General features: G+C 43.2%; 101 protein-coding genes and 1 riboswitch (1 of these 102 running past the window's edge). Of the genes, 33 read left to right on the top strand and 68 right to left on the bottom strand.

The window, feature by feature from the left end:
* The 9 genes from FPZ42_RS14345 to FPZ42_RS14305 form a co-directional block, all read right to left on the bottom strand.
* Positions 1 to 87, bottom strand: the 5' end (the start) of a protein-coding gene (locus FPZ42_RS14345; protein ID WP_146272346.1) for a GH92 family glycosyl hydrolase. The gene continues 2,175 nt to the left of window position 1, outside the view; only the first 87 of its 2,262 coding nucleotides appear in the window; its start codon is at positions 85 to 87; the stop codon falls past the left edge of the window.
* Positions 88 to 117: 30 nt separating this feature from the next.
* Entirely contained in the window at positions 118 to 2,406 is a 2,289-nt protein-coding gene (locus FPZ42_RS14340) for a family 20 glycosylhydrolase (protein WP_146272345.1), read from the bottom strand.
* 19 nt (positions 2,407 to 2,425) lie between these two features.
* Complete coding sequence (locus tag FPZ42_RS14335) at positions 2,426 to 3,865, bottom strand: alpha-L-fucosidase (RefSeq protein WP_146272344.1); 1,440 nt, start codon at positions 3,863 to 3,865, stop codon at positions 2,426 to 2,428.
* 62 nt (positions 3,866 to 3,927) lie between these two features.
* A complete protein-coding gene (locus tag FPZ42_RS14330; RefSeq protein ID WP_146272343.1) occupies positions 3,928 to 5,268 on the bottom strand; it encodes a vanadium-dependent haloperoxidase in 1,341 nt (446 codons plus the stop codon).
* The gene (locus FPZ42_RS14325; protein ID WP_222431589.1) at positions 5,265 to 8,495 is read right to left on the bottom strand and encodes a VCBS repeat-containing protein; all 3,231 of its coding nucleotides are present in this window, start codon (positions 8,493 to 8,495) and stop codon (positions 5,265 to 5,267) included. Before FPZ42_RS14325 ends, FPZ42_RS14330 begins: the two co-directional genes overlap by 4 nt.
* Before the next feature lie 124 nt (positions 8,496 to 8,619).
* Positions 8,620 to 10,197 (bottom strand): SusD/RagB family nutrient-binding outer membrane lipoprotein, encoded by a 1,578-nt coding sequence (locus FPZ42_RS14320; RefSeq protein WP_146272342.1) that lies wholly within the window; start codon positions 10,195 to 10,197, stop codon positions 8,620 to 8,622.
* Between the two features lie 7 nt (positions 10,198 to 10,204).
* Positions 10,205 to 13,420: a SusC/RagA family TonB-linked outer membrane protein gene (locus tag FPZ42_RS14315; protein ID WP_222431588.1), complete on the bottom strand. Its 3,216-nt coding sequence runs from the start codon at positions 13,418 to 13,420 to the stop codon at positions 10,205 to 10,207.
* A 461-nt stretch (positions 13,421 to 13,881) separates the two neighbouring features.
* On the bottom strand, positions 13,882 to 14,325 hold the full coding sequence (locus FPZ42_RS14310; protein WP_146272341.1) for a hypothetical protein: 444 nt from the start codon (positions 14,323 to 14,325) through the stop codon (positions 13,882 to 13,884).
* A gap of 131 nt (positions 14,326 to 14,456) precedes the next feature.
* Positions 14,457 to 16,403, bottom strand: a complete 1,947-nt coding sequence (locus FPZ42_RS14305) for a LuxR C-terminal-related transcriptional regulator (protein ID WP_146272340.1) — start codon at positions 16,401 to 16,403, stop codon at positions 14,457 to 14,459.
* A 225-nt stretch (positions 16,404 to 16,628) separates the two neighbouring features.
* Between FPZ42_RS14305 and FPZ42_RS14300 the strand changes: the two genes are divergently transcribed.
* The 5 genes from FPZ42_RS14300 to FPZ42_RS14280 all read left to right on the top strand — a co-directional run bounded on the left by FPZ42_RS14300 (position 16,629) and on the right by FPZ42_RS14280 (position 20,607).
* The gene (locus tag FPZ42_RS14300) at positions 16,629 to 16,994 is read left to right on the top strand and encodes a DUF4870 domain-containing protein (RefSeq protein ID WP_146272339.1); all 366 of its coding nucleotides are present in this window, start codon (positions 16,629 to 16,631) and stop codon (positions 16,992 to 16,994) included.
* 94 nt (positions 16,995 to 17,088) lie between these two features.
* Entirely contained in the window at positions 17,089 to 17,595 is a 507-nt protein-coding gene (locus tag FPZ42_RS14295) for a hypothetical protein (protein ID WP_146272338.1), read from the top strand.
* Positions 17,592 to 19,028: an ankyrin repeat domain-containing protein gene (locus tag FPZ42_RS14290; RefSeq protein WP_146272337.1), complete on the top strand. Its 1,437-nt coding sequence runs from the start codon at positions 17,592 to 17,594 to the stop codon at positions 19,026 to 19,028. Before FPZ42_RS14295 ends, FPZ42_RS14290 begins: the two co-directional genes overlap by 4 nt.
* Positions 19,029 to 19,041: 13 nt before the next feature.
* Entirely contained in the window at positions 19,042 to 20,025 is a 984-nt protein-coding gene (locus tag FPZ42_RS14285; protein WP_146272336.1) for an ankyrin repeat domain-containing protein, read from the top strand.
* Between the two features lie 36 nt (positions 20,026 to 20,061).
* On the top strand, positions 20,062 to 20,607 hold the full coding sequence (locus FPZ42_RS14280; RefSeq protein WP_146272335.1) for a hypothetical protein: 546 nt from the start codon (positions 20,062 to 20,064) through the stop codon (positions 20,605 to 20,607).
* Positions 20,608 to 20,719: 112 nt separating this feature from the next.
* On the opposite strand, the gene FPZ42_RS14275 is transcribed toward FPZ42_RS14280, so the two are convergent.
* The 3 genes from FPZ42_RS14275 to dcd are packed head-to-tail and all read right to left on the bottom strand — an operon-like array spanning position 20,720 to position 24,287.
* Positions 20,720 to 21,001, bottom strand: a complete 282-nt coding sequence (locus FPZ42_RS14275; protein ID WP_146272334.1) for an ATP-dependent Clp protease adaptor ClpS — start codon at positions 20,999 to 21,001, stop codon at positions 20,720 to 20,722.
* Between the two features lie 59 nt (positions 21,002 to 21,060).
* On the bottom strand, positions 21,061 to 23,694 hold the full coding sequence (locus tag FPZ42_RS14270; RefSeq protein ID WP_186458780.1) for a TonB-dependent receptor plug domain-containing protein: 2,634 nt from the start codon (positions 23,692 to 23,694) through the stop codon (positions 21,061 to 21,063).
* 56 nt (positions 23,695 to 23,750) lie between these two features.
* Positions 23,751 to 24,287: a dCTP deaminase gene (gene dcd / locus FPZ42_RS14265; RefSeq protein WP_146272332.1), complete on the bottom strand. Its 537-nt coding sequence runs from the start codon at positions 24,285 to 24,287 to the stop codon at positions 23,751 to 23,753.
* Between the two features lie 376 nt (positions 24,288 to 24,663).
* Between dcd and FPZ42_RS14260 the strand changes: the two genes are divergently transcribed.
* Genes FPZ42_RS14260 through FPZ42_RS14245 form a run of 4 tightly spaced genes read left to right on the top strand, consistent with a single transcriptional unit; the run spans position 24,664 to position 27,420 of the window.
* On the top strand, positions 24,664 to 25,302 hold the full coding sequence (locus tag FPZ42_RS14260; protein WP_146272331.1) for a 4'-phosphopantetheinyl transferase family protein: 639 nt from the start codon (positions 24,664 to 24,666) through the stop codon (positions 25,300 to 25,302).
* 2 nt (positions 25,303 to 25,304) lie between these two features.
* Positions 25,305 to 26,036, top strand: coding sequence for a lipoyl(octanoyl) transferase LipB (gene lipB, locus FPZ42_RS14255; protein ID WP_146272330.1), 732 nt, complete (start codon positions 25,305 to 25,307; stop codon positions 26,034 to 26,036).
* Positions 26,033 to 26,749: an SGNH/GDSL hydrolase family protein gene (locus FPZ42_RS14250; protein ID WP_146272329.1), complete on the top strand. Its 717-nt coding sequence runs from the start codon at positions 26,033 to 26,035 to the stop codon at positions 26,747 to 26,749. The genes lipB and FPZ42_RS14250 overlap by 4 nt, the downstream gene beginning before the upstream one ends.
* Complete coding sequence (locus FPZ42_RS14245) at positions 26,746 to 27,420, top strand: SGNH/GDSL hydrolase family protein (RefSeq protein WP_261382298.1); 675 nt, start codon at positions 26,746 to 26,748, stop codon at positions 27,418 to 27,420. Before FPZ42_RS14250 ends, FPZ42_RS14245 begins: the two co-directional genes overlap by 4 nt.
* A 70-nt stretch (positions 27,421 to 27,490) precedes the next feature.
* Here the strand turns inward: FPZ42_RS14245 and FPZ42_RS14240 are convergent, their stop codons facing one another.
* Positions 27,491 to 28,774, bottom strand: coding sequence for an NHL repeat-containing protein (locus FPZ42_RS14240; protein ID WP_186458779.1), 1,284 nt, complete (start codon positions 28,772 to 28,774; stop codon positions 27,491 to 27,493).
* A gap of 353 nt (positions 28,775 to 29,127) precedes the next feature.
* On the opposite strand from FPZ42_RS14240, the gene FPZ42_RS14235 reads away from it, so the two are divergent.
* Positions 29,128 to 30,489, top strand: a complete 1,362-nt coding sequence (locus FPZ42_RS14235; protein WP_146272327.1) for an APC family permease — start codon at positions 29,128 to 29,130, stop codon at positions 30,487 to 30,489.
* Here FPZ42_RS14235 and FPZ42_RS14230 read toward each other — a convergent pair.
* The 23 genes from FPZ42_RS14230 to FPZ42_RS14120 all read right to left on the bottom strand — a co-directional run bounded on the left by FPZ42_RS14230 (position 30,461) and on the right by FPZ42_RS14120 (position 54,520).
* Positions 30,461 to 31,297, bottom strand: coding sequence for an amidohydrolase family protein (locus FPZ42_RS14230; protein WP_146272326.1), 837 nt, complete (start codon positions 31,295 to 31,297; stop codon positions 30,461 to 30,463). The genes FPZ42_RS14235 and FPZ42_RS14230 overlap by 29 nt on opposite strands.
* Positions 31,284 to 32,141, bottom strand: coding sequence for a fumarylacetoacetate hydrolase family protein (locus tag FPZ42_RS14225; RefSeq protein ID WP_146272325.1), 858 nt, complete (start codon positions 32,139 to 32,141; stop codon positions 31,284 to 31,286). Before FPZ42_RS14225 ends, FPZ42_RS14230 begins: the two co-directional genes overlap by 14 nt.
* Before the next feature lie 67 nt (positions 32,142 to 32,208).
* A complete protein-coding gene (locus FPZ42_RS14220) occupies positions 32,209 to 32,973 on the bottom strand; it encodes an SDR family NAD(P)-dependent oxidoreductase (protein ID WP_146272324.1) in 765 nt (254 codons plus the stop codon).
* 8 nt (positions 32,974 to 32,981) lie between these two features.
* Positions 32,982 to 34,646 carry a UxaA family hydrolase gene (locus FPZ42_RS14215; protein WP_146272323.1) on the bottom strand — a complete coding sequence of 555 codons (1,665 nt, stop codon included), beginning with the start codon at positions 34,644 to 34,646 and terminating at the stop codon, positions 32,982 to 32,984.
* Between the two features lie 86 nt (positions 34,647 to 34,732).
* Positions 34,733 to 35,542 (bottom strand): OmpA family protein, encoded by an 810-nt coding sequence (locus tag FPZ42_RS14210; protein WP_261382297.1) that lies wholly within the window; start codon positions 35,540 to 35,542, stop codon positions 34,733 to 34,735.
* Between the two features lie 19 nt (positions 35,543 to 35,561).
* The gene (locus FPZ42_RS14205) at positions 35,562 to 36,227 is read right to left on the bottom strand and encodes a DUF2461 domain-containing protein (protein WP_146272322.1); all 666 of its coding nucleotides are present in this window, start codon (positions 36,225 to 36,227) and stop codon (positions 35,562 to 35,564) included.
* A 23-nt stretch (positions 36,228 to 36,250) separates the two neighbouring features.
* A complete protein-coding gene (locus FPZ42_RS14200; RefSeq protein WP_146272321.1) occupies positions 36,251 to 36,532 on the bottom strand; it encodes a hypothetical protein in 282 nt (93 codons plus the stop codon).
* A gap of 10 nt (positions 36,533 to 36,542) precedes the next feature.
* Positions 36,543 to 37,118, bottom strand: a complete 576-nt coding sequence (locus FPZ42_RS14195; RefSeq protein WP_146272320.1) for a DUF420 domain-containing protein — start codon at positions 37,116 to 37,118, stop codon at positions 36,543 to 36,545.
* Between the two features lie 93 nt (positions 37,119 to 37,211).
* Positions 37,212 to 37,913 carry an SCO family protein gene (locus tag FPZ42_RS14190; RefSeq protein ID WP_146272319.1) on the bottom strand — a complete coding sequence of 234 codons (702 nt, stop codon included), beginning with the start codon at positions 37,911 to 37,913 and terminating at the stop codon, positions 37,212 to 37,214.
* Positions 37,913 to 38,260 (bottom strand): cytochrome C oxidase subunit IV family protein, encoded by a 348-nt coding sequence (locus FPZ42_RS14185; RefSeq protein ID WP_146272318.1) that lies wholly within the window; start codon positions 38,258 to 38,260, stop codon positions 37,913 to 37,915. The genes FPZ42_RS14190 and FPZ42_RS14185 overlap by 1 nt, the downstream gene beginning before the upstream one ends.
* 20 nt (positions 38,261 to 38,280) lie before the next feature.
* A complete protein-coding gene (locus FPZ42_RS14180; RefSeq protein WP_146272317.1) occupies positions 38,281 to 38,991 on the bottom strand; it encodes a cytochrome c oxidase subunit 3 in 711 nt (236 codons plus the stop codon).
* A gap of 7 nt (positions 38,992 to 38,998) precedes the next feature.
* Positions 38,999 to 39,580, bottom strand: coding sequence for a cytochrome c oxidase subunit 3 (locus FPZ42_RS14175; RefSeq protein ID WP_315898398.1), 582 nt, complete (start codon positions 39,578 to 39,580; stop codon positions 38,999 to 39,001).
* Positions 39,577 to 40,470 carry a protoheme IX farnesyltransferase gene (locus FPZ42_RS14170; RefSeq protein WP_146272316.1) on the bottom strand — a complete coding sequence of 298 codons (894 nt, stop codon included), beginning with the start codon at positions 40,468 to 40,470 and terminating at the stop codon, positions 39,577 to 39,579. The genes FPZ42_RS14175 and FPZ42_RS14170 overlap by 4 nt, the downstream gene beginning before the upstream one ends.
* Entirely contained in the window at positions 40,467 to 41,528 is a 1,062-nt protein-coding gene (locus FPZ42_RS14165; RefSeq protein ID WP_146272315.1) for a COX15/CtaA family protein, read from the bottom strand. Before FPZ42_RS14165 ends, FPZ42_RS14170 begins: the two co-directional genes overlap by 4 nt.
* A gap of 143 nt (positions 41,529 to 41,671) precedes the next feature.
* Complete coding sequence (locus tag FPZ42_RS14160) at positions 41,672 to 43,564, bottom strand: cytochrome c oxidase subunit I (RefSeq protein WP_186458778.1); 1,893 nt, start codon at positions 43,562 to 43,564, stop codon at positions 41,672 to 41,674.
* A gap of 18 nt (positions 43,565 to 43,582) precedes the next feature.
* The gene (locus FPZ42_RS14155; protein ID WP_146272314.1) at positions 43,583 to 44,785 is read right to left on the bottom strand and encodes a cytochrome c oxidase subunit II; all 1,203 of its coding nucleotides are present in this window, start codon (positions 44,783 to 44,785) and stop codon (positions 43,583 to 43,585) included.
* A 49-nt stretch (positions 44,786 to 44,834) separates the two neighbouring features.
* The gene (locus FPZ42_RS14150; RefSeq protein WP_146272313.1) at positions 44,835 to 46,094 is read right to left on the bottom strand and encodes a quinol:cytochrome C oxidoreductase; all 1,260 of its coding nucleotides are present in this window, start codon (positions 46,092 to 46,094) and stop codon (positions 44,835 to 44,837) included.
* Between the two features lie 12 nt (positions 46,095 to 46,106).
* The gene (locus tag FPZ42_RS14145) at positions 46,107 to 46,682 is read right to left on the bottom strand and encodes a c-type cytochrome (RefSeq protein WP_315898397.1); all 576 of its coding nucleotides are present in this window, start codon (positions 46,680 to 46,682) and stop codon (positions 46,107 to 46,109) included.
* Positions 46,675 to 47,211, bottom strand: a complete 537-nt coding sequence (locus tag FPZ42_RS14140) for a DUF3341 domain-containing protein (protein ID WP_146272311.1) — start codon at positions 47,209 to 47,211, stop codon at positions 46,675 to 46,677. The genes FPZ42_RS14145 and FPZ42_RS14140 overlap by 8 nt, the downstream gene beginning before the upstream one ends.
* 2 nt (positions 47,212 to 47,213) lie before the next feature.
* On the bottom strand, positions 47,214 to 48,686 hold the full coding sequence (gene nrfD, locus FPZ42_RS14135; protein WP_146272310.1) for an NrfD/PsrC family molybdoenzyme membrane anchor subunit: 1,473 nt from the start codon (positions 48,684 to 48,686) through the stop codon (positions 47,214 to 47,216).
* Between the two features lie 27 nt (positions 48,687 to 48,713).
* On the bottom strand, positions 48,714 to 51,812 hold the full coding sequence (locus tag FPZ42_RS14130) for a TAT-variant-translocated molybdopterin oxidoreductase (RefSeq protein ID WP_146272309.1): 3,099 nt from the start codon (positions 51,810 to 51,812) through the stop codon (positions 48,714 to 48,716).
* Positions 51,813 to 51,850: 38 nt separating this feature from the next.
* On the bottom strand, positions 51,851 to 53,122 hold the full coding sequence (locus FPZ42_RS14125) for a cytochrome c3 family protein (RefSeq protein WP_146272308.1): 1,272 nt from the start codon (positions 53,120 to 53,122) through the stop codon (positions 51,851 to 51,853).
* A 417-nt stretch (positions 53,123 to 53,539) separates the two neighbouring features.
* Entirely contained in the window at positions 53,540 to 54,520 is a 981-nt protein-coding gene (locus tag FPZ42_RS14120) for a deoxyhypusine synthase family protein (RefSeq protein WP_146272307.1), read from the bottom strand.
* A gap of 112 nt (positions 54,521 to 54,632) precedes the next feature.
* Here FPZ42_RS14120 and FPZ42_RS14115 point away from each other — a divergent pair, with 112 nt between their 5' ends.
* Positions 54,633 to 55,769, top strand: coding sequence for a polymerase (locus FPZ42_RS14115; protein WP_146272306.1), 1,137 nt, complete (start codon positions 54,633 to 54,635; stop codon positions 55,767 to 55,769).
* 191 nt (positions 55,770 to 55,960) lie between these two features.
* Here FPZ42_RS14115 and pgi read toward each other — a convergent pair whose 3' ends face one another.
* The gene (gene pgi / locus FPZ42_RS14110; protein ID WP_146272305.1) at positions 55,961 to 57,607 is read right to left on the bottom strand and encodes a glucose-6-phosphate isomerase; all 1,647 of its coding nucleotides are present in this window, start codon (positions 57,605 to 57,607) and stop codon (positions 55,961 to 55,963) included.
* Positions 57,608 to 57,858: 251 nt separating this feature from the next.
* Between pgi and FPZ42_RS14105 the strand changes: the two genes are divergently transcribed.
* From FPZ42_RS14105 to FPZ42_RS14090, 4 genes are all read left to right on the top strand, one after another.
* Entirely contained in the window at positions 57,859 to 58,296 is a 438-nt protein-coding gene (locus FPZ42_RS14105) for a hypothetical protein (RefSeq protein ID WP_146272304.1), read from the top strand.
* Between the two features lie 97 nt (positions 58,297 to 58,393).
* Positions 58,394 to 59,483, top strand: a protein-coding gene (gene prfB / locus FPZ42_RS14100; protein ID WP_146272303.1) for a peptide chain release factor 2 whose coding sequence is annotated in 2 segments (ribosomal slippage) — positions 58,394 to 58,453 and positions 58,455 to 59,483 — 1,089 coding nt in all. Because the reading frame shifts where the segments join, the coding sequence is not laid out codon by codon here.
* A gap of 216 nt (positions 59,484 to 59,699) precedes the next feature.
* A complete protein-coding gene (locus tag FPZ42_RS14095; protein ID WP_146272302.1) occupies positions 59,700 to 60,623 on the top strand; it encodes an alpha/beta hydrolase in 924 nt (307 codons plus the stop codon).
* 4 nt (positions 60,624 to 60,627) lie between these two features.
* A complete protein-coding gene (locus FPZ42_RS14090; RefSeq protein WP_146272301.1) occupies positions 60,628 to 61,185 on the top strand; it encodes a DapH/DapD/GlmU-related protein in 558 nt (185 codons plus the stop codon).
* Positions 61,186 to 61,195: 10 nt separating this feature from the next.
* Here FPZ42_RS14090 and FPZ42_RS14085 read toward each other — a convergent pair whose 3' ends face one another.
* Positions 61,196 to 62,626, bottom strand: a complete 1,431-nt coding sequence (locus FPZ42_RS14085) for an L-serine ammonia-lyase (RefSeq protein WP_146272300.1) — start codon at positions 62,624 to 62,626, stop codon at positions 61,196 to 61,198.
* 102 nt (positions 62,627 to 62,728) lie between these two features.
* Here FPZ42_RS14085 and FPZ42_RS14080 point away from each other — a divergent pair, with 102 nt between their 5' ends.
* Both FPZ42_RS14080 and FPZ42_RS14075 read left to right on the top strand, forming a co-directional pair.
* On the top strand, positions 62,729 to 63,193 hold the full coding sequence (locus FPZ42_RS14080; RefSeq protein ID WP_222431587.1) for a DUF5684 domain-containing protein: 465 nt from the start codon (positions 62,729 to 62,731) through the stop codon (positions 63,191 to 63,193).
* 1 nt (position 63,194) lies between these two features.
* Entirely contained in the window at positions 63,195 to 63,521 is a 327-nt protein-coding gene (locus FPZ42_RS14075; RefSeq protein WP_146272299.1) for a DUF2752 domain-containing protein, read from the top strand.
* Between the two features lie 5 nt (positions 63,522 to 63,526).
* Here FPZ42_RS14075 and FPZ42_RS14070 read toward each other — a convergent pair whose 3' ends face one another.
* Positions 63,527 to 64,276, bottom strand: coding sequence for an RDD family protein (locus tag FPZ42_RS14070; protein WP_146272298.1), 750 nt, complete (start codon positions 64,274 to 64,276; stop codon positions 63,527 to 63,529).
* A 91-nt stretch (positions 64,277 to 64,367) separates the two neighbouring features.
* Here FPZ42_RS14070 and FPZ42_RS14065 point away from each other — a divergent pair, with 91 nt between their 5' ends.
* The 6 genes from FPZ42_RS14065 (at position 64,368) to FPZ42_RS14040 (ending at position 70,452) form a co-directional block, all read left to right on the top strand.
* Positions 64,368 to 65,327 (top strand): stage II sporulation protein M, encoded by a 960-nt coding sequence (locus tag FPZ42_RS14065; protein WP_146272297.1) that lies wholly within the window; start codon positions 64,368 to 64,370, stop codon positions 65,325 to 65,327.
* Positions 65,311 to 66,210 (top strand): hypothetical protein, encoded by a 900-nt coding sequence (locus FPZ42_RS14060; protein WP_146272296.1) that lies wholly within the window; start codon positions 65,311 to 65,313, stop codon positions 66,208 to 66,210. The genes FPZ42_RS14065 and FPZ42_RS14060 overlap by 17 nt, the downstream gene beginning before the upstream one ends.
* The gene (locus FPZ42_RS14055) at positions 66,210 to 66,950 is read left to right on the top strand and encodes a DUF4129 domain-containing protein (protein ID WP_146272295.1); all 741 of its coding nucleotides are present in this window, start codon (positions 66,210 to 66,212) and stop codon (positions 66,948 to 66,950) included. Before FPZ42_RS14060 ends, FPZ42_RS14055 begins: the two co-directional genes overlap by 1 nt.
* Complete coding sequence (locus FPZ42_RS14050) at positions 66,947 to 68,134, top strand: DUF4350 domain-containing protein (protein WP_146272294.1); 1,188 nt, start codon at positions 66,947 to 66,949, stop codon at positions 68,132 to 68,134. The genes FPZ42_RS14055 and FPZ42_RS14050 overlap by 4 nt, the downstream gene beginning before the upstream one ends.
* Entirely contained in the window at positions 68,124 to 69,101 is a 978-nt protein-coding gene (locus FPZ42_RS14045) for an AAA family ATPase (RefSeq protein ID WP_146272293.1), read from the top strand. The genes FPZ42_RS14050 and FPZ42_RS14045 overlap by 11 nt, the downstream gene beginning before the upstream one ends.
* A gap of 94 nt (positions 69,102 to 69,195) precedes the next feature.
* A complete protein-coding gene (locus FPZ42_RS14040) occupies positions 69,196 to 70,452 on the top strand; it encodes a DUF58 domain-containing protein (RefSeq protein WP_315898396.1) in 1,257 nt (418 codons plus the stop codon).
* A gap of 123 nt (positions 70,453 to 70,575) precedes the next feature.
* On the opposite strand, the gene FPZ42_RS14035 is transcribed toward FPZ42_RS14040, so the two are convergent.
* The 6 genes from FPZ42_RS14035 to FPZ42_RS14010 all read right to left on the bottom strand — a co-directional run bounded on the left by FPZ42_RS14035 (position 70,576) and on the right by FPZ42_RS14010 (position 75,062).
* Positions 70,576 to 71,310, bottom strand: coding sequence for an acyl-CoA desaturase (locus FPZ42_RS14035; protein ID WP_146272291.1), 735 nt, complete (start codon positions 71,308 to 71,310; stop codon positions 70,576 to 70,578).
* Positions 71,311 to 71,449: 139 nt separating this feature from the next.
* Positions 71,450 to 71,911: a ferritin-like domain-containing protein gene (locus FPZ42_RS14030; protein WP_146272290.1), complete on the bottom strand. Its 462-nt coding sequence runs from the start codon at positions 71,909 to 71,911 to the stop codon at positions 71,450 to 71,452.
* 160 nt (positions 71,912 to 72,071) lie between these two features.
* Positions 72,072 to 72,755, bottom strand: coding sequence for a hypothetical protein (locus FPZ42_RS14025; protein ID WP_146272289.1), 684 nt, complete (start codon positions 72,753 to 72,755; stop codon positions 72,072 to 72,074).
* A gap of 52 nt (positions 72,756 to 72,807) precedes the next feature.
* Complete coding sequence (ku, locus tag FPZ42_RS14020; RefSeq protein WP_146272288.1) at positions 72,808 to 73,578, bottom strand: non-homologous end joining protein Ku; 771 nt, start codon at positions 73,576 to 73,578, stop codon at positions 72,808 to 72,810.
* A gap of 96 nt (positions 73,579 to 73,674) precedes the next feature.
* Positions 73,675 to 74,409 (bottom strand): SDR family oxidoreductase, encoded by a 735-nt coding sequence (locus FPZ42_RS14015; RefSeq protein ID WP_146272287.1) that lies wholly within the window; start codon positions 74,407 to 74,409, stop codon positions 73,675 to 73,677.
* 80 nt (positions 74,410 to 74,489) lie between these two features.
* Positions 74,490 to 75,062: a Crp/Fnr family transcriptional regulator gene (locus FPZ42_RS14010; RefSeq protein WP_146272286.1), complete on the bottom strand. Its 573-nt coding sequence runs from the start codon at positions 75,060 to 75,062 to the stop codon at positions 74,490 to 74,492.
* An 83-nt stretch (positions 75,063 to 75,145) separates the two neighbouring features.
* Here FPZ42_RS14010 and FPZ42_RS14005 point away from each other — a divergent pair, with 83 nt between their 5' ends.
* The 4 genes from FPZ42_RS14005 to FPZ42_RS13990 all read left to right on the top strand — a co-directional run bounded on the left by FPZ42_RS14005 (position 75,146) and on the right by FPZ42_RS13990 (position 78,604).
* Positions 75,146 to 75,724, top strand: coding sequence for a Crp/Fnr family transcriptional regulator (locus FPZ42_RS14005; protein ID WP_146272285.1), 579 nt, complete (start codon positions 75,146 to 75,148; stop codon positions 75,722 to 75,724).
* A gap of 89 nt (positions 75,725 to 75,813) precedes the next feature.
* Entirely contained in the window at positions 75,814 to 76,710 is an 897-nt protein-coding gene (locus FPZ42_RS14000; RefSeq protein ID WP_146272284.1) for an SDR family oxidoreductase, read from the top strand.
* Positions 76,711 to 76,929: 219 nt separating this feature from the next.
* Positions 76,930 to 78,243: an HAD-IB family phosphatase gene (locus FPZ42_RS13995; protein WP_146272283.1), complete on the top strand. Its 1,314-nt coding sequence runs from the start codon at positions 76,930 to 76,932 to the stop codon at positions 78,241 to 78,243.
* A 4-nt stretch (positions 78,244 to 78,247) separates the two neighbouring features.
* The gene (locus FPZ42_RS13990) at positions 78,248 to 78,604 is read left to right on the top strand and encodes a hypothetical protein (protein ID WP_186458777.1); all 357 of its coding nucleotides are present in this window, start codon (positions 78,248 to 78,250) and stop codon (positions 78,602 to 78,604) included.
* 157 nt (positions 78,605 to 78,761) lie between these two features.
* Here FPZ42_RS13990 and FPZ42_RS13985 read toward each other — a convergent pair whose 3' ends face one another.
* Complete coding sequence (locus FPZ42_RS13985; RefSeq protein ID WP_146272281.1) at positions 78,762 to 79,241, bottom strand: universal stress protein; 480 nt, start codon at positions 79,239 to 79,241, stop codon at positions 78,762 to 78,764.
* Between the two features lie 66 nt (positions 79,242 to 79,307).
* On the bottom strand, positions 79,308 to 80,624 hold the full coding sequence (locus FPZ42_RS13980) for a voltage-gated chloride channel family protein (RefSeq protein ID WP_146272280.1): 1,317 nt from the start codon (positions 80,622 to 80,624) through the stop codon (positions 79,308 to 79,310).
* 28 nt (positions 80,625 to 80,652) lie between these two features.
* Positions 80,653 to 80,717: riboswitch (Fluoride riboswitch) on the bottom strand.
* A 78-nt stretch (positions 80,718 to 80,795) separates the two neighbouring features.
* Between FPZ42_RS13980 and FPZ42_RS13975 the strand changes: the two genes are divergently transcribed.
* Both FPZ42_RS13975 and FPZ42_RS13970 read left to right on the top strand, forming a co-directional pair.
* On the top strand, positions 80,796 to 81,782 hold the full coding sequence (locus FPZ42_RS13975; RefSeq protein ID WP_261382296.1) for a tryptophan 2,3-dioxygenase family protein: 987 nt from the start codon (positions 80,796 to 80,798) through the stop codon (positions 81,780 to 81,782).
* A gap of 158 nt (positions 81,783 to 81,940) precedes the next feature.
* Positions 81,941 to 83,008, top strand: a complete 1,068-nt coding sequence (locus tag FPZ42_RS13970) for a branched-chain amino acid aminotransferase (protein WP_146272279.1) — start codon at positions 81,941 to 81,943, stop codon at positions 83,006 to 83,008.
* A 100-nt stretch (positions 83,009 to 83,108) separates the two neighbouring features.
* Here FPZ42_RS13970 and FPZ42_RS13965 read toward each other — a convergent pair whose 3' ends face one another.
* From FPZ42_RS13965 to FPZ42_RS13950, 4 genes are all read right to left on the bottom strand, one after another.
* Positions 83,109 to 83,471: a response regulator gene (locus FPZ42_RS13965; RefSeq protein ID WP_146272278.1), complete on the bottom strand. Its 363-nt coding sequence runs from the start codon at positions 83,469 to 83,471 to the stop codon at positions 83,109 to 83,111.
* Between the two features lie 286 nt (positions 83,472 to 83,757).
* The gene (locus tag FPZ42_RS13960) at positions 83,758 to 84,039 is read right to left on the bottom strand and encodes a YMGG-like glycine zipper-containing protein (protein WP_186458776.1); all 282 of its coding nucleotides are present in this window, start codon (positions 84,037 to 84,039) and stop codon (positions 83,758 to 83,760) included.
* 88 nt (positions 84,040 to 84,127) lie between these two features.
* Positions 84,128 to 84,928: an alpha/beta fold hydrolase gene (locus FPZ42_RS13955; RefSeq protein ID WP_146272276.1), complete on the bottom strand. Its 801-nt coding sequence runs from the start codon at positions 84,926 to 84,928 to the stop codon at positions 84,128 to 84,130.
* Positions 84,928 to 86,238 carry a gluconate:H+ symporter gene (locus FPZ42_RS13950; protein ID WP_146272275.1) on the bottom strand — a complete coding sequence of 437 codons (1,311 nt, stop codon included), beginning with the start codon at positions 86,236 to 86,238 and terminating at the stop codon, positions 84,928 to 84,930. The genes FPZ42_RS13955 and FPZ42_RS13950 overlap by 1 nt, the downstream gene beginning before the upstream one ends.
* 142 nt (positions 86,239 to 86,380) lie before the next feature.
* Between FPZ42_RS13950 and FPZ42_RS13945 the strand changes: the two genes are divergently transcribed.
* Positions 86,381 to 87,604, top strand: coding sequence for a multidrug effflux MFS transporter (locus FPZ42_RS13945; protein WP_146272274.1), 1,224 nt, complete (start codon positions 86,381 to 86,383; stop codon positions 87,602 to 87,604).
* 216 nt (positions 87,605 to 87,820) lie between these two features.
* Positions 87,821 to 90,004 carry an ATP-binding protein gene (locus FPZ42_RS13940; protein WP_146272273.1) on the top strand — a complete coding sequence of 728 codons (2,184 nt, stop codon included), beginning with the start codon at positions 87,821 to 87,823 and terminating at the stop codon, positions 90,002 to 90,004.
* 52 nt (positions 90,005 to 90,056) lie between these two features.
* Here FPZ42_RS13940 and FPZ42_RS19225 read toward each other — a convergent pair whose 3' ends face one another.
* The 17 genes from FPZ42_RS19225 to FPZ42_RS13860 form a co-directional block, all read right to left on the bottom strand.
* The gene (locus tag FPZ42_RS19225; protein WP_186458775.1) at positions 90,057 to 90,215 is read right to left on the bottom strand and encodes a hypothetical protein; all 159 of its coding nucleotides are present in this window, start codon (positions 90,213 to 90,215) and stop codon (positions 90,057 to 90,059) included.
* Positions 90,216 to 90,297: 82 nt separating this feature from the next.
* Complete coding sequence (locus FPZ42_RS13935; RefSeq protein ID WP_146272272.1) at positions 90,298 to 90,795, bottom strand: hypothetical protein; 498 nt, start codon at positions 90,793 to 90,795, stop codon at positions 90,298 to 90,300.
* A complete protein-coding gene (locus FPZ42_RS13930) occupies positions 90,792 to 91,271 on the bottom strand; it encodes a sigma-70 family RNA polymerase sigma factor (protein ID WP_146272271.1) in 480 nt (159 codons plus the stop codon). Before FPZ42_RS13930 ends, FPZ42_RS13935 begins: the two co-directional genes overlap by 4 nt.
* Before the next feature lie 408 nt (positions 91,272 to 91,679).
* Positions 91,680 to 92,147 (bottom strand): hypothetical protein, encoded by a 468-nt coding sequence (locus FPZ42_RS13925; RefSeq protein WP_146272270.1) that lies wholly within the window; start codon positions 92,145 to 92,147, stop codon positions 91,680 to 91,682.
* 67 nt (positions 92,148 to 92,214) lie between these two features.
* Positions 92,215 to 99,192: a T9SS outer membrane translocon Sov/SprA gene (gene sov / locus FPZ42_RS13920; protein WP_146272590.1), complete on the bottom strand. Its 6,978-nt coding sequence runs from the start codon at positions 99,190 to 99,192 to the stop codon at positions 92,215 to 92,217.
* A gap of 303 nt (positions 99,193 to 99,495) precedes the next feature.
* Positions 99,496 to 100,080 carry a Holliday junction branch migration protein RuvA gene (ruvA, locus tag FPZ42_RS13915; protein WP_146272269.1) on the bottom strand — a complete coding sequence of 195 codons (585 nt, stop codon included), beginning with the start codon at positions 100,078 to 100,080 and terminating at the stop codon, positions 99,496 to 99,498.
* 11 nt (positions 100,081 to 100,091) lie between these two features.
* Entirely contained in the window at positions 100,092 to 102,389 is a 2,298-nt protein-coding gene (locus FPZ42_RS13910; protein WP_146272268.1) for an NADP-dependent malic enzyme, read from the bottom strand.
* A gap of 108 nt (positions 102,390 to 102,497) precedes the next feature.
* On the bottom strand, positions 102,498 to 103,721 hold the full coding sequence (locus tag FPZ42_RS13905; RefSeq protein ID WP_146272267.1) for a lytic transglycosylase domain-containing protein: 1,224 nt from the start codon (positions 103,719 to 103,721) through the stop codon (positions 102,498 to 102,500).
* A gap of 56 nt (positions 103,722 to 103,777) precedes the next feature.
* Complete coding sequence (gene gatA, locus FPZ42_RS13900) at positions 103,778 to 105,205, bottom strand: Asp-tRNA(Asn)/Glu-tRNA(Gln) amidotransferase subunit GatA (protein ID WP_146272266.1); 1,428 nt, start codon at positions 105,203 to 105,205, stop codon at positions 103,778 to 103,780.
* Between the two features lie 100 nt (positions 105,206 to 105,305).
* Positions 105,306 to 105,494: a Sec-independent protein translocase subunit TatA/TatB gene (locus FPZ42_RS13895; protein WP_146272265.1), complete on the bottom strand. Its 189-nt coding sequence runs from the start codon at positions 105,492 to 105,494 to the stop codon at positions 105,306 to 105,308.
* Positions 105,495 to 105,529: 35 nt separating this feature from the next.
* Entirely contained in the window at positions 105,530 to 106,024 is a 495-nt protein-coding gene (locus FPZ42_RS13890) for a Sec-independent protein translocase subunit TatA/TatB (RefSeq protein WP_146272264.1), read from the bottom strand.
* 62 nt (positions 106,025 to 106,086) lie between these two features.
* Complete coding sequence (locus FPZ42_RS13885) at positions 106,087 to 107,382, bottom strand: murein hydrolase activator EnvC family protein (protein WP_146272263.1); 1,296 nt, start codon at positions 107,380 to 107,382, stop codon at positions 106,087 to 106,089.
* Between the two features lie 16 nt (positions 107,383 to 107,398).
* Positions 107,399 to 108,196 (bottom strand): DUF4292 domain-containing protein, encoded by a 798-nt coding sequence (locus tag FPZ42_RS13880; RefSeq protein ID WP_146272262.1) that lies wholly within the window; start codon positions 108,194 to 108,196, stop codon positions 107,399 to 107,401.
* The gene (locus tag FPZ42_RS13875; protein ID WP_146272261.1) at positions 108,174 to 109,889 is read right to left on the bottom strand and encodes a tetratricopeptide repeat protein; all 1,716 of its coding nucleotides are present in this window, start codon (positions 109,887 to 109,889) and stop codon (positions 108,174 to 108,176) included. Before FPZ42_RS13875 ends, FPZ42_RS13880 begins: the two co-directional genes overlap by 23 nt.
* Positions 109,890 to 109,905: 16 nt before the next feature.
* On the bottom strand, positions 109,906 to 111,390 hold the full coding sequence (locus FPZ42_RS13870; RefSeq protein ID WP_146272260.1) for a lipopolysaccharide biosynthesis protein: 1,485 nt from the start codon (positions 111,388 to 111,390) through the stop codon (positions 109,906 to 109,908).
* Between the two features lie 23 nt (positions 111,391 to 111,413).
* The gene (locus FPZ42_RS13865) at positions 111,414 to 111,686 is read right to left on the bottom strand and encodes an acylphosphatase (protein WP_146272259.1); all 273 of its coding nucleotides are present in this window, start codon (positions 111,684 to 111,686) and stop codon (positions 111,414 to 111,416) included.
* A gap of 145 nt (positions 111,687 to 111,831) precedes the next feature.
* Positions 111,832 to 113,001 (bottom strand): amidohydrolase family protein, encoded by a 1,170-nt coding sequence (locus FPZ42_RS13860; RefSeq protein ID WP_146272258.1) that lies wholly within the window; start codon positions 112,999 to 113,001, stop codon positions 111,832 to 111,834.
* A gap of 143 nt (positions 113,002 to 113,144) precedes the next feature.
* On the opposite strand from FPZ42_RS13860, the gene rlmN reads away from it, so the two are divergent.
* A complete protein-coding gene (gene rlmN, locus FPZ42_RS13855; RefSeq protein WP_146272257.1) occupies positions 113,145 to 114,221 on the top strand; it encodes a 23S rRNA (adenine(2503)-C(2))-methyltransferase RlmN in 1,077 nt (358 codons plus the stop codon).
* Positions 114,222 to 114,380: 159 nt separating this feature from the next.
* Positions 114,381 to 115,079: a ComF family protein gene (locus FPZ42_RS13850; protein WP_146272256.1), complete on the top strand. Its 699-nt coding sequence runs from the start codon at positions 114,381 to 114,383 to the stop codon at positions 115,077 to 115,079.
* The last annotated feature ends 264 nt before the right edge of the window (positions 115,080 to 115,343 follow it).

The following is a 115,343-nucleotide window of genomic DNA, read 5'->3' as shown; positions in this document are numbered from 1 at the left end:
GTTTTGCTTTGCTGCCCTATTTTGCGACTGCGCAACATTTGGAAGCGATAAAATGAATATAGCGAATAAGAAGAACTTGTTTTTCATCTTTTTAGATAACATCTTTCCCAGAGTATATTAGTTTTTAAACCATGTTGATGGCACCTCTGCCGGCGTGCTGCCATTGAAACTGTATTTCAGTTTAAGCGCAAAGCCGCCGCCGCCTTCTATAAACTTTAATAGGAAAGGCTGTAAACCCTTGCCCAAAGCTACCTGCCCGTTCTTTTCCTGTGCGGAGTGCAGACCATCATTATCTACCACCATGCGGTCGGCAATTTTTAAGATACCACCATCGTCGCAAGTTAAATAGAACGTATAGATACCACTTTCGGGTACATTAATATATCCTTTATAAACCAACGCGAAAGAAGGTGCATTCACAGAAGCCGGCACAACGATATTGTTAGCGGTAAAGCTACTGTCAGGTTTCTTAGACTCGATCAATGAGGTTTGCTTGAAAAACGCCTTGTAATAATCGCATTTTAAACCAGCAGTAATATTTGCCTTTACGGCGGGTGCCAATGATTGCTGTTTGTAAGTGATGTTATAAATATCGCCTCTGAGGCCGTTTGGCATAAAGGCGGCTAATTTGATATTGGTGCTTTTAGTGATGTTTAACGGGCCCGCCAAAACCATTGAATTTGTTTGTGGTAGCGTACCATCGGTTGTGTACCTGATAGTCATTTCAGCAAGTGGTTTTTTAAGGCTTAACACGGCATTGTTTGTAAAAACGTTCTCACTAACAATACCGGGAATATCAGGCAGGCGATAATGCACCTTTAAAGCATCCATCCTTTTGTATTGGTCTGTAAGTCTTTTCAGATAGCCATCGTAATTTTTAGCATCGCCGTTCCACAATCTTTCTGCAAGTGCAGTCATGCGTGGCATAAACATGTAATCAGCGCGATTTTCAGACGGAATTTTTTCTGTCCAGATGTTTGCTTGTGCACCTATAATAGCTTTCGCTTCTTCCTTATTCAGCTTCGCCGGGATCGGGTTAAAGTGATAAACTTTATAAATAGAATACTGGTCGGCAGGGTTATCAAAGTACAGCGGTTCGCCCGGCGTCATGATCACCGAGTTACCATTTTTGGCTGCCTTAACAGGTGCATCCGGTACCCAGGTTCGCCAATACATGATAGTAGCCGTCGGACTAATGCCACCTTCTATCACCTCGTCCCAACCTATCAGTCTTCTGCCTTTTGAATTGAAATATTTTTCCATCCGGTTGATGAAGTAACTGTGCAAGCCAGCCAGGTCTTTAATGCCTTCGCGTTGCATCATCGCTTTACATTCTGCAGATTTTGCCCAATCAGTACGGTCAACCTCATCGCCTCCAATATGAATGTATTGCGATGGGAATATCTGCATGATCTCATCAAACACATTCTGGGCAAATTCATAAGTTGTTTCATTACAAGGGCAAATAGGCTTAGAGAACAGCTCACCAAACTTATTCTCACCGTTACAGGTTAAGAACGGGTATGAGGTGATGGCTGCCATCATGTGGCCGGGCATATCAATCTCAGGGATGATCTCGATGTGCTTTGAGGCAGCATAAGCAACCAGTTCTTTCAGCTGCGCCTGTGTGTAATAACCACCATATAGGGTTTTACCATCGCGTTGAATAATATGTGATTTATCAATCTCAAAATCAGGGTTATCTTTTGCCATTTTCATGCAGGCAGAGTCCTGGTTGTTAAAAGTGCGCCATGCGCCTTGCCGGGTTAGCAGTGGATATTTTTTAATTTCTACGCGCCAGCCCTGGTCGTCGGTTAAGTGCAAATGAAACTTGTTCATTTTATACAAAGCCATCAGGTCGATGAATTTGTGCAGGTAGCCGATAGAGAAAAAGTGTCTTGAAACATCCAGGTGCATACCACGCCATGCGTACTCGGGCTGGTCGGCTATGCTTACGGCCGGCAAGCTCAAAGTTTTACCGTGATATGAGCCATTTTCTAAACCTATCGGCAACAACTGCCTGATGGTTTCTACCGCCCTGAACATCCCTGCCGGGGTGCGCGATTTAATTGTCACCGCGGCCGGCGTGATATCCATATGATAACCCTCGATAGGCAAAGTTTCATCATAAACCATGTTTATGGCTTTTGATCCTGCACCGGGTTTAAGGGTAACACCCAATCCGCGTTTAATTAACTGGTTAAGCTGCGCAACCTCGTTAGTAAATTTACCGGGGGCGGCATTTATTCGGGTTGTCGGCGTTATCGTAAACGCACCTGTGCCTGCGGTTAATGATGCAGGGTAAGGGATAATATCGTATCTATCGCCTTGTGCAAATACCGGTTTAACGGCAACGCCGGCAAGGCATAATAAAAAGAATATAATTCCTTTTCTTGAATTTTTCATGTATGTAGATGTAACTGTATTAGTAAGCGATCTTAAACGTTGCCGCTTGCTTTAATCCGTTATTAGCTTGCAAGGTTGATGGTATATCAATAACAATAGCATCTTCCTTTTTAGCCCATTTTACTTTTGATCTAAGCCCTAAAATTTTCACGCTTTTAACGCCTTTAGGATTCTCGACATGCATAGTGATACTGGCTGGTAATGTTACATTCTCTGATGCCGATGTTAAGAAACCATATACAGCCTTGCCATTTTCTGCCTTAGTATAGAAAACATTATTTTCTGAATATGGAGCAACCGGTACGGAATTGTAAATACCTTCCTGGTTAATAGCCATCCACTTACCTATATCTGCCAGGCGGTTATAAGCTGTAGGGTCCCAATCACCATCAGGGCCGGGGCCAATGTTCATCAATAGGTTTCCGCCTCTTGATACGATCTTTACTAAAAGATTAACGATCTCGTTTGCCGATTTGTATTTATCGCCGGGCACATAACTCCACGAATTACCCATGGTGATGCAGCTCTCCCAAGGATGATCGAGCGGCTTGTTTGGAACTGTTTGCTCAGGAGTAGTGTAGTTTTCATATTCGCCCGCTACCGTACGGTCTACCACTATGAGGCCGGGTTGTTTAGCCCTCGCCATTTTGGCAATACGTGGCATATCAATATCCTGGTTAAAGGTGATGGCTTTTTGCCAATCAACCGTGGTATCGATAGTGCTTTTTGGCCTTACCCATCCGCCATCTAACCACAGAATATCTACCTTGCCATAATCCGTCATCAACTCGCCTATCTGGTTATAAGTAAAATCCTTGAATTTCTGCCAGCGATCAGGGTGTTTGGCAGGGTCGTAATTAACGTTCCTGTCTTTTGGCGGGAAGTATGGCCACCAATAGTCTTCAGAATGCCAGTCGGGCTTTGAGAAATACGCCCCTATCATGAAGTTTTCCTTAGAAAAGGCGTTAAAGATCTCTTTGGTAACGTTTGCCCTTGGGTTTGACGAGAAGGGTGTTTTGCTCGATGAGATCTTATAATCTGTTTGTTTGGTATCAAACATACTGAAACCATCGTGGTGTTTGGTTGTAAAAACCACGTACTTCATCCCGGCAGCTTTGGCGGCTTTTACCCATTTCTCGGGAGCAAACTTTGTGGGATTAAAGGTAGTTTGCAGGTTCTCATATGCTGCTTTGTAACCATTGTACGTAGCGCTGTACGGGCCTTTGCGTTGCGTCCATCCTTCATCTTCAGGACAAATGCTCCAGCTTTCTACTACACCCCATTCGCTGTAGGTACCCCAATGCATAAACAGACCAAACTTTAATTTCTGCCATTTTTTAAGATTTGCCTGCACCGCTGGGTCTGATGGCGCTATGTAATTGGCGGACATGTTGTGTTCCTGCGCACGCAACAGAAACGGACAGATCAAAAGGAAAAGTAAAAAACGAATTGTTCTCATATTTTTAATTATCTATCGACAATAAGGTAGATGCAGCGCCTTATATTAAAGCCTGCCTGATATTATTTAGCAAAAGGCTGTAATCCTGCTGCCTTTAATTTGCTGATCACAATGTTACCCACTTCTTTACCCTGCACGTTGCCCTGCGTTACACTCTCCATGTAGTGTATGCCCCCGTAAAAGCGCGACATGGATGCTTCTGCGGCTGCCTGCCTAAACGACTTGAACGAACGCTGGCTGCTACCAAAAGGCACTTCAGTATTGTCTGTGAAGTTGAAGTTATCGCCAAGCAAATAAGTAAGTAGTTCTGCAGATGCATTTGATACTACAGCATGACCACTGGTAAACTCGGGGAATGGTGGTGTTTGCAGCACAGGCTGCCATTTTACATCAATATACCTGTTAATAAAAGTTTCAGGGCGTATGCGGTCGCTGTTGTATTTTTCATCCCAACAGCTTATAAAGGCATCCATTAAGGTAGCACCTTCTACAGTAAGTGCGGCTACAGTTTGATCGAAACTTAGCTTAGCCTGCCTGGCAACCTGCCCCGTCAAATGCATCCAATGGCCCCCCGGACTGATCTTTTTAAACCCGATAGCCATGTGGCCAGATGTGGTAATAGCAAACGGGTTGCAATCCCAGAACATGGCCTGGTTTATCTGCTCAACGCTCAGGTGTTTGGATTGATTGTAAACCTCCATTACCTGTTTATAGAATGCCGAAGTTGTATCCTTATTGAAAGGCACGAGTTTAGCGGCTTTACATTGCCTCGCCGAATCGAGCAACATCACTCTTATGGTACGCCAGTTTGGTTCTACCGCTTCAAAATATCCCGGCGGTGTTGGATACCATTTTCCGTCAGCTTTTGATGGTGTATAACGTTTTAGGGCACTTAACTTGTTGTAATTATCAGATTTAGAAAAAGCCAATACATCTTTTGAGGCTGCTAAAGCGGCTTTGATAGAATTGTCTATTACATCCTGTTTAACACCAGTTTTCTTTAACAGTGTCACAAATTGTGTCTGATCATCTTCTAAAAGCGCGCCTGATGGTAACAACTGCTTACCTATCTCCAGAATAGAGTAGTAAGAGGCAATTTTGTAATCGTACTTGCCTTTCAGCGTATCTAAAACGCCGGTAGGTTGGTATGCTTTAACGATGCTTTTTAAGGCCGGAATACTTTGGGTATTAGCCTCTACCAGGTTGTAAGCGCCCATCATACTATATGCATAATAACGCGCAGCCACCGGCGGACTAACCACATCATGTATCATTACCATGGTCAAAGCATTAACAGCATGATCGGGCTGCAGATAATCGGGGTATGTTTTGCTGCTTTGCGCAGATGCGGCACCCGAAATAAAAGCAGCTGCTATAAACAAGTATTGTTTAATACCTCTCATCGTTTAAAAAATTGAAGCGGGTTACCTGATGTACCGATGATCAAATAATCGGCATTAGCCCCCCTGGTTTCCATGGCTGATTTTACATCGCCGGTTATAGACAGACCGGATGATGGCTGCGGAACGTAAATAAATCTACCCGTGCCATCGCCCTTTAACAACACGCCGTAATTGGCATCTATGCTACCTATCTTTAAGCGATTATCGGATTTATTGCCTAATAATAATAAATCCTTTTTGCCGTCCTTATTAAAGTCGTTTACCAATATCTGCGTAACCGGCGCAAATTGGGCTTCGATTGGCAGGGCCATGGCGTTAAACTTACCACCCCTGTTGATGAACAAGGTTGTAGTTATTGTATTAGCAGTTAGCTTTTGTGCTTTGGCCATTTGCTCAGGTGAAAGGATGTCTTTCATCGTTGCGTCCGCATAAGCCTTGTATGAGTTGAACTTACGACGCATCGGATAGATCTGCTCGTTCAACTCGTCGCGGCTCACAAATGGATAGCTGGTGCCACCATTATAAAAATTGAGAAAAGGATCTATAGAGCCGTTTTCATCAAAATCAGCATAATAAAGATCAGCAGGTTCTTTATCCGTAGCATGTATCTGTGAGTTATCACCTAAGTTGCCTGCAATAAGGTCTGGCCTACCATCACCGTTTACATCTGCAATAGCCATTTTGAACCAAAATCCACTCTGTGAGGTATTGAAATAATCCGCAGTGCGATCTTCAAAACCTTTAGCTGTGTTAATGAATACTTTTATCGGCATCATCTCGCCGCAAAGTATAAGGTCTTTACGTTTATCGTTATCAAGGTCGACCCATTGCGCATCAGTTACCATACCTAATTTTGCAAACGGTACATCTGCAACGGTAAAATGGCCTTTGCCATCATTAATCAGCAGGTAGCTTTGCGGAGCAAGCGGATATTTACCAGGCACTACCCTACCGCCCACAAAAATGTCCATGTCACCATCGCCGTCAAAATCGCAAGGCGCTACGCAACTTTTGCTGTTAGCATTTATAACAGGTAAAGATGTTTTGGTAAGCACAAAACGGCCGTTCCCCTCATTCAGGTATAATTCATCCTGCAGATCGGGTGTATTTGGCTCATAATTCCCATAGCCACCTTTTGCGAGGTAAAGATCAGGCTTACCATCGCCATTTGCATCAAGGAAGGCTGCAGCAGCTATGTTGCCGATATTATCGGAATATCCCCGGATCAATTCAACCGGCTGATAAGAGCCATCAGGTTGCTGAATAAACAATTTGCCCGGACTACCCTTTTCGCCGCTCACAAAAATATCTTCCAACTTGTCACCATTAACATCGGCTTTAGCCATTACCGGAGTAGCTCTGGAATACATGAACGTCATCAGCAATTGGCGCTTAAAATCGTTGTCGGTTATCTCATCAGCCTTGTAATCGATGATTGGTTTAACTTCGTTTAATAGTTTTGGTGCGGGTGTTTCCAAAGCAGCCATGGCTGTTGGCTTATGGTCAACTATAAGTTGCTGGTCAGCTTTAACATCGCGGAGATATTGCACGGTTTGATCTGGCCAGATGATCTTTACCGAATCTATCCTGGTCTGATTCCCCAGTCCAAAATTCAAGGTGGTTGATACCGAAGACAAATAACCTCTTCCGGGGATCAGTTCCTGGTACTGCTCACCCAGCGGACTGTAAACATAAATTTTTGCGCCGATGGCCGCAGTGTTTTTGCCAGCTCCTTTTAACTTAAAGGCGATGTAATGGGTTTTAGAGTTATCTGCAGCAGTGTTCTGATAAATTGCAGCAGGCTGATTAATAGCGTTTACCACAAGGTCCAGGTCGCCGTCATTATCCAGGTCGGCATACACAGCACCACCAGAAATATTTTGCTGATTTAAACCCCATTCAACCTGCTTATTAGTGAAAGTAAGATCGTGGTTGTTACGGAAAATATAATCAGGCACCGGGGTTGATGGCATCGCTTTCACCAGATCCATCAACAGGAAAGGCTCCCCAGCCATGGCCTTTTTTATCTTATAATCGCCCCAATAGCGCAGAAAGTCTTTGTTAGTGTAATCTCTTAAATAGCCGTTAGATATAAAAAGGTCTTTATAACCATCATTATCAAAATCGGCAAGAAGCGGGCTCCAGCTCCAATCGGTATTTGAAATACCTGCAAGCTGTCCAATTTCACTGAACGTGCCGTCGCCGTTATTTAGCTGCAGCATATTACGCATGTATTGGTTGTATAATCCCTGGCTCTGCATTAAGGCAAAAGCCTCATAATTCTCCTCTAACTGAAGCGATTTTTGCCTGTGATTATCTGCAGGCAGCATATCAAGGGTTAAGATATCAGAGAAACCATCATTGTTGTAATCGGCGATATCAACACCCATAGAGAAATGTGACATGTGCCTTACCATCTCTTTTGAGCGCTCGGCAAATTTGCCATCGTGTGTGTTAATATAGATGTAATCGGGTTCGTTGTAGTCGTTAGTTACGTAGATATCAAGCCAGCCGTCTTTGTTAATGTCTGATACGGCTACCCCTAAACCAAACGTTAGCGGGTTTTGGATAATACCTGCATTTTTGGATACTTCTACAAATTTACCGTTATCGTTACGATAGAGTTTGTTACTTGCTAAAAGGTCCGTTTGTTCCTTAAAGCGTGCAAGCTCCATGTTATCTATTTTTTTTATGTTGTGATTTAGCAGGAACATATCCAGATCGCCGTCATTATCGTAATCGAAAAATACGGCCTGGGTGCTGTAGCCTGTGTCAGCAAGATCGTATGCCGCAGCCTGTTCCTCAAATTTGTTGTTTCCTTTATTGATGAATAATTGGTTTGCCCGGGTAGCATCGTCTTTTTTGCCCGAATAGCAAACGTAAATGTCCAGTAGCCCATCGCCGTTAACATCGGCCATGGTAACACCTGTTTTCCAACCATTACTACGGCCCGCTAAATCGGCACCGGCCTGGCTGGTAATATCTTTAAATTTTAAGCCACCAAGGTTAAGGTAAAGCTTATTGGGTTTCATGTTGCCTGTGAAGAAAAGGTCAGGCAAACCATCATTATTAATGTCGCCAACTGCAACGCCGGCACCATTATAAAAGTATTCATATGACAGTACGTTCAATGACTCAGTTTCTGAAATATCATTACTGAACTTAACGCCTGTTTGGGTTGGGGGTAATAGTTTAAAAAGTGTTTGCGCAGGCAGAGAACCAGGCAAGCAAGTAGCCGCAAAAAGAATTAAGCAGCTTAAATAATTAGGGATCTTCAACACTACATCAAACTTAAAAAAGTAATTCGTAAAGAGGCATCGCCTCTTTACGAATTAACTAAAATCGGGCTTATTATTTATCCCACCAAACACGGGTAGCAAAATTATCCGCACCCTGTCTTTGCACAGCTGCGTTATAATTAGCCCCGTTTTGTTGTAATTGACTGGTTGGATAAGGCATTCTACGCGGTACCTGACCAGTTATATATTGACCTGGGAAAACAACAGGTGTTAATACAGGGAACCCTGATCTTCTCCAGTTTGCAAACGTTTCGTTATAGTTGAAAGTAGCAGAAGTTGTTACCCAATACTCCAGGTTAATCTGTTGTAAAGCAGTAGCCGGGTTAAGTGGGTTTGCCGCTACGTAGGTTGCAATAGCTGCATCACTAACAGTAGCAATTGGAGTGGCATTGTAACCAGCCAAAGTTTTCATATCAGCGGTTAAAGCATTTGCAAAGTGAGTAGCTGCAACACCAGTATTCCAGCCTCTTGATGCTGCCTCCGCTAATAATAATTCAGACTCACCATAAGTGTAAATATAGTTTGCACTTCCTCTGTCAGCATAAACCTGGAAACGAGGACGAGAATATTTACCAAGAGGTGCAGGAGCGTCAGTTGCACTTGCGGCAGGTGTTGCGCCAGGATAACCGGGAGCATTAGCAATGCTGCTTATGGTGTATCCATTCGGCATACCTTGCTGCAGGCTTGCAGTGTTGTCACCAGCGGTTTGATTTTGGTTAGCGGCAAGGCCGTTACCAATAGCTATTTCTGCAATTGCTGGTATACGAGGATCGTTTTTCGATTTCATATAATCGATAAGCGTTTTGCCCCATCTAACCTCTCTGAAGTCGTCTGGTGTACGCATAACATCTGAGTTACTGCTTGTTGCGTTAGCCGGGTCAGCCATAACTTTCGCGTCATCTGCAATGCTGCTCATTGTACCACCCGCGAATGCCTTTTCAGCATAAGTTTTTGCGGTTGCCGGGTCAACTTTCACTAAACGCATACCCAATTTCAACATCATCGAGTAACCAAGGCGTTTCCATTTGCTAACATCACCTTTGTAAAATAAATCAGCAGTAGGGCCCACCTTTGAAGCATCAAGAGCCGCAGTTGCAGCATCCAATTGTGCCAGCATATCTGCGTAAATGGCTTGCTGTGCATCATATTTAGGTGTAAAGTTACCTGATTTAGCCAAACCTGCTTCTGAGTAAGGTACATCGCCATACAAATCGGTAAGACGCTGTACTTCCATTACCCGCAAAATTGTAGCACAAGCATTAAGATTAGTGTACTCAGGCTTGTCCTTGATAAGAGCTTGCATTTCAACAATCAGCGTTAATGCGCTATAAGTCCTGTTCCAGGGGTAGCTAAAGTAACCAGAACCAGCGCCGCCAAAAACGTACTTATCACCGTTGTAGTAGTAGCTAAAGGTTGAGGCCAAAGATTGCATCCACTCACTTTGGAAAAGCAGTTGGTCATAACCAGTTTGCGAAAATGTGATCTGCGACTGCGATAAGAAATAATTTGGGTTAATTAAATTACCGGTCGTTTTATTGGGGTCAGTGTTTATCGCCTCAAAATTCTTTGTACAGCTGGCCATAAATGTAGCACCCGCTACGAGGCAACTGAAAATATATCGTTTTTTCATTTTCTGTTTAGTTTTTGAATTTAAAGTTCACATTTAAACCATAAGTCCTGGCGAAAGGTAAACTGCCACCTTCGATACCTGCATATCTAACATCGTTTGAAAAACCTGACTCTGGATCGATATTCTTGGTATGTTTCATAATAGTCCAAAGGTTACGACCAACTGCTGATACGCCAATGCTGCTGAACGGTGTTCCTCTCAAGAAGGCAGCGTTAAAGGTATAGCCAAACGTAATTTGGCGTAGTTTAATAAAGCTACCGTCTAACACATCAACCGTGTAAACGTTACGCGCTAATGCCTGGTAATATGTTTGTGCTGGAACGCTGACAGTGTTTGGAGTACCGCTTTCTGTAACGCCTACACCAACAACACCGGTTTCACGACCATTTAACGTAAGTTTATTTAAACCTCTAAAAATACTGGCTTGCTCAGTAGCTGACAAAACCTTGTTACCAAAACGGTAATCAACCAGGAAACCTAAATTAAATTGTTTGTAGTTAAATGTGTTATTTAAACCGCCATAAATTTTAGGGATTGTAGAACCCATAGGAATTAAATTTCCGGTTTGTGGCAGACCATTACTGTCAAAAACGATGTTACCAGATGCATCACGTTTGTAATCTGCAGCAAGTATCTGCGGACCAGGTAAACCAGCAACAAGGGCTGTAATAGCTAAACCGTTGGCTGCAGAAGGACGGAACCTACCAAAGTTGATGTTATCGTTTGTTACACCATCTGTTTGCAATATCTTATTTTTAACATAGGTGAAGTTAAATGACGGGGTCCAGCTGAAGCCCGATGTTGATCTTACAGGTGTACCATGGATCTCAAACTCTATACCTTTATTTTGGGTAGAACCGGTGCCGATATACCTGTTTGTATAACCTGTAGACCAGTCTAAGTTTCCGTTAATGATCTCGTTGTTTGTTTTACGAGAGAACAACGTAAGGTCGAAACCTAATCTATCGCCCCAGAACTTCATTTCTAAACCGGCCTCAACCTCTTTTAAGGTAAATGGTTTTAAGAAAAGGTTTGGTAACTGGCTGCTAAAGCCCGCAGTAGGTACGCCATTGATCGCATTATTTAAATTGTAGTAAACGCTGTTTGAATAAGCAGCGGCATCATTACTTGTTTGTGCAAACGATAAACGCACTTTACCCAGGTCAACACCATCCATTTTATGCAACTCAGAGAATATGAAACTACCTGAAACAGAAGGTGAGAATATACCAGGACCTACAGATTTAGCAATGGTACTGTAATAATCATAACGACCGGTTGTGCTCAACACCAAGTAGTCTTTGATGGAAAAATCTGCTGAATAGTAAGCCGAGTTAACTTGCTTATTGGTAATTAGATCAGTGCTTGGGCCAGAGTTACGTGAACCGAAGTTTGTAAGGCTATAGAAGTAAGGTATGATGAAACCGCCCTGTCCTTCAATAAAAGTGCCATCAGCATTTGATTTGCGAATGTTACCACCAGCGGTAAAGTCAACGTTTAATAGGTCTTTAACAAGGCTGTGTTTTGCATTTAACAAAATGTCAGTGTTAAACTCTGTAATTTGTGCATTGGCTTGTCTCATTGTTCCGTTATCCCCGCGGTAACCGGTACCCGTAGGTTCAATATCAATACGCTTGTCATTACTTACATCGTACCCTACACGGCCTTGTAAGTAAAGCCAATTTGTAAAATCGTATTTGGCCGACAACGCAGATATTAACCTGCTTCTTTGAGTATTCTTTTGAAAATAATTTGCAGCAAAGTAAGGGTTGGTTACATAGCTATCATCGGTAAAGGTTAACTCCTTACCATCCGGAGTTACACCCGGAGCTAAAGTAGCCTGATCCTGGTTAGGCGCTAAAAACTGAACGTTATTAGGGTTTCCCGGACCGTCACTTAAGCCAGATCTGTTTTTAGAATTTTCTAAAACATAATTGGCAACAACGTTAACATTCAACTTGGAAGTTACTTGTTGGCTTCCGTTAAAGTTAAACGTTTTCCTGTCCAGATAGCTGTTGGGTACCATAGAATTGGCACGAAGATCTGACAAAGATAACCTGAAGGTACTTTCTTTACCACCGCCCGAAAAAACAGCAGTATTTGTAAACGAAGGAGCAGTGCGATAAAAATCAATGTAATTGCTAACCGGAGAGTATGGGTGGTCTTTGCCATCAATTTGCGGCACCATGCTGCCATCCATTTTTGTACCCCATGCCAAGCTGCCTGAGTTACGTGCTTCGTTAAGTGAAGTTGGCTTCGCAGCTACACCGGCAGCATTTAATATACCCTGGCCATATACTTGTTGAAAATCAGTATTATCTACAGGTTTATCAAATTGAATATTGGTGTTGAATTCAACACCAAAAGCCGAATTCTTTTTACCAGATTTTGTAGTGATCAAAATTACACCGTTAACAGCACGTGAACCATACAACGCTGACGCAGACTGACCTTTCAGTACTGTCATCGATTCAATATCGTCGGGGTTGATATTTGAGATACCATCACCGTAATCAGCTCCACCCCACTCACCAGAAGCGCCTCTTTGCGTATTATCCATAGGTACGCCGTTTATAACATATAAAGGGCTGCCGGCTGTAAAGCTGGTTAAACCACGCAATAACACGCGCGCAGATGAACCCGGACCACCGTTTGATGAACCAACGCTTAAGCCGGCCACGCGGCCTTGAAGTGATAAAGCAACGTTAGTTTCTTTAGCTTTATTAAGCGCATCACCATTTACTGTTGATACTGCGTAACCAAGCTTCTTTTGATCTTTAGATATACCGAGTGCCGTTACAACAACCTCATTTAAGCCTTTGGCCGATGGGTTCATTTTCACACTGATAGTAGTTCTGCCACCTACAGCTACTTCCTGAGATTGGTAACCTATGAAAGAGAAAACAAGTGTTGCGTTGTCTGGAGCGTTTAATGTGAAGTTACCGCTTGCATCAGTAACAGTACCACCAGAAGTGCCTTTAACGCTAATTGATACACCTGGTAGTGGTGCGCCGTTCTCATCTACAACTTTACCTTTAATTACGGCAAAGTTTACAAGCTTATCAACGTTTACGGTTGCTTTTGTAAGTGGAAATGCACTGGCTACCGAAGGTAACACAGCCGGAACGGTTAAAGCAAGTGTCAAATTCATTATAAATACAGACTTCTTGGAAGATAGCCCGCATTTATTAAGTACACCTTTTGGGTGTTTAATAAATTTCATACTATTTGTTGTTTAAGTTAATTAAGTTTTTCAGTCCAGTTTAAGCCATGCAAAATCGGGGCTTACCGATTTATCTAAAAAGAAATATTAGCATGGTATTGATGATCAGATAATTGATCTATCGTAAGGTGGTAAGTATGCGTTTTCACATAGGCGATAGATTAAGTTGGTTACTAAGTTGGTTTATAGGATTCATGTTGATATTAAGGTATTATTATCGCAAAGATAATTATCGAAGTTATACAATGGCTCACGCTAATTATTGACTATAATTTGCAATAGATTTAGCTTTTTTTGCAGAGCGCTGCAAACATAGGAAAACACATCTTAAGTAACTAATATGCTACAACTGAAATCTCGATTTTTGTTTTTGAAGCTTTCATTGAGTAAACATTACAGATTCCTTACTCAAAAAAAAGCCCCGCGTTGCGAGGCTCTATTTATTTTTGAAATATCCTGATCTAATTTATCACCAATTCTTCAGAAACGTTATACCCCATCGTTGTTTTGTGGATAGACCGGCTCTGGAAAAACACAGCCACTAAAGGTAACAGCGATAGTTCGGCCGCAAGTACTATCGCACTTACAGACGCCCATGAAAGCTCAAAAAAAGCAAATCTGAAAGCCGAGAATATAATGATAGTATGTATTAACCAAAGTGACGATAATAGCGTTAGACCGTATACCGTTAGCGATGGTTGCTGATTTACCCATTTTAATATGAATAGGTTTACAGCCTTCCCCATTAACCAGCTAACGCCACCAAATGCAAATCCAACAACTATTTGTGGCAACAATTGTAACGTAAAATACCATTTGAAAAAATCAACGCAACCTGCGTTAAAAGTGTAAAATATTCCGAACGTAAGCACTGTAACTGCTGCTATTTTAAGTAATCTTCCCATCACCTATCTTTTTTGATTGAAACGTAAATATCGTAACAATAGTAACATAGGCGTTACAAAATGTATTAGAATTTGCTTAGAATTCTTAAGCGGATGTGAAGCAGATCGAGACTGTTGATAAAAAGCAGAAATCAATCTGCCTTATGGTCTGTGTATTGAAAACCTAAAATTGACTGGTCAAGATTGTCATCTTTACCAAGCTTAAGTTTTTGCTTTAAACGGTAGCGAGCCATGCGGATACTTTTGGGTTCAACACCTAAGCGGCTTGCTATTTCTTTATTATCCAATCCCATTAAAATATATGCACAATACTTAAGATCCAACCGGGTAAGGGAATTATCTGCCCGTTGCTGCAGCGCTATAAAAAACGACGGATGGATATGGCTGATGCCCTGTTGCTCGTCAAGGCTTTTATCAGCACGTAAGTTTTGATTGATGATACGGCCTATTTGCCTGGCTACATGCTGCGCATCTCCCCCGCGCGATTTCTCTTTGAGCAATTCAAATATGGCGTTCTTCTCTTCTATTTTTAAAGTGCCGGCCAGCAGCTCTTTTTCCAACCATTCCGTTCTGTCTTGCAGTAGGGCTTGTTGCGCTTCGGCCCTGGCGCGCTCCTCTTCCCGCAAATGGGCCTGCAGTTCTGCCTCCTGTTTCTCCATCATCAATTGTTGCGCTTCGGCCTGTTTAAGTTTGGCAATCAATTGTATCTCTTCGTTCTGCTTATCGGCTATCTGCTTTTGTTGCTGAGATGCTTTTAGTTTATAATGGTAAGAACTCAGCAACAAACCCAAAACCAAAATGCTTACCGAGCCAATGGCTACATACAGCCAGTTAAGCCTTTTATTGTAATTGTCGCGTTCTTTTAATCGTTTTATCTCGTTATCTCGCTGGGCTGCGTGGTATTCCTCTTCAAGTTGCTGCACAATACTTAATTTTTGGGCGTCAAACACTTTACCATAATAGGTTACGTACTGCTTGTAGTAGTCCAGGGCCTTTTGTTTATCACCCTTTTGCTCCGCAACATTTGCAAGCCCCAGCATCAACCGCGATCGGGTTATATCTACCCCAGGCGCTGCACTTGCCAATTCACCAATGCCTGTTATCAGATATTGCTCCGCTTTAACATAATCTTTTTGCCTTAACGCGTATTCGCTAAGTATCCCATAACAGTTGGCGATAATTTCTTTTCCGTTGGTTTTGCGGCCTATTGCTAAGGCTATATTCACATACCGTTGTGCACTATCTTTAAAGCTTAAGGGATAATATTTAAAGTAGGCGTTGGCAATATTCAATGCAGTTAACGAGGCATTGCTTTGAATAAATATCCGCTCCTTATTCTTCTCATAAAAATTCATAGCCCTGCGATAGTAGCGCATGCTCGAATCTAAAAGTTCGCGCCGGGCCATGTTATGTTCAAAAGACGAAAAGAAACTATGAGCCAGCGTCATATAACCTATTTGGGTATCATCTGCAAAAACGCTCTTTTTTGATGCAGCTAAACAAGCCATGGCATAGCGGTGTTGCTTTACGGTATCGCTTCCGTAAGCGTAGATACTTGCGATATAATGGTTGATGAGCGTTTTATAACTGAAAGCCCTTTTATCAGTAGCATTTGCCAACAATTGATCTGCCCTTAACAGACCGGATATCGCTTTCTCATTATTGCCTCTAACCAACTCAAGCCAACCTTTGCGGAGCCATACAAAGGCCAGCATTTCCTTATCCGTAGTTTTAGCGGCACATCGGCTGGCGCTATCCAGGTAAATTACTGCTCTTCTTTCCTGGCCCTTTTGCATCAACAGGTAAGCCATGGTAGCATAGCAGAATGCCTTTGGTCCGGCTTCATCTAATTCTTTGGAAAGCTGCAAGGCCCGCCGGGCAGTTTTTAGAGCTTCGTCAGCATCTTTTTCTAATGTAGCCCTTGCCAATTCGGCTGTGGCAACAGGCCTTTCTTTATAAGACACACTATTGGCTACCCGCGTTAAAGAGTCAATGATCAAAGATTGAGAGAAGCCGGTATTTCCATATCCTAACAGATAGAAAAACACGAGAAAGACGAAGATCTTCTTTAAATACATAAGTGCTCGGGTAGTTAACTATAGCGAAACGGCTCTTTTCACATCTTCCTTATCTCGCCGTAATTAATACTGTAACACAACAACTTATAAAATTGTTGTAGATGATTTGTAGACGGTTTAAAATTAACTGGTAGACGCCTTGTAGCTACCGTTTTTTTGGCTCCGGACAGCTACCTAACTACTTTTGGGTCAACATCTTTATTGTTAACCTTAAAAGTAAAAACTATGTCAAACAAAACATTAGCTATTGTAAGCTACATCACCATTATCGGTTGGATAATTGCTTATTTAGAATTTAAAAAGCGCGAACAAAAAAGCGAATTAGTAAACTATCATTTGGGCCAATCCTTAGGGCTTATCATTCTATCGTTTGCTCTCGGTATTTTGATGTCTATTCTTATTGCTATAATCCCCGGCTTATACATTGTAAGCGGTATAGTTGGTTTAGCAACCTTTATACTCATGCTGTTGGGTATTGTGGCCGCTAACAATGAAGCCGTAAAACCACTACCAATAGTAGGTAAATTATTTGAAGGCCGCTTCAACTTCAGCGACCAGGCTGGCGCAAATTCTCAGCAAAAAAGCTTCTAAATAATTGAGCCTAACCTTTCTAAAAGCCCTGGTACCGTTGCTTTTAACATAGTAGCGGCTACCAGGTATTTTATTTACCTATTTAAAATAAATTATGCTGTTAGGTTCAAATACAACAAGCCCGGGTGTTAATCATGTACTGCGAACTGACTTCATTGTTCAGCTCATTAGTCAATCGAAGTATGCGGAGGCTTACCAGCTGCTAAAAGCCGAGCCGACAGATAAACCTACTACTCACTACAATCTTGCCCTGTGTTTTTATTGGACGGGCAACTACCGCGAAGCGCTTATTTATCTGGACAAGGCACAAATGTTCTTGCCGGCAGGTACAATAAGATCTAAGCAGTTGATTGATGAGTTTTATAAAAACCTGCGGGATAAACAGAATCAACTGAACGACCATCAAACTGCTATCACTGACCAATATTTACACGCCTTTCCGGAGATGGTAGCAGATGGGATAATCCGGCTAAAAACTGATTGCTGGTTGCAGCTTAAAGAATTTGCTATTGTAGTTGAAACAGCCACCCCCATAGCTTACAAACAGTACAGAAATATTACCGAAGCACTGACCACAGCTAAAGAAAAACTTAAAAAATGAGTACAGAATTTAATCTGATAAGAGATACTTATCATCGCAATATGTTTGCGGATGACGCTGCAAAGATTGATGTACTGGCGCTTTATCAATCGTTACCAGATCTGGCTATCACAGGTGATCAGGAAGAAAACCTTTATCATCTTGCAGCCAGATTCACACATCCCGAAGCGATAAAATTTTTACGGGAAAAAGGCGTAAAACCCGATACAGATAAGTACGGCAATACGCCGTTGCACGCACTTGCAACGGCTAAGTTTGATCTCAGCGATCTTAAGCTTGAACAAAAAGCGATAAGGATCAAAGAAACAACGCAAGCATTGCTTGAAGCCGGCGTTAATTCCAAAAAGAAAAATGACTCTGGTAAACTTGCTTATTATGAAGCCGGGCTGGTTTATATGTACCCCATGCTGGATGTTCTTGGAGACACTGGAACGAAATTGGACGCAACAGAAGCAGAAGGTAAAAATCTGCTGCATTCCATTTGCGATAAATTGGTCCACCGTAAAAGTATACCGGGCGCATTAGATGCTGCAACAAAAATTGTTAAAGTACTTATTGAAAAAAGCGGCATAGACCCTGACGATAAAGACATCTTTGGCAGCACTCCACTGGCATACGCCCAGCGCAGCGGTGTAAAAGAAATAGCCGCCATATTAACAGGCAACGATGAAAACACCACAACCGGGGGCATGACGATGCATGAGGCCGTGCTTAACCGTGATATGGCCGCGTTGGAGAGTATTGTAAAAACCGAGGTCGATTTGGATCAACTGTCAGACCAGCATAACCGTGCGGCACTCATGCTTGCTTGCGAGTATCCATCGCTGCCGATGGTAAAGATATTGACTGATGCAGGTGCAGATGTGAATTACCGCACCGGTATAGGCGAAACCGCTGCCTATTATTTGCTTGCAAAGGGCATAACAAACTTTGGCCGCGGATTAAGCCAAGACCTAAAAGACATCGTTAAAATTCTCCGCAATTTGATTGACAAAGGACTGGACGTGGATGCTGCTATCACCAATGATGGTGACACCGCACTAAACGTGATCTGCAAGGCCGGTTATCTTGCTGATCTGAATGCTGCATTAGTTGAAGAGTTGATTGATGCCGGTGCCGACGTCAACAAACCTGATCAATTCGGCCGAACACCGTTAATGTCATTTGCCATGCGAGGTAATGAGCCCAAGTATGCAATTGCCGAGCTACTGCTTGACAATGATGCCGACACGACATATGTAGATAACACAGGCAGTACGGCATTAATGTACGCAGCCTCAAACCCCGACCAGATGTCGGCGAAGAAACTTGTTTCGCTGATATTGGATAAGGATACCTCTACGATAGAAAATGTAAATAATGCCGGGCAAACCGTTATGGACGTGGCCATACAAAATGGCAACGAAGCCGTTGTAAAACAAATACTGGCGTAAGAATCATACAGATATGGATAACATGTTTTTAAATGCTTGCAAAAATGCTCAGAAAGGCATTGTGCAGGCTTTCCTTAAAAAGGGCGGCATTAATGTAGATAAACGCGACGCGCTTGGTAATACACCGCTTTATTATGTATGTATTAAAGGTGCAAAAGACATCGCTAAGATGTTGATAGATGCCGGGGCTGATGTAAACCTGCAGAACAACATCAGTGAAGCTCCTTTACATTGCGCAGCCCGGGCGGGGGCCAAAGAATTGATAAAGCTGCTTACAGATGCCGGGGCAGAATTAAATGCAGGTAACAATTTTGGCCAAACACCAATATTTTACGCTGTACTTGCCGGTAAAACTGAAACGGCTTTGTACCTGATATCATTAGGGGCCAACGTAAATATCAAAGACAATGGAGGATACAATATTCTGGACCATGCAACGGCCAACGGCATGCGCGAATTAGTTGTCCAATTATCACGTACAGAAGGAAGCGACACTGCCCAAAAAGATAATAATGGCAACACGCCCCTTCATCAGGCAGTTTACAATAACCAGAGCGAGGTAGTTGCATCACTGCTTAAAAGTGGCAGCCTCAATGTTAACGAGCTTAACAATAACGGCGTTAGTCCGCTTATCCTGGCAGTGAACAATTCAAACACTCACCTTACCGAACTATTGATAAATGCCGGTGCTGATGTAAATCAGCATGTGCTCAACGGCAATTCAGCCTTGCACTTTGCGGCTGGCATGGGCAATCATCATTTGGGTAAAAAGCTCATTAAAGGTGGCGCTGAGGTAAATTCAAGAAATAGCTTTAGCGAAACGCCGCTAATTGTTGCAGCCCAGTGCGAGTTTAATGATTTTACAGCAATGCTGCTTGAAAATGGCGCCGACCCTAACGCGGTGGATAATGAAAGCCGCAGTGCTATAAATTTCGCGAGCGAACGCGGTTATACCGAAATATTAGAACAATTGTTAATGGCAGGTGCAACGGAATAACTGCACTGCTTATTGCTAACTTTTAACACCACAATCATGAAAAAAATAATTTTCCTGACAATAGCTCTTGCTGTATCAACTTTTGCACGGCAAACTTTTGCACAAACCGAAGCATCTGCAGAAGAGAAAAAGAATAAAGTTGTAATGACCATTATGGATGGAGGGAAAGCCATCACTGCAGAGATAAACTCAGTAAATATTTCTATAAACCGCTACGAAGATAACATAGATGAAGAACAGGCTTCGGAAGTTAAATCTGCGGTTGCTGACACAAGTAATGTGAAATTGCCAAAGACCTTTTCAAAACGAGCTCCCGGGATTTCCTATCTCACAATAGAGGCAAAATCTTTAAGTAAAGAGATGATGCAGGTACTTGCAAAGATCAGGAACAGGTTTGATGGCACCATCACCATTACAGATGCTGCCACCAAAAAAGTAGTTAAAAGTTTAAAATTTAAAGGTGGGGCACTTTATACTTATTCCGATCAGTTAACATCACTTACAGAAAGTTACGGCTATAACAGCATAGGTTTATCCTTAAGTTGCAAAGGACTTTCAATTGATGGAGTGGACTTTAATTGATTTAGACAGTTTGCTCAACTTATCACAATGAGCAGTCCTGGAAAAGTTGATTGTTAAGTGGTCAACGTTTTTCAGGACTCGTATTAATTGGGCTGTAAAAGCTGTAATCGTATCAATCAACAGAAACGGTCAGGCCTTCCTGCTGTAATATCTTACGGTAAATTTCCATCTCGGTAAAAGAACCCTCCAAAACCGCACATTTGCCTTCATTATGAACTTTCCAGGCTATTTTTTCCGCCTGGCTTTCATTGTAATCGAGGTATTTTATCATGCAATAAATTACATGATCGAAAGTGTTATGGTCATCATTCCACAAAATAAGGCGGTGCATTTCCTTAAGGCCCGCCAGTATCTCTTCAAGCGTGAGGGTTTCTTCCTGTACTTCGGTTGGCATATCACGCAAATCTACTCAAAATTAAGCCTTAAGCATAATTAGGTTTAATTTTACAACGGTTACTGCACGGTATACCGCAACACCTGCCTGCCTATCCGCCCTTCAGAATCCACCCCTTCTACCACAACCCGGTAATTGCCGGGTGCACCGTTAAAATAACTTGAGCTGGTTTTGCCATCAACAGTTACCAGATCTGGTTTCCAAAAAATAGTTGAACGCAGGTCTGCTAACTTAACATCCCGCTTAACATTGTATTTTGGAGAGTAGAAAACCCTGGATTTGTATATGCCCTTAGGTGCATAAGGCTTTACACCGCCGCCAAAGTATCTCGGGTAATCAACAGGCTCGTCGCCACGTTTGGTGGTAATAACTAATACGCCACCGCCTGCCCTTGAGCCGTAGATAGCCGCGTTGCCGATATTTCGTAATACCTCGATTGATTGAACATCATTAACATTGATAGTGTTCATATAGTCCGAATCAGTGTACACCCCATCAACTACTATCAACATTGGGCCGCCACCGCGAGTTGAAAAGGCCGTACCATTTCTGAAGATAACCCCAAGCAAACGCCCCTGCAAGCAATCAGCTAATTGAATACAACCCGGATACAGATCTTTCGCTAACAGTATCTGGTCAGCTCTGCCCGGACCATTTAGGTTTGCAGAGTGTTTAAGTGCATTTCGTTTCTCGCGAACCTGAACTTCTCTGAGAGAAATCACATGGTTCCCTAATCCCAGTTTCATCTGCTCAAAATAAAATTGCCTGCTGTTTTGAGCGTATGCAGCTATGCTTTGGCCTGCATTAGTAACAAAATCAGGGAGGCTTTTAAATTGATTAGATGGTGCCGGGGGAACACTGTCAACAGTAATTACCACATTACGCTTGTTTTTAGCAGTACGGGCTTGTAGCAAAAACTTTATGCTATCGGGGTAAATTATATCGTTAAAAGCAAAGCGGCCATTTGCATCGGTCACGGTATCAACTTGTAAGATACCATCACCGAAATTTATCAATTCAACTTTACCCCCCTTTACCGGTTGCCCGGATGTTGTTGTTACCCGGCCCGAAATAGTGAATGTTCGTTCATCAGGAAACTTATCTTGAGTATCATTACCTGCCGCTATAGCCCGCCACTCAAAACGTTGGTAACCTTGCGTCATCATCAATACATCAAGATCTGCACGCGTTTTTTCTGTGATCTCGTTAAAGTAATACGCCGGTTGCTCTATATATCCTTTAAGATCAGAGCTAAGCAAAAGCGATGCAAAAATATTATTCTCGTTATTTTCATCGATAGGCGCCTTGCTTTCATTTACAACTGCTACTGATAAACTGCCAAGAGATGGCTTTCCATCAGCTGTTGTAGCTTCAACATTAAGCGTAACCGGTTTTTGAGCCTGTTGATAGTTTTTATCTGCAGCAACTTTTAAGTTTATTTTATCATTGCCATTTATAAATACCAATCGCTGATTAAGCGGCTCACCAGCTGAGGAGAAAAGCGTAAACTGCACAATACCCGATGGAAATTTACTTGCAGGGATTACGGCACTAAAGCTTGATTTTCCTATCTCGCTTTTAGCTGCATAATAAACCCTCCCGTTTGCCTGCGCCAATAAATTTAGCTGACCTGCGAGCGCCTTTGGGGTTGCTACATTTACCATAATATGGTTCGGATCAGTACTTGTTATATTGAGCACAGTACCATTATCAGTGGCTTTAGGCAAAGCCTTAATAGCTTTTGAGCCATCTGCATACGTTAGTTCCGCTTTGTATGTTTGGCCCGCTTGAGGTGTTAACGTAAATGCACCCATGCCCAGGTGAGTGGTACTTATAACGGCGATCTGTTTTCCGCTGTTATCCTTGATAACCCCCTTTGCATCAACGCCCAAGCCGTCGTTACCAATAATTTTAAATGCTATATGGGTGTTAATGCCATTAACCAGGTTGCCACCCTCCGGAAAAAACTGGACATCAGCAACACCGGCGGCAAAATGCACCGGGATTCTCTTTATAACTTTGTTTTCGCCAACGCCAGCAATGGTTGTAACAAAACGGACGTTCTCAAGGCTTGCTGCATCTGTTGCAGGAAAATTTATTTTGATATTTCCGTCTGCATCGGTGACGGCTTTGCCTTTCATATTAGCCACACCTGTGGATAGCATGGTGTAGCTTACCTGCTTATTTGAGTAAGCTGCGCCATTTGCGTCAGTGTACCTTATAGTCGCCGTAACTTGCTTTTGCTGATAGCTGAAAGATGCCCTGGTGAAAACCTTATTGGTGATAACATTGCCTATAACAATTGCCTTATCAAAAAAGTATTGCGTACCGGCGTTACGCATATATTCGGTATATGCACGCAGGCGATAGTTACCTTCCTCCATGGTATCAGGCAGCGGTATATCACCGTAACCTATCCCATTATGTAATTGGATCTTAAGGGCTTGTTTTATAGAATCCGCCTCGTTTATGAGTTCAACATTCAATATTCCGCTATCCGGTTGCAATTGCCTGTCTGGCCCTGTTAAAACGTAGGCCTTAAACCATATATCTTCTCCGGCGGTATAATAAGGTTTATCAAAATGAAGGTATGCCTTTTCAATAGGGTGCTTTTGGCTCCAGGCCGCAAGTCTGCGGGTAAGGTTAGCTATGATGTCATCATCCACGGTAAAACCTGCTATTCCAAGCAACATTATCGCTGGCAAAAAAATCCAGATAAGCTTTTTACAGGTCATAAGCGCATGGTTATTTAAAATTTATTCTTCCACATCATACTTTCAACAGGCCGGGTTGTAGGTTTGTTATATTTGGCGTTGCCTTTGGTATTGTACATGGTTTCAATATCGCCCTCAACAACAAAGTATATTAACTGCCCGATAGGCATGCCAGCATAGATCTTAACCGGTTGGGCGCATGATATCTCAAGCGTCCAGGTATTACAAAAACCAACATCACCCTTACCCGCAGTGGCATGTATGTCAATACCTAATCGGCCCGTGCTCGATTTTCCTTCTAAAAAGGGTACATGTTTATGCGTCTCTGTATATTCCATTGTAACGCCCAGGTAAAGTGTATTAGGCTGTAATACAAATCCCTCTTTAGGTATCTCAAAGTTGATGATCTCGTTATGTAGCTTGGCATCAAGCACCCTGTCTTTATAAGTAGCCAAGTGTTTACCAAGGTGCACGTCATAAGAGTTTGTACCCAGGTGATCGCGGTTAAAGGGTTCAATAATTATAGTACCTTTTTCTATTTCTTCGAGGATGCGTTTATCAGACAAGATCATACGCTAAATTACCATTAAAAAAGCTATTAGTTGCACCCGCCGTTTAAATAAAAACCGCCGCACATTACTGTAACGGCGGCACACTCAACCGCTGTAAAAGGCGGTCACCTTCACCCAGTTCCTGTTTTAATGTTTATTTGATATCCTTTGTGTTTGAGGCAACTTTTCGCTCATCCGTAATTTTACACAGCCTTCGGTTATGGCAACCGCAATTAAGATGATTGCTGCAATGTAGGTTCTTTTCATTTCATAGTAAATTGTGATAATTACCCGTATGACAATCATTGATTAAGTTATGTTACACCTGGCCGTTAATTGGCGCTAAATTTTAAAATAGTGTGATAGAAATTGCTCAGCTTTTTCGCAATTTTACCTTATGGCTATAGCGTACCGACAACAAATTGATGACGACACAGAGTTTGCGCTATGGAAAATAGAGGAAAGTGCCGAAGAGCTTTATCAGCAGCTAAAGCTGGATGACGAGGAAAAAGCCTACACCCGCAAATTGAGCAAAAGCAAGCGCTACCTGCATTGGTTAGGTACACGCGTTTTACTTCGCAAAATGCTTAAAACAGAAGAATATATAGATTGTAAGGTTGATGCTCACGGCAAGCCATATCTCGTTAGCCTTCCATACCATATTTCTCTAAGTCATTCTTTTGATTACGCCGCCGTAATGATAAGCCGTACCAGCCCTGTGGGGATAGATATTGAGCAGATCAAAGAAAAAGTGGAGCGAATTGCGGGTAAGTTTATGCGGCCCGAGGAACTGGCTTTTGTTAGTGATGAGAACAAAATAGCACAGCTTTATGTATGCTGGTGCGCGAAAGAGGCGGTCTACAAATGCTATGGCCAAAAGGAAGTATCTTTCGCAGATAATATCACGCTATACCCATTTACTTTTCAACATCATGATCTGCTGCATGCTAAACTGCATAAGGGTAATGTAAACCTTGATTACGAGGTAGGCTATATGCAATATGAAGATTACATGATCGGTTACGTTAAAAGATAGAAATGAAAAACAAAAAGGTGGTTTTTGAGGATTGGGGATTAACTGATTATAAACAAGCCTGGGACAGACAGGAAGATATCTTTGGTGCGACCGTTAAGCTAAAATCAGAGCTACGCAACAAAGCTTTAGCGGTAGCAGCGGGCGAGGCAGAAGAGGAATACATCCCTACGCCTAATTACCTGATATTTACACAGCATCCACACGTTTATACATTGGGTAAGAGCGGTAAGGCAGATCATTTGCTGCTTGATGAACAGGGTTTGAAAGAAAAAAACGCGGCCTACTATCCCATTAACCGCGGTGGCGACATTACTTATCACGGTCCGGGTCAGATAGTGAGTTATCCTATTCTCGATCTTGATAACTTTTTCACCGACATTCACTTATACCTGCGCACGCTTGAAGAAGCTGTAATTTTAACAATGGCCGACTTTGGGCTTAAAGGGGGACGCTATCCGGGCTACACAGGCGTTTGGCTGGATGCAGATAATGAGCATGCACGTAAAATTTGTGCCATGGGTGTGCGCTGCAGTAGATGGGTGACGATGCACGGCCTTGCTTTTAATGTAAATACCGATCTGGATTATTTCAAGAACATTGTGCCTTGCGGCATTGATGATAAGGCGGTAACATCCATGCAGTTAGAACTTGGCGGCCAGGTTGATATAAATGAGGTTAAACAAATCCTTAAACACCATATTTCCGTACTTTTTGGTATGGAGATAATTGGATGAGAGGATACCTTACACTTGTGTTATTATTTGCTACCGCTTGTACAAAGCAGGTTGTAACAGCTTATCCAACACCGGGCAATGCTTCCTCAATAGATAATAATATGCCACAGCCAAAAACGTTCACTTATCTTGCATTGGGAGATTCATATACCATTGGCGAAGCTGTGCCGCAAGAACAATCTTTCCCTTACCAGCTAACCAGAAAGTTTGAGAACAATATATCGCCAGAGATCATTGCCGTTACCGGCTGGACAACAGGCGAACTCAAACAAGGTATACAACAACGAAATTTACAAAAGCACGATTACGACCTGGTAACGCTACTGATCGGCGTTAACAATCAATATCGCCATTACAGCAAAGATGATTACCGCAAAGAATTTACGGAGTTATTGGCCACCGCGATAAGCTATGCCAGCGGTAATAAACAACACGTTATCGTGCTTTCCATTCCCGACTGGGGCGTAACGCCTTTTGGTAAAAACACCGGTAATTCGGCAGCTATTGCTACCGACATAAACCTTTTCAACGGCATAAACCGGGAAGAGACCGATAAAGCGGGCGTTGCCTATGTGAACATCACCCCAATATCAAGGCAAGCCAATTCTCAACCGGATCTGGTAGCAACCGATGGGCTGCATCCATCAGGTAGAATGTATGGCTTATGGGTAGACCAGTTGGTGCCTGTGGTAACAAAGCAATTAGCGTTATGAAAGCTTTTTTGTTAGTTGTGGCATTGATGATCTGTTCAAGTTTTGGCTTTGCTCAAAATCAAAAGCCTGATAGCCTTCACTATCTTGCGCTTGGCGATTCTTATACTGCTGGGCGTTATGTTGATCGATCGCAATCATTTCCCTATCAATTAGCAGCTAAATTAAACAGCAAACATATTGCTACGGCGCAACCGGTGCTCATAGCTCAAAACGGCTGGCGTACCGACGAGTTGATCAACGGTATAAAGCAACAAACAGATAATGCCAGGTACGATTTAGTGACTTTGCTGATCGGTGTTAACAACCAATATCAAAAAAAAGATATTGAAACCTACCGCAAAGAATTTGCAGAAATTCTTAATTCTGCCATTTTTCTTGCCAAAGGCAACCAAAAGCATGTATTTGTATTATCAATACCTGATTGGGGCGTAACCCCTTTTGCCAATGGACGTAACCGGGAAAATATTGCCGCAGAAATTGATGCTTACAATGCTATCAATAAAGAAGTTACCAAAGCTGCCGGAGCGAATTATATCAACATTACAGAATTATCGCGAGCCGCGAGCGACGATAAAGAATATGTAACAACTGACAATTTACATCCATCAGCAAAAATGTATAAATGGTGGGTGGATAGATTGTACTCACGTGTAGCCGCCTCATTAAAATAAGATACAGTTCTTTTCAAAAAAAGGGCAGCAAAATCAATTTGCTGCCCTTTGCGAAATTTCATAAACAAGGTTACTTCACCTTCCTGATCCGGCTATTATTAAAATCGTTTACGTAAACATTACCGCTGTTGTCGACAACTATACCGATAGGGTAATTAAAGGTTGCCGAACTTCCCGGGCCATCGGTGTTGCCGGTTGTTGCAGATTTTCCTGCTATAACCGTCAAGATATGGTCTTTAGTAATTTTAAGCACTCTGCCATTACCGTCAGCCACAAACATGTTGCTATTGGCATCAATAGAGATGGCTTGTGGTTTACCTAAAGGCATCGCCAATGAGTCTAAACCTCCGGCAAAAGTACTTACCACATTGTTCAAATCTATCTTTCTGATCGCATTGTTCGATGGCTCGGCAACGTAGATATTTCCGGCAGCGTCTACAGCTACACCAGCCGGGGTGTTAAAACTGGCATTGAGGCCTGTTGAATTTTTGTAGCCATTGGTACGATTACCTGCTATGGTTGTCACAACACCGGCAGATGTTATCTTACGCACAAGCCCGGTATTGGCGTCTGAAACATATAGCGAACCATCGGTACCGATAGCTAAACCGGTAGGCGCACTAAAACTTGCCGATGTTCCCGTTCCATCTGCATAGCCTGCTATCCCGCTGCCTGCAAATGTTGTTACAACACCCGCCGGGGTTATTTTACGGATCAGATTGTTACCCATATCAGCAACAAAAACATTCCCTGATGCGTCAACCGCTAATCCAGCGGGCGAATAAAATGAAGCAGACTTACTCGTGCCGTCGGCACTTCCTAAACTGCCGCTGCCTGCAATTGTTGTCACGTTTCCATCAGCGGTAATTTTGCGAATGGTGCAATTGTAAGAGTCGCTTATATATAAGTTGCCTGCGGCATCACGCGCATTGCCAAACGGATGGTTAAACAAAGCAGCAGTGCCATTACCATCTGTATTACCCTCGTATGAGCCTGCAAATGTTGATACTGTTCCGTAAGCGTTTGTCATATCGGTTGAAGTTTTAAGCTGTACAACACCGCCATATGCTGTTCCGGTTGAGTTAGTTGCATACGCTCTAATGTAATAGGTAGTATTTAGAGATAGATTTTTCAGGTTAGCAATAAAAGATGTGCTTTTTAATTTAACGGCGGTTTTATTGTCGGCAACTGTTGGCGTCTGGTTGCTGGTGCTATAACAAACGCCATATTCCGTAACAGAGGCTTCCTCACTTGTTAATACACCGCCTGCCCAGGCTTGCGTGGAAGTAGCATCAATGATTACATCATTCGTGACTATGCCCGCCAAAGGTAACGGCACTGTGTTACTCTTCATACATGAAGAAATTGCAAATGCGATTGATAACAGCAATAAACTAAAAAGGGTAATTTTTCGCTTCATTTTAATTTGTAGTGTGAGGTGATCTAATAGGTAGTAAATGTCAATCTAAACGCTAAAACACGATAATTTTGAATGTTAATTATTGTTAAAACAACAAGCTTGTTACATCCGTACGCATAAAAATGCTGCTACGATACAGTCCGTAGAGAAAATTAGGGATGAATGGTCAAAATGTATCGACGAATGAGTTTTACTGCCAGTGATTACAAACGCCTGACGAGATAATTTTTAAGCGATAAAGCTTTAAGTTATTTTTGCTGGTAAACTATTAGCACAGCTTAATTGCAATGGCCGAAAACACACTGATCCGTCGCCTTGGCCTAACGCAAGCCACTGCAATAAACATGACCGACATGGTTGGCATCGGGCCATTTATTACCCTGCCAATGGTGATACACATGATGAACGGTCCATGGTTCTTATATGCCTGGCTGGCCGGTGCGGTGTTATCGTTTATTGACGCCATGGTTTGGAGTGAGCTCGGTGCAGCATTCCCCATGGCCGGTGGATCTTACAACTTTTTGAAAGAGACTTACGGCAAAAACAAGGCGGGCCGGTTAATGAGCTTTTTGTTTGTATGGCAAACCATGATACAGGCGCCACTGGTAATAGCTTCTGCAGCTATTGGTTTTGCTTCGTACTTGTCATATCTGTTGCCGCTGGGCCAGTGGGAATTAAAGATGGTAAGCGGTGCAGTTGTAATTGCAATTGTTATTTTACTCTACCGTAAAATAGAATCTATAGGTAAGATAAGCACCGTATTATGGATAGGCGTTTTAATTACCATGCTTATCATTATTGGAGGCGGGCTGCTGCACGGAAATTTTCTTACGCCCATAAAGCATATTAATGATGGGCTTACCTTGAATTATGGATTTGTGGCCGCCATTGGCTTTGCCAGTGTGAAGAGTGTTTACAGCTATCTGGGTTATTATAATGTTTGCCATTTGGGTGGCGAGATCATTGATCCATCACGCAATATACCGCGCAGTATGTTCCTGTCCATCGCTGGTATTGCTGTGCTATATATGCTGATGAATGTGAGTGTTGTTAGCGTAATACCATGGCAACAGGCTAAAGACAGCCAGTTTGTGATAAGCGATTTTATGGAGCGACTTGCCGGAGATACGGCAGCTAAAATAATTACTTGCCTGGTGTTACTTGTAGCCTTTTCTTCAGTGTTTTCCGCTACGTTAGGTTATAGCCGAATACCTTATGCAGCTGCGGCAGATGGTGCATTTTTTAAAGTATTTGCCAAGCTACACCCTACAAAAAATTTCCCCTACATATCGTTGCTTGTTTTAGGGGCAATTGCCTTTGTTTTTAGCTTGCTGTTTAAGTTAAGTGATGTGATCAGCGCTATCTTGGCCATGCGGATACTGGTCCAGTTCATAGCTCAAGCATTGGGATTATACTTATTACGGCGGCGGAAAAGCGAAACACAATTTCCTTACAAAATGCCCTGGTTCCCGTTGCCTGTTTTTGCAGCGATCTTGATCTGGATAGGCATACTTGTATCAACCGGCTGGCACATGGTTTTGGGAGGAGTAAGCGCCATCGCAATAGGCACTATTGTATATTTTATTAAAGCCAGGTACAGGCGCGAGTGGCCTTACAATGCTAAACCTTTAAGCGATAAAAATGTATAGCATTTTTAGCCCAGAAAAGTTCCTGCTCGTTTTGAGAGAGCTGGTTAACGTAACCCTCGGCAAGTTTATAGGCTTTTTGGTAACCGCCTGCCACATTGCACACCGGCCAGTCGGAACCATACATTAACCTTTCTGCACCAAAGGCGTTGAAAACAATATCCAGATAAGGGGTAAAATCCTCATCCTTCCAGTTGTTCCAGTCGGCTTCAGTTACCATTCCGGATACCTTGCATGATACATTTTGATGCTGTGCAAGCACTTGTATATCTTTCTTCCACTGGTCGATATCGCCGGCCTTTATAAAAGGTTTGGCCAAATGATCTACAACAAAGCGCTGGTTAGGGAACGCAGCTACAAATTCGGCCGCTATTTTAAGATGTTTTGGAAAGATAAGTATATCGTAAGTGAAACCATATTTATCAAGCAGACCTATGCCCGTCATAAAATCCTCGCGCAGCATGTACCTATCATCGGCTTCGCCCTGTAACACATGGCGGAAGCCTTTCATCAATTCTATATCCCGGTATTGCTCCAATCGCTGTTCAACATCAGCAGCTTTTAGATCAATCCACCCTACAACGCCTTTAATAAAGCTATTTTGCTGAGCAAAATTCAGGATAAATTCGTTTTCAGTGATGGTCTGATCGGCCTGTACGGTAACACAGCCGGCAATACCATTCTGTTCAAGCAGTGGTTGAAGATCTGCCGGCACAAAATCGCGCCGGCATTGGTGCATATCCTCATTTATCCATTCGTGCCTGGCCTTATCGTACAGCCAAAAGTGCTGGTGGCTATCAATTTTTAGCATAAGCCTTAACCACTTGCTTAGCGGTGCCTAAACCATCAATACCCAGTTCGACAACATCACCGGCCTTTAAATAAACAGGTGGGTTAAACCCTAATCCAACACCAGCAGGTGTACCGGTTGAAATAATATCGCCCGGCAGCAAAGTCATGAACTGGCTAACGTATGATACAAGGAAGGGAATATTGAAAATAAGGTTTGCCGTGGTGCCGTTCTGCATCATTTTGTCGTTAACCTTAAGCCATAGTTTTAGATTATGCACTTCTTCAATTTCTTCTGTAGTGGCCATAAAAGGACCTATCGGCGCGAAGGTATCGCAGCCCTTACCTTTATCCCATGTACCGTTCCGCTCTAACTGAAACTCACGTTCAGAAACATCATTATGCAGCACATATCCCGCTACGTATTCCAGTGCTTCATTCTCCTCAACATAAGAGGCTTTCTTACCTACAACCACAGCAAGCTCAACTTCCCAATCCGTTTTTACTGAATTTTTAGGGATGATGATATCATCATCAGGCCCTACCAAAGCTGTTGTAGATTTAAAGAAAATGATAGGTTCCTTAGGCAGCGGCGCATTGGTTTCCTCTGCGTGGTCTTTATAATTAAGGCCGATGCAAATTATTTTAGACGGCCTTGCAATAGGGCTACCCAAACGCTCGTTTTCAGCTATCTCCTGCAAGCCCGATTTATTTTCTTCAACATATTTCTGCAGCCGGGCTAAGCCATCGGTTTCAAAAAACTGCTCGTTATAATCTTCACCAAAGCCAGATGTATCGTATTTTTTATCGTTAAGGATGATACCGGTTTTCTCTTTACCAGCCTCGCCGTATCGTATAAGTTTCATTTGTAATTCAGTAGTTATTGGTTCATTAGTTTATTAGTACCTGCTTTATCTGCGTCTCTGTACATTATCAATTGTTCAATTTTATAAAGCCGCCATCGATAGGATAATCGCAGCCGGTAATAAAGCCTGCCTCGTCTGAACATAGGTAAAGCGCCAGTGCCGCAACTTCTTCCGGTTTGCCCATACGGCCTATAGGTTGGCTTTTTGATAATTTTTCAAATATCTCTGTTTCTTTACCAGGATAATTCTTGGCAATAAAACCATCTACAAATGGCGTGTGTACCCTTGCCGGTGATATAGAATTACAGCGGATGTTATCGGCCATATAATCACGCGCCACAGACATGCTCATAGCGTAGATTGCGCCTTTGCTCATAGAATATGCAAACCTATCCGTTATACCCACTAATGATGCAATCGATGCCATGTTGAGTATAACACCGCCGCCGTGTGCTTTCATTACCGGCACAGCTGCATAAAGTGCATTGTAAGCACCTTTAACATTTACACTGTAAATACGGTCGATGTCGGCTTCGCTGGTACCCTCAAGATTACCCACATGGGCAATACCTGCATTGTTCACCAATATATTGATAACACCTATGCGCTCAAAAACCTGCAAAACTTCCGGTTGTTTACTTATATCTGCGGTATGTGCAAAGGCCTGCCCGCCATCTGCGTTGATCTCTTCAACGGTGTGCTGTGCAGCAGCAGCATTCAATTCTATAATATGAATGGTAGCACCCTGCTTCGCGAATAATTTAGAGATCGCTTTACCTATACCGCTGCCACCGCCGGTTATAACGGCAATTTTATTTTGTAAACTAAACATAACTAAGTTTATAATGATACGCCCCTTTTCCAGGGTATAAAATCGTCCTGTCCTAATTTAACTGCCTTTGGTTGCTTTAAACCGCTGGCAACCTCTATCACATAATCGAGCATGCGCGTAGCAGCCTGCTCAATTGTTTCTTCACCTTCTATAATGGTTCCGCAGTTGATGTCCAATATATCCGGCATGCGTTTAAATACTGCTGTGTTTGTTGCAATTTTAATAACCGGCGCTACGGGGTTACCGGTTGGCGTACCCAAACCGGTTGTAAACAATACAATATTAGCACCAGCGCCAACCTCTGCGGTAGTACTTTCAACATCACTACCCGGTGTACAAAGCAGATTTAAGCCGGGTTTGGTAACCTTTTCCGGATAATCTAAAACAGCTGTAACAGGCGATGAACCACCTTTTTTTGCAGCGCCTGCAGATTTAATAGCATCGGTAATTAAACCATCGCGAATATTACCCGGTGAAGGGTTTGCATAAAAGCCTGAGCCGTCGGCCTCGGCCCTTGCGTTATAACTGCGCATTAGCTCCATAAAGCGTTGTGCTTCGTCCTCTGTTACACAACGGTCGCTCATTTCCTGTTCAACACCGCAAAGCTCAGGGAATTCAGCTAATATTACGCTGCCACCCAAGCTCACTAAAATATCAGAAAGATAGCCCAGTGTGGGGTTAGCAGATATACCCGAAAAGCCATCAGAACCGCCGCACTCCAAACCTATGCAAAGTTTAGATAAGGGCGCCGGCTGGCGTGTTTGTTTATTTGCCTCCATCAAACCGGCAAAGGTTTGTTTCAAAGCCTCATGCAGTAAGTTGCTTTCGGTGCCTAACTTTTGCTGTTCAAGTATTATCAGCGGCTTGCCGAAATTGGCGTCGCGCTTTTTTATTTCATCCTGCAGGATAGAAGCCTGAGCATGCTGGCAACCTAAACTTAATACAGTAGCACCGGCAACGTTGGGGTGCGTAATATAACCTGCAAGCAGGCCACATAGTGCAACGCTATCCGTGCGCGTACCGCCGCAGCCCATATCATGATTGATGAATTTGATACCGTCGATATTTTCGAAAAGCTTGCCTGCGGTACTTTCTTCCGGCGACAGGTCAAGATTAGCCTGGATAATTTCCTGTGTAGTTTTTCCTGCCTTGTACATTTGCACCAGGCTATCCACTTCTGTCTCGTACCCACGTGGCTTTGCAAAGCCAAGTTTAGCAGATAGCGCATCTCTAAGGACATTGATATTTCTGTTCTCGCAAAAAACCAATGGGATAACCAGCCAGTAATTAGCAGTACCTACAGAGCCATCTGCACGATGAAAGCCCATAAATGTTTTGTCATGATACTTTTCGGCAACTTCCGGTGTATGCCATTGCGTTTTACGGCTTCCTAACTTAAAATCGTCTGCTGCATGCACTAAATTTTCAGTGGTAATAGCCTCCCCTTGTTTAACAGGTTTGCTTATTCGGCCGACCAATACGCCGTACATGTGCACATCCTCACCGGGCTGCATGGCAGTTACAGTGAACTTATGTTTAGCGGCAACGCGTGTTGTTAGCGGGAAACTATCGCCGTTAAAGTTAATGATGGTTCCTGCTTCCAGATCAGTTAGTGCCACAAGCACGTTATCTGCCGGGTGGATTTGCAAATATGTATGCTTACTTGCGGACATAAATTAAGTAACTTTATAAGTGTTAACGTAACGTTTAAATAGAAAAGCTAACATACAAAAAAAGTCCCCTTTAGGGACTTTTAATTTTATTTGCTGATGAGGTTGTACAACTCATCCAGTTTTGGTGATAATACAATTTCGATGCGGCGGTTTTTAGAAAGTGCCTCCGGTGTTTGAGCTGTATCTATAGGTTGGAACTCGCTTTTACCAGTAGCAGTTAAACGATGTGGATCAACATTCTCTGTTTCGGTAAGATACCTTGTTACAGATGTTGCCCTTAAAACACTCAGGTCCCAGTTGTCTTTGATCTGACCAAGGTTTTTTATCTTTTTATCATCCGTATGGCCTTCTACTGCTATGTTAATATCAGGCTCTTTGTTAAGCACCGCTGCTAATTGTTGTAACGCCAGCTTACCTTTTTCGTCAATTACAATACTTCCTGACGGGAAGAGCAATTTATCCGTTAACGATACATAGACTTTTCCATTACGTATATCAACCGTTAAGCCACTTTGCTGGAAACCTAACAATGCTTTCTGTAATTTTTCCTTAAGCGCATTGGTCGCCTCATCGCGTTTGCGTAAAATCTCTTCAACCTCTTTTAGGCGGGCTTCGCGTTTCTGCAGGTCTGATGATAACTGGGTTACCTTTGATGAACTCGCGTTATAATTACTATTTAAGGAAGTGTAATTAGCTTTAAGCGCCGCCAGTTCCTGGCGAATCTTTGTGGTGTCGGCCATAAGTTTTGCTACCTGGTCTTCCAGGGTGGTAGTACGGGCGGCTAAAGAATCGCGCTCGGCAAGCAAGGCCTTGTGCTTTTTGGGAGACATGACCACACATGATTGCATGGCTGCTGATAGTACGAAGAAGATAATGACCAGATGTCTGATTTTCATTTTAGAATAGATTAAAAGATCAGGCTAACGCGTTGCGAAGAAATACGTTCATTGGATAAAGCTTGGTTACTGCTTTTAATATTTGATCAACCGCTTTATTTGATGTTATTTCTTTATCGGTAAGCGGATGCCAGGCAATAAAACTTTTAAGTTTAAGCAGATCGATATTTTCATTATCTGCATCGTAACCCTTCGGTGTAGTTTTTAATTGATCCTGCTTGCGGAACTCGCCAAAAAGTTTGATAAACTCTTTGTCATCTATGACCTTTTTAAGATCATCGGCATTGTAATCGATCTCCTGGCGGATAGCTTTCAGATGTTCAGCTTCTGGCATCCAATAGCCACCGGCTATAAACGACTTGCCACCCGGCTGTATATGCAGGTAGTATTCTACCCCGCCATTTTTACTTCCCTGGGTTGGAAAACTTACGCCGAAATTATTTTTATAAGGAAGTTTATTTTTACTAAAGCGTATATCGCGATAAATCCGCATCACGCATTTTTTCGGGTCAAGATCGGCGCTTACGGCAGGATCAATTTTGTGCAGTCCTTCAAGTATTTTTGCAGTAAAAGCGATAACATTTTCACGGGCAGCTTCGTAACGCTCCTTGTTCTCCTGAAACCACTCACGATCATTATTTTCTACCAGTTCTTTTAAAAAGGTCAGCGTTTGGGTTTGTATCATTTCAAAAGCTGTTGGCAGGTTGCTTAGTTTAAGTTAAGTTTCTGGTTGGGCATGTTGGTTAGATCAACATTTTTACGGCGGTATTTTTTGTACCATATAAAGCCCAAAACACCTATAGCTAAATAGGGTGCGGCCAGCAGGTACATGATACCTTTGTTTAAGCCCTTGGCCTGTGCCCCACCGTTCTCAGAGTTTGTTTCAACCGTTGCCGTACACATAGCACATTGTGCTTTTACAGGAACAGTTGCAGTTATCATTAACCCAAAAACAAACAAAACGAATAAGAACTTCAATTTCTTTTTCATAACACACCAATTAAAAGTGGTAGTACGGTTTTATCATCAAATATACAACAACGCCTGATATTGTAACGAATAGCCATAATGGAAACGTCCAGCGGACCAATTTCTTATGTTTTTCTACCTGCATTTGTAATCCGCGGTAAAAGCTTAGCAATATTAGGGGTAATACACCCGCGGCTAACACAATATGCGGCACTAATATAGCCAGGTAAATGCTTCTTGAGGTACCCGCAGTTGCCTTCTCAGCAGCTGATAATACACCGTCTCCATTAGCGTCGCCATACAGGGTATCGTTACGCATTAGGTAGTGAAACAGAATATAAGACACCAGGAATAAAGATGACAAGCAGAATGTGAGGATATTTATACGCTTGTGTAAAGCAATATTACCCTGCTTTATAAAGTAAAGCGAAAGTAACAACAACAAGCTGCAGGTACCGTTCAACACAGCATTTATCAGAGGCAAATAAGGTGTGAAGGCCGGTGGCGTTGCCGGGCCGGGTATTAGATGCCTGTTCAAAACTACAACCACGGCAATTACAAAAATTGTTATACCGGCTACAAATCGAAATATAAATTTATCAGTCATTTTAGATGATATATCGAGAAAAGATGAAAGACAAAAGACACCCCTACTTGTTATCATAGTAATCTTTTCTCCTTTATCCAAATATCTTTTATCTTAATAAAGCGCTTTATCTACTTTTCGCAGTTCCTCTGCTATCTGTACTTTTATCTCATCGTTCAGCTTCGTGATATCGGTGTTGGTAGTGCCGGAGTAATATCCGCGAATTCGTTTCTCAGCATCTATCAAAATAAGCTTGTCGCTGTAGATAAACTCATCTTTACCGGGTACCTTCAGCGCGTCAACCAGGAAACCTTTACGGGCTAAGCCGTAAATTGATGTTGTATCGCCAGTTAGGAACAACCACTTATTGGTTACTTCAAACTGCCTGGCATAATCCTTTAACACCGCCGGCTTGTCTTTATCAGGATCAACCGTGATAGTCAGGAAGTACACCATAGGGTTTTTGCGGTAGGCATATACTAGTTCGCTTACATTCTTGTTCACCGTGTTGCAAACTGTTGGGCAGCCGGTATAAAAGAAATTGGCGATAAATATCTTTTTATCAAAGTTCTTAAAAGAAACTTCTTTACCGTTCTGGTCGGTAAGCTCAAAGTCAGCAAGCTTGTGATAAATAGTATCAGGTATGTATTTACCATGAAACTTGTGGCCGGTTTTCGCTACCTCCTTAGGGCCGTAAAATGGCAGCGGTTTATACCGGTTTTTGCCTTTTGCAGTTAGTAAATAATATAAAAATCCCGGTAACGCTAATATGGCTACCAGGATCAGTATCTTTTTCGTAAAAGAAGCTTTGCGCATTATCCCCTCAGGTCAATCCAGTAATGGCTTTCATTGGTAAGTACCAATATCAAACCGATGATGAACAAGATCGGAACAATAATGGCGATCATTAAGCCTATGCGCTCAAACTTTAAGTGCATAAAAAACGCAACGATGTAAAATGCTTTAAATAACGTTAACACAATGTATATTGGGTTAGCGATGTGCAAAGGCATAATATCGTGCGGTACAAGGTACAGCGCAATAAAGAATTCTACCGCAGTAATAGCTGATAATATACCGGCTACTTTGAGGATCCTGCCTTTGGTCATTCCTTCACCGTGGTGCTCGTCTTGGTGAAGTTCTTCTGTATGTTGTGATGACATGATATCTTGTAATTATAAAATTAAACTAAATAGAAGAAGGTAAATACGAATACCCAAACCAAATCTACAAAGTGCCAGTAAAGGCCTACTTTTTCTATCATTAAATAGCTGCCACGTTTCTCGTAGGTACCAGCTAAAACGTTGATGGTAATAATGATGTTGATGATAACCCCGCTAAAAACGTGGAAACCATGGAAACCTGTGATAGTGAAGAACAGGTTGGCAAACTGCTGGGTGCTAACTGCCGATATGTCTTTTTTAGCTTTAAAATATTCGCCTAATTCATGCGGAATGCTGCCCCACCAGAAACCTTCGTGATGTAAGTGACTCCACTCTAAGGCCTGACAACCCAGGAACATAAAACCACCGATAACGGTAGCAATCATCCACCCAACAACCTCTTTCTTTGCCATACGGTGACCGGCCTCTACAGCCAATACCATTGTTACAGAGCTAAGGATGAGGATAAATGTCATGATACCCACAAACACAAGCGGTGCACCATGATCTATCATGCCCGGTACAGACTGGAATATCAGGTCGGCCATTGGCCAGGTGTGTGCGCTGAAACGAAGGGCGCCGTATGCGATAAGCAATGATGAGAATGTGAATGCATCTGATAACAGGAAGAACCACATCATCATTTTGCCATACTCAACATTGAACGGTGATTTACCACCAGCCCACGGCGTAGTTTTTAATTCATCAATAGAAGATACTTGTGCACTCATTGTGTTTTTAATATTGGTTCAAAAGTAAAAAAACATACAGATAAATCCATATAATATCGACAAAATGCCAAAATATTGAGGACATCTGCATACTAAACAAATTTTTAACCTGCGCTACATTCTTGTAGCTGCGGATAAGTGTGTTGATTAAGAGTAATAAGCCTGCTAAAATGTGTAAAAGGTGCATCCATATAAATACATATACGAATGATTGTGATGCATTGGGATTGCTGAAATAGACACCCATTGAAGGTAACAGAATTAGCCATGCATAAACCTGTACTACCAAAAACGCTGTACCTAAACCAATAGTAAGCCAAAGGTACAGCCGCTGCTTTGCAAACTGCAGCCTTTTAGCTGCCTGCGATGCCATAAACATGGTAATACTGCTGGCAGCAATAATAATGGTGCTGTATAAAAAAATCGGCGGCATTTTAAAATTTAAGCTGTGTTTACCACCACCCGCGTAAACAATAAAACCACTTGTTAACGCCGCAAAAAACATGAAAGATGTGAATATGAATACCCACATGTTAAACTTTTTAGGCGCCAGGTTTAATTTATCTTCTTGCTGTATCTGAGCCATCATTTTGCTATAAAATCAAATAAAAACATTAACTGCACAATGGGCAGATAATAAAAAGAACCGAACATCAATGTACGCGCCGCTTTCACTTCAAGCGTGCGTAAAAGGTTAAACGCCTGATATAAAAATATCAAACTCATCAGCAGCGATACGCCACCTACATAGTAACCACCATAGCCATAAATAGTTGGCAATAAACTTACAGGCACCAACACCACTGCAAATACAAATGTGATCAACGCGCTGGTTTTATCACGTTTGGCTGTTGGCAGCAAACGGAAACCGGCTAATTTGTAATCGTCATCCAAAACCCATGCTATGGCCCAGAAGTGCACAAACTGCCACACAAACTGTATCATGAATAAAATAATAGCGATCTGATCTATCCTGCCGTGAGGCTGGCCGGCAACATACCCTATTAGTGCGGGTAATGCTCCGGGGATTGCACCTACAAAAACTGCGATGAAACCGTTCACTCTTTTTAACGGTGTATAGGCAAAGGCATATAAAACTATCGAGAATACCGATAACAACCCCGTTAACAAGTTAAGCGAACCTAACAAATAGGTACCCAGTATGCCCATGCCCATGCCTAAAACCAAACCTTGCCCGGTTGTCATGCGGCCTGCTGGCATTGGCCTGTCCATGGTGCGCTTCATTAACCTGTCAAACCGCACTTCGATAACTTCATTAAAACAGTTGGCCGCTGATGTTACCAAGAAGCCGCCAACAACAAGTTTAACCCAGTTCATCCACATGGTGGTACTGTAAAGCGCTCCCCATGTATTACCTCCATTGGCTTTTACGGCTATGATAAAAGATATCGACGCTGAAAACGTAACCATAAAGGTTAAGCGCGTTTTTATCAGTTTTGAAAAATCACTTCCCTTCATTGCCCTGCCCCCTGTACGTTTTCTGATCTGAACAAATTAAGCAACAAATAAAACTGTGAGCCAAACATTAAGCTGGCCAGTACAATATGCGTTGCCTGCGCAAATGGCGGTAAGGCAAAGTATGAAAGAAATATACCGGTGATTATTTGCAGCATTATCATTAAAAAAGTAAAGCTCATTAACTGCTGCTGTATAGCGTGCCTGTTAAAACTTCTGCGTATTAAAGCATATAAAACCACGTTCAATATCAACACAATAACTGCTACATCTCTGTGCTGGGTGAAAATATCACCAGCTTTGGCAACCCAACTGTCCCGATAACTGCCTTCGAGGTGAGTTGCCACAGCATCAACCTTTTCGCGTACTTCAGTACCAAAGGTTATCTGCAATATGCTTATCGCTAAAACAATCAGCGTAAGCACCGCAACCATTGGCTTAACGGTAACTTTATAACGGCCCTGTACTTTTGCCATGTGATAGGTACTGATGCTAATGGCTAATATTGCCAGTGCCAGCAACATGTGTACGGTAACTATCCAGGCTACTAAATTTGTTGATACCACTATAGAGCCTAACCAAGCTTGAAAACCAACCAGAAACACATTAAATATGCTCAGGAATATGATCAACTTTTGGGTTCTGCGATACTTAAAGGAGTAAACAGCACATAATAATAAAAACACTCCGGAGATAGCTCCAATTAACCGGTTGATATACTCCGTCCAGGTGCGGGCGGTGTTAAAGTCTTCTGGTATAAGTATCGATTTATCGTTGCGTATACGCATAGCTAATTGGCTATACCCAAACACATCAAGCATTTTGGCAAATCGCTGGTTCTTGGCCAGGCGCTTATCAACATAAGCCTGCTTGTAGTTGGCAGGTAATTCTGATATGCTGGTTGGCGGTATGTAACGACCAAAACATTTAGGCCAATCCGGGCAACCCATGCCTGATCCGGTGCTGCGCACCACACCACCTGCCAGTATCAGTACAAATAGCAGGATGATGGTTATCAGGTTTATTTTAATAAAGGTATTTCCGGATGCTTTTATGCCCATTTATATGTTCTAAAAAATTAGGGTATCTATTAAAGTCGCAAAGTTCAAAATTGAAAGTCAAAAGTCTGTTTAACAACTCAGGACTTAACACTTAAGACTTAGGACTTAAACAGATACCCTAAAAAGATCAGGCTGTGATATAATTACTTAACCTGTTCGTTGCTTTGCTGAGTATTTACCCACTTGCTATGCTCTTCTAAACCGGTAGGGTTATCTTCAAAGTCATGCGGCAAGTTAGAACTCATGGTTTGTGAAAGCGGTACAGTTTGCATAATGTAATCCTCTTCGGCACCAGGCTTACTGTAATCATATGGCCAACGGTAAACTGCAGGGATCTCGCCCGGCCAGTTACCATGGAAGTGCTCAACAGGTGCAGTCCACTCAAGCGTATTTGCTTCCCATGGGTTTTGTGTTGCTTTCTTACCAAAGAATATCGAATAAAAGAAGTTGAACAGGAATGCACATTGTGCCACAGCAGCCATAATAGCAGCCCAGGTGATAAATGTATTTACTGACAACCACTGCTTCATTGATTCAAACTCTGTGAACGCGTAGTAACGGCGCGGTACACCATCCAAGCCCATAAAGTGCATTGGGAAGAACACCAGGTAAGCGCCGATAAACGTAAACCAGAAGTGCAGGTAACCTAAACGCTCGTTCATCATACGACCAAACATTTTAGGGAACCAGTGGTAAACACCGGCAAGCATACCAAATATCGCCGCAGAACCCATTACCAGGTGGAAGTGAGCTACCACGAAGTAAGTATCATGCAGGTTAATATCCAATGCAGCATTACCTAAGAAGATACCGGTAATACCACCAGAAATAAAGAATGACACCATACCGATAGCGAACAGCATAGCTGCTGTAAATCGGATGTTACCTCTCCATAAGGTGGCCAACCAGTTAAAGGTTTTTACTGCTGATGGCACCGCGATGATCAGTGTGGTGATCATGAACACACCGCCCAGAAACGGATTCATACCCGTAACAAACATGTGGTGCCCCCATACGATGAATGAAAGTACGGTGATACCTATAAGTGAGTAAACCATCGCATGGTAACCAAATATTGGTTTACGTGAGTTTACAGACATTACTTCTGATGAAATACCCATTGCAGGCATAATTACAATATATACCTCAGGGTGACCAAGAAACCAGAACAAGTGCTGGAATAAAATTGGGCTACCACCTTCAAAAGGCTGTACCTGTGTACCGTTCAGCACGATCTCTGACAGATAGAAGCTGGTACCAAAGCTGCGGTCAAATATTAACAAAACCACACCCGCAACAAGTACAGGGAATGATAGGATACCTAATACTGCAGTAAGGAAAAACGCCCAGATGGTCAAAGGCATTTTCCAAAGGTCCATACCTTTGGTACGCATGTTTAATACTGTACTAACGTAGTTAATACCACCCATTAATGATGATGCGATAAAGAACACCATACTTGTTAACCACAAGGTCATACCCATACCTGAACCAGGCATTGCTTTAGGCAAAGCAGATAAAGGTGGATATATCGTCCAGCCACCGCTGGCAGGGCCTTTTTGAACAAGGAATGATGAAAGCATGATAGCGCTGGCTAAGAAGAAGAACCAGTATGATAACATGTTCATAAATGGTGATGCCATATCGCGGGCACCTAATTGCAGAGGGATAAGCAGGTTACTGAAAGTACCGCTCAAACCGGCAGTTAGTACAAAGAATACCATGATGGTACCGTGTATGGTAACCAGCGCCAGGTAAAAGTTTGAATCTAAACGGCCACCCGGAGCAAAACGGCCTAATAATGTTTCCATTAATGGGAATGCTTTATCCGGATAAGCTAACTGGATCCTGAAAAGGATCGAAAGTATCATCGCGATAACCGCCATAGTAATACCTGTGATCAGGAATTGCTTTGCGATCATCTTGTGGTCCATACTAAATATATATTTAGAGATGAACGTTTCTTTATGGTGGTGGTGTCCGTGATCGTCTTCGTGATGTGCTACGCTGTGATCGTGAACTGCTAATGTTGACATATTCGCTAATCTAATGTATTAATTGTTTAACGCTAATCTGTTTCCTTTTGCTTTAGTGCTATCTGCAGCAGGCGCATCAGCAAAATGTAATTGCTGCTTAAGCTTATCTGTAAGATATGGTTTTTGTTGTGCTAACCAGGCCTGGTACTCAGCCTCAGAAACAACACGTACAACCTTTTTCATGTTATAGTGGCTACCACCACATATCTTGTTACAAAGCACTTCATATTCAAACGTTGGTCTGTCTAATTTAGCGCGCATTTGAGCGGTAGTAAAGATAGGTTTGAATTTGAAGTAGGTTGGTAAGCCCGGCACAGCGTTCAGCTGCACGCGGAACTGTGGGATGTACACACTATGGATAACATCCTGAGCGTGGATATTTAACCTTACCGACTTGTTCACAGGAATGACCATGGTATCAGCCTGCAAATCATCATAAGCATATTTATCTTTAAAATCGATACCTAATTTGTTAGATCCATTAACCAATTTGTAGTCGGTTTTACCTAAGCGGCCATCTTTACCTGAGTAGCGAAGCTCCCATGCAAACTGGTGACCGGTGATATCGATGTTTATTGAAGCAGGCTGGCCTTTAGCATCAACACTGTTCATGATAGATTGCCAAGTGAAGAAACCGAAGATAACCAATACCGTTAACACGATGGCAGGTGCAATGGTCCAAACCTTTTCAATAGTATTATTGTGCGGCAGGAAGTGGCCACGACGTTTCGCATTGTAACGATACCTGAACAAGAAAGTGAACAGTAATATCTGGGTAATGATGAACACCGTCATGGTGATACCGGCTGTAGTCCAGAACATGGTATCTAAAACACCGCCGTGCTCTGATGCAGCGGCAGGCAGTATCATGCTACCTTGTACAGTGAAAGACCAGTAAACGCCGTACAAACCCGCTACGAGGAAAACAAGGCAAAATATCCCCATCACATTGTTCCAGTTGATAGGTTGTTTACCTCTTATCTGCTGAGTAAGGTCATACACACGGAATACTTTGCCAATAATGCCGATGAAGAAACATACCACAAGGAACATCAGGATATAATAACCTGCTGTTGCAAGGCCATTATCCTTAGGGGCATCAGTTGCGGTTGCACCTGCAGCCTCGGTACCCTGGGCAAAAAGCATGTCTGTGCCCGCAAGCATAAACACTGCTAAAAGCGAAAGTATCTTTTTAGAATTGAATAGATTTTTGAATCCCATTTTATTGGTTATTAGAAAATGCTTTATCCGGGTTGCAAATTTAACAATATTATCTGTGATGATGTAAGCTCTCTTGCAAGAACGGGTGCTTTTTAGGAACCAATGAAGGCGCCTTAGCAATTTGGGTTAATACTGTAAAGATGAATAAACCTGCAAATCCCGCAAAAATACCTATCTCTTCAACACCGAAACCTCTATTCGACTCTACGGTGCCAGGCATGATCATCAGATAATAATCTAACCAGTGACCGGCAATAAGTATGATACATACCCACGTTAAACGGGTTCTCATACGTTTTGCATCACGAGACATTAATGCTAAAACCGGCGTAACAAAGTTAATTACGATATTTAACCAGAACCACCATTTATACTCGGGCTCCCAACGTTTGTAGAAGTATACAGACTCCTCTGGCATGTTAGCATACCAGGTAAGGAAGAATTGCGCAAACCAAACGTATGTCCAGAAGATTGAGAAACCGAAGATCAGTTTACCCATATCATGCAGGTGGTTCTCGTTTAACCAGCTAAAGTTACCGCGTTTTTGAAGGTAGATGATCACTAAGGTGATAATCGCTAAACCGCTTACGTGCATAGCTGCTAAGTTGTACCAACCAAACATTGTAGAGAACCAGTGAGCCTCTAATGACATGATTACACCAAACGCAAAGATCGGGAAGGTGAAGCCGAATATGGTCAGGAAGATACATGCGTATTTAAAGATCTTATCATAGTTAGCCATACCGCCTTCAGTATCTTCAGCTTCAGAAAACTTAGCCATTTTAATACCAAGGAAACTGTATATACCCAAAAGAACGATCAATACCGCATAAAAAAACGGGATATTTAAGAATCCTTTTTTACCATAGATGATAGCATCAAAGTTTTCGCTTCCGGGAGTAGTTATACCGTGAGCGGCCCAGTGAGCGTATAGGTAAGGAACTGTTTCTGTTTTACCGTGCTCAGTCACTGTATGGGTATGCAATAAACCTGCAGTGATGATCAGGATAAGGATAACGCTTGCTATTGGTAATACTTTGGCAAAAGCCTGTGGTATGCGTATCAATGATGCAGACCAGCCTGCCTGCGCCACGTAGTTGTAAGCGCTAAAGAAAATGCCTGCGATACAAACACATACAAAGAAGTAGCCCATTAGTAACAGGTTACTATAAACACGCTGTATATGGTCGCCACCTAAGATGAAACCGAACGCAATGCCAATTACACCCAGCACAATGCCAACCAAACTTAAAGTTTTGGCATTGCCTGCAAATTCAAAACGTTCGTCAAAATTATTATGAGTCTTCATTAATTAATAATCTTATAAAGTTTGTAAATGGTGTACATACATCACAATTTTCCAGCGTTCTTCTGGTGCAACCTGAGATGCGTATGAACCCATTGCGTTTACACCATAAGTTATAGTATGATAAATTTTACCATCGGTAAGATCTTTCATAGCACCACCACGTGATGATTGTCCTTTAGAGTACGATGGCGGCGGCGGATAACCATGCTGCACTACCGTACCATCGCCCTGGCCATTAACACCATGGCAAGGTGAGCAAAATGTTGTAAACAGCTTTTTACCGTCCTCGATATTGTTTGAAGTAAGCGGCAGCGGGTTTTTCACCTCAAGGCTGGCTTTCTCGTAACCATCTTTATTATTCGGATAGTCAAAGCGCTTAAAACCTACCGGTATAGTACCAGCTGGCGGGGTTTGTGCGGTTTGGCCGTTCTTAAAATTATCGTTAGGTTGGTCGTACTCGTAAGCTTTGTGCTCGTACATATTGGGAGCATATTCCCAGCCGGTGCTGCGTTTATCTTTGCATGATGTAATTACGATCGATGCAGCAATAACGAAAGCCGTTGTGCCCAATATTTTAATTTTATTCATAGCTAACATATTTCCTTTCGTTATGCTTCACTTCTACAGCGCCTGCGTCTTTTAACAAATTAGTGATATCATCATGCGGGATGTTACCTTTTGCATCAACAGCAATTATAAAGCGGTCATCTGTTGCGCGCAGGTCCATAACACGTGGGGCACGGCCCGGGAACAAGTGTGTTGCCGCAAAAAAGGTGAACGTCATACCGAAAGCTGTGAAAAGGATGGTCCACTCAAACATGAACGGTATAAAATCCGGCATTGCAAAACTTGGTTTACCGCCAATGTTCTGAGGCCAGTCGCCTACCAGCGTGTAATAAACAATACTGGTGATAACCGTTAACCCAAGGCAGCCAAAGCAAAACGCTGCATAACCCAGGCGCGAATCTTTTACACCCATTTTGGCCTCAATACCGTGTATAGGCATTGGGGTATAAACATCATAAATAGGTATGCTATTCTTTTGTAAGTTGGTGATACCCTGCATCATATCATCAGGATCATCAAAACAGCCCAATATAATTTTAGTCTTGCTCATTTTTATACTTTTTCGTAGTCAGCCATATCTACGCTGTCATACTTGGTTAACGACTCTTTGTAGTACTGAACTTCTGCCGGCTCTAAATGACCTTCTTTAATTTGTTTCAACTTAGCTTGCTCACTTGCAGTTTTCAATAACAGTTTCACCTCTGCAATTGCTACTGAAGGCAATACTCGGATAAACAACAGGAACAAAGTGAAGAATACACCGATTGATCCGATGAACACGCCTACGTCAACCCAGGTTGGGTAGAACATAGCCCAGCTTGATGGGATGTAATCGCGGTGAAGTGATGTTACGATAATTACGAAACGCTCAAACCACATACCGATGTTCACCACAATTGAAAGTGCCCAAGAGAATGGAATGTTTCTGCGCAGTTTGCTTGACCAGAAAAGCTGCGGAGAAATTACGTTACAGCTCATCATGCTCCAGTATGCCCACCAGTATGGACCGGTTGCACGGTTGATGAAAGCATATTGCTCATATTCAACACCAGAGTACCATGCGATAAAGAACTCAGTGATATAAGCCACACCCACAATTGAACCGGTTAATAAGATGATCTTATTCATTGACTCAATGTGGAACATGGTGATATAGTTCTCTAAGCCTAACACCTTACGGGTTACTAATAACAGAGTTTGCACCATGGCGAAACCTGAGAAGATTGCACCCGCAACGAAGTATGGTGGGAAGATGGTAGTGTGCCATCCCGGTTCCAATGATGTAGCAAAGTCAAATGATACAATGGTGTGTACCGAAAGTACCAGTGGTGTTGAGATACCTGCCAGAATAAGTGACACGGTCTCAAAACGCTGCCATGTTTTTAATGAACCTGTCCAACCGAATGAAAGGATCGAGTAGATACGGCGGCGTAAACCTTTAGCACGATCGCGGATTGAAGCGATATCCGGCAATAAACCAGTGTACCAGAATAATAATGATACAGAGAAGTAAGTTGAGATCGCAAACACGTCCATCATCAGCGCCGAGTTCCAGTTTACCCAAAGTGAACCGTATTGGTTTGGAAGTGGTAATGTGAAGTATGCTAACCAAGGGCGGCCCATGTGTGCTACGATGTATGTAGCAGCACAAATTACCGCGAAGATTGTCATCGCCTCAGCCGAACGATTGATGGAGTTACGCCAGTTCTGGCTGAATACCAATAGTACCGCAGAGATAAGCGTACCGGCGTGACCGATACCTACCCACCATACGAAACCGGTGATGTCCCATGCCCAGCCTACCGTTTTATTTAAGCCCCACTCGCCCAAACCATACCAGAAGGTTAAGCTGATGGATACTACCCATAACATAGCGCCTAAAGCAGATACGATGAAGCCGATCCACCAGGCCTTGTTTGGTTTATTTTCTACAGGTAATAATATCTCGTTAGTGATACGGGCATAGGTCATGTCCTTGCCTGTCATTAACGGTTCCCTGATTATCGATTCATGATGATGAGCCATATGTTATGATATATCTCGTTGTAAAAATTAAGCCAATGATTCAGTTCCTGTGTTTCTAACTTTTACCTGGTATCCAATACCCGGCTGTACGTTAAGCTCTTCAAGTACGTAGTAAGTTCTTTCACTTTGTAGTGCTTTGTACACTTCAGAGTTTTTATCGTTACGGTTACCAAAGATGATCGCGTTAGCAGAGCAGGTTTGCTGACAAGCCATTTTAACTTCGCCGTCTTGCAGAGGGCGTTTTTCCATTTTAGCTTTCAGTTTACCGGCTTGTATACGTTGTACACACATTGAACATTTTTCCATTACACCACGGAAACGGGTAGTAACATCAGGGTTCAATACTAATTGAGTGTGTTCGTTGTTCAGGTAGTTATCAAAGCGAGAGTCGTTCCAGTAGTTGAACCAGTTAAAGCGACGTACTTTGTATGGGCAGTTGTTAGCACAGTAACGTGTACCCACGCAACGGTTGTAAGCCATCTGGTTTAAACCTTCTGATGAGTGTACAGTTGCTAATACCGGGCACACCGTTTCGCAAGGTGCATGGTCACAGTGCTGGCAAAGCATTGGCTGGTGAACAACAGTTACGTTACTGAAATCTTCCAGTTTTGCAATTTCTTTTTCTTTGGTAACCATACCGGTACGCTCGTCTGCCTTAGCAGTACCGTTCTCAGCGAAGCTGTAGTAACGGTCAATACGTATCCAGTGCATTTCGCGGCGGCGGCCAACTTCTTCTTTACCCACAACAGGTACGTTGTTCTCAGCGCTACAAGCTACCACACATGCACCACAACCGGTACAAGCGTTAAGGTCAATAGCCATTACCCAGTCATAAACAGGGCGTGCGTGGATCCGGTCGTTATTGGTATTTTCCCAAAGGTCGTATTTCTTATGTTCGCCTTCTTCCTCGCCTTTACCAGCCTCAGGGTTTTTCTTGTACTCAGCAAAAGTAGTTTCGCGAATTACAGTACGTCCCTCGTAAGAGTGGTGTGTTTGTGTTTGCGAAAGCGGGAAGGTATCGCCTGTTGTCTCTATAGTAGCTTGTGCAGTAGTTTGGAAAGTACCATTTAAGAAGCTATAGAAAGGGAAAGCGTTTTTACCTACGTTATCACCTACTTTACCTGCAGCTGTACGGCCATAACCAACAGCGATAGATATCGTATCAGGTGCCTGGCCAGGTTGAGATAATACAGGCAACTCAACGGTGTAACCGTTAGCAGTTACTTTAACTACTGCAAACTCATCCAAACCTAATTTCTTAACGTCTGATGGAGCCATGGCCACAAAGTTGTCCCAGGTAACTTTAGATACCGGATCAGGCAACTCTTGCAACCAAGGGTTGTTTGAGCGTTTACCATCGCGCATTGCATTGTTCTGGTAAACCTGTAGCTCAACTTTTTTACCTGCTAAACTTACGCCTTCACCTAATTTAGCGCTTTGGCTAAGTATAGTTTGCGCAACAGCGTTAAGATCAAGGTTGAAGTTGTAAGTACCTGCCGCTTTTGGTGCCGCTTTAACAAAACCAGTTTGCAACAAGGTTTCCCATCCAGGCTGGCCGGATAGGCCACCGATAGCTAATAAAGTAGTGTTCCAGTTGTTACGTACAAAGGTGTAGTAATCTTTAGCGGCATTGTCGCTCCATACCAAAAGGCTGGTTTCTGCCTGGCGGGTATTATATACCGGGTTAATGGCCGGCTGAACTACTGTGTAGTAACCTTCAATAGCACTATCATCACCCCATGATTCCAGGTAATGGTGGTTAGGAGCAACTACGTTACAAAGCGTAGCGGTTTCGTCGGCATGGTCAGAGAAAGATACTTTTAAACGTACTTTCTTCAATGCATCCTTAACGGCAGCTGTAGAATGGTAATCATAAGCAGGATTGGCATCTAAGAAGATGGCTGCACCTACATCACCGCGTTTTGCAGCAGCAATAAATTCAACAATAGCGCTATCGTTACCGGCGTACTGGCGAGATGGATTATCCAGATCGATAGTAGTGCCGTAGCTACCCAGTAATGAGTTGATAGCATTCACCAATACCTGTGTAGCAACATCGTTTGAACCGCAAACAACCAGCGCGCGGCCTTTAGCAGCAGCCAGTTCTTTTGCTACAAGCGCGATAGCTTTATCGGCATTAGCAGTTGTTAACTTTTTAGAGCCCGGTAAAGTAGTACCGCTGATAGCGTTGTACAGGTTTACCAAAGCAGGGCCTTCTTCTGAAGGTTTGATAGCCACACGCACGTCGGCGTTGGTACCGGTCATGCTCATACCGCTCTCGAACTGGATGTGACGCGACATCTTTTTCTCTTCAAGCGATTTTGCATTTCTGTTTGATACGTACTGGCGGGTAAATTCTTCGCCTGAGATCCAAGTACCAAGGAAATCAGCACCGAAGCTTACAATAACGTCAGCCTTATCAAAATTGTAGTGTGGTAATACGGCTTTACCAAAGCTGTTTTGGTTTGCTTTGATTATACCGGTATAAGATACCGCATCGTAAACAACGTGTTTTGCAGTAGGATATTTAGTAATAAACTCAGCGATTACGGCTTGTGTAGACGGGCTTGATTTTGTTGCCGATACAATGCTGATGGTTTTACCTGCTGCTGCAATGGCTGCAAGTTCGCTTTTTACAAAGGCATCAACTTGTGCCCAACCACTGGTAGAACCATTTAACATAGGGTCCTGAATGCGGTTGGTGTCATACAGGTCAAGTACTGATGCTTGTGCCTGTGCACTTAAACCACCTTTACCAAGCAGGTCGTTAGGGTTACCTTCTACTTTAATAGGGCGGCCTTCGCGGGTCTTAACCAAAATGGCATTACCTTCAAAGGTAGAGGTATAATAGTTAGCCACACCTGGTGTAACCTCTTCAGGTTTGATCAGGTAAGGGATCGATTTGTGTACAGGTACTTTCTGGCACGCTGCTAAAGTAACGGCACCCATACCAAAACCTAAAGCTTTTAAGAAATCGCGGCGAGGTGTTTTTGCTGATAAGCCACCACCACTAAGCACTTCCTCGATAGGAATAGGCTCAGCAAATTCGTGTTTATTTTTCTCAACAAATTCTGGGGTTCTGTTTAGTTCTTCTAAACCTTTCCAGTATTTTTTATTGCTATCCATTTAAGTTATATAAACTGTAATGTACGTTCTTGATAATATTAATAGTGACACTTAGCACACTCGATACCGCCCAATACTGCTGCAGTAACTTTCTCGCCTTTCTTGATCTTGTCATGAGCAGCAAGTATGCTATCGTAGTAAGCATTGCCTTTACCGTTAACCTCTGTACGTCTGTGGCACTGGATACACCATTTCATGGTTAGTGGAGAGTATTGATAAACCTCTTTCATCTCCTGAACCTGACCGTGACAAGTTTGGCATTTGATACCGCCAACCTTAACGTGCTGCGAGTGGTTAAAGTAAGCCAGATCCGGCAGGTTGTGGATACGAACCCATTGGATAGGTTTAGCTTTAGTGCTATCGTATTTAGCTGTGTTTGGATCGTAACCCAATGCGTCATAGATCTTGTGGATCTCTGGCGATTCGGTTTTAACCGATTTGTGACAGTTCATACAAATGTTCAATGAAGGGATCGAAGCATTTTTACCTTTAAATGCAGCTACGTGACAATATTGACACTCAATTTTCATTACACCTGCGTGCAACTCGTGCGAGTATTTAATTGGCTGTACCGGCTGATAACCTTGGTGAACGTTAGTATTCCAAAGTGTTACCCACTGCCAGCTACCTAAAGCAATAGTACCGCAAACCACTATAAAGAATACCAGTTTTTTGTTTTTGATCAGCTTTTTGAAAATTGCTGCACGGTCTGCTTTTACCTTTTCTTCTTCGGCATCTTCATCAACTAAAGCAACACCACCTTTATTAAGCAACAAGCGCTCAAGTGTGCCGATAACTTTATTTAAAACAAGGATAACGATGAATGCAATGGCAATCACACCAAGTAAACCCCAAACGATAACAGAGCTTGGGCCTTTATCTTCTGTTGTTTCGCCACCGGCTGGCTTCTTAGCAGTATCAGCCTGCATAGTTTTCCACGTAGTACGCACATAAGTCAGTACGTTACCTACATCAGCATCGCTAAGGTCTTCAAACGAGGTCATCGGAACCTGGTTAAATTCGTTGAAGATCTTAACAGCTTTAGGATTTTTAGCTGCAACAAGTGCCTGGCTGTTCTGTATCCATTTGGTTAAGTAAGCGTCGTCAGTTTCTTGCGTAAGCTGCGGACCTAAGGCCGGGCCGGTCATACGCACGTCTATTTTGTGACATGCCGTACACTTGGCTTTAAATATAGCTTCACCTTTTGCAGCATCTGCCTGCGCATGGGCATTAAAACCCGCGGCAACCAAACCGGTAACCAGTAAAACCGACCTTGTAAACTGTTTAAGAATCAATGAGATATTTCTCATAAAGTGTATTTATGCTAAATAATTTTTATTTTAAGTGTTAAACCGTAGTTGTGATGTATGTTTTAGCCACTTTTTCAGGCACAAAAGTATAACTTTATACACTATCGCTGACAATTTAATGACAGCAATATATAATTTATAATCGTTCTAAATTGGACTTAAAACCCCTTAAAATTTGCTAAAAAAGGTTTTTTGCTATGTAGTTGATTTATAATCAAAAAATTTAGTGTTAGCACCCGTTTTATTTAATGGGGAATAATTTTATTATCTGTAAAAGGATAGTCCGACGAATACAAATAACAACTCCTGTCAATTTGTTTTAAACACCAGGGAATGAAAATCTGATACTTTAAAACTTATTCAACAACAAAGCCCTCAAAAATTTAAGGGCTTTGTTGCATTTATATCATTTTTAAATTATTGCCCCAGTATCCAGGCAAAGATCAGCGGCGCTACAATAGTAGCATCACTTTCTACAATAAATTTAGGCGTATCTATATCCAGTTTACCCCATGTTATCTTCTCGTTGGGAACAGCGCCTGAGTATGAGCCGTAAGAGGTGGTTGAATCGGATATCTGGCAGAAATAGCTCCAGAATGGGATGTTTTCCATCTCCATATCCTGGTAAAGCATTGGCACCACGCAAATAGGGAAATCGCCGGCTATACCACCACCTATCTGGAAGAAACCTATACCTTTTCCCTCTGAATTTTTTACATACCAGTCAGCCAGCCAGGCCATGTATTCGATACCGCTTTTCATGGTGGTTGCTTTTATCTCGTTCTTAATAACGTATGATGCAAAAATGTTACCCATGGTTGAATCTTCCCATCCCGGCACCACAATCGGCAGGTTACGCTCTGCAGCGGCCAGCATCCATGAGTTTTTAGGATCTATTTCATAATATTGCTCCAGCTCGCCGCTTAGCAATATCTTATACATGTACTCATGCGGAAAATAACGCTCACCTGCGTTATCGGCATCTTTCCAAATTTTATGGATGTGTTTTTGCAAACGGCGGAACGCTTCTTCCTCTGGTATACAGGTATCGGTTACGCGGTTATAGTGGTTCTCTAACAGGTCCCACTCATCCTGCGGACTAAGATCACGGTAGTTTGGCACACGCTTGTAGTGCGAGTGTGCTACAAGGTTCATGATATCTTCTTCAAGGTTGGCACCTGTACAAGAGATAATATCAATCTTTCCCTGGCGTATCATTTCGGCAAGCGAAATACCTAACTCAGCGGTGCTCATGGCGCCGGCAAGTGTAACCATCATTTTTCCGCCTTCGGTAAGGTGGGTTTCGTAACCTTTGGCTGCATCCACCAAAGCTGCTGCGTTAAAATGCAGGTAGTTTTTCTCGATAAACTGAGAAATCGGGCCTTTTGCTATACTCATTTTATTCCTCTAAATTATTTTGCAAAAGTAGCTATTTTGGCCACACCTGAATTTTAAATTTAAAATCAGCCGAAACAATGCCTTAACATTTACCTTTACGGCATTATACTTCATGAAAAAACAGCTTACAACTATAGTTTTCGCCCTGCTTTTTGCCCCGGCTTTTGCGCAAACACACCTGCTGCCTAAATTTATCCGCCGCATGTATTTTGAGAAAGATACCACCAAACGGCCAAGCTTTGTATTACTGCCGGTGTTAAGCTCGGCCCCGGAGACCGGCTTGGAAGTCGGCGGCTCGGGCCTGTATTCTTTTTATACCGATACAACAAGCACTTACACACGCATTTCGAACATATTTGCCTACGCAACCATTACCACCAAGGGCCAAAGCCGGTTAAACCTGAGCAGCAGTTATTGGACACCCGGCAACCGCTACCACTTTACAGGCGCTATTAACTATATCAACTTTCCGTTCGATTTTTATGGTATTGGCAACAACACCCGCGACACAGATGCTGACCGCCTTGGACAGAAACGTTTGAGAATTACTTTCACAGCCGAGAAAAAGCTGACCAATCACATTTATGCGGGCCTTGTTGGTGGCGGCTATTATTATCGCTTTACTGATAAAGAGGCTGGCGGCATCTACAATACCGACCCAACAATTGAGGGCAAAGGCGGAGGCAACATCCTGTACGTTGGGCCAACTTTAATATTCGATAACAGGAACAACAACACCTACACTACAAAGGGAACGCTGTTTACCAGCTACTTCAATTACATGAATGGCATCGGGGCCAGCAGCGGCTACCACGGTGGTTTACTGAATATGGAGATAGCTCAGTTTTTCAGTCTGGGTAAAAAGCTGGTTTTAGGGTTTAACGTGCAGAGCCAAAACTTAACCGGCAGTTCTTCTCCGTTTTACCTGTTGCCTTCCATGGGTAGCGATGAAATGATGCGTGGTTATTACAACGGCCGTTTCCGCGATCGTAATTACCTTGCCGGACAAACCGAATTACGTTACCGCTTTACCGAACGTTTCGGTATCGTCGGCTTCGCGGGTACCGGCGAGGTTTTTCATCAGGACTTCGATATCAATCAACTTAAACCCAACTACGGTGGCGGCCTCCGCTATTTCTTTGATGTACAAAAAGGCTTAAGCGTACGCGTTGACTATGGCGTTGGCGAGAAACGCCCCGGCGAAAGCAGGCAAAGCGGCTTCTACGTTGGATTGGGAGAAGCGTTTTAGAAAAAACTTGTCATTGCGAGCGATAGCGTGGCAATGACGGGGCTGGTATAACAATGTCATTTCGAACGAGGTACGAGGAGAAATCTTCTACGCTGTAATTGTCGCTTTTAGAAGAGTTCTCCTCGCTGTCGCTCGTTCGAAATGACAACGTAATTCTTACTTCTACACCGCCTTCAGGGGGCTGAAGGGTTTTATCTCCAGCTCTTATAATGATTGATCAAGCCATTGGTTGATGAATCGTGGCTTGTAACCTCAGCATTGTCCTTAAGTTCAGGCAGGATCTTACCGGCTAATTGTTTGCCGAGCTCAACACCCCATTGGTCAAAGCTGTAAATATCCCAGATAATACCCTGGGTAAATATCTTATGCTCGTACATGGCGATCAGTGATCCCAATGTACGCGGTGTTATTTTCTTAACCAGGATAGAGTTTGTTGGGCGGTTACCTTCAAACACCTTGAACGGTGCTATCTTGGTTATTTCCTCTTCATTTTTACCGGCTTTCTTCAATTCATCTACAACCACTTCTTCGGTTTTACCGTTCATTAAAGCTTCGGTTTGTGCAAAGAAGTTAGATAACAGCATCTGGTGGTGTTCGCCGAGCGGGTTATGTGATTGTGCCGGTGCAATAAAATCACAAGGGATCAACTTTGTACCCTGGTGTATTAACTGGTAAAATGCGTGCTGGCCATTTGTACCGGGCTCGCCCCAGATGACAGGGCCGGTCTGATAATCTACATGGTTTCCGTTGCGGTCTACATGTTTACCGTTGCTCTCCATATCCCCTTGCTGGAAGTATGCTGCAAAGCGGTGCATGTATTGATCGTACGGAAGGATTGCTTGTGTTTCTGCCTCGAAAAAGTTATTATGCCATATACCTATTAAGGCCAATATTGCAGGCAGGTTTTGTTCTATCGGTGCGGTTTTAAAATGCTCGTCCATGGCGTGTGCGCCGGCAAGCAGTCCTTCAAAGTTCTCAAAGCCGATGCTTAACACAATTGATAAGCCAATGGCACTCCACAGTGAATAACGGCCACCAACCCAATCCCAAAACTCGAACATGTTGGCTGTATCGATACCAAATTCAGATACGCCTTTGCTATTGGTTGATAGCGCTGCAAAGTGCTTCGCCACATCCTCCTGTTTACCGCCTGCTTTAATAAACCAATCACGCGCGCTGTGTGCGTTAGCCATGGTCTCTTGCGTAGTGAAGGTTTTGGAAGCTATCAGGAACAACGTTGTTTCCGGGTTTAACGGTTTCAGCGTTTCTACTATATGTGTTGCGTCAACGTTTGATACAAAGTGCAGGTTAAGATGGTTCTTGTAAGGCTTTAAGGCTTCGGTCACCATTACGGGACCCAGGTCAGAGCCACCGATACCAATGTTTACCACATCAGTAATGGCTTTACCAGTGTAACCCTTCCAGGTGCCGGAGATGATCTTTTCGCTAAAGTCTTTCATCTGTTGCAGCACACGGTTCACGTCGGGCATTACGTCTTTGCCGTCAACCAAAATTGGTTTGTTGCTGCGGTTACGCAAGGCTATGTGTAAAACAGGCCTACCTTCAGTAACATTTATTTTTTCGCCACTAAACATGGCTTCAATTGCCTCATTTAGGCCACACTCTTTTGCCAACTGTATCAAAAGAGCTATAGTTTCATCGTCAACCCGGTTCTTGGAGTAATCAAGCAGGATGTCTTCAAATTGAAGTGAGAATTTTTCAAACCTTTCCGGGTCAGTATCAAAAAGTTCTTTCAGGCTTTTGGCCACAATGTCAATATAGTGGTCTGTAAGGTACTTGTAAGCCTTGGTAGATGTAAGATCAATGTTAGGCAGCATAATTGAAATGAGTTTAAACAAATGTAACAAGATAAACCAAGGCCGCTAATCAAAGTTTTAAGTTAGCCCTAAAGCTTACATAATTGTGGCAGTCTTAGTGTGATGTTAACACACTATGTGTTTGTCATTTTTATAAAATATTCCGCACCTGCTTGTCTCAAACCCTTGTGTATGGCAGCATTTTTGACCTATTTTTAATGAGATTAAGAAATTGTAATGATTTTATAAATCTCCTATTAACACACAAAGCCATGTTTGAAAAACTCTTTATGCTTGTAAAAAATAACGCCGGTACGGCTGTTATTAACAATCCTGAAATTCAGGAAAAAGACCGGGATGCTGTGATGAACGATGCCTCAAGCTCAATCATTGAAGTTTTGAAAAACCAATTGGATAGCGGTAAGCTAAAAGACCTGGTGAAATATTTTCAATATCCCGGTATTTATGAGAACCCACTTATTGATAGCGCAGTTAACCGCTTCACTAATAAGCTTAATCATTTTTATAACCTTACTGCTGAAAAGGCTGCAGAAATTGCACATAGCCTTATACCACCGGTAATGCAGGAAATGATAAAACAATCGAAACTGGAGGAGAATAATAACGACTTTAGCTTAAGTGCCATGGTTACCAAACTTAGTGGTAACATGAACATTGCGCCGCTGTTACAACAATTGCGCATGGCATAACCAAATTAAGTTAAAGAGTTTTTAAGAGGGCTTAAGTTGCTAATTGCGATTTAAGCCTTTTTATTTTTACCCCTATCATTTTCTTATATTTGCCTTTATGACTAAAGAAAACATCCAGGATTTAAGGGACAGAGTAACGTCCCTGAGGAGGCATCTTTGACATCGATACCAAACTCGATGCGATGCAGAAAGAACAGGATATAACCATAGGCCCAAACTTTTGGGACCATCCTAAAGAAGCAGAAAAAGTACTTGCTTCTATCAAAACCAAAAAGGTTTGGACCGATGCTTTTAAAAAGGTATCATCAATTGTTGAAGACACTAATGTACTGTTTGAGTTTTACCAGGCCGGCGATGCCAGCGAGGGTGAAATGAAAGAGCAGTTTGATAGCGCCGTTACCGCCGTTGAAGAGCTGGAATTCAAGAACATGCTCAGTGCCGAAGAAGACCAGTTAAATGCCGTACTACAGATAACAGCGGGTGCCGGTGGTACCGAAAGCTGCGACTGGGCCAGCATGCTGATGCGTATGTACATTATGTGGGGCGAAAAAAATGGCTACAAAGTTACCGAACAGGACTACCAGGAAGGTGACGTGGCCGGTGTTAAAACCGTTACCCTGCAGTTTGAGGGTGATTTTGCTTACGGATACTTAAAAGGCGAAAACGGTGTACACCGCCTGGTACGCGTTTCTCCGTTTGATGCCAACGCCAAGCGCCATACTTCGTTTGCATCAGTATATGTATACCCGTTAGTTGATGATACTATTGAAATAGAGATAAACCCGGCCGATATAGAGTTTGAAACCTTCCGTTCTGGTGGTGCCGGTGGACAAAACGTGAACAAGGTTGAAACTGCTGTTCGTCTTTACCACAAACCATCGGGTATCATTATCAAAAACCAGGAATCGCGCTCGCAATTGCAGAATAAGGATAACGCAATGCGTTTATTAAAATCTCAATTGTATGAGATAGAGATGCGTAAACGCCAGGAAACCACAAACGCAATAGAGGGTAACAAAAAGAAAATTGAGTGGGGCAGCCAGATCCGTAACTATGTGTTACATCCATACAAATTAGTGAAAGACCTGCGCACCGACCACGAAACATCAAACGCACAAGCCGTACTTGATGGCGAACTTGATGAATTTCTGAAAGCTTATTTGATGGAATTCGGCGGAAGTAAATAATCAGGCCTCTGAGAAATTGACTCACCCGTTTACCTCTCTGCTTCGCAAAGAGGTGTTCTTTTTACTACTTTTCTAACCCTCTTTTCGCATAGCTAAGAGAGGGTCGACAAGCGTAGCGCTGTCGGGGTGAGTAAAATATTTTTAAAACGATACTGCAAACCGTAGTATCGTTTTTCGTTAGCAGATGTGTATCTTGCTTTTGCCAATTATTTAGTAATGAAAAACTTTTTGACTGCTTTGCTTTTTACAGCATCCACGCTAACTGCATTTGCACAGCAACAAACTCCGCTGCCATTATATCCTAACGGCGTTCCTAATTCAAAGCCAACACCGGCAACGTACAAAGAAACTATCGACCAGCGGTCGTGGATAGCAAAAGTGAGCATACCAACCCTTACCCCTTACCTGCCGGCCAAAGGTACTGCCAATGGTACTGCTGTTGTGATATGCCCGGGTGGCGGTTATGCAGGCCTGGCTTCAGCGCACGAGGGATCAGCCGTTGCGCAGGAGTTTAACAAAATAGGTGTAACGGCATTCGTACTCAAATACCGACTGCCCAGCGACAGCATCATGACCGATAAAAGCATCGGTCCGTTGCAGGATGCCCAGCGAGCTATTCAAATAGTTAGACAAGGTGCTGCCAAATGGGGCATAAACCCGAACAGGATCGGAATTATGGGTTTTTCGGCCGGCGGGCACCTGACCTCAACTGAAGGTACACATTTTGACAAAGTAGTTATCAACAATAAAGATAACATCAGCGTTCGACCGGATTTTATGATGCTGATATACCCGGTTATCACTTTCGGTTCTAAAGCGCACGTAGGCTCGCGCGAAAATCTGATTGGAAAAGATGCAAGCCAGGATCAAATAGACCTGTACTCTAACGAGAAGCAAGTTACACCCAACACGCCACCAACGTTTATCGTTTTCGCGGAGGATGATGATGTGGTACCAGTGGAAAATGGTTTAATGATGTATCAGTCGCTCCTCCAAAACAAAGTACCGGCAGAAATGCACCTGTTCCCAAAAGGCGGCCATGGTTTTGGCCTAAATAATCCAAAAAGTAAAGCCAAATGGTTCGATTGGGCAAAAGTTTGGATGGATGACAATGGATGGTTGGTGAAATTAGAATACTAAAGAAATGATGCATATTTTTGAAAGGCTCAAAGCAGGAGAAATAGTAAGGCTTAACGAGCCTCAATTTGAGGAAATTAACCAGATAGTAGGTAAAACCCTTGCTTTAATGCCTTTGTTGAACAGCGCCAAAGATATTAACGAAGTGCGAAAAATTTTAAGTGAGATCACAGGTACGGTAATTGATCCGAGTACCGCTATATTCGCCCCACTTTACATAAATTTCGGCCGTTTCACAACTATCGGTAAAAACGTCTTCATTAATCATGCTTGCTCATTTCTTGACCTCGGAGGCATAACTATTGAAGACGATGTTCTTATAGGGCCCAAAGTAAATCTTATCACAGAAAACCACCCTCTGGAACCTTCTGAAAGAAGGAACCTGACATGCAAGCCTATCTTAATAAAACGCAATGCATGGATAGGGGCGGCTGCCACTATACTACCCGGTGTAACCATAGGAAAAAATTCTGTGGTAGCCGCAGGTGCGGTTGTCTCTCGCGACGTACCGGATGATACCATCGTAGGCGGTATACCCGCCAAGATCATTAAACAAATAGCTTAAACAATACCCCCTAACACTCCGGCAAGCTTATCGGGATATTGATCGCCAGACCACCGTCGGCGGTTTCTTTATATTTGGAGTTCATGTCCTGGGCGGTTTGCCACATGGTTTTAACAACAGCATCCAGACTCACTTTGGCTTTATCCGGATTGCTTTGCAGGGCAAGCTGACTGGCGGTAATGGCTTTAATAGCGCCCATTGTATTGCGTTCGATACAAGGAACCTGTACTAGTCCACCAATAGGGTCGCAGGTCATGCCGAGGTGATGCTCCATGGCAATTTCGGCTGCCATTAATACCTGGCGCTGGCTGCCGCCAAGGCACTCGGTCAGTGCTGCTGCAGCCATGGCCGATGATACACCGATCTCTGCCTGGCAACCTCCCATTGCTGCCGAAATGGTTGCACCCTTTTTAAAGATGCTGCCTATTTCTGATGCAACAAACAAAAACTGGATGATCTTTTCCTCGCTAAAGCCATCGCAAAACGAGATAAAGTATTGTAGCACTGCAGGGATAACACCTGCGGCACCGTTGGTTGGTGCCGTTACCACCCTGCCAAATGAGGCATTCTCCTCGTTAATGGCTAAAGCAAAACAGCTTACCCAATCCAGTATATTTTGGAAACCATGGCCGGTTTGACGCATGGCATCAACCCAGCTATTATAATCGTTATAAGCTATACCTTTTACAAGGCGCTTGTTTAATTTAGATGCACGGCGGGCAACATTTAAACCGCCGGGCAGGTAACCCGCAGTATGGCAGCCACGGTACATACATTCCTGCATCACGCGGAAAATATCGAGCACGCTTTTACGGGTCTCATGTTCGCTGCGCCAGGCAAGCTCATTTTCCATAACCACCTCAGAAATTTTGAGGCCGGTTTTGCGGCACCAGTGTAACAGGTCGCCGGCAGTATCTATAGGGAAAGGCAGGTCAACCTCTGTTCTGTGGGTGCTTTGTTCACCCTCTTTAACTACAAAGCCGCCGCCAATGGAATAGTAAGTACCAGAAATTGCAGTCTCATCTTTTAAGAATGCCTGGAAAGTAACACCATTTGGGTGAAAGGGCAGGCTCTCGGCAAAAAGATACAGCAGATCATTAGCAACGGAAAAATCTATATAGCGTAATCCACCTAAATCCAGCTTATGAGAGTTGGTGATATCGGCAATTTTCGTATTTATTTTATCAACCTCAAAAGTAACGGGGTCGTCCCCGCTTAGGCCAAGTAAAATAGCTATATCTGTGCCGTGGCCTTTTCCTGTTTTGGCAAGCGATCCGTATAGTAGTATTTGTAGCTGCACTACGTCGTCTAACGCTTCCCGATCTTTAAGCAAATTAACAAACTGCTGTGCCGCCCGCCAGGGGCCAAGCGTATGCGAACTTGATGGCCCGATGCCAATCTTAAACATATCGAATACGGAGATCTGCTCGCGTTGCTGCATGAGCCAAAATTAGTGAATTAAAAACAGATTATTTTTCTGTAAAAGGGCCGTGTTTACTAATTATTTGATAATTTGAGGCACACTTAAAACTCAAAATCACAAATGGAAAATTACGACGCGTATCAATCCGGGTACGTCATTGGTGCATTCTTAGGAATGTTGGCTATCCCTGCTTTAATTGTTTGGCTCATTAGTGTTATTGGCATGTGGAAGGTTTATGAAAAAGCCGGCAAACCAGGCTGGGCTTCCATCATTCCCATATACAATATAATTGTTATGCTCGAGATCATTGGCAAGCCAATGTGGTGGCTATTGATGCTGCTGATCCCTTGCGTAAACATTGTGTTTGCCGTATGGATGATAAACCTGCTCAGCAAAAGCTTTGGGCAGTCTGAAGGCTTCACTATAGGACTGATATTTTTACCTATGATTTTCTATCCGATCCTCGGCTTTGGTAGTTACCGCTACCTTGGCCCTGCTGGTTTAGGCATGGCTGGTTTCAGGCCATACGATCCTGGGATAGATTACCGCGATCCTTTTAATCCGCCACCACCTTCGCAAGTTTAATATGGCTTTGCAAAATATACCCTGCAGTTTGTTGTTCATCAACTGGCTGCAGGGTCATTTACTTCCTTGTCCGTTCAAATACTTAACCGGTATTGATTGCCCCGGATGCGGTTTTCAGCGTGCCGTTGTAGCGCTGTTGAAGGGCAACCTTCACGAAAGCTTTTCTTTATATCCTCCGGCGATACCAATACTGCTTACCGCCTTGTGGTGGCTTGCAGATAGCATATATAAACTGGACAAACCATCGGCAGTTATCAAAAAAACACTATTCATGATCACGGGCAGCATTATACTGGTAAGCTATGTTATCAAGATAGCCGGTTTGTAAGAATATTAAGACATTACTGATCTGTAATCTGTATCAGACGCTGCTATCAAATGAGTGTAATCGCGCAGCAAAGTTTGCAGAAACTGCATATCATTCATTCCCTGCGGCGGCTGCACGCCAAGATGCTCTTTAAGTTTGCTGGCCATGTTGTAAACAATAACGCTGTTCTTAGTTTTAACGTAGGCTGATATCACCTCATTTATGAGTTCAACATCACGGTCTGTTAGTTGCGATGCTTCTTTAAAAACAGGCTCATAAGATAGATCAGAAGGCTTAAAGGCAATCTTGCTGGCATCCGTACGCGGAACAGTGCGAACCAAAATAGTATTGGCCGTCATATCACCAAGACGTTGCCCTTTCTCGCTTACCGCAGCTGCTATCAGCGCAATAACACCGCCGCCAATACCAAAATCAACTATCCGCATTAACCAGCGCAGCAGGTACTGCCCCAGTCTTGGTCGGGCACCATCGGCACTTATCACACGTATCTTCATCACCTTTTTACCGATGGACTGGCCGTTCATGCTCAACTCACATATAAGATCATAAAACACAAATAAAGCGCCGTAGATGATGAGCAAAACGCCATTTGAAAGATCTGATAAGCCAGATGCAATACCGGTTATCATTACAAAAAAGAAAACGAATCCAAAAATGGCGAGGTCGATAATGCGGGCAACTATCCGCTCGCCGAGGCCGGCAAGCTCGTAGTCAATATCAATATTCTGGGCTGTGGTAACGGTTACGGTATTCATAAAATTATCTTCTCAAATTGCATAAATTAAGTTGAATTATAAAACTTTTGTGATTAATTTACCGTCCTGTAAAAACCCTGACCATCACCCAATGCGCGAACCCTTATTTGTAAAACAAAATGCCGATAAATGGGCGCGCTTTGAAGAATCGACCCAAAAAACGCCCGACGAACTTGCCGATAGTTTTATCCAGATAACGGATGACCTGGCATATTCAAAAACCTTTTATCCCAAATCAAAAACAACCGCCTATCTGAACGGGCTGGCGTCAAAATTCCATCAATCTATTTACAAGAACAAGCGCGAGAACAGCAACCGCTTTGTTACCTTTTGGCGGCTGGAGTTACCCTTGCTTTTCAAAAAGCATCAGCGGCAGTTATTGTATGCCTTTATATTTTTTATAACGTTTTGCCTGATGGGCGCTCTTTCTGCAAAATATGACACCAATTTTGTAAGGCTGATCATGGGGGATGGCTATGTGGATATGACCAATGAGAACATTGCCAAAGGCGACCCGTTTGGTGTTTACAAGCAGGGCTCAGAAGCGATGATGTTTGCAAGCATCGCCATTAACAACATCTACGTATCGCTGGTTACATTTGCAAGCGGTATACTTTGCTCTGTTGGTACCATCTATTTCCTTTTCCGCAACGGGCTTATGCTGGGTTCGTTCCAATACTTCTTTTTTAGTAAGGGCCTGGGCATGCAATCTGTATTAGTAATATGGATACACGGTACGCTGGAGATAGCTGCGATAGTTATTGCAGGCGCAGCAGGGATGGTAATGGGCAACAGCTTTTTATTCCCTAAAACCTTCGGAAGATTGGAGTCGCTTAAAAAAGGTGCATCCGAGGGGATGAAAATAGCGATAGGCCTGGTGCCTATATTTATTGTGGCCGCATTTTTTGAAGGCTTTGTAACCCGCCATACCGAAATGCCCGTATGGCTTAGTTCGGGCATCCTTGCAGCATCCCTTTTATTTTTAATTTGGTACGTGGTACTTTACCCTAATAAGATCTATAAACAAACTAAACATGCAACCGAAAATTGAATTAGCCAAAACCCGAGATTTTGGTGAGATCATTAACGATACCTTCACCTTTATCAAACAGAACTTTAAAGACCTTGTGAAAAACCTGTACCTGTTTTGTGGTGTGGTGTATTTTGCAGGTGCAGCGCTGATTGCTATGCAGCAATACCAAATGGTTAATGCAGCATCAAGCTTTGGACAGGAGGGGCCGGCAACCTATAATAGTTTTGATAAACTCAACTTATTTGGTGTAAAGTATTTTGCAGGCATGGGGTTGATGATAATTGGTAGTGCATTAAGCGTGTTAAGCATCATCGGCTACATGGCGCTCTACAAGCAAAAAGGCAACATCAAACCAACAAGTGCGGAGGTATGGGGTTACGTGAAATACTATTTTGGCAGAACCATCCTGGCAACCTTAGTAATAACGGTATTATTGATCATCGGTTTTGCGCTTTGCATTATTCCGGGTATATACCTTTTCCCAATATTTGGTATTATCTTTCCTATCATGATCATGGAAAACGGAAGTTTTGGATATTCCTTCAATCGCAGTTTTCAGCTGATACGGAATAATTGGTGGCTAACTGCGGGCGCAATTTTGGTATCATGGATAATTATGTATTTCATAGTAATGGCCATATCATTGCCTGCGGCTTTCCTGGGCATATCGGCAACACTATTAAGGCCCACAACCGCCTTAAATAACTTCGGCATTATTACACCCATCGTAACAGTTGCCTTACAGATGATAAGTTTAGTTTGCTACATAGTGCCAATGGTTACGCTTGGCCTGTGCTATTACAACTTATCAGAAAGTAAAGAGGGCACCAGCTTATTAGAGCGTATCAATAACCTGGGAACTAACAGTAACAACGATAACTTGCCGGCAGAAGAATACTAATGCGTTACCTGCTCCTTATCTTTCTCTTACTAACCGCTTCAATAGCTAATGCTAAGCCCGATACTATTGCGGCCAAAAAGGTACCGGCTGTAATAAGGTTGGATACTGCATCTGTTACGTTGCGACATATAGATACAGCAGCTATCAATAACTACAAAAAACAAAAGGAGTTTATTTACAAAGATGATTATAGCGGCCCATCTTTATGGACAAGATTTTGGCGATGGTTCTGGAGTTTGTTTGATTGGGGTAAAACCAAAACCGGCTATTCCAATTTTTGGAAATGGGCAGGGGTGCTAATAAAATACATAATAATGATAGGCGGCATTGCCGCATTGATACTGGTAATACTTAAATCTGCCGGTATCGATATCAATATCTTCCGCAAAGGGGCACGTAAAGCAGGTATAGCTTATACCGAACTTGACGAGAATATACACGAGATAGATTTTGAAAAAGATATTGAGACAGCTGCTTCTGCAGGTAACTACAAACTTGCTGTGCGGCTGCTATACTTAAGGGCTCTTAAGCAATTAAGCGATAATAATTTAATAGACTGGCAGCCTAATAAAACTAACCAGGCCTATGTACAGGAGTTGAACAATAACCCTGCGCAAGGCCCTTTCAAAAACATTACCCGGCAGTTTGAATATGTTTGGTACGGCGATTTCGCTGTGACCGGAAGCGGTTATAGCCAAATCACCAAACTGTTTGCTGATTTTAAAGGAGGCCGACCATGAAAGATCTTAAATTCTACATCATCGGCATATTGGTGCTGCTAACTGTTTACCTGGTGGCAGAATATAATAAACCGGCCCCTATTAACTGGCAGGTTGATCTGCGTTACAACAGCAAAGCACCGTTTGGTAATTTTATTCTTTTTGACAGGGTCAAGGATATTTTTCCGGATGCAACAATCAAGCGTACCAACCAATCGCCTTATGATGTGTTTACCGATTCTTCTTTACAAAGCGGCAACTACATCATTATTGCCAAAACTGCCAGTTTCAACAAAACAGACACTAAAGCGCTATTAAAGTACATTAGCGCCGGCAATACGGTATTTATATCGGCTTTGAATTGGGATGGCGCACTTACTGATTCGCTTAAGGTGAACACCGGCTATGAGTTTGATAAGAAAAATCCATCTGTAAATTTTACCAATCCAAAGATCAAACAAGCCGCAGACCTTAAAACAGATAAGTTTACAGCCACACAATACTTTTCGTCATTTGACACCACAAAAGCTGTAGTTCTTGCACAAAACAACTACAAACACGCTACCTATCTTAAATACAATTTTGGCAAGGGCAGTTTGTTGGTAATGGCCAACCCGCAGTTGCTTACCAATTACTGCATGGTTAAACCCGGTGGTGCAGCATTTGCAGACAGGGTTTTATCCTACATTCCTACTTCTGACCATATTTATTGGGACCAATATCAGAACGGCGACATTTTGGAAGACGAATCGCCCATGCGGGTATTCTTCAGGCATCCCGGCCTGCAATGGGCCTACTACATCAGCCTGGCGGCTACCCTGCTGTTTGTTTTGTACAACATCAAACGCAGGCAACGCCCCATACCTGTTGTTGATCCTTTAAAGAATGCCACCTTAGGCTTTGTCACTGTGGTAGGCAACCTGTATTACGAGCAGCGCGATAATACCGACATAGCCGTTAAAAAGATCACCTATTTTTTAGAACACCTGCGCAATACTTACAACTTAAAAACCGGCACGTTTGATAATGATTTTCTGAACGTTTTTATAAAGAAAACCGGTGTAGACGAAAAGCTGGGCCATGATCTTATCAACCATATGCGCTTTGTGTTGCACCAGACAAAAGTATCAGATGCCGAACTTATTGAAATAAACAGATTAATGGAGAAATTTTACAGCCAAACCGCACCATCATATGGAAAATGAAAACTTTGAACAACGGACAGATCTTAGCAAATTAAATGCAGCCGTTGAAAATATAAAAGCTTCGCTTGCGCAGATCATTGTAGGGCAGCAGCACGTTATAGAGCTGATCATTGCCGGTATACTGGCAGATGGCCACATCCTGATAGAAGGGGTACCCGGTGTTGCCAAAACCCTTACTGCAAAGCTGGTTGCAAAGTCGATAGATGCCCAATACTCGCGCATACAGTTTACGCCCGATCTGATGCCTTCTGATGTTTTGGGAACCTCTGTATTCAATACCAAAACAGGAGAGTTTGAGTATAAGCGCGGGCCAATTTTCGGTAACATCATTTTAATTGACGAGATAAACCGTGCGCCTGCAAAAACACAATCGGCCTTGTTTGAGGTGATGGAAGAGCGGCAGATCACTATGGATGGCGAGCTTTACAAAATGGATGAACCTTTTATTGTTTTAGCCACCCAAAACCCGGTTGAGCAGGAAGGCACTTATCGCCTGCCTGAGGCACAACTGGATCGTTTTCTGTTTAAGATCGATATCAGCTATCCTTCTCTTGAGGAGGAGATCTCAATCATCAGCCGCCAGCATCAGCAAAAAACTGCCGACCAGCTCGAGCACATCAACGCGGTGTTACAAGGCGCAGATATTGTTGCGTTAAGGCAAACAGTCCGCGGGTTGCATGTAGAGGAAAAGATAATTGCCTTTACAGCGCGCATTATTCACGAAACACGTAATAATAAATCACTCTATCTTGGCGGTTCCCCACGGGCATCATTAGCGGTAGTTAATGCAGCAAAAGCCGTTGCAGCCATTGCCGGTCGCGATTTTGTAACTCCTGATGATATTGTTAAGGTTGCAACTCCGGTACTACGTCATCGCGTTATGCTAACTCCAGATAAAGAAATGGAAGGCCTTACCGCCGACGATGTTATTGCACAGATCATTCAAAAAATAGAAATACCACGTTAAGCGGGTGAAAAAAGTTTTTAATCTGTTTTATATCAACCTCTTCTTGACCGGGCGACTATTCGTCGGTTTGGGAATCTGTGCGTTGCTATATCTATTGTCCTTCTTTTTTTCATGGGTGGGGTTAGTGCCCGAAGTAGCTTTTCTGCTGCTGATATTGCTGATACTTACAGATCTCATCATGCTTTATCGTTCATCCAAATCGATATTGGCCAAACGCCTTTCGCCGGAAAGATTGAGCAATAGCGACGAGAACGAGATAACTATACACATCGAAAGCCGTTATCCTTTTAAGGTGTCGGCCGGGATCATTGATGAGATACCAGTACAATTTCAGAAACGCGATGTTTGGTTCAAAACAGCTTTGCAGCCCGGCGAAAGAAAACTTATCCGGTATAACCTGAGACCTGTTAAACGCGGCGAATATGAATTTGGCAGCTTAAGGGTGTTTGTGCAATCTGCATTGGGTTTGGTAAGCCGCCGTTTTAATTTTGACCAGCCGGAAGTACTGCCGGTGTATCCATCATTTTTGCAGATGCGCAAGTATGAATTGATGGCTATATCAAACCGGCTCAATGAGATCGGTATCAAAAAGATCCGCCGCCTTGGGCAGAGTATGGAGTTTGAGCAGATAAAGCCTTATGTAGCGGGTGATGATGTAAGATCTGTAAACTGGAAAGCTACAGCCCGCCATGGCAGCTTGATGACCAATTTTTATACCGATGAAAAATCACAACAGGTTTACTGTGTGATAGATAAATCGCGCGCTATGAAAATGCCTTTTGATGGGTTAAGCCTGCTCGATTATGCCATAAATGCCAGCCTGGTATTATCGAACATTGCGTTGCTAAAAGAGGATAAAGCCGGGTTGATCACACTCTCTGAAAAGGTCGGCTCTGTTATTCCTGCTGATAGGCGCCATGCACAAATCAACAGAATTTTAGAGGTGCTTTATAAAGAGAAGACACGTTATCTCGAGGCAAACATGGAAGCGCTGTATGCAACCGTTCGCAATGTGATAAAGCAACGCAGCCTCATCGTTTTCTTCACCAATTTTGAAAGCATGAGTGCCCTGCAGCGGCAACTGCCCTTTCTTAAACGCATTGCCCGTTACCACTTATTGCTGGTTGTGTTTTTTGAGAACACCGAGCTCAAACAACTTACCGAAGAGCCTGCCAAAGACGTTGAAGGCATCTACGTAAAAACCATTGCCGAAAAGTTTGCTTACGATAAAAAACTTATCGTGCGTGAACTGGCCCGTCATGGCATACAGTCTATTTTAACCGCTCCGCAAAACCTAACCGTGAATACTGTTAACCGCTACCTGGAGTTGAAAGCACGGCAGAGGATCTAAACATCCAAATGGCATTTGTGTGGGGATTTCTCCGTGTATACACCTGTTAAACAGCTCAGTGATTCTAAAACAAAAAAGGCGAAAAGTTCATCACCTTTCGCCTTCAGTTCTCTTTCAGCTTAACTATGCGTATGCTTTTCTCAATTTAATGATCTTGGCCCAGTGCATTAGTTTCATTACCGGGTACACAGGATCTATCTCATACCATTTAGCGCCAAAGTTTGCACTGTTTGGGCGTTTATGGTGGTTATTTTGGAATAACTCGCCTAACATCAAAAAATCAAACGGTGTGGTGTTTTTTGATTTATCATTATTATCAAAATTTGAGTAACCGTACTTGTGCCCGCACCAGTTAACAATTGCGCCGTGCAATGGGCCCATTAAAAAATGGATAGGCAGCAAAAGGAACATCCACCAGGCTGTTGCAAACTCTACATAAAAGGCAACATAAAGTAAACCGAAAACAATGCGTGATACCATCGAAGAAGCAATTACATCAAGAAATTTCCACTCGGGATAATTACCTCTAAAACGCTCCTCAGGCTCTTTTAAACGGCGCTCGTGCATTTTGTAAGTTTGCGCAGTATACCACATCATCTGGAAAACATCCTTAAAAAAGTGTGGTGAGTGCGGGTCTTTCTCGGTGTCGCTGTAGGCATGATGCTCCCGGTGCATAATGGCATAGGCACGCGGGTTTAAGTATGACGATCCTTGGAAAACGTAGGTCATTACGTAAAAAATGCGTTCAAAGACCTTGTGCGTGGTAAACATTTTATGAGATGCATACCTGTGCAGAAAAAAGGTTTGAAAGAACAGGGACAAGAACCAGTGGGCAAGAAAAAATATTAAGATGATCACGATGGATTAAATTATCAGGGTTATTAATTAAGACCGCAAAGGTACAACATAATGCCCTAAGTACTTCTAAAAAAGCCAAAAAACAAAGAGCTGCCCGTTTTACAGGCAGCTCTTTATGATTACAAATTATTTGTCTTGGTTATGAATGCATATCACGTAGCGCTTTGATGCTATCGTGGCCTTCATTGATATCTTGTTGCTGGCGGGTTAACAATTCTGAGAATTGTGGTGATAAGCCATTATCTTCTGATAATGCATCCTGGTATGCTTTTTTAATAGCATCTTCACCGCGCTCGCACTCATCTAAGATCGCTTTACGATCATGGCCACTAAAGGTAGCTTTAACATCTATCCATGCGCGGTGTAATGTACCGCTTACAGAATTACCTGTTTCTAATTCGCCGCCTAACTGGCCCACTGCTGCACTTAGCTCTTGCACGTTTTTACGGCTATCGCTTGCAAATTTATCAAATACCGCTTTCAGATCTAAATCGCCTTCACCTAAGTCTTTTGATGCGCGGGTAAAACCATCAATACGGTCGTTATTAATTTCTATTAAATCGTTTAATACTTCTACTGATTTTTCTGTTGTAGTTTCCATAATGGTAGTTTTTATGATGTTTATGATATCATTGCAACCACTATGCCACGATTAATTTCAAATTAAAAAAATTACAAAAAAGATTATACACAATCGTTTAATAATTACAAAAAATAGCTGCCGGGCTATACCGATAGCCGTCATATGTTACCTTTTAATGCTACTTTATACTGTAATCAGATAAGTAAGATGCGGTTTTGTAAGTTCCGAAATTAGTATCCGTTTCTATAACCCCTATACCCTTAGCAAGGTAGAAATCGTAATCTACAAAGTTCTGAAATCCGCTACCAAGGTCATATTGTACAATGATGTGCGTATGAACAACGTTTTTGTAGGTTTTATTGAGCACGGTTTTCGTAATGCCCGATTCAATGATCTTGTTTTTGGTACGGCCCGGCACCCCGTTAACCGAACCATCAGCTGTCATTGTCGCTACCCACTCACCACCAACAGGTAAATTATCATCAAAGATAAAAAACTCTAACATGGTGCTTGATTCAACCGTAGCGGATCTCACTTTATATTTTTTATCCTTCACAAAATAATAACCAATGCTTTCTTTGCCCAATGCGGTGGTTTTTAGCTCATAATAATTTTGCCCGTTTATAGATGTGATGGCACCGGTAAGATAAGATGTGGATAGTTCGGTGCTACCCGTCATGTCACTTTGATAGGTCCATGAACTTCCTTTAGTGGTTGGTAAATAACTATCATTGCTGCCCCCACCTCCGTTTTTTTTGTTCTCTATTTTAAGGCGTAATGCTTCAAGCTCTGCTGTATCTTGTTTACAGGCGCTGTAAGAAAGGGTAAGTATCGACAGGATGGATAAAAGGTACTTTTTCAATTGTGATATAGTTGGTTTAGCTCGTCATAAAGATAAAAAAACCATAGAAGATCTAAGCACCCTTTTTCGTTTGCAAACTTTGCATTAACTGATCATACAGATCGTTACTTTTTGTTTTATGCGGTTTAAGTTTTTTAATGGTTGCCCGCTTGCCTTTAGATTTCTGCTTGATGATGTTTAGCAATTCGCCGGTATACTCATCCTTAAATTTAGAAACATCAAATTTCTCTGCGTATTGCTTTATCAGCGCAAGGCCCATGTCAAGCTCTTTTTTGCTCACTTTAACATCATCAGCCAGGTTAAGGTCTTCGGTACTGCGTATCTGCTGGCCAAAACGGATGCGGGTAACCACCAGCACGTTCTCTACCGGGTGCACAATGCAAAGGCTTTCGGTACTACGTAAAACAAACCGCGCCAGCCCCGCTTTGCCCGATTGTTTTAAGGCCTGTATCAATAACGCGTAAGCTTTGTTGTTTTTAGTATCCGGCTCGGTGTAGTAGGATGTTTCGTAGAACATCGGGTTCACTTCATCAATGTCAACAAAGCTTTCAATTTCTATCACCTTGCTTTTCTCCGGGGCGGCCGCCTCAAAGTCGGCATCATCCATTATTACATAGTCATCATTAAGTTTATAACCCTTTACTATCTTATCGTAAGGGACCTCTTTGTGGGTTTTCTCGTTAACGCGCTGGTAGCGTATACGCTCGTGGTCGCGCCCATCAAGCATATCAAAATCAAGCGATGTGGTTTGCACTGCCGAAAAAAGCTTCACCGGTATACTAACCAGCCCAAAGCCTAATGAACCCTTCCAAATCGATCTCATAGTGTTACAGTTGATGTGAACTGATATAACTATGATGATCAGTAAAGAGTTTTAAACCGCTGCCATAAACTTTGTTGCAAGCGCTGTTAAATTTTTCTAAACAAGCACACCCCCACCATCAACTACAAGGCTTTGGCCTGTAACATATTGTTGTTTCATTAAGTAAACGTAGGTAAGCGCAATTTCATCCGCATCTGCAACGCGGCCAACTAACAAAGTTTTAGAAAAGTTTATATACATTGCAATGCGATCTGCCTCGGGTATGCCATCCCATAAATTGGTTTTTACTACACCGGGGGTAACGCAATTAACACGTATAGGTGCAAGTTCAACCGCCATTGCACGCGTAAACCCTTCAACACAGCCACAAATGCTTGATGCAACGCCCCATCCTGCACTTGGCCTTGCCCCGGCATTGCCGCTGGTTAAGGTGATCGATCCACCTGCATTAATGCGCCTTGATGCATATTTAACAGCAGCAAAAGCACTCCAATAACGGATATTGAAAAATTGTTGTGCTAATGCTATGTCTGTTTCTGCTATTACATTAAGTTTAAGATTCTCACCTGCAGTATATACTAAATGATCAAATGTGCCAATGGTATCAAAAAAATCGCTAATATTTTGGTGAATGCTTAAATCAACAACGTGGCCGGTTGCAGTTGCCGGTAGTTTGCTTAGCGCTGCATCAATGCGCTGCTGATTGCTTGATACAATAATTACCTCAGCACCTTCCCGTGCGGCCAGCTCTGCTGTGGAGAAACCTATACCTTTACTACCGCCTAAAATAATTACTTTTTTTCCTGTAAGGCTGTTCAATTTGTTTTCCATGATCTTTTAAATTATGGACACAAAGTTCTGCCGCTGCAGCAGTTAAAACACTTAACATATGGTAATAAAAGATAGTAAGCTTATTTACTATTTCTTCTGATACGGCTTAAAGATTGCGGTGTAATACCCAAATAGCTTGCGATATCCTTTAGCGCAACACGTTTTGCAACATCAGGCTGCTGTTTTAAAAAGAGCTGGTAACGCGCATCAGACTCCTCGCCCAAAAATGCATTACGTGTTTTTATTTTCTCAAGCAGTTTTTCCTGCGTAACACGGTCTATCAGCTCTTTCAAGCCCGGCAGCTTTGCAAAAAGTATTGTCAATTGGTCTTTATTAATGGCTAACACCTCTGTATCGCATGCAGCCTGGATGCCCTCATCTGCGGGCTTATGATTGTTAAAGCTGTACAGAATTGTGCAGAATGAGCCTTCCTTAAGAAAAAAATGAGTGAGCTCAACACCTTTTTGGTTTACAGAAGTGATACGAAGTATGCCGTCACAAATAAAGAATAACTCCCGGCAAATTTTGCCCACGTCTGACAGATGATCACCTTCATGGTAACTTCTGGTTTCAAAAGCACCCTTAATAGTGTCCTCTTCTTCCTTGGTAAAAAACCGATGTTGCTGCAAAAAATTGATTAGCGCGTTACCCATAAAACAAATATATTTAATGAAATACAACTTAAGGTAATGATCTTGTTAGCCAACATTAAATCAGCATTTTCGTTATTTTTGACATGATGAATAACTTCAGGGATTACGCAAAGGAATACATCAACCTTAACGATGAAGAGATCGGCTTGATGTTATCGGTAGCTACTGAAAAGAAGGTGCGCCGTAAAGATATGCTGTTGCAGGCCGGTGAGATATGCCGCCATAAAATATTCATACTTGAAGGCATGCTTAGGCTATACCGCACCCGCGATGACGGAGGCGAGCATAACATGTATTTTGCGCCCGAATATCATTGGATGACAGAACCTGAAAGCCTTAACAATGCCACACCAACACTTTACAATATTGAAGCCGTAGAAGATGCTCACCTGCTGCTTTGGGCCAAACGCGATTTTGTGTCCCTTTCTGTAGCCATCCCAAAATTGAAAGTTTACAGTGAAAATATCATCTCCCGTAACCTGGCCATGACACGCGAACGTGTGTTTAACACCATGAGCGCCACCGTTGAAGAACGTTATGATGATTTTGTGCGTACCTACCCCGATATTTTTAACCGGATACCGCTGCACATGGTGGCTTCCTATCTGGGTGTATCGCTTAAAACACTAACACGGGTAAGGCATGCGCAGGTAAAACGATAAAGATAAAATAGGGACAAATGTCCTCTTTTTAGGGGGCACCGTTATAGACATTTGTGTTATTGATTTACTTATAAAATAACACATTAACAATGAGAGTATTTGTCACCGGCGCTTCGGGCTTTGTAGGCTCAGCCGTTATCAGGGAGTTAATAAAAGCAGGGCACCAGGTACTTGGTTTTGCCCGTTCAGATGAAGCTGCACAGGCTGTTGCCAATGCAGGTGCTGATGTGCATCGCGGTTCACTTGAAGATATTGAGAGCGTAAAGGCAGGCGCTGCCGCCGCCGATGCCGTTATCCATTGCGGCTTTGTACATGATTTTTCAAATTTTAAAGCCAGCTGCGAGTTAGACCGCAGGGTTATAGAAGCTATTGCTTCGGTATTGGAGGGCTCAAACCGCCCTTTCATCATTACCTCAGGCACAGCCCTGTTATCGGGCAATGGTTTGGCAACTGAAGATAAGCAGCCATCTTTTACGGCAGAGCAATTTCCTCGCGTAGCAACTGAGGATGCTGCCCGTGCAGCTGCCAAAAAAAGTATAAAAGTTTCCATCGTGCGTTTATCACCATCTGTGCACGGCGAGGGCGACCATCATGGTTTTGTACCGATGCTGGTAAGACTGGCAAAAGAAAAAGGCGTATCGGCCTATGTTGACGGTGGCACCAACCGCTGGACAGGCGTGCACCGCCTTGATGCTGCCAGGCTTTACGTATTGGCTTTAGAGAAAGCGGCTGATGATGTAAATTATCATGCATCATCAGAAGAAGGTGTACAGTTGAAAGATATTGCAGAGGTAATAGGCCGCCATTTGAACCTGCCGGTAGTATCAAAAACCGGTGATGAGGCTACAGAACATTTCGGCTGGATGAAACACTTTGTAACATTAGATAACCCTACATCCCACCAAATTACAAGCGAAACCTTGGGCTGGGACCCGACAGGGCCTAAGCTTTTAGAAGACCTGGAAGCAGGTATCTATTTTAAATAAACGTTCGATGCAAAAGCTGCAGTGCTAATATTATTTAGCACGTAAAGTTTACTCACCCAGACATCGCTACGCTCGTAACCCCTCTCTTCGCTGCGCGAAAAGAGGGGTTTGTTTTTTGTTTTTTACCCTTTTTGCTTCCTGCAGCAGAAAGGAGCTGAGCCCTGTTGCTTTTATCAAATTTCTATTAAAAAGGTAGACTAAAAATTGCATTTTTGCGCTATGACGTCGCAGCCTGAAAAAACTGAGCAATACTTTATCATAGATTTCGACAGCACCTTTACCCAGGTGGAGGCATTGGATGAGTTAGCCCGTATTTCGCTAAAAAACCATCCGCACCGCGAGGACATCTATAAACAGATTGAAGACCTTACCAATGCATCAATGGAAGGTCGCCTGTCGTTTACGGAAAGTTTGCAGCAAAGGGTAAAGTTACTTTGCGCCAACCGCGAGCATCTTAAAATGCTCATCAGCCATTTAAAAAAGAAGGTATCTACGTCATTTTCGCGCAATACCGTTTTCTTTAAAAAACACCAGGATGAAGTGCTGATCGTTTCGGGCGGGTTTAAGGAGTTTATCACGCCGGTTGTTACCGAGTACCATATCAAAAAAGAGAATATTTATGCCAATACCTTTGTATTTGATGACGAGGGAAACATCATAGGCTACGATAAAGAAAACCCGCTTTCGCAAGAGGGCGGCAAGGTGAAGTTGCTTAAAGAGCTTAATTTGCAAGGCGACATTTACGGCATTGGTGATGGCTATTCTGATTTTCAGTTAAAAGAGTCGGGCATGATCAAAAAGTTCTTTGCCTTTACAGAGAACATTGAACGTAAATCGGTGGCAGAAAAAGCGGACCACATTACACCGAGCTTTGATGAATTCCTGTACATTAACAAACTGCCGCGTGCTATCTCGTACCCTAAAAACCGCATTAAATGTTTGGTGGTAGGCGATATAGATGAGGAGGCCCTAAGCCAAATGAAACGCGAAGGCTACAACATACGCCACCAGCCTACCATTGAGGATAAATACCTGGAAGAAGCAGGTGTGCTTTTTTGTGACGATCATCATCAACCCACCATTGAGCAATTGGAACACGCCGGCAGATTAAAAGTTATTGGTTGTTTTGGTAAGGTAGCCAGCAAAAAATTGGCCGAGGTCGCGGGCCAAAAAGGCATCATCATTTTTGATGATTACAAGCAGAACCCCCGCAATGCCGACTTTATACCTAAGCGGGTTATTGCTTTTATGAACGAGGGGAAAACCCATATGAGCTGCAATTTCCCTGATCTGCAGCCACCCCGCATTAACAACGCTCACCGCCTTATACATATCCACAAGAACGTGCCGGGTATATTAGCACAAATAAATGAAGTGTTTGCCAACCATAACATTAATATTGTGGGCGAATTCCTGGTAACCAATCCGCAAATTGGTTATGTAATTACCGACGTTGACGCCGGTTACGATACGCAGGTGCTTAATGAGTTAAAGGCTATTGAGCATACTATAAAATTTAGGCTGCTGTACTAATCTCGTGGATTTGTCATTGCTATTGCAGAGTGGCAACAACCTAATGATTATTTCTTCGTTAGGAATGGTTGTATTGACGTTATCGTCAGTGGATGTTACTTTCTTTGTTTCCGCAAAAAAGAAAGTAACCAAAGAAAAAACTCGCTGCTACGGTAACGCGCTAAATTGTTTCTGCTTTACCAATGCCTGTGCTATCCGCACGTTACGCTATGCAGCATTTGGTCGGTTACGTTGGGTTCATCTCTATAATCAAACTGTATTTTTCTTTCTGTTCTTTTCGTCAGCAAAAAAGCTTCTGGCGAAAGCGGGCAGAACAATGGTGGCCTTGTGCGATGGCAAGGGCATAGCAATACTTGCCTGAAGCGATGGCGTGAGCGAACGAAGTGGCGGCAAGATTTTGCAGCCCGTGGTTCTGACTGCTTGCAGGCAAAGGCCTCGTGCGGGAAAGAAGCATCTTTGCTGACTTGATTTTTTGGTTACTTTTTGATCAAGCAAAAAGTAATAGCGTTCAAAGTAAGCTAATCCTTCTCCCCTAATGGCACTACCAATACAGGTACCTTTGCGTTACGGATAACCGTTTCGGCTACACTGCCCATCAACAGCCTGTCGATACCCGAACGGCTGTGCGTACCTATCACGATCAGGTCGGCCTTAAACTCTTCGCTGCAATTGAGGATCCCGTCAGCAGTTGAGCCGAATTCGTTAAAATGGGTTATCTCTACTCCTTTACCATATTTTGCTATGGTTTGGTGGATGATGTTATCAGCATGTTCGCGCTGTATCTCCATAACCGTAGCATCATTGTAATCTGCCGTAGGCAATGGCATACCCATCAGGTTATCGGCACCGCTGCCGGTATCCGGACTAATAGCAGGTTCTACAATATGCACCAGCCCAACGTGAGCGTTAAAATTTTTAGCTAAATCAAAGCCATAGCTGGTTGCGTACTCAGCATATTTGCTGTCATCTATACCGATCAAAATACGGCTGATCTTCATGTTTTTCAGAGATTAAGAATTAACTCTAAAAGCAATTAGAAGTAAATATGTTTGGCTGATGCAGCACTAAAATTTGTATTTGGAAAACAACCTGTTTCTATAGCCGCCTAACTTTGAACTCTCGTTTCGTTGCGCGGAGTAAATACCTTGCTCGCCGCTGAAGAAATAGGCCGTAAAGCAGGACACCGCAAAAAAAATGGCATACTCCCCTCCAAATAGCTCTATCCCCATCAGCGTGCATGCCAGCGGCGTATTGGTAGCGCCCGCAAAAACTGCAATAAAGCCAAGGGCTGCAAAAAGGCTTACCGGTGCGTTCAATATATCGGCAAGTGTATTACCTAATGTAGCACCAATATAAAACAAGGGTGTAACCTCTCCCCCTTTAAAACCTGTGCCAAGGGTTATGGATGTGTAAATAAGTTTCCATAGCCAGCTCAATGCATCTGCTCCGCCATGTTTAAATGCAGAAACAATGGTAACCGCGCCGGGATATTCAGCCTCGACACCCAGACCAAGATAATCCGGCTTGCCCAACGCAAAGGTTAAGGCAATGATAATTACGCCGCCCAAAGCCGGAATAAGCCAGTTGATCTTCACTAATTTAAGGGCTGTATTCTTAACCAGATGCACACCTTTTGCAAACGCCATTGACACCAGGCCAAACATGGCAGAAGATAAAATAACCTTTCCCAGCAACATGAAACTTAAGGGTAAATGCTTACCGTAGAGATCACTGCCTGCGTTTACTACATCAATATGGTATTGCGTATGATGCACACCCCAGGCAGATACGGTAACATCACCGACAAGGGCCGCTATCAGGCATGGCAGCAGTGCATTATATTGGATCCGGCCAATGGCAATAACCTCCAGCGCGAAGATGGTGCCCGTAAGCGGCGTACCAAAAACGGCTCCAAACCCGGCTGCAACACCTGCTGTCAATACCAGCTTTTTATCAGCCTCGCTGACCTTAAACCAGGAGCCGAATAAATTGGCCAGGCTGCCACCTATTTGAACAGCCGTACCCTCGCGACCCGCGGAGCCGCCGAATAAATGCGTAATGACTGTAGTGATCAAAATGAGCGGCGCCATACGTTTGGGCACGCCTGCTCCCGGCTGGTGTATCTCGTCGATAATGAGGTTATTCCCACGCTCAGCACTTTTGCCATACCATTTATAGAGAAGATGGATGGCTATAGCTGCTAACGGCAAAAGGTAAAGCAACCAGCTGTGCCCAAACCTGAAATGCGTGGCCCAGCTAAGCAGCCACAGAAAAAACGCCACGGCGCTGCCAACGGCAACAGCCAAAGGGATACTGATCAGCGTCCACCGTACCAGGTAACTTAAAAGATTTAACTGTTTTGAGATGATATTTTTGAACATAGCCTACAAGCAAATAAATAAAAAATCCATTTGAGTAGGCGTCATCAGCTTTGCAGCGGTTCAAATAGGCAGAACACCATTGCCTTTTGTGAATAAGTCAAAAGTAAAAATTCAAATGTCAAAACCAAAAAATATTAATGATTGACTTTGAAGCCTTTTTACTTTTGAATTTTGAGTTTTGACTTAAGTCCTATCTTTGCACACATGAGTATCTCGCCCGAAATTGAAAAAAGGTTAAACCTGCTGCAGGAAAAATATGATGCCATGGGCCAGGACATGACCTCCTACCTCGATGGCCTGCTGCATGCTGATTTTTTAACGTATTGGGATTACATTCACCTGGATACGTTGCTGAGCCTGCAAAGTCCTAAAACGCAGTTCCCGGATGAGGAGATATTCATTATGTACCACCAGATAACGGAGCTGTATTTTAAGCTCTCGTTACATGAGTGCAAGCAAATCGCCGAAGCGGAAAACCTTACCATTGATTTCTTCACCGCCCGCGTAAAACGCATTAACCGCTATTTTGAAGCGCTTACCAATTCCTTCGAGATCATGGTGGATGGCATGGAGAAAGTGCAATTCCTGCAGTTCAGGATGTCGTTGCTGCCTGCCAGCGGTTTCCAGAGCGGGCAGTACCGAATGATCGAAATTCATGCTACTGATTTTATAAACCTTGTGGCACCGCATCATCACGATGAGTTGAGTAACGCGTCCGTAGAAGAGCAATTTGAGCAGATCTACTGGAAATACGGCGCTACCGAACTATCTACAGGTAAGAAAACACTCACGCTAAACCAATTCGAGAAGAAATACGCCAAAACATTTATCCAATTAGGCAAATCAGTACGTAATACTAACTTCAATAGCCTTCTCCGCCAAATGCAAGCTAAAGGCGAAAACACCAAGGCCCTTGAGGAACAATTACGCCAGCTGGATATCAATGTAAACGTGAACTGGCCGCTAAGTCATTACAAATCTGCCGTGCGCTACCTGCACCGCGAGCCCGAAGAAATTAAGGCCACAGGCGGCACCAACTGGCAAAAATACCTGCCGCCGCGTTTCCAGAAGCGCATTTTTTATCCATCATTATGGAGCGAACAGGAAATAACCGAATGGGGTAAAGGATGGGTTGATAAAGTGGTGAGCGAGCTATAAAGTTAGTTTGCAGTCTTGATTTCGCAGTTGGCAAGATTGATTTTCTATTAGTCATTCCGGTGTAAGTTAAATTGATGCCAATAATTTCATGGTAGCCGCTTTCCCAATGTTTAATTTTAAAATCCCTATCTTGGCATTTTCTGTTAAAATTTACTGCCATGACCACTGATACACTGGATATCAAAATAACAAAAACCGCTCATTCGCGCTTAGCGGAGACCGATTTTGACAACCTGCCGTTTGGTAAAGTATTCTCTGACCATATGCTGGTGGCTGATTACGCCGACGGCGAATGGAAAAATTTTGAGATCGTTCCATACGGCCCTATTGCTATGAGTCCGGCTATTTCTGCTTTGCATTATGGCCAGGCATTTTTTGAAGGTATAAAGGCTTATAAGCACGAAGATGGTACCGTATCTATCTTCCGCCCGGATAAAAATGCTATTCGTTTCAACAAATCTGCAGAGCGCCTTTGTATGCCAACAATACCTGAGGATGTTTTTGTACAAAGCATTGCCGCATTGGTTGATCTTGACCGTGAGTGGATCCCGGCTAAAGAGAACCATGCCATGTACATTCGTCCGTTCATGTTCGCTACCGATCCGTATTTAGGTGTAACACCATCGGCAACTTACAAATACGTTGTGCTGGTTGGCCCAGTTGGCCCGTACTTTTCAAAACCGCTTCGTGTTAAAATTGAAACACATTATACCCGCGCTGCCGAAGGTGGTATGGGTTATGCAAAAGCGGCCGGTAATTACGCTGCATCAATGCTTCCGGGCCGCAAAGCTGCCGAAGAAGGTTTTGACCAACTGATATGGACGGACGCCAAAGAGCATAAATATGTTGAAGAAATGGGGGCTGCAAACGCCATGTTTCTTCTTGATGGCAAACTGGTAACTGCTGAGGCTAAAGACACCATTCTTGACGGTGTAACCCGCGATACGGTTATAGCTTTGGCTAAAGATTGGGGTATTGACGTTGAAGAACGTAAATTATCAGTTGCTGAACTGGCAGAAGGTGCTAAAAACGGTAAACTTACTGATGCCTTTGGCGCCGGCACTGCTGCTACCATTGCTCCCGTTGCTTCATTTGTGGTAGATGGCGAAGAATACTTCCTTAGCGACCCTGCCTCACGCGAGTTCTCTAACAAAATATTTAAAACCATGGATGCCATCAAATACGGCCGTGGCGAGGATACACACGGTTGGAATTATATTGTGTAAAACACGAACCGAACGTCATTGCGGAAAACGTAGTGGATAAACTAAAAGCAAAAAGCCCCATATCAAATGATACGGGGCTTTTTCTTTAAGGGATTTGTACTTAATTTTTTATCAGGCCGTTTACTTTTTCAACCAGTTCTGTAAGGTCAAACGGTTTGTTGATGATAGCATCACAACCATAGGCAAACAGGTCTGCCGAGTGGTTTACATAAGCTGAGAAAATAATAACGGGCACATCACCAAATTTAGGGTGTGCTTTGATGGCCTGACAGATCTCACCGCCATTGGCTCCTGCCACACGGTAATCCAGAATAACCAGGTCGGGATTAAATTCTTCAACAAGGGGCATTACATCAATACCACGGGTAATACTTTTTACCTCAAAGTTTTCGTATGTAAGGGTTTCATGCACCACCTCGAGGATGTCCTGGTTATCGTCTAATACTAAAATACGCTTTACCATTATAGGGGTTTTAATCAATTCTGTTTTTCTTAGGTATTTAAGTATTTACACGCCTCTAAAAACGCTGAAAAACTGTTTAAATTATATGAGGTAACGGCTAAAATGACGCTTTGCAAATATACTTAATATTAAATATATAAATGTTGCACACCAAACAATTACGCTGCGGTAACATAAAGGTGACTTTTAGCGGTAATAACTATAAAAACTACTGATAATCAATAGTTACAGGCACAAAAAAAACCCTTTGCTAATGCAAAGGGTTTCGTTATCTAATGTAGTTCTATTAATATGGGTATGCTTTACCCGGGTGAGCTCTTTTCCATGCACGGCGGCGCTCAAGGTAAGCAGCACGCCTGCGTTTTTCTTCGCGTTTACGGGCTTCGTTACCAATAATGTAACCGCCACCTGCACCAATGGCACCACCAATAACGGCACCACCAACGCTTTTACCTATAAGTGCACCTGCAACGGCACCACCAGCACCGCCAATAATGGCACCTTTACCTTGTTTACTAATTTGCGCTTCGGCATTTAAATTGAAACTGAGCATAAATGCTAGCATCATTGAACATAATATGGTTATCCTTTTCATAGTTAAATAATTTGTATCGCAAAAAGCCCTACAAATTGTAAGCCAATACTAAAATTGACTGTTACTGCTTCAGAAACCTGATAATAGATTCTGCAAACTGTTCAGTATTACCTGCAGTATTATGGTTACCGGGTACTTCTGCATAGGCAGAACCAGGGATCAGTTTTTGCAACTCATGTACGTCACCATTGGTTTTGTCCTCGGTCCCATCTATCAATAGCACAGGTATTTTAACGCGGGCCAACTCGACCGGGCTGGTTGATGGCTGGTGTTTCTGCTGTAGTTTTAACGACTCATCATCAAAGTTGTTCTTGTGTATCCAGGCCATCATCTCATCCACATCATGATGCGTGGTATCACCTGCAAGCGCTTCGTAAGCATGCACCCTTCTTGGCCAGTTTGGGTTAGTGTAGTCGGCGCCCATACCGCCCATCACTGCTTTTTTAACGCGCTTATCAAGCACCATCACGCGCGATGTGATGATAGATCCACGCGAATAGCCCACAATAAAATATTGCTTCAACTTTAGGAGCGATGCAAGCCCCATGATGTCTTTAGCCTCGGCATCTTTGGCATATGCAGCATCAGTATGCGGTTTATCAGACCGGCCATTACCTCGCTGGTCGAGGATGATCACTTTGTATCCTTGCTTGATTAAGGCCGGATAAAGGCAGCCATGTTTCCAGCTTTGGCTGTTATTGGTAAAGCCATGTACCAATATAACCGGGTAACCGTTGCCTGTTACTTCGTAATATATTTTGGTTCCGTCAAAGGAGTTAAATAAACTACCTTCTTCAGTCTGGGCCTTTAGTGTGCCGCAGATACATAGCATCACTAATATTAAATATCTTTTTAACACCATTATTTGATAACTAAGTTGATCACTAATACCCCGGCCAACCCTATTACAGAAACCAGACTTTCCATCATAGACCATGACTTAAAAGTATCTTTCATGCTGAGGTTAAAATATTCCTTAAAAAGCCAAAATCCGGAATCATTAACATGTGAAAAGGCCAGGCTGCCTGCACCAATGGCGAGCACCATCAGGTTAGGGTCTACATGCTCTGATACCACCAGGCCGCTTACAATGCCTGCCGCGGTTAAACCGGCTACCGTTGCTGAGCCTAAACTGATACGAATGATAGCTGCGATAAGCCAACCCAGTACCAGCGGCGGCATATTAAACGAGCGAAGGCTGCCTGCTATTTCTTTATCAACCCCGCTGGCAACCAAAACTTCTTTAAACGCACCGGAGCCTGCTGTGATCAATAAGATCAATGCGATGTCTTTAACGGCATCCGTAAAATGGATGGATATGGTTGCCATGCTCATGCCCTGCCGCGTGCCGAGTGTATAAGTGGCAACTAAAAGCGCTATCAGCATTACAATTGATGGGTCGCCAACAAATGCCATTACTTTTAGCGCGGTTGCATTTTTGATGCCCAGGTAAGGAAAAAATGCGGTAAGCATTAGTAGAATTACGGGCAGTAAGGCGGTGAAAAAGCTTATAAATGTCCCGGGCAATTTTTCATCAGGCAGTTCTTCGGCACGAAAGGTAGCCAATGGTTCTGACGGGATGCGCTTAAGGAAGCGCGCGAACACCGGCCCCGCTAAAATAATGGCAGGTATTGCTATAGATAACCCATAAATAAAAGTGGTAGCCATGTTGGCATGGAACAGAACGACCAAAGCCGATGGCGACGGATGCGGTGGTAAAAAGCCGTGCGTTACTGATAATGACGCGATCATGGGAAGGCCGATAAACACTGCAGGCAGTTTATACTTATACACCACAGAAAATATTAGCGGAACCATCAGCACAAAACCTATCCCGTAAAACAGCGGAATGCCAATGATAAAACCGGCTGCAACCAGCGCCCATTGAATATATTTTTCGCCCACCAAGCGCACCAGCGCACCTGCTATTTGTTGTGCGGCACCACTCGCAGCTACCAGTTTGCCCAGCATAGCGCCTAGGCAAATAATGATCACCAGGCCGCCAAGGATATCGCCTATACCCTTTTGTATAGATGTGGTGATCTTATTTACCGGGATACCCAACATTAAACCGGCAGCAATAGATACCAGCAAAAAGGCCAGAAAGGGATTTACCTTTCCCCAGCTTACCAATAAGATCAATAATATTATACAAATTAAAATAACCAGCATAGGCGTATAAGAGTGGTTTACCAATTGCAGGCGGGCGGGCCAGCGATTGTCTAATGTATGAAATAAATTAAAATCACCTCATTGTATAATTTTGAATTTGAAGATCATAAGCAACTATTAATGATTTCCTTTGCGTTGATATATGACCAGTAAACGTTATTTCACCTCGGTAATGGTTTTGGGTTCGCTTACCGCGCTTGCCCCGTTCTCAATTGATATGTACCTGCCGGGTTTCCCAGACATTGCCAAATCGCTTAATACCACTACTGAAAAGGTAGCCCTATCGCTCTCCAGTTTTTTCATCGGTATATCTGCAGGGCAATTGTTATACGGCCCACTACTGGATAAATATGGCCGTAAAAAACCGTTGTACTTCGGCTTAGCTTTGTACATCATCGCATCGCTGGCATGTTATTACTCGGATAGTATTGAGATGCTGATAGTTACCCGGTTTTTCCAGGCGCTGGGTAGTTGTGCGGCAACCGTGGCTTCCATAGCCATGGTACGCGACCTGTTTCCTGTAAAAGACAACGCTAAAGTATTTGCGCTGCTTATCCTTATCCTGGGCGCATCGCCCATGATAGCGCCAACCGTGGGTGGGTATATTACAACCAGTTTTAGCTGGCATATTATCTTCCTCATACTGGCTGTCTTATCCCTGCTCATTACCCTGGCTGTTATTTTTCTGCTACCGGAGAGCTACAAGCCCGATCCGAATTACTCGCTTAAACCTAAGCCCATCATCAACGGCTTTTTAACCGTGCTAAAAGAGCCACAGTTTTACACGTATGCCATTGCGGGTGGTATAGCCTTTTCAGGATTGTTTGCTTATGTATCGGCCTCGCCGCTGGTGTTTATGGATGTATTTAAAGTAAGCGGTAAAGTTTACGGTTGGATATTCGCCTTGCTATCTGTAGGGTTCATCGGCTCAAGTCAGTTAAATACTGCCTTGATCAAAAGATATGATAGCAGGCAGGTGGTACAGGTAGCATTGATCATTATGGTAAGTGCATCTGCTTTATTTGTATTGGCTGCCAGCCAGGGTTGGTTGGGGTTGGTAGGCACTATCTTCATGATATTTATCGTGCTTTGCTGTGTAGGCCTAATCAGTCCGAACACCTCTGCCTTGTCCTTGGCGCCGTTTGAAAAAAATGCGGGTTCAGCGTCAGCACTTATGGGTGCTTTTCAAATGAGTGTAGGCTCGCTTGTGTCCATTGGCGTAAGTATGTTCAAAGCGCAATCGGCGATACCAATGGCGCTATTGATGCTGGCAGCATCAGGAATGGGATTCATCGTATTGCTCATCGGTAAACGGAATATCAAAAAGCCTGTTACAGCGAGTGATACGGGCTTTGTTACACATTAAATAGTTGATAGATACTTCTAAGCGTTCAAAAAAAACTTAAAAGTGCCTACATTTTTAAACAGCACGGTTGAACGTTGTTAGCGTTAATGATGTAATTTACACCTTGGCCCAAAAAACGTATTCCATATAAGAATAATATCTTCCATGGCATTTGGCTTGCCAACACTTGTACAAATAACAGTTTCCCCCAATTGAAGTTCAAGTGTTAGCTACCATATGTTTTCTAATGTAAAAAAGATACCCATTCTGCGTTACCTCACCATAGTAATGCTGATTGTTGTTTTATTCGGTGGTGCTTTTTACCTCTATCTCCATTACAGTAAAGCCGAAAAGTTGCGTTCCAATTTCCAGAAGATGGTTGCTGCCAGAGAGAACTCCACCCTCATAGATAGCTGCATAGTTGAGCTTTACAGTGCAGATAACAACAGCCGTATGTTTGCACTTACCGGTAAAAAATATTACTCTAAAGAGTTTTCCAGGCAGATCAAAAACGTTAGGGCAATTATCGCCAAAATGAACTACAATGATAAAAACACAACTTACACAGAAGAAGATAGTGCACTAAAGGCGTTGATAAACGCGAAGGCAAATAGTGCTACTAACTACGTAAGGCTGATGACGTTGTCTGATAGTTTGATCAATTCGGCAAAGCTTATCAATACCGCCATGCAAACCCGCGATAAAAAGCTGGTTAAGCAACCGGTGATCAGGCGGATAAAAACGAATATTAAAATAGATACCATTAAAACGACTGTGGCGGCAGCTCCTGAAAAAAAGAAAAAGTTCTTTGGAAGGCTATTTTCTGTATTCGGAGGTAAAAAGAAAACTGATCAGACAAATAAACCCGCCCCCGTACTGGTAGAAAAGCGTACCGATACGGTTATCACCACTATGGTTGCCACACCCAAGGTGGCCCAGGAGTATGATAAGTATTATAGCAAAATATCTGAAGCCAACAACAAACTGCGTGATTCTGAGCGCCAGATGCTGGAGATAAACAACAGGTTAATAAGCCAGATCATCAACAGTTTAAAAAAGTATAAAACAGCAGAGAACCAATATATCGCCGGCAGTAAAAAAGAATTGAACTCGAATCTGGCTACGGTAATGTATGAGTTCAGAAAGTTAACAGGGGCAATTTTCCTGCTAATGACCACCGTTGTTGTTATCATCCTTTACAATATCTGGAAGATATTCCGCAACGAGGAAGAAATGGTATTGCACAGCGAAATGGCAGAGAAATACGCTTTACAAAAAAGCCGCTTCCTTGCGGCCATGAGCCATGAGATCCGTACGCCGCTTAATTCCATCATCGGTTTTTCTGAACAACTTACCCAAAGCCGATTAGACGAAACGCAAATAGAACAGACCAACGCGATACGCAGTTCATCAAAAATGCTGCTTGAGGTAGTGAACGAGATTCTTGATTTCTCTAAATACGAGACCGGCAAAATGAATTTTGAGCATCAGCCCTTGAAACCTTATGATGCCATAAATGAAATTGTGACCAGTATGCAGGTACAGGCCGCTAAGAAGAACATATACCTAAAACACGATATTGAGTTTAATCCCGATTTTTGCCTTACCGGCGATTATTTCAGGCTTAAGCAGGTGATCATGAACCTTACCAGCAATGCTATCAAATTTACCCCTGCCGGCGGCGTTACCATAAAGGCATTCCTTACCAAGGAGAACCCTGGGCAAAGGGTACTGAACGTACAGGTAAAAGATACCGGCCTGGGTATAGATAAAGAACACCTCCCATTAATCTTTGAAGAATTCTCTCAAGTAGCAGCTGCCCAAAAAGCTGCTAACTACGGCGGTACAGGCTTAGGACTTGCCATTTGTAAAAAGATAGTTGAGTTGCAGGGCGGAAGCATTAAGGTAACAAGCAAACCGGGCAAGGGATCTGTCTTCAGTTTTAAGTTACCGCTGGATGTTGTTACGGAAACAGAATGCATTACGGAAGCAAAGCCGGTGGTTAAACTTAATCCGCGCGAGGTAATAGCAGGCAAACACCTTTTAATAGCAGAAGATAACAAATTTAACGTGCTTTTAGTAAGCACCATCCTTAAAAAATGGAACGTTACGTTTGATGTTGCTGTAAACGGCCGTGAAGCATTGCAGCTCTTTGAAGATAACCATTACGACGCAGTGTTAACAGATATTGAAATGCCTGAAATGGGTGGTATGGAACTTACACAATTGATACGTGCAAATATCAACCAGGAAAAGGCTGATCTGCCCATTCTCGCATTAACGGCCAATGTTTTGAAGGAAGACCGCGACAAGTACCTGTCAGTAGGTATAAACGGTGTGATACTTAAACCATTTACTGAACAAAACCTGATAGACAACGTTACCGCTGCTCTCACAGGAGCCGCTGTAATGTTAAATTAACTACGCTTAATAAATAATAAGTCCCGGACTTTTTGGCCCGGGACTTTGTTATTTATTGATTTTTTTCAGCATCCTTATTAGTTTGATGCTCTGCTTTTTTCACCTCATCTTTTTCACTCAGGGGCATTTCCGTTTCCAGTTTTTTATCGGAATTTTCCTCTCTTTCCTTTTCTTCACCTTGCGCTTCGTTTTTTTCCTGTGATGTTGCCATGTGTGATTAACCTCCTTTAAAAAACAACTATTCGGAGTGGGGAAAGTTTAAAAAAAATTGAAAAATAAATGCGTTCAAACACTTAATGTTTGCCCTTTAACTGCTGTATCTCCGTCTTTAACTCGTTAAGTTGAGTTTGGGCTTGCCTGTTTTCCAAATAAAAATAGATGGCAAAAGCTAAGAATATCTTGCCCAACACAAACACGGCAGCAAACACCCACCTCCACGCCTTGTGTATACGCATGTGGCTTGATGCCCCTTCAACCTCTATATAGGTTGGGCCAGCAGGGGGTATAGTCTCTTCGGTTGGTTGGTTTGCCGGCCTAAACTTACTCACCTCCTTTTTCTCGCGCAACATGATCTCATCTATCTCATCAGAAATCTTGTCCCAGGTACGCGCAGGTGGCATAACAGCCATCCTACCGGCCAAAAATTCCATATCAGCTTCAAGCTCCTGCAAGGCGATATTCACCTCAGGATGCCTGGCTTTCATGCGTAGCAACTCCTCTACCTCGGTCTCCGATGCAGAACCTGTTACATAGGCTTCTAAAATGCCGCTGTTAATGTACTGATGTATCATTTACGGTTGCTCCTGATTATGTTGAACGATTGCTTTAAAATCTGCTTTATCTCGTCGCTGCTTTTGTTTAACTCACGGCTCAATATTGCCACACTTTTACCATGATAATGAACGCCGCAAAAAACGGTTTGTTGCTCATCGTTCATCTGGCTGATGATCTTGTTCTGACCTGATATTTTAGATACAGGCGAATCCGGACAATCATCTACCGCGTTAATAAACGATGTAAGTTTACTGCGTGTGTGCTGTTGCAGGCGGCAATAAGTGCTTCCTTGCCCGTCGGCTGTAATTTTACCTAAATCGTTTATATTGAGGCTCGAAAATACGTCGGTAAGGTAGCCTTCTGCCACGGATCGGTTTTTTACTACCTCCATAATATACCCAAGCAGCATAGCTCCATAATTATGATATAATTCGTGAGCTGCCTGTTTTAAAGATGGTAACGACGCTTGTTTGTATGTTAGCTGGTCTCTCAAAATCAACTAATTATAGTTAGTAAGGGTATTCAAAATTACCGATAATTTTTGATATAGCGGCATAATAGTATCCCCGAAAAGAGTAATGCTATCTACTGCTTATTTACAGGCAATAAGAAACCTTTACTATTAGTAAGTAGATGTTAATTTAAGTTAAATATAGTCACAAAAGTTTAAATGGGGCCAGCCATTTATATAGTTTTATGACATGAAGGGTCTACTATTATTGTTTTTTATTTGCTCAACAACGCATTTACTTATGCACAGTATGATATACATGTCCCTTTATACCCCTCGCCGGAACATATAGGTTCACGAAAATTTGAGTTAACCGCTTATTTAAACGACTGCCTTAAAAATACCAGGTATTACTACGAGAGAAAAGGCAACAGGCCCCATCTTGCAGTATTATCGTTTGCTAAGCGCAACGCCACTGCTTGCTCTGAAGGCATCCTGGAAAGCATCACTTAAAGGCGATGTGATCTCAGGAAAACGTTCCGCATAATTTTTAAGGTAGAAGCCCGCCACAGATGTTACCAAAGCCGCTGCACCACCAATAAGCATCCCGTTAACCATGCTTTGTTTGTTCTTGCGGAATATGGTTGCGCCTGCCAACGCGCCGGACATCACATTTAAAGCCAATTGGTTTAGCGAAGGTTTTTTTAAAATCGGCTTTTTGTCTTCAGCCAAAACGATCAATTTGGAAGCAACGCTGTTAATCGGCGATTGAATGAACCTAAAAACCCCGAAAGGCAAAAGCGGCGAAGCGCCATCATGATAATAATAACTTGCCAGCGTAGGCGCAGCACTTGCACGCATCCCCGCCACTGCCCCTAAGCCTATGGTTTGCCAAACCGGTTTCCTGTAACTTTGCATGTTCTTACAACATGCATGCACATTTAAGGTTTTTGATAACGCATGATTTTAATATCCATAGAAATGGCTACTGCAGCAACAGCTTTAAGTTAACGCCAAAATTGGTGAACGCCGTTGTAAATGCCTGCGAAGTGTATGGCTTTGTAATGTTGCTATCGTAAAATAGATTGAGGTTAAAGCGCTGGTTGATCACATAGTCGATAGAAGGACGTAGCGTGATATTTTTGGCGCCCGATGAAACCTCGGCCCCCGGCACATCTGCACGGTAAATCACCAGCTTTTTATCACGTATGGCCACATCCAATTTAAAGTTTACATCGTTGTTATCTCGGTTGCCTGTCCCGAATAATCCCCATGGCATGTGAAAGTTCTTCGGCCGGTAACCAAATCCAAGCACAATAATATTTTCATCCTGCTGGGCTAACTGACTGTTAAGCATACTTAAATTAAGGAAGCGGTTCTTGCTAAATTCCACATTAGCCGTCATGCTGTTTTTGAAGCGGATGTCTGCGCCCAATAACGGCAGGAAAGATTCAAGAATACTTACTTGTGAGAACTGGTAGTACGGCAAAAAGTCTTGGTTGGCATCACGGGTTACGCTATGGCCTGCAATTTCCTGATACTGCAGCAGTGTGGTATACGCGCTTACGTTATAGGATGATCGGTACACATGCCGCAGATCGATAGACTCAAACAACTCATTAAACAACGGTAACCGTGCAAGCCCGCTGTATTTAATATCCCAATTGGGTATTGGTATTTTAGGGAATTGCGTTAGGTTAACCGAGCTTGCATCTTTACCCGTGTATGCTGCCAAAAACGCGGGCACTAAAACGTTCTGCGCATTTGGCCCGTAACCATCGGCGTAGCCATTTTTATTACCTGTAGAATTGGGATTTTGCTGCGCCAATCGTTGGGATATAACCGCCCGGTTATCTAAGAACTTTTGGAACGCAGGCGAATTCCTGTCCACGTCGCCACCTTTAGCGAACGCTGTGCCTATTGACAGGAATGAAACGCTGTATGTACCCGACGTTACCGGACTTAAATTTTCTATCTGCCCCGTGCTTTGCAGATATTTAAACTGGGTTTGGTAGTTTCTGTCCTGCGTACGGAATGCCCGTAACTCTATCCGCAGATCGGGCAGCGGCTCAATAACGCTGCGAAGTTGGATATCCTCGTTAAATGATTTTACAAACAACTGGTTCTGTAATGTATCAGTTGTTATCCAGCCGCTTGCAATGGCTCGGCCGCGTATATCTGTTTGGCTGCCCAGCAAAAAGCCTAAGCCCGGTGCATCGTAGCTAAGATCCTGCCCAAAAAGGTTTGATTTTGGCAGGTAGCCGGGTAAGAAAGTGCCTTCGGTACGGGTGTATGACCCACTAATGTTTTTAACACTGGTGAGCAGTCCCATAAATATACTCCCAACATTTTGCTTATCATCCCTGCCACGCCTTAAACCGCGGAACTTATTATAAAAATTAGCAAAGTTAAGATTGGGGTTCAATTGGATAGTGCGGGCGTTTTGGATGCTGTTACCTACATCATAAGTTGGGTTATTAATGGCAAATGTTGGCTGCGATTGCCAGTTGAAGTTAGTACTGTAACGGGCGGTTAAGGCTGTCCACTCCAGGCCAGGTATTTTGTTTATTGGCGTGGTGTAATTAATATTGATGGTGTGATTGTAATTAACCGTTCGGCCCAGTTTCATCAGGTTGTCCCATAGCGTATCGCGCTTTAAGCCAGTTATGCGGCCCATCGGTTCATCCACTACCGATAGGTTTGTTGCATCTATATCCAGCGACAAGGACTTAGATAAATTCCAGCCGATACCATAAACCCGGGTGATGTTAAAGTTTTTATTGAATGATGTTGGTATAGGGATGAAATTGTTCGGGTCATTATTGCGCAGGGTGTTCTCAGAATAGAACCTGTCAAAATTAATACTGAAATTTAGCCTTGATGGCAGGATACTGAAATTGAAATCGCGCGCCAACGCAAGCATATTACTTTTGATGATCTTGGCAAAAGGTGTTATAAACTTAGGCTCATTAACGTAGTTATAATTTAAAGCTACCCGGTAGGTTTTAGCCATATCGTTCTCCACAATAAAATCGTGATGGTTATACTCGGTATAGGCGTAGGTGGCAGCAAAGTTCTCTACATCCCAAACGTGTACCGGCGCCGATGGGTCGGTACGCTCTTTATGCACGTTGGTCAAATTAATGCTCTTACGAACGGTAAAATCTTCTGATACCCGCTTGATAGAATCACGAGCCTGGCTGGTTTGCGCAGCTGCTAAAGATTTCTTTAATTCCACATCGGGCATACCAGGGTCGTACTGCGGCGTGCTTTTTTGGGTGGATATGTTTACATAAGCAGGTATGCGGATGCCGCTTTTCTCCGGGAAAAACTTACCTAACTCCACACTAGCCGATGCATCTATGATCTGATTATCGCTGCGGTTTCTGTCGCTTACGCGAGAATCTAACGTACCGAAGCCTATGGTGCTTTTGCTGCCGGACACGGTGATGTTGGCAAAATCTGCCAGCGCCGCATCCATACGCGCCGTAGCTGCCCAACCGCCGCGCTGGTCAAAGTCTGTTAATCTTAATTCATCAAACCAAACGGTGCCGGTTTTATTTAACCCATCATCCCCCCCAAGGCCACTGCCCCTGTATGGGTTACGTACACCCAGCATAATGGTACGCAGGCGGCTCAGATCGGGCTGGCCTTTAATGGTAACCTTGTTAGCGCCATCAGTGTAAACAAACGGCACAGTGAAGGGCCACGGTTGCCCGTTGAGCTTTGCATTGTTGCGTGCCAGCTTTGCATCGGTTAATATCGATAGTTCAAGATTCAACTCGTTTACCGATGGCCATATAGCGCCGGGGTCGCGGGTGCCGGGTGTGGTAATGGCAAGCGGCAACTCGTACTCATAATAGTTATCCTGGTAATCAACGCCCAAACGTACAAAGGCATTCAGGTCATTATTTTTAAGCTGGTCGCCTTCGGCATGAATAAACATCTGTACGCGTTTGTAAGAGCGCAGATCATTGTAGAATGTCCTGAAAGCAGCCCGCGAATAACCATCGCGCAGGTTGGTCACGTTTAACGACAGCGACTGCTCGTTAAGCTTGGTATCAGTTTGCAGGTTATTATAGTTGCGCTGGCGATTGATGCCCGGCGGCACTACATAAGGTATCGGTGTGCGGTTACCGTTCTCCTCAATGTTTACAGCCTGCACATCAAGCATAGACCCATCGTTTACCGGGTTGGGTATTGCAGGGTCGGCAATAACGTTAAGCGGGTTATTCTCTGCGTTAAAGGTACGCCACTCACTACTGGCCAATTGCAACGTTGCAAAGCGCAGTACGGCAGTATCGGCAAAGTTTGTCATGAACATCCGCATGAAACGGATGGCCTTAAAATCCTGGATGTTGCCCACTTTGCTGCTGTATTCGGTAATAGGTACGCGGAACTGGTACCAGGTAACTGATTGTGTTTCGCCGTTCGGCAGTTTTACGTTTGCGGTAATTTTGTCATTGATAAAGTTTTGGCCAACCACCATGTCCTGCGGGCGGATAGACACGCGGTACTGATAATACTCGTCAGCCTGACTCATATTGTTGTCGCGGTTGATGTCCTCACCATCCGGCAGTGAAGTTGATGCGGAGGTTTGAATACCTAATTCCGCCTGTGATTGCTCTGCAGTTTTTGAGTTACCTTCGGTACCGTTGTACTTGCTGTATCGCTCTAATATGCCCGCACGGGCCTGGTCTAAAGCGGCACCCTGGTAGTACTGATAGTTATCTGATGATGGGTCGGCGTTTAAAATTTGTGCTGCTTGTGGGTTCAACACACCTTGCGTTTGCTGCAGCATGGGTGCAAACTTTGTTTTTTCGTCGGCATCATTTAAACCATCTAAACCAATATCCTGCAGGCGGCGGTTATTAGGGTCGTTGTCAAAGGCATTTACAACCGGCTGCAGTTTTGATACCCGGCCCCAGTTGGTCTCGTCAACCTTATCAGCAGTTATGCCATCAACCGGCAAAGCATTTTCCAAACTCTTACGGCCGTCCTTCAAAATGTCTTCAGATACACTACCTAAGTTAAAATACAGATCGCCACCGGTCGAGTTAGGTTTATAAATAAACGGATCAAGCATCCAGAACTCGATATAGCCTACGTTGAGTGCCTGGAAATCGTTAGTTTCTAATTTTCTGAACATACCGCCCCACCTGCTACGCGGGTTTTGTAAGGTACCGTCAGTATTAAGGCCTGTTGTAGTGTAGTTGTACGGACCACGAACGGTTGGATAGAACGCCATGTTAAGCGTTGCCAAACTGATTGGCTGCCCGGTAGTAGATTGCTTAAAGGGGAACACCTCCTGCTCTAAAACCTGCCTTACGTAATGGTTAGAGAGATCGCTTCTTGATACAGGTATGTTACCGGAGTTCACATAAAATATGGGGTCGATATTATAATAAGCCAGCCTCGCGCGGTTGTAACCGTAACTAAGGTCATTAAATAGATTACTCTCCGAAAACATTTGCGGCGTGCCCGAAAGCTGCCAGTTCAAAGCGCCCTTTATATCTATTACCGTGCGGCTGTTCTCAAAATCATCCAGGTATGATGTACCATTTTTTGATCCGGCAAAATTAAGTGCACCGGGGCTTCCCGGCCTTAACTGTGCAAACTCGCCGCTGAAGTTAATGGTTGATGGCGCTTTGGTATTGATGAAAGGGATTTTATCCACCAACCGGGTCAGGAACCTTGATTCGGAACTGTAGTTGGCATCAAAGCCCCATATGCTATTTGATATGGACTCCTGCCCAACTATCTCGTTCTGATTGAGCGGCTGCTCTGTTAAATGCATTAAGGTAGCACCCAAGGCAAGCTTAGGACTTGCATGATAATCTAACCGGGTACCCCAGAGAGACTTCTGTTGCACGCCAAAAAGCTCGTTATTCTCAAGCTTGATGTTGATGGGCTGGCCCGATTGCAACAAAGCCTGGTTAAGCATCCTCAACCGGCCGGAACTGTAATCGATAGTATAATCCGTACCTTCCTGTAAACGCAGGTTGCCTGCCGTTACCACCACGGAACCTTGCGGAACATTCACAGCATTTAGCTGGTACTCCGACCCATTTTGCCCCGTGTAAGTTCCTTTGATGAGATAACGATTAAGCTTTGGGAACAACTGCTGCGCAATAACCTTGGTTGAATCATACAGCGGTTGGTAAACGTAGCGGGTATTAAGGTCGCCTTCGGCCGGGGTAAACTGCCTGGCAAGGTCGCTGCCGAAAGGTTCAACCGTTGGGAACATGATGCGCCCGTTCTGCGAATCGATAGTTATTCCTTCCAAAAAATCAAAAAAGCCATCGGGGCTTTTATCATTTTGCTGATTAAGGTTGTCTAAGCCTGTTATCTGCAGCCAGCGTTTGCCTTTGGTGTTGGTCCCCTCGTCAATGCCTATCTTTTCAATGCCCGATTTATCATCCAAACGGGTAATGTTCAGCTTAAAGTTGGTTGGGCTTATCTGGCTTGCTCCTAACGAGTAGATGTTTTTCATCATCAGGTCCCAGGTCGGCAAGCTGGTTTTTAACAGCTCATTCTTTAAAAGCTTGGTGTACAATACCTGCGGCGTTGCGGTATTCACCGGTCTGTCGCTACTAAACTCACCCACCTGATATTGCACGCCATTTACGGTGTATTGGTATGCCACGGCCAATACTTCATCATTATTTAGCGGATAATTTAGGGATAGGTAACCCAATTGCGGATGCAGTGTAAACTCATTATCCTTTAACTTACGGGCGTAGGTGAGCTTTGCGTAATTATCTGTACCGCCTGTTGCTCGGAAGTAGGTAGCAATATCGTTTGAATTGGTATTACGCGCACCTGCGGGGATATTCGTTAGGAGGTTGTTAGACTGCTGCGTAAAGCCCGGCCCCTGGAAGCCTGCGGGGTAGCCGCTCTGTCCTGCACCGCTAAACTGCGGGTTGTAAGGCCTGTTCTCGCCCAGGTCAAGGAAAGCCAATATATCGCGCGAATCGGTAGTTACGCTGGTACGGTTGGTTGTCCATACCTCAATTTTGGTAATGGTGATGTTTGAGCTGATGATAGGAATATTGGCCAGCGCGCGATTATAATTGTTGCGGAAGTACTGCGATAGAAAGTAGTGCTTGTTCGCCTCATAATCTGCAGCGGTTATAGAGATATTTCCCTGCTGAGAACCATTGGTAATGGTAATGTTTCTTGACTGCGAACGTTGCTGCGAAAAGATACTTGTAACATCTAACCGGCCGAATTTTAGTTTCGTCTTCACCCCGAACAACGCCTGGCTACCGGTGATAAGTGTGGTATTCAATGGCATGCTTACAGTACCGGCTTCAACTTTCTGGATGATCTCATCCGGGTGACCGGTGTAATCCAGTTTGATCTGGTTTTCAAACTGGAATTGTGCCTGCGTATTATAGTTGGTGGTGATCTTCAGTTTATCACCGATGTCACCGGTAACGTTCAGTTGTATACGCTGATCGAAATTAAAGTTGAACTGGTTACGCTGGCGGGTATTAAAAAGCGGGTTCTCATTCTTATTGATCTGCCCGGCCAAAATCACTTCTGCTGATCCCTGCGGACGGATATTGATAACTGAACTGCCAAAGATCTGCTCAAAGGTTCTGCTGCGCACACGCATTTGCGGAATAAAGCCCGGCTGCTCCGACTCAAAAGCGTAATTATCTGATAATTGCTGAAAATAATCGCGCCTTACACTGCGTTGCTGCAGCAGCATATATTCGCTAAAGGTTAGGTACTGGGGAGCGCGGTAATTAAGGTTACCTAACTTTTCATACAAAATGTAACGGTTGGTTGCGGGGTCGTACTCCACCGTTCGTACCAGGCCGGGCGGGTCTTTAAAAAACAGCCCCGAACGCTCACGCTTTGTGGTTGGCTCACGCAGTTTAACAGGGCCGGGTTTATAACCAGTATCTGCGCGTAAGGGTTGGCCTGTTGTATTGGACTGGGGTTGTGCCTGCACCGGCGTTTGCCCGGGCCGCGGTTGTTGGTTAAACGGCTGTTGCTGCGGCTGGTTAGGGTTTTGCTGGTTGGGATATTGTACCTGCCTGTTTGGGAACTGCTGGCCTTGCTGTGTTGGGTATTGCTGCTGCCCTTGCTGTGCCGGATACTGATTAGGCAGCTGGTTTGGAACCTGATTTGTCTGTTGCACAGGTATTTGCTGTGCATATAGCTTCCCTACCCCGCTTAAAGCAGATACAAAGAGTATAACTACAAAAAGCTTAGTAGTAAAAAGTTTAACCAAGTTTGTTTATTAAATCAGTAATTATAAGTTCTTAAGCGCGTATTTGATAAGTTGCTCTACAGTTAAAACTCCTGTATTTTTGCTTATCTCCTGATCCAGAACCTTCTCTGCTGCGTTGCGTGCAAAACCAAGGGTAACCAATGCAGAAAGCGCTTCGTCTTTTGCTGTTTTTGATACCACAATGGAAGTCAATGTATCCGGACCTTCTTTTTTAAGCTTGTCTTGTAATTCTAAAATAATACGTTGGGCAGATTTTGGGCCGATGCCTTTAATGCTTTTTATCAGCGCCACGTTGCCTTGTACAATGGCTTGTTGTATCTCTGCCGGGGTTATGGACGATAGCATCATCCGTGCAGTATTTGGGCCAATGCCTGATATGGAAACCAGATGCAGGAAAAGCTTACGCTCTCCTGCATCGGCAAAACCATAAAGTGTATGTGCATCTTCTTTAACGTGCAGCCAGGTGTATAACTTGCAACGTTCACCCTCGCCGAGCAGCGAGTAAGTGTTTAACGATATATTGATCTGGTAACCAACCCCACCTGCATCAATCACCACATAAGCTGCGCTTTTAAACGCCAGTTTACCATCAATATAGTCGTACATGTTTATTCAGATTATTTCTTTTTTGTTTTGGCTTCCATTGCGGCACATTTTATTTGCGCATCTATAACGGCGATGGTAACCATGTTTACAATTTCGCGTACCGAGCTACCTAACTGCAATACGTGAACGGGTTTCTTCAAACCCAACAGGATAGGGCCAACTGCTTCGGCACCACCAATCTCCTGCATCAGTTTGTAGGCAATATTGCCTGATTCCAGTGTGGGGAAGATAAGCGTATTTGCCGGCTTTCCGTTAAGCGTTGAGAATGGAAAGTTATCGGCAAGCAGCGCCGGATTAAGCGCAAAGTTTGCCTGCATCTCACCATCTACTACCATATCCGGGTATTTATCATGTAATATCTTAACTGCCGCGCGTGTTTTTTCCGGCAATTCGCCATCGTTTGAGCCAAAATTTGAATATGATAATATCGCAACGCGGGGTTGGATATTCAACTGCCTAACCGATTTCTCTATCAACACGGTTATGTCTACGAGTTCTTGGGCCGTAGGGTTTATATTAACTGTAGTATCTCCGAAAAAAAATGGACCTTTTGGCGTAATCATCAGGTACATGCCCGCTACGCGGCTAATCCCTTCCTCAATACCGATGATCTGTAAGGCAGGTTTAACGGTTGAGGCATAGTTCTTGGTTAAACCCGAAATCAATGCGTCGGCCTCGCCAAACTGCACCATGCAAGCACCGTAGTAGTTACGGTCGGTGATCATTTTTTTGGCCTCGAATGAAGTAACGCCACGGCGCTGGCGTTTTTTGAACAGAAAATTCATGTACTCTTCAGAACGGGCAGTATGTTTCTTAGGGTCGATGATCTCAACGTCACCAAGGTCAAGCTCGGTTTCGCGCATGATCTGGCGAATACGTTCTTCATTACCCAACAATATAGGCGTAGCGATCTTTTCTTCTTTTACTATTTGCGCCGCACGTAATATCTTGTAATTATCAGCCTCGGCAAATACCACACGTTTAGGATCCTGTTTAGCCTGGTTGGTCATATCGCGCAGCAGTTTATTATTGCTGCCCAGGCGGGATATCAATTCCTCGTTGTAAGCATCCCAATCGGTAATGATCTTGCGAGCAACACCTGATTCAATGGCTGCTTTTGCTACCGCTGATGATACCTCCGTGATCAAACGCTGATCCATCGGTTTAGGAATAATATAATCTTTGCCGAATTTAAGGTTGGTGATGTTGTAGGCCAGGTTAACGGCTTCCGGTACCGGTTTTTTAGCCATCTCTGCAATAGCTTTAACAGCGGCGATCTTCATCTCCTCATTGATTGCAGTAGCACGTACGTCTAAAGCACCACGGAAGATGTATGGGAAGCCCAACACATTATTCACCTGATTAGGGAAATCTGAACGGCCGGTAGCCATGATGATGTCCTTACGGGCAGCCGTTGCTACATCATAGTTTATCTCCGGTTCGGGGTTAGCCATTGCAAAAACTATGGGGTTTTTAGCCATGCTCACCAGCATATCAGCAGTTACCACATTACCGGCAGATAAGCCGATAAACACGTCGGCACCTTTCATGGCCTCCGCAAGGGTAGTGATATCTTTACGATTAGTGGCAAACTCCAGTCTTATATCATCCAGGTCGGTACGCTCTGGGGTTATCAAACCATTGATGTCAAACATCACCAGGTTTTCTTTCTTAACACCTAAAGACAGGTACATTTTGGTACATGAAACCGCTGCAGCACCGGCACCGTTCACTACTAATTTTATCTTATCCAGCTTTTTGCCTTGTATCTCACAGGCATTCATCAGGGCTGCGCCTGATATAATGGCAGTACCATGCTGGTCGTCATGCATTACCGGGATATTCATCTCGGCCTTTAGCCTGCGCTCTATCTCAAAACAAGTTGGGGCTGATATATCTTCGAGGTTAACGCCGCCAAAGGTTGGCTCAAGCGCTTTAACAATGTTCACAAAATCATCTACCGATTTAGCATTCACCTCAAGGTCAAACACATCAATATCGGCATATATTTTAAATAAAAGGCCTTTACCCTCCATCACCGGCTTACTGGCTTCCGGGCCTATGTTGCCCAGGCCAAGCACCGCAGTACCATTACTTATAACCGCAACCAGGTTACCTTTGGCAGTATATTTATATACATCGTCAACATTGTTGGCTATTTCGCGGCAGGGTTCTGCAACGCCCGGCGAATAGGCCAGCGTAAGATCGCGTTGAGAATTTGTAGGCTTTGTAGGAACTACCTGTATTTTACCGGGGCGGCCTTTAGCGTGGTAGTTAAGGGCATCCTGCTTACGATTTGGTTTGTTCATGTTCTTTCTTTTGTTGAAGCCCCCAAAATTACAATTACTTTTCCTGAAGAGCCAACAAAAAGGCTAAGGTTAAGGCACTTTAAATTAAACGCAGGTACGCAGGTTCTATCAGCCGTTACCAATGTTCACCGTTAATCCGGGCAGCAGTGGTAAGTTCGCATTGCCACCTAACTGTTTGTTCCACTGCATCAATTGCTCAACCTTTACGTTAAACATGCTTGCTATGGTAGATAAGGTTTCCCCCTTTTTGGTAACGTGTATGGTTGGCGTAATAGCAGCACCATTTACCACGTATGCTTGTTGTGCAGCGTTAGCCATGTATGGCCTTGCAGGCAAATCAGGCGGTGGATTAATAGCTGCATATTGCATAGGCCTTAACGGGCGTACAGGCGCAGTTATATCGTTGATGGCAGTATGCAAAATGTCACTTTGTTGTTTATTAAGCTTGGGGACTACTATCCTGCGTAAATTGGTGGCGGAGCCGTTAACTATCTGCTGGCGGTAAGATGGATTTAGGGCTGCAAGATCTTTAATCGGCATGCCAAGCGCTTGCGCCACGCGACTAAGCGCAACAAATTTGCTTGTCATTACCGTATCTGTAATAATGGCCAAACCTGCGCTTTGCGGTGTTATGTAATGATACTTGTGATATTTCATCACATAATTAACTGCGATGAAAGCGGGAACATATCCTCGGGTCTCCGGAGGCAATTGATCGCGGATTGACCAGTAATCATGTGCGCCGGTACGTTCTAATGCGTGCTGCACATTGCTTTTGCCGCAATTATATGATGCTATAGCCAGCAGCCAGTCGCCAAACTGCATATAGGCATCTTTAAGGTAAGCCGCGGCTGCATTGCTGGCCTGTACCGGGTCGCGGCGCTCATCAACGTACTCCGTCATGGCCAAACCGTACATCTTTGCCGTTTCTGACATAAACTGCCAAGGCCCCGCAGCACCAACTTTAGATATGGCGTTAGGGTTAAGGGCGGACTCCACTATTGAAAGATATTTGATCTCGTCAGGGATACCGGCATCAGCAAATGCCTTTTCATAAATAGGGAAGTAATACCTGGATAAACCAATCATTTTGCCCATTTCATCTCTTCGTCTGCTGTAGAGATCAATATAGGCCTGTACGTAACCATTATAATCAAGCGGTACTTCTTTTTGGATAGAATCTAACCGGCGTTTAAAAATGACATTGTTGTATATAGATACCGGTGCTTGCAACTCAGGTGCGGTAACATTGGTATCCTGCTGCATGGCAGCCTGGGCTTTAACTGCATGCGCCAGTAAAACGCAGGCAAAAAAAGTAAGCAGTTTCTTCATATTTTAGGGTATCCTCAGAAAGTCACCCGAGAATTATTTACTAATATATTAATCGGCTATAGCTTTAAGAAATATTCCGAAAAATTTAACAGTTCAGTTTCGCCAAATTTTTTGGTGAGCAATTGTAAACCTAACGGCAAACCTTTACCGTTATTACCTGCCGGTAAAGATATTGCGGGCAATCCGGCCAGCGAGGCCTGCACTGTGAATATATCATATAGATAGGTAACTACAGGGTCTTTCTCCTTTAACCCTAAAGCAAAGGCAGGCTCGGGCGCGGTGGGTGTCAGGATAAAATCAAAATCGTTCAGTATTTCGTTGGTCTTGTCCTGTATCAGGCGCCTAACCCTTTGGGCTTTTGCGTAATAAGCATCATAATAACCTGCGCTAAGCACAAAAGTACCTAACATAATACGACGTTTAACTTCTTTACCAAATCCTTCATAACGCGATTTTTTATAGGTAGAAACCAGATCTGTAGCATTGGGACTACGGTAACCGTAGTGCACACCATCATAACGAGCCAGGTTTGATGAAGCCTCGGCCATTGCTAAGATGTAGTACGTAGGCACCAGGTAATCGAGCAACTCAAAAGAGATCGGTTTTACGATGTGTCCATCAGCACGTAGCTTATCTATGTAAGTTGAAAGTGTACCTTTCACATCAGCATCAACACCAGGACTTGTTAAAGCTTCTTGCAGGTAGGCTATGCGCTTTTGACGTGCTTCAGGCTTTAGTTCATTCGCGGCAGGTACCGGTTGGTTGGCAAGGGTAGCATCGTATTCATCAGGTCCGGCCATTACCTCTAACAGTAATGCAGCATCTTCTACTGATTGCGTGATGGGCCCAACCTGGTCAAACGATGAAGCATAGCTGATAATACCATGCCTTGATATGCGGCCGTAAGTAGGTTTTAAGCCTATCACACCACAGAATGAAGCAGGCTGCCTAACGGAGCCGCCTGTATCGGTACCTATGGCAGCGTGGCACATACCTGCCTGCACAGCAACTGCAGAACCACCCGATGAGCCGCCACCCACACGTGTTTCATCAGCGAAGTTTTTAACCGGGCCAAAGTACGAGTTCTCATTTGATGCACCCATGGCAAACTCATCGCAGTTGCAACGGCCTATGATAATGGCATCCTCTGCCAGTAAACGTTCTACAATAGTTGCGGAGTATATGGAAGTAAAATTCTCTAATATCTTAGAAGAGGCAGTAACCTTATGATCTTTATAGCAAATGTTATCTTTAATACCGATAACCATACCCGCAAGCTTGCCAACCGGTTCATTATTTTTTAAACGTACATCAAGTGCCTTTGCCTGAGCAAGTGCTTCGTCACCAAAAACTTCATTGAATACGTTTAGATGGGTATTTGTATTTATTTGCTGAAGGTACTGCTTAACCAACTGCTCAACGGTAACGTCTCCGCTTTGTAACCCGCTCTTAATGTCACTGTAAGAGTGATACTTTTTAGCCATGGGCCTAAAATAGAAAAACTTATCTGTTGAAGCTTAAAATTTTCAACAGATAAGTTCAGTAATAGCGGTTTTGCCGCCTTTATCAATAGCAACGGCAGGATTAAACCTTAGGTTTTTCTTCGTTGTTTGTTGTAGTTGTAGTACTTGTGCTTTCGCCGTTCTGTGCGTCTTTAAATTCTTTAACACCCTTACCTAAGCCTCGCATTAGTTCAGGTATTTTTTTACCGCCGAACAAGATCAATATCGCAATAATGATCAGAATGATTTCTGGTGCGCCTAATCCACCCATGATTTTAAGTTTAATTAATTAATATTTTCTATGTATTACTCTTCAGTAGTTCTCTTTTCAGCAGCTACTTCTTCAGGTTTAGTTAAGTTGATGTGGCTTGCAGGTTTTGCTTCTGCAACCGGTTTAATTTCAGTCTCGTTCTCAAAAGTAGCATCAGCAGCCGGGGTTGATCCTTCTATTTTATGTTCCTCTGTATGTTCTTCAATAGCATCTGTAGCCGAGTGCCCGGTGTATGCTGATATAGCGCCCTCAACAGGCTCGTATGGCTTATAATTAGCCGCCGTATTGTTTTCCTCTTCGGCCGTTATTGCCGGTTTTTCAACCGTCTTTTTGTCTTCGTAATTATTGATCTGGTTATTTATTTCGCGCTTAACATCCTCAGATGCATCTTTAAACTCGCGGATACCTTTACCTAAACCGCGTGCAAGCTCAGGCAGTTTATTACCACCAAAAAGCATCAGTGCCACAAATAATATCAATATCATTTCAGGGGTACCGATATTTAAAAACAAGGGAACAAAACTTAACATTTTCTGTAATTAAAGTTTACAAATATACAATAGTAGTATAAGCTTAACGCGGTAATTTAAAACTAATTATCGGCAAGCCAAGATTTAGGATTTTGAAAATCTCTGCTCTTACTTAAGGTAAATGATACAGTAGGATCTCCGGTCGACGGATCGGTAGCTGCGGTACCCAAAGTTTGCTTAGTTGAAACCTTTTGGCCAACGCTTACTGATACCGACCTGAGGTTTGAATAAGATGTAAAATACTCACCATGCCTTAAAATTACCGTGTACGCACCGGCAACATCCTGTATAGCTCGTACTTCACCTTCAAATACAGCCCTTACCGGCGCATTGGCGGCAGTACGTATCTCATAACCGCTGCTTTCGCTGCGTATACCATCGGCATCCGTGTAAGTACCAAAACCATGCAGCAACTGTCCGTTGGCTACAGGCCATGGCAGACGACCCCGGTTGCCCAAAAAGTCATTTGATAACCTTGCTGCTTCGGGCGTAGCGTTCAGCACCTGGCTATTGGTTGATGATTTGGTAATGGCGGTTTTTGACGGAGCAGCCGGTTCCCGATTTTCTGCTTTGGCCCTTGCCGCTGCAGCACGTGCTTCTGCACGGGCTTTTTCCTCTGCCTCCCGCCTTGCAATCTCAATCTCACGGGCAATGGCATTAGTAATGGCTCGGTTAGTTTGTGCAATACGTTTACGTACATCACGCTGTTGCTGTTTAATGGCACCCTGCTGCTTCGATATATCGCTAATTACTTTTACCTGCGTGTTTTTGGCCTTCCCTAACTCATCCTTCTCCTTTTCCTGGTTAGCTAGCAGGTTATTCTTTTCCTTTTTATCCCGGTCAAGCTCATTGATCTTTACGTGCAGATCCCGCTGGGTGCCCTGAATGTAGCCAGCCTGGCGTTCGCGGTATGTACCAAACTGCTGCAGGTATTTAAGCCTGCGATAGGCCTGGTTAAAATCTTTTGCTGCAAATATGAACATCAGTTTATTGTACGCGCTTTGATTACGGTAAGCAAAAAGCACCATGCCGGCATACTCTTTCTTTAGCTGGTCTAACTGGCTTTGTAAACTACGTACGGTATTATTGCTCTGAGAGATCTGGTTATCTAAATTTCTTACCTCAGAATTGATGTTGACTATCTTTTCTTCACGCAGGTTTATTTGTGCTTTTAAAATATTCAATTGCTTTAATGATACCTTTTTGTTGCTGGCCGTTTCCTGATACTCGCGGTTAAGTTGGTCTAATTCGTCATTCAACTTTTCGCGGCGGCGTTTAAGTTCGGCGCTGCTTTGCGCAAACGCGCTGCTTAAACCAAGCACGCAGATCAGAAAAAGTACAGCTTTAAAAAATTTCATCCACCAAAAATATAATTTAATTAGCAGGTTCGTAACTTTTTGGGATACTAAACGGATATTCGAGCGGCTTATCAAACTCTACTGTATTGTATTTAAGATTGGCCTTGATCTGCTTATCGCCAGCGGTCGACTGAATATCTATCTGTGATGGAATAATGCGACCGTTCTCCTGTATAAACACATTGTTAGTAACTTGCAGCGTTTGGCGGGCTGCCTGGTTAGTAAGGTTGGTCTGCGTAACCTTAAGATCGGCACCTAACAAGAGCTTGTAAACAACGCTTTGCAGCGTGCCATTAATAACAGTATTGTTACCTTCTACAGTGATATCTGCCTGTTCGTTCAAGGTTTCGGGTATGGCATTACCTATCAGCAATGCCTGCACGGTTTTAAAATTTACCTGCCTGCCGGCAAACTGGTAAATGTAGCTGAAAGGCTTTTTAAGATACACACTTTGCAAGCGGTTTATCACCTGTATACTATCAGGGGTTATCTGTGCACGCGCTACTTCAATGCCGGCAATAGCGGTTATAGAGATCCATATTTTTTGATCGCGGTTAATACGGATGTTCAGCGTAACATCATTTCCCTTACCGTTAATATCCAATTTGGTTTTAGCTTTGCCCGTGAACGTATTGAAACTTACCTGCTTTGAGCGGATGGCCGAAATTTTTTCCCGCACCGAGTTAGATTTGACCGTTGCTGAAGAATCGGCAGTGGCGGGCCGTGCAACTTGCGTTAATTTTTTTGATTTACATGCCGATAACACCGCAATTGTGCAGATAATGGCTAAACTATTCAGAATATTTTTTCTCATCTATCTTTCTTTGTAACAAAGGCGAGTTAGTGCCAAGCTGTTTAGCTTTTTTCCAGTTTTCAACGGCACCGTTAACATCACCTGTAAAAAATAATATGTCGCCATAGTGCTCAACTTTGGTAGCACTGGCACCTTTATCACTTTTGATAGACTTTTCTATCCAAAGTTTAGCCCCGGTGTAGTTTTTCTGTTTAAATAATATCCAGGCGTAGGTATCTTCAAAAGATGCCGTGTTAGGTATCAGTTCATTACTACGCTTAGACATCTGCGCTGCCTTGTCTAACTGCTCGTTCCTTAACGACAAATAATAGGCATAATTGTTCAGCGTGTAGGCGTTATCCGGGTCTATGCTCAAAGCCTTTTCATAGGCCGTATCTGAATTTTTGATATCACCCATAGCATGGTAAGCATCGCCTAAGGCAGAATAACTTTGCGTTAGCAGGCTTTTATCCTCTGCCTCAAGCATGGTAGCATTTCTTAGATAGCTAATGGCCTTTGCATGGTTCTTTTTCTGCTGCCAGGCTTCACCAACCATGTAATTCATCCAGGCCTGGTTAGGGAACATAGATAATGAGTTTTCGCCATCCTTTATTGCGGCATCAAAATCGCCTTGCGAAAGCTGGATACGTACCAACTGCTCCTGTATGTTGTATGCTTTAGGGTCAAGCGCTACTGCTTTTTTGTAAGCTTCTTTTGCCTCGGTAAGTTTGCGGTTTTGCAAAAGCATATCACCATAGATGGCGTAAGCCTTAACATCCGATGGATGGGCCGTAACCATCACTTTACTTAACTGCAGGGCGCTGGCTTGAGCGTTAGGCTCTGGAAATTTGGGAACATAACCCATTACGATCCGCAGCTTTTGATCTATGTCAACATCCGGGTTGGCAAAAGCCAGTTCCAGTTCATCGTAACTGGCTTCGGGCTTGTTCTGTTCACGGTAAATATCAGCAAGGGCCAGATGCACCAAACCATTATCAGGGTCAATTTTTTTTGCTTTCTGTAAGAGTTCAATAGCCTTGTCCGGCTGACTGTTTGAGCTGTATATCTCTGCCTGCGCCAGGTAATACCTTACCTGCGTTGGGTTAGAAGCTATCAGCTGGTCTAAAGCGGAGGCGGCTTTTTTAACATCGCCCTGGCGCAGATAGATCTTTTGCCTGCTTAATGCCAGTTCATCACTTTGGCCAGAAAGCTCCTGAACTTTATCGTATAGTTTAAGGGCTTCATCATACCTTTTTTCCAGGTAAAAGGCATTGGCTTTGCCGTAGTAATATTCAGATCTGTCCGGATTGAGCCGGATAAGCTCTGTAAGCGCATTCTCTAACTTGGTCAGCTCGTTATTTTTCTCATAAAGGCCTGCCAGCGCCAGCCAATACCATTCGTTATCTTTGTTTACTGTAACGGCGCGTTCTAATAAACTTTCTGCAGCGGCGCTGTTGTTTTGTAATTGCTCCAGGTTGGCCAGCTCAAACATACTGGCATCGTTAGCCGGGTCTATCTGTAAAACGCGGTTAAAAAGGTCGTAAGCTTGTTTCTTATTGTCGATGGTTTTCTCGCGCAGCGCCGTGAAAAAAAGTTGTTTCACCATACCACTATCCGCCTGGCTCATAGGCCGGGACACCGCAGCCTTGTTATTTTGAGCAAGGCAGCTGCCGGCAAACGCCGTGGCCAATGTTAGTAATGCTGCAAACTTCATTTGTTACGTACGATTGTTACCGTTTCAATATAGCTTTTAATTGGTTGCGCTCGGCATATAAAGTGCCCAAGCCAAACAATAATAATAACCCGTTACCTATAAATATATTGCGGTGAAATACGCTGAACGAAAGATAAACCAGCACTATTGAAATAACGATATAAGCGACGTTCTTCTTTAAATTATATGGTATAGGATAATTCTTTTGCCCCCATATGTATGACATTATCATCATACTTGCGTAAGCAGCCAGCGAGATCCACGCTGATGCCATGTAACTATATATGGGGATAAAAATAACGTTCAGAACGATGGTTAACACTGCGCCGATACCGGAAATATAAAGCCCGTAACGGGTTTGGTCTGACAGTTTGTACCATATAGAAAGGTTGGTATAAATGCCCAGGCTAACATAACCCAACAAAAGGGGCGGCACAACCCCTAAACCTACCCAATAGGCCGGGTTATTTACATAATGTTTGAGGATCTGAATATTTGCAACCACCCCAAGGAACATTAGGCACATGGTTATCACAAAATAGTCCATTATTTTAGCGTAGGTGTAGCCTGCATTTTTATTCTTAGCATGGCTAAAAAAGAATGGCTCGGCCCCCATCCGAAAGGCCTGGTTGAACAAGCTAAGGAAAACTGAGATGCGCGCGCAGGCCGAGTAAATACCAACTTCCTGTTCGCTGATGTTGGCAGGTAGTAATTTGCCTAAAAGTATCTTGTCAAAATTTTCGTTAACGATGTAGGATAATCCGGCTATCATTACAGGCCAGCTGTAGGCAAACATGTTTTTAAACATCACCTTATCAAAGCTCAATTGCAATTTTAGCAGCTCTGGCAGCAGTAATAACAGCGTAACAATACTTGCTACCAGGTTTGATATAAAAACATATCCAACCCACCCTTTCACAAACCATGTTTTTATCCACTCGGCACCGGCAATATTGTGATTAACAATATATGGCAGCACCCAAATAAATATGAGGTTAAGCCCCACCATTACAGAAATATTAACAAGCTTGGCAACACCATATTTAAGTGGCCTGCCGTCGGCGCGGAGTTTTGCAAACGGAATAGCGCACCAGGCGTCTACTACCAGGATGCATAAGAAGTATTTGATATATCGTTTAAACTCGGCTTGCGAAGTTCTTTCACCAATTTTTATGAACCCTGCGATGGTATGTATAAACGGAACAGCAAATAGCAGAAAAAATATTGTAACTAAAAAAACAACCCAGAAGCTATTATTGTAAACCTGCCTTTTTTGATCGGGGTACTTGTTGAGGTAACGGAAAAAAGTAGTTTCCATGCCAAAAGCCAGCAAGGCTTGCAGTACTGCCGCATAGCTGTAAAGGGTACTAAATACGCTATAAACTTTAGGGTCATAAGCGCGGGTATACAGTGGTGTAAGTAAAGAGCTTAGTAAACGCTGTACAACTGTGGTAGTACCGTATATAGCCGTTTGGCCGGCAAATTTTTTAGCGGTTGACAAATTCTGATTGCTGTGGTTTGAGATTACTTTTTAACTACCTCAAAATTACGATAGTTTTTCACTTCGCCCTCATTGGTTGTTACGGATGTTACTTTGGCATCCTCGGGGCCTTCGTTACACCAATCCATAAACATATCAAGGATTGCATCATCAGCTTCAGCAGCTATAAAAACATCGCCGTTGGCCTCATTACGTACAAAGCCACGCACACCTAACTGGTCGGCAACTGCTTTGGTTGATTTTCGGAAAAACACGCCCTGCACTTTGCCCGTAACAGTAATATCCAAGTGTTTCATGTATTCGATTAGAGGATTTAAAAATTGAAGATTACCCTGACCATAGTAATTCCACAGTCATGATCTAAATCCATAATCGTCAAATTAATCAGTAATTATTTGAAAACAGAAATTCATTTTCAAATTGACGGATCTTCAAATTGAATTAAACCAACCGCTTCACTTTGGTATCGTCGGTTATCTTAAAACCGTCAAGACCTGTAAGCAGGTTAAGCCCGGGTGTTTTGCCGGCCTCAATAGTGCCCTTGGTATTATCGATCCCTAAAAACGCTGCACCATTGATAGTGGCCCATTGTAAAAGCAACTCCAGGCTCAGAGAAGGAAAATTTTGCTGTAGCGTGCGCATTTCGCTCAGGATGCAAAGCTTAGTATTTGATGCAAGGCTATCAGTACCCAAAGTAATGTTAAGGTCTTGATTGACAAATAGCTCCACCTTCGGCAGGCGTTTTTCTATATACAGGTTGGCGTTAGGACAAAAGCACCAGTTTATCCTGCGATCGAAACGTTTTATAAAGTAAATATCTTTAAGATTGGTACAGGTATTATGCACCATCAGAATATTCTGCTTATTGGTAAGCAGGGGTATTACGCTTTGCAACGAGTTGCGTGCCTGGGGCTTAAAGAAATCTATATTAATGTTCAGGTGCTTGTAAAGATCTATAAAGCCCCCTAATTTGTAGCGATAAAATTTATTCTCGTCCTCGCACTCCTGGTTATGAATACTTAAAAGATTCTCGTTCGCATCACTATACCTTTTAATCAGCTTAAACAGCTCTTTTGATACCGTGTATGGCGCATGTGCTGTAACCGATGACGGGTGTGGTTTAAACTTTTCTGCCGTTTCAAGCGCGCTATTAAAAACCTGTTCGGCCCTTTCCGGTATAAAGCCCAGTATCTCAACAAAAGTATGGTAATACATTTTGCTGGCGGCCTTCATCTCTACCGTATCTGCAGTGTTTGAAATATCTCCAACTGCAACTATGCCATTATCATACATTTCCTGGTCGGCAGCTTTGGCGCCGTCAGCAATGGCTTGTGGGTCGGCAGCTCTGGTTGCTAATATTTCCTTTATAAAGGAGATAAGCCCATTGCCGGGAGCAATTTTATCTTTGAGGTGCGAAAGTTCAGTGTGGCAGTGTGTGTTAATGAAACCAGGTACGATAACCCCGCTAAGTGTTTCAAAAGGAACATTGGGATCTGCAGTTTCTTCGTTGTTAACTGAGATGACTTTCCCATAATCATCCACAGTAACAACCCCATTCTTTATCGGATCGGCACTTACGGGGAAAACGTAATCGGCTTTAAAAGTTTTCATTAATATAACTTGGCATCAGCAATGTCTCTATAAAACCATTTTTTTTAAGAATTACAATTAACTTTAAGTTATTGTTTTTAATCCTGAAAAAGAATGACTTTAAATTAAGAACAGATTTTTTTAAAAATAAGTACTTTTGTAACGTGAGTGATAAAAAAGATAAAATAGACATCCGCAGCTTAACGCTTGAGGCTCTGCAACAACGCTTTATAAACATGGATGAGAAGCCCTTTAGGGCCAAACAAGTTTATGAATGGTTGTGGAAGAAGTCGTGCTTATCGTTTGATCACATGAGCAACATTTCAAAAGAACTTCGCGCTAAACTGGATGAAAAATTTGTAATAAACAAGGTTGGAATAAACTCTTCGCAGATTAGTGCTGATAAAACTATAAAAAATTCCTTTATATTACATGATGCTCACTTAATTGAAGGTGTTTTAATTCCGACACCTGAACGGATGACAGCCTGCGTATCGTCACAAGTGGGCTGCAGCCTTACCTGCAAATTTTGTGCAACCGGCTACATGGAGCGCAAACGCAATCTTAACCCCGACGAAATTTACGACCAGGTTGTGCTCATCGATAAGCAGGCCCGCGAAAATTATGGCATCCCCCTTTCAAATATTGTATACATGGGTATGGGCGAGCCTTTGCTTAACTATGCTAACGTTTTAAAATCAATAGAGCGCATCACTGCTGAAGATGGTTTAAACATGGCAGCTAAGCGCATCACTGTTTCTACCGCAGGCATTGCCAAAATGATACGCAAACTGGGTGATGATAAAGTGAAATTTAACCTGGCCCTCTCACTGCATGCCGCTAACGACGAAAAACGTAATACCATAATGCCTATTAATGAGCAAAACTCGTTAAAGGCATTGGCCGATGCACTTAAATATTACTTCGCCAAAACTAAAAACGCGGTAACCTACGAGTACATTGTTTTTGATGGCTTTAATGATACCCTTAAAGACGCCGAAGAACTGGCGCGTTTTTGCAAGCACCTGCCGTGCAAGGTTAATATCATTGAATATAATCCTATCTCATTCGCCAACTTTATTAATGCAGGAGAAGACCGCATTGAAGCCTTTGCAGAATATTTACGCAAACAAGGCATCACAACCAATATTCGCCGCAGTCGCGGCAAAGACATTGATGCAGCTTGCGGACAGTTGGCAATAAACGAGAAGGAAAAAGAAAAGGAAGCGGTAACCCCCTAAACCCCTGAAGAGGGAAATAGAATATATCCGTGTGTCATTGCAAGCGAAAGCGTTGCAATCTCTTCGCGTTTATTTGCCGGGTGGAGATTGCCACATCACTATCATTCCTCGCAGTGACATGTCTTACTAAAAAGCAATTTAATTTCCTTAACTTAAGACATGCAATTGCTTGGTAACTACCTGTCCGATTTTGTTTCGCTGATATTCCCGCAGCTTTGTGCGGCTTGCAGCGCAAGTTTGGTAAACGGCGAGGATGTGATTTGTACCGATTGCCGTTACAACCTGCCGTTAACCAATTTTCACCAACAGCCTGATAACATTGTAGCCCAACAATTTTGGGGCAAGCTAAACATAGAAGCGGCCTATGCGCTATACTATTTCAACAAAGGCGGTAAGGTGCAGAACCTTGTTCATCAATTAAAGTATGAGGGAATGCACAAGATAGGTAACGTGTTAGGCGACATTGCCGGCAGACAGCTTAAGCAAAATCCAATATTTGCTGATATAGATTACGTAGTACCCGTGCCATTGCATAAAAAACGCTTAAAAGAACGGGGCTATAATCAAAGTGAGCACTTTGCAGAAGGCATCAGTACTGCTTTAGGCTGTAAATGCGAAACAGATAATCTTGTTAGGACGGTGGCAACCAAAACGCAAACACATAAATCGCGCTTTGCCAGGTTCGAGAACATGAAGGATGTTTTTAGTATAGTTTCTTCTGACCGGCTTGCGGGCAAGCACATCTTACTGGTTGATGATATTGTAACTACCGGCTCTACCCTTGAGGCATGCGGTATCGAACTACTTAAAGTGCTCGGGCTTAAATTAAGTATAGCAACTATCGCTTACGCGGAGTAAGGGGTTAGTTAGTTGGCGATTGGTTGATTGGAGATCAGTTAATAAACTCCATGTCATTGCGATCCGCCGGTTGGCGGAGAAGCAATCTTAGAGGACAAGCAAACTGATTGAGCCTACAAGATTGCCACGTCGCTGTCGCTCCTCGCAATTGTAAAGGTCAATTAATTCGGTAACAGAATTAGCTTTAAAGAATAAAGCAATATTGTTATGCGGAACATTAATAATGACCTTACGTTAAAGCGGAATTATCTGAGCAAATACCGT

This window comes from Mucilaginibacter achroorhodeus (genome assembly GCF_007846095.1).
GTDB lineage: Bacteria > Bacteroidota > Bacteroidia > Sphingobacteriales > Sphingobacteriaceae > Mucilaginibacter > Mucilaginibacter achroorhodeus.
This window is presented reverse-complemented; position numbering and strand designations above follow the sequence as displayed.

Excerpts from the sequence above, each read along its gene's own strand:
- FPZ42_RS14330 (WP_146272343.1), bottom strand. The coding sequence starts at position 5,268 with ATGAGAGGTATTAAACAATACTTGTTTATAGCAGCTGCTTTTATTTCG.
- FPZ42_RS14030 (WP_146272290.1), bottom strand. The coding sequence starts at position 71,911 with ATGGAAACTACAACAGAAAAATCAGTAGAAGTATTAAACGATTTAATA.
- FPZ42_RS13895 (WP_146272265.1), bottom strand. The coding sequence starts at position 105,494 with ATGGGTGGATTAGGCGCACCAGAAATCATTCTGATCATTATTGCGATA.
- FPZ42_RS13980 (WP_146272280.1), bottom strand. The coding sequence starts at position 80,624 with ATGTTCAAAAATATCATCTCAAAACAGTTAAATCTTTTAAGTTACCTG.
- FPZ42_RS14160 (WP_186458778.1), bottom strand. The coding sequence starts at position 43,564 with ATGTCAACATTAGCAGTTCACGATCACAGCGTAGCACATCACGAAGAC.
- FPZ42_RS13985 (WP_146272281.1), bottom strand. The coding sequence starts at position 79,241 with ATGAAGATCAGCCGTATTTTGATCGGTATAGATGACAGCAAATATGCT.
- FPZ42_RS14210 (WP_261382297.1), bottom strand. The coding sequence starts at position 35,542 with ATGAAAATCAGACATCTGGTCATTATCTTCTTCGTACTATCAGCAGCC.
- FPZ42_RS19225 (WP_186458775.1), bottom strand. The coding sequence starts at position 90,215 with ATGGCAACATCACAGGAAAAAAACGAAGCGCAAGGTGAAGAAAAGGAA.
- FPZ42_RS14305 (WP_146272340.1), bottom strand. The coding sequence starts at position 16,403 with ATGTATTTAAAGAAGATCTTCGTCTTTCTCGTGTTTTTCTATCTGTTA.
- FPZ42_RS14270 (WP_186458780.1), bottom strand. The coding sequence starts at position 23,694 with ATGTTGCTTGGAATAGCAGGTTTTACCGTGGATGATGACATCATAGCT.
- FPZ42_RS14015 (WP_146272287.1), bottom strand. The coding sequence starts at position 74,409 with ATGGAAAACAAATTGAACAGCCTTACAGGAAAAAAAGTAATTATTTTA.
- FPZ42_RS14170 (WP_146272316.1), bottom strand. The coding sequence starts at position 40,470 with ATGAAGGGAAGTGATTTTTCAAAACTGATAAAAACGCGCTTAACCTTT.
- FPZ42_RS13885 (WP_146272263.1), bottom strand. The coding sequence starts at position 107,382 with ATGAAATTTTTTAAAGCTGTACTTTTTCTGATCTGCGTGCTTGGTTTA.
- FPZ42_RS14045 (WP_146272293.1), top strand. The coding sequence starts at position 68,124 with ATGGAAAATGAAAACTTTGAACAACGGACAGATCTTAGCAAATTAAAT.
- ku (WP_146272288.1), bottom strand. The coding sequence starts at position 73,578 with ATGAGATCGATTTGGAAGGGTTCATTAGGCTTTGGGCTGGTTAGTATA.
- FPZ42_RS14220 (WP_146272324.1), bottom strand. The coding sequence starts at position 32,973 with ATGTTTAGTTTACAAAATAAAATTGCCGTTATAACCGGCGGTGGCAGC.
- FPZ42_RS14295 (WP_146272338.1), top strand. The coding sequence starts at position 17,089 with ATGCTGTTAGGTTCAAATACAACAAGCCCGGGTGTTAATCATGTACTG.
- FPZ42_RS14230 (WP_146272326.1), bottom strand. The coding sequence starts at position 31,297 with ATGCTAAAAATTGATAGCCACCAGCACTTTTGGCTGTACGATAAGGCC.
- pgi (WP_146272305.1), bottom strand. The coding sequence starts at position 57,607 with ATGCTGCCTAACATTGATCTTACATCTACCAAGGCTTACAAGTACCTT.
- FPZ42_RS13995 (WP_146272283.1), top strand. The coding sequence starts at position 76,930 with ATGACGTCGCAGCCTGAAAAAACTGAGCAATACTTTATCATAGATTTC.
- FPZ42_RS14290 (WP_146272337.1), top strand. The coding sequence starts at position 17,592 with ATGAGTACAGAATTTAATCTGATAAGAGATACTTATCATCGCAATATG.
- FPZ42_RS13965 (WP_146272278.1), bottom strand. The coding sequence starts at position 83,471 with ATGGTAAAGCGTATTTTAGTATTAGACGATAACCAGGACATCCTCGAG.
- FPZ42_RS14335 (WP_146272344.1), bottom strand. The coding sequence starts at position 3,865 with ATGAGAACAATTCGTTTTTTACTTTTCCTTTTGATCTGTCCGTTTCTG.
- FPZ42_RS13960 (WP_186458776.1), bottom strand. The coding sequence starts at position 84,039 with ATGATGCTAGCATTTATGCTCAGTTTCAATTTAAATGCCGAAGCGCAA.
- FPZ42_RS14240 (WP_186458779.1), bottom strand. The coding sequence starts at position 28,774 with ATGAAGAGTAACACAGTGCCGTTACCTTTGGCGGGCATAGTCACGAAT.
- FPZ42_RS14130 (WP_146272309.1), bottom strand. The coding sequence starts at position 51,812 with ATGGATAGCAATAAAAAATACTGGAAAGGTTTAGAAGAACTAAACAGA.
- FPZ42_RS14310 (WP_146272341.1), bottom strand. The coding sequence starts at position 14,325 with ATGGGAAGATTACTTAAAATAGCAGCAGTTACAGTGCTTACGTTCGGA.
- FPZ42_RS14175 (WP_315898398.1), bottom strand. The coding sequence starts at position 39,580 with ATGATGGCTCAGATACAGCAAGAAGATAAATTAAACCTGGCGCCTAAA.
- FPZ42_RS14055 (WP_146272295.1), top strand. The coding sequence starts at position 66,210 with ATGCGTTACCTGCTCCTTATCTTTCTCTTACTAACCGCTTCAATAGCT.
- FPZ42_RS14155 (WP_146272314.1), bottom strand. The coding sequence starts at position 44,785 with ATGGGATTCAAAAATCTATTCAATTCTAAAAAGATACTTTCGCTTTTA.
- FPZ42_RS13970 (WP_146272279.1), top strand. The coding sequence starts at position 81,941 with ATGACCACTGATACACTGGATATCAAAATAACAAAAACCGCTCATTCG.
- FPZ42_RS14065 (WP_146272297.1), top strand. The coding sequence starts at position 64,368 with ATGCGCGAACCCTTATTTGTAAAACAAAATGCCGATAAATGGGCGCGC.
- FPZ42_RS14090 (WP_146272301.1), top strand. The coding sequence starts at position 60,628 with ATGATGCATATTTTTGAAAGGCTCAAAGCAGGAGAAATAGTAAGGCTT.
- FPZ42_RS14000 (WP_146272284.1), top strand. The coding sequence starts at position 75,814 with ATGAGAGTATTTGTCACCGGCGCTTCGGGCTTTGTAGGCTCAGCCGTT.
- FPZ42_RS14235 (WP_146272327.1), top strand. The coding sequence starts at position 29,128 with ATGGCCGAAAACACACTGATCCGTCGCCTTGGCCTAACGCAAGCCACT.
- FPZ42_RS14200 (WP_146272321.1), bottom strand. The coding sequence starts at position 36,532 with ATGAAAAAGAAATTGAAGTTCTTATTCGTTTTGTTTGTTTTTGGGTTA.
- FPZ42_RS14320 (WP_146272342.1), bottom strand. The coding sequence starts at position 10,197 with ATGAAAAAACGATATATTTTCAGTTGCCTCGTAGCGGGTGCTACATTT.
- FPZ42_RS14300 (WP_146272339.1), top strand. The coding sequence starts at position 16,629 with ATGTCAAACAAAACATTAGCTATTGTAAGCTACATCACCATTATCGGT.
- FPZ42_RS14280 (WP_146272335.1), top strand. The coding sequence starts at position 20,062 with ATGAAAAAAATAATTTTCCTGACAATAGCTCTTGCTGTATCAACTTTT.
- FPZ42_RS14245 (WP_261382298.1), top strand. The coding sequence starts at position 26,746 with ATGAAAGCTTTTTTGTTAGTTGTGGCATTGATGATCTGTTCAAGTTTT.
- FPZ42_RS14180 (WP_146272317.1), bottom strand. The coding sequence starts at position 38,991 with ATGAGTGCACAAGTATCTTCTATTGATGAATTAAAAACTACGCCGTGG.
- FPZ42_RS14145 (WP_315898397.1), bottom strand. The coding sequence starts at position 46,682 with ATGAATAAAATTAAAATATTGGGCACAACGGCTTTCGTTATTGCTGCA.
- FPZ42_RS13945 (WP_146272274.1), top strand. The coding sequence starts at position 86,381 with ATGACCAGTAAACGTTATTTCACCTCGGTAATGGTTTTGGGTTCGCTT.
- FPZ42_RS14225 (WP_146272325.1), bottom strand. The coding sequence starts at position 32,141 with ATGAAACTTATACGATACGGCGAGGCTGGTAAAGAGAAAACCGGTATC.
- FPZ42_RS13940 (WP_146272273.1), top strand. The coding sequence starts at position 87,821 with ATGTTTTCTAATGTAAAAAAGATACCCATTCTGCGTTACCTCACCATA.
- FPZ42_RS14205 (WP_146272322.1), bottom strand. The coding sequence starts at position 36,227 with ATGATACAAACCCAAACGCTGACCTTTTTAAAAGAACTGGTAGAAAAT.
- FPZ42_RS14275 (WP_146272334.1), bottom strand. The coding sequence starts at position 21,001 with ATGCCAACCGAAGTACAGGAAGAAACCCTCACGCTTGAAGAGATACTG.
- FPZ42_RS13860 (WP_146272258.1), bottom strand. The coding sequence starts at position 113,001 with ATGAAAACTTTTAAAGCCGATTACGTTTTCCCCGTAAGTGCCGATCCG.
- FPZ42_RS13950 (WP_146272275.1), bottom strand. The coding sequence starts at position 86,238 with ATGCTGGTTATTTTAATTTGTATAATATTATTGATCTTATTGGTAAGC.
- FPZ42_RS14075 (WP_146272299.1), top strand. The coding sequence starts at position 63,195 with ATGGCTTTGCAAAATATACCCTGCAGTTTGTTGTTCATCAACTGGCTG.
- FPZ42_RS13955 (WP_146272276.1), bottom strand. The coding sequence starts at position 84,928 with ATGGTGTTAAAAAGATATTTAATATTAGTGATGCTATGTATCTGCGGC.
- FPZ42_RS13875 (WP_146272261.1), bottom strand. The coding sequence starts at position 109,889 with ATGAAGTTTGCAGCATTACTAACATTGGCCACGGCGTTTGCCGGCAGC.
- FPZ42_RS14080 (WP_222431587.1), top strand. The coding sequence starts at position 62,729 with ATGGAAAATTACGACGCGTATCAATCCGGGTACGTCATTGGTGCATTC.
- FPZ42_RS14050 (WP_146272294.1), top strand. The coding sequence starts at position 66,947 with ATGAAAGATCTTAAATTCTACATCATCGGCATATTGGTGCTGCTAACT.
- FPZ42_RS14185 (WP_146272318.1), bottom strand. The coding sequence starts at position 38,260 with ATGTCATCACAACATACAGAAGAACTTCACCAAGACGAGCACCACGGT.
- FPZ42_RS13865 (WP_146272259.1), bottom strand. The coding sequence starts at position 111,686 with ATGAAACACTTGGATATTACTGTTACGGGCAAAGTGCAGGGCGTGTTT.
- FPZ42_RS14260 (WP_146272331.1), top strand. The coding sequence starts at position 24,664 with ATGGCTATAGCGTACCGACAACAAATTGATGACGACACAGAGTTTGCG.
- FPZ42_RS14010 (WP_146272286.1), bottom strand. The coding sequence starts at position 75,062 with ATGGGTAACGCGCTAATCAATTTTTTGCAGCAACATCGGTTTTTTACC.
- FPZ42_RS14005 (WP_146272285.1), top strand. The coding sequence starts at position 75,146 with ATGATGAATAACTTCAGGGATTACGCAAAGGAATACATCAACCTTAAC.
- FPZ42_RS13880 (WP_146272262.1), bottom strand. The coding sequence starts at position 108,196 with ATGAGAAAAAATATTCTGAATAGTTTAGCCATTATCTGCACAATTGCG.
- FPZ42_RS14250 (WP_146272329.1), top strand. The coding sequence starts at position 26,033 with ATGAGAGGATACCTTACACTTGTGTTATTATTTGCTACCGCTTGTACA.
- FPZ42_RS14085 (WP_146272300.1), bottom strand. The coding sequence starts at position 62,626 with ATGCAGCAACGCGAGCAGATCTCCGTATTCGATATGTTTAAGATTGGC.
- FPZ42_RS13890 (WP_146272264.1), bottom strand. The coding sequence starts at position 106,024 with ATGTTAAGTTTTGTTCCCTTGTTTTTAAATATCGGTACCCCTGAAATG.
- FPZ42_RS14095 (WP_146272302.1), top strand. The coding sequence starts at position 59,700 with ATGAAAAACTTTTTGACTGCTTTGCTTTTTACAGCATCCACGCTAACT.
- FPZ42_RS14340 (WP_146272345.1), bottom strand. The coding sequence starts at position 2,406 with ATGAAAAATTCAAGAAAAGGAATTATATTCTTTTTATTATGCCTTGCC.
- FPZ42_RS14125 (WP_146272308.1), bottom strand. The coding sequence starts at position 53,122 with ATGAGAAATATCTCATTGATTCTTAAACAGTTTACAAGGTCGGTTTTA.
- FPZ42_RS14060 (WP_146272296.1), top strand. The coding sequence starts at position 65,311 with ATGCAACCGAAAATTGAATTAGCCAAAACCCGAGATTTTGGTGAGATC.
- FPZ42_RS13850 (WP_146272256.1), top strand. The coding sequence starts at position 114,381 with ATGCAATTGCTTGGTAACTACCTGTCCGATTTTGTTTCGCTGATATTC.
- FPZ42_RS13925 (WP_146272270.1), bottom strand. The coding sequence starts at position 92,147 with ATGCAAAGTTACAGGAAACCGGTTTGGCAAACCATAGGCTTAGGGGCA.
- FPZ42_RS14115 (WP_146272306.1), top strand. The coding sequence starts at position 54,633 with ATGAAAAAACAGCTTACAACTATAGTTTTCGCCCTGCTTTTTGCCCCG.
- dcd (WP_146272332.1), bottom strand. The coding sequence starts at position 24,287 with ATGATCTTGTCTGATAAACGCATCCTCGAAGAAATAGAAAAAGGTACT.
- FPZ42_RS14190 (WP_146272319.1), bottom strand. The coding sequence starts at position 37,913 with ATGCGCAAAGCTTCTTTTACGAAAAAGATACTGATCCTGGTAGCCATA.
- FPZ42_RS14165 (WP_146272315.1), bottom strand. The coding sequence starts at position 41,528 with ATGGGCATAAAAGCATCCGGAAATACCTTTATTAAAATAAACCTGATA.
- FPZ42_RS13935 (WP_146272272.1), bottom strand. The coding sequence starts at position 90,795 with ATGATACATCAGTACATTAACAGCGGCATTTTAGAAGCCTATGTAACA.
- FPZ42_RS14120 (WP_146272307.1), bottom strand. The coding sequence starts at position 54,520 with ATGAGTATAGCAAAAGGCCCGATTTCTCAGTTTATCGAGAAAAACTAC.
- gatA (WP_146272266.1), bottom strand. The coding sequence starts at position 105,205 with ATGGCTAAAAAGTATCACTCTTACAGTGACATTAAGAGCGGGTTACAA.
- FPZ42_RS14195 (WP_146272320.1), bottom strand. The coding sequence starts at position 37,118 with ATGACTGATAAATTTATATTTCGATTTGTAGCCGGTATAACAATTTTT.
- FPZ42_RS13910 (WP_146272268.1), bottom strand. The coding sequence starts at position 102,389 with ATGAACAAACCAAATCGTAAGCAGGATGCCCTTAACTACCACGCTAAA.
- FPZ42_RS14150 (WP_146272313.1), bottom strand. The coding sequence starts at position 46,094 with ATGAAGACTCATAATAATTTTGACGAACGTTTTGAATTTGCAGGCAAT.
- FPZ42_RS14285 (WP_146272336.1), top strand. The coding sequence starts at position 19,042 with ATGGATAACATGTTTTTAAATGCTTGCAAAAATGCTCAGAAAGGCATT.
- FPZ42_RS14140 (WP_146272311.1), bottom strand. The coding sequence starts at position 47,211 with ATGAGCAAGACTAAAATTATATTGGGCTGTTTTGATGATCCTGATGAT.
- FPZ42_RS14215 (WP_146272323.1), bottom strand. The coding sequence starts at position 34,646 with ATGTCCGCAAGTAAGCATACATATTTGCAAATCCACCCGGCAGATAAC.
- FPZ42_RS14070 (WP_146272298.1), bottom strand. The coding sequence starts at position 64,276 with ATGAATACCGTAACCGTTACCACAGCCCAGAATATTGATATTGACTAC.
- FPZ42_RS13905 (WP_146272267.1), bottom strand. The coding sequence starts at position 103,721 with ATGAAGAAACTGCTTACTTTTTTTGCCTGCGTTTTACTGGCGCATGCA.
- nrfD (WP_146272310.1), bottom strand. The coding sequence starts at position 48,686 with ATGGCTCATCATCATGAATCGATAATCAGGGAACCGTTAATGACAGGC.
- FPZ42_RS14315 (WP_222431588.1), bottom strand. The coding sequence starts at position 13,420 with ATGAAATTTATTAAACACCCAAAAGGTGTACTTAATAAATGCGGGCTA.
- ruvA (WP_146272269.1), bottom strand. The coding sequence starts at position 100,080 with ATGTACGACTATATTGATGGTAAACTGGCGTTTAAAAGCGCAGCTTAT.
- FPZ42_RS14105 (WP_146272304.1), top strand. The coding sequence starts at position 57,859 with ATGTTTGAAAAACTCTTTATGCTTGTAAAAAATAACGCCGGTACGGCT.
- lipB (WP_146272330.1), top strand. The coding sequence starts at position 25,305 with ATGAAAAACAAAAAGGTGGTTTTTGAGGATTGGGGATTAACTGATTAT.